The 115,343-nt window shown below is 64.5% G+C and carries 89 protein-coding genes and 2 pseudogenes (1 of these 91 running past the window's edge); 32 read left to right on the forward strand and 59 right to left on the reverse strand.

Annotation, left to right across the window (positions count from 1 at the left end; genetic code table 11):
* Positions 1-995, forward strand: the 3' portion of a protein-coding gene (gene oiaK / locus AC3FOF_RS07010) for a 3-oxo-isoapionate kinase OiaK (protein WP_488726145.1). It extends 385 nt beyond the left edge of the window; the window shows 995 of its 1,380 coding nt (coding positions 386-1,380); its start codon lies beyond the left edge, outside the window; its stop codon occupies positions 993-995.
* Positions 996-1,112: 117 nt separating this feature from the next.
* Here oiaK and AC3FOF_RS07015 read toward each other — a convergent pair.
* A pseudogene (locus AC3FOF_RS07015) lies at positions 1,113-1,250 on the reverse strand (methylmalonate-semialdehyde dehydrogenase); the annotation flags it as partial.
* Between the two features lie 314 nt (positions 1,251-1,564).
* Between AC3FOF_RS07015 and AC3FOF_RS07020 the strand changes: the two are divergent.
* Together AC3FOF_RS07020 and AC3FOF_RS07025 are read left to right on the forward strand one after the other, a co-directional pair.
* Positions 1,565-1,858: an MlaD family protein gene (locus AC3FOF_RS07020; RefSeq protein ID WP_488726296.1), complete on the forward strand. Its 294-nt coding sequence runs from the start codon at positions 1,565-1,567 to the stop codon at positions 1,856-1,858.
* Positions 1,859-2,194: 336 nt separating this feature from the next.
* Positions 2,195-2,467, forward strand: a complete 273-nt coding sequence (locus tag AC3FOF_RS07025) for a hypothetical protein (RefSeq protein ID WP_017227516.1) — start codon at positions 2,195-2,197, stop codon at positions 2,465-2,467.
* Between the two features lie 217 nt (positions 2,468-2,684).
* Here the strand turns inward: AC3FOF_RS07025 and AC3FOF_RS07030 are convergent, their stop codons facing one another.
* The 4 genes from AC3FOF_RS07030 to AC3FOF_RS07045 all read right to left on the reverse strand — a co-directional run bounded on the left by AC3FOF_RS07030 (position 2,685) and on the right by AC3FOF_RS07045 (position 7,183).
* Complete coding sequence (locus tag AC3FOF_RS07030; protein ID WP_488726146.1) at positions 2,685-3,077, reverse strand: cupredoxin domain-containing protein; 393 nt, start codon at positions 3,075-3,077, stop codon at positions 2,685-2,687.
* Between the two features lie 24 nt (positions 3,078-3,101).
* Positions 3,102-3,614 (reverse strand): DUF4142 domain-containing protein, encoded by a 513-nt coding sequence (locus AC3FOF_RS07035; RefSeq protein WP_017227514.1) that lies wholly within the window; start codon positions 3,612-3,614, stop codon positions 3,102-3,104.
* Positions 3,615-3,848: 234 nt separating this feature from the next.
* Positions 3,849-5,144 (reverse strand): MFS transporter, encoded by a 1,296-nt coding sequence (locus tag AC3FOF_RS07040; protein WP_488726147.1) that lies wholly within the window; start codon positions 5,142-5,144, stop codon positions 3,849-3,851.
* Between the two features lie 26 nt (positions 5,145-5,170).
* Positions 5,171-7,183 carry a TonB-dependent receptor gene (locus AC3FOF_RS07045; RefSeq protein WP_488726148.1) on the reverse strand — a complete coding sequence of 671 codons (2,013 nt, stop codon included), beginning with the start codon at positions 7,181-7,183 and terminating at the stop codon, positions 5,171-5,173.
* 247 nt (positions 7,184-7,430) lie between these two features.
* Between AC3FOF_RS07045 and AC3FOF_RS07050 the strand changes: the two genes are divergently transcribed.
* Positions 7,431-8,288 carry a helix-turn-helix domain-containing protein gene (locus tag AC3FOF_RS07050; RefSeq protein ID WP_488726149.1) on the forward strand — a complete coding sequence of 286 codons (858 nt, stop codon included), beginning with the start codon at positions 7,431-7,433 and terminating at the stop codon, positions 8,286-8,288.
* A 29-nt stretch (positions 8,289-8,317) separates the two neighbouring features.
* Here the strand turns inward: AC3FOF_RS07050 and AC3FOF_RS07055 are convergent, their stop codons facing one another.
* The 3 genes from AC3FOF_RS07055 to AC3FOF_RS07065 all read right to left on the reverse strand — a co-directional run bounded on the left by AC3FOF_RS07055 (position 8,318) and on the right by AC3FOF_RS07065 (position 9,565).
* The gene (locus tag AC3FOF_RS07055) at positions 8,318-8,527 is read right to left on the reverse strand and encodes a hypothetical protein (RefSeq protein ID WP_488726150.1); all 210 of its coding nucleotides are present in this window, start codon (positions 8,525-8,527) and stop codon (positions 8,318-8,320) included.
* A 70-nt stretch (positions 8,528-8,597) separates the two neighbouring features.
* Entirely contained in the window at positions 8,598-9,158 is a 561-nt protein-coding gene (gene phaP / locus AC3FOF_RS07060) for a TIGR01841 family phasin (RefSeq protein ID WP_488726297.1), read from the reverse strand.
* A gap of 209 nt (positions 9,159-9,367) precedes the next feature.
* The gene (locus tag AC3FOF_RS07065; RefSeq protein WP_017230076.1) at positions 9,368-9,565 is read right to left on the reverse strand and encodes a hypothetical protein; all 198 of its coding nucleotides are present in this window, start codon (positions 9,563-9,565) and stop codon (positions 9,368-9,370) included.
* Between the two features lie 422 nt (positions 9,566-9,987).
* Between AC3FOF_RS07065 and AC3FOF_RS07070 the strand changes: the two genes are divergently transcribed.
* On the forward strand, positions 9,988-10,287 hold the full coding sequence (locus tag AC3FOF_RS07070) for a hypothetical protein (protein WP_488726151.1): 300 nt from the start codon (positions 9,988-9,990) through the stop codon (positions 10,285-10,287).
* A 19-nt stretch (positions 10,288-10,306) separates the two neighbouring features.
* On the opposite strand, the gene AC3FOF_RS07075 is transcribed toward AC3FOF_RS07070, so the two are convergent.
* From AC3FOF_RS07075 to AC3FOF_RS07120, 10 genes are all read right to left on the reverse strand, one after another.
* The gene (locus AC3FOF_RS07075; RefSeq protein ID WP_017230079.1) at positions 10,307-10,837 is read right to left on the reverse strand and encodes a TlpA disulfide reductase family protein; all 531 of its coding nucleotides are present in this window, start codon (positions 10,835-10,837) and stop codon (positions 10,307-10,309) included.
* A gap of 100 nt (positions 10,838-10,937) precedes the next feature.
* Entirely contained in the window at positions 10,938-11,960 is a 1,023-nt protein-coding gene (locus AC3FOF_RS07080) for a transporter family protein (RefSeq protein WP_430869637.1), read from the reverse strand.
* Between the two features lie 126 nt (positions 11,961-12,086).
* Complete coding sequence (locus tag AC3FOF_RS07085) at positions 12,087-12,446, reverse strand: DUF2946 domain-containing protein (protein WP_276267241.1); 360 nt, start codon at positions 12,444-12,446, stop codon at positions 12,087-12,089.
* Between the two features lie 295 nt (positions 12,447-12,741).
* A complete protein-coding gene (gene kce, locus AC3FOF_RS07090; RefSeq protein WP_017230082.1) occupies positions 12,742-13,665 on the reverse strand; it encodes a 3,5-dioxohexanoate:acetyl-CoA acetone transferase in 924 nt (307 codons plus the stop codon).
* 165 nt (positions 13,666-13,830) lie between these two features.
* Positions 13,831-17,283: an indolepyruvate ferredoxin oxidoreductase family protein gene (locus AC3FOF_RS07095; RefSeq protein WP_488726152.1), complete on the reverse strand. Its 3,453-nt coding sequence runs from the start codon at positions 17,281-17,283 to the stop codon at positions 13,831-13,833.
* A gap of 159 nt (positions 17,284-17,442) precedes the next feature.
* Positions 17,443-18,774, reverse strand: a complete 1,332-nt coding sequence (locus AC3FOF_RS07100) for an OmpP1/FadL family transporter (RefSeq protein WP_488726153.1) — start codon at positions 18,772-18,774, stop codon at positions 17,443-17,445.
* A gap of 85 nt (positions 18,775-18,859) precedes the next feature.
* Entirely contained in the window at positions 18,860-19,828 is a 969-nt protein-coding gene (locus AC3FOF_RS07105; protein ID WP_017230086.1) for a fumarylacetoacetate hydrolase family protein, read from the reverse strand.
* Between the two features lie 12 nt (positions 19,829-19,840).
* A complete protein-coding gene (locus tag AC3FOF_RS07110) occupies positions 19,841-20,443 on the reverse strand; it encodes a VOC family protein (RefSeq protein ID WP_017230087.1) in 603 nt (200 codons plus the stop codon).
* The gene (locus AC3FOF_RS07115) at positions 20,440-22,368 is read right to left on the reverse strand and encodes an FAD-dependent monooxygenase (RefSeq protein ID WP_488726154.1); all 1,929 of its coding nucleotides are present in this window, start codon (positions 22,366-22,368) and stop codon (positions 20,440-20,442) included. The genes AC3FOF_RS07110 and AC3FOF_RS07115 overlap by 4 nt, the downstream gene beginning before the upstream one ends.
* A gap of 39 nt (positions 22,369-22,407) precedes the next feature.
* Entirely contained in the window at positions 22,408-24,306 is a 1,899-nt protein-coding gene (locus AC3FOF_RS07120) for an FAD-dependent monooxygenase (protein ID WP_488726155.1), read from the reverse strand.
* A 248-nt stretch (positions 24,307-24,554) separates the two neighbouring features.
* Here AC3FOF_RS07120 and AC3FOF_RS07125 point away from each other — a divergent pair, with 248 nt between their 5' ends.
* Positions 24,555-25,277, forward strand: coding sequence for a TetR/AcrR family transcriptional regulator (locus tag AC3FOF_RS07125; RefSeq protein ID WP_276264244.1), 723 nt, complete (start codon positions 24,555-24,557; stop codon positions 25,275-25,277).
* A gap of 219 nt (positions 25,278-25,496) precedes the next feature.
* On the opposite strand, the gene AC3FOF_RS07130 is transcribed toward AC3FOF_RS07125, so the two are convergent.
* Positions 25,497-26,078 carry a thioredoxin domain-containing protein gene (locus tag AC3FOF_RS07130; protein WP_488726156.1) on the reverse strand — a complete coding sequence of 194 codons (582 nt, stop codon included), beginning with the start codon at positions 26,076-26,078 and terminating at the stop codon, positions 25,497-25,499.
* Positions 26,079-26,243: 165 nt separating this feature from the next.
* On the reverse strand, positions 26,244-27,440 hold the full coding sequence (locus AC3FOF_RS07135) for an acetate/propionate family kinase (protein ID WP_488726157.1): 1,197 nt from the start codon (positions 27,438-27,440) through the stop codon (positions 26,244-26,246).
* 528 nt (positions 27,441-27,968) lie between these two features.
* On the opposite strand from AC3FOF_RS07135, the gene AC3FOF_RS07140 reads away from it, so the two are divergent.
* The 3 genes from AC3FOF_RS07140 to AC3FOF_RS07150 all read left to right on the forward strand — a co-directional run bounded on the left by AC3FOF_RS07140 (position 27,969) and on the right by AC3FOF_RS07150 (position 32,958).
* Positions 27,969-30,722 carry a cation-transporting P-type ATPase gene (locus tag AC3FOF_RS07140; protein WP_488726158.1) on the forward strand — a complete coding sequence of 918 codons (2,754 nt, stop codon included), beginning with the start codon at positions 27,969-27,971 and terminating at the stop codon, positions 30,720-30,722.
* A gap of 32 nt (positions 30,723-30,754) precedes the next feature.
* Positions 30,755-31,669 carry a universal stress protein gene (locus tag AC3FOF_RS07145; RefSeq protein ID WP_488726159.1) on the forward strand — a complete coding sequence of 305 codons (915 nt, stop codon included), beginning with the start codon at positions 30,755-30,757 and terminating at the stop codon, positions 31,667-31,669.
* A gap of 1,040 nt (positions 31,670-32,709) precedes the next feature.
* Complete coding sequence (locus AC3FOF_RS07150; RefSeq protein ID WP_488726160.1) at positions 32,710-32,958, forward strand: hypothetical protein; 249 nt, start codon at positions 32,710-32,712, stop codon at positions 32,956-32,958.
* Positions 32,959-33,561: 603 nt separating this feature from the next.
* On the opposite strand, the gene AC3FOF_RS07155 is transcribed toward AC3FOF_RS07150, so the two are convergent.
* From AC3FOF_RS07155 to AC3FOF_RS07165, 3 genes are all read right to left on the reverse strand, one after another.
* Positions 33,562-35,466 (reverse strand): reverse transcriptase family protein, encoded by a 1,905-nt coding sequence (locus AC3FOF_RS07155; protein WP_488726161.1) that lies wholly within the window; start codon positions 35,464-35,466, stop codon positions 33,562-33,564.
* A 385-nt stretch (positions 35,467-35,851) separates the two neighbouring features.
* The gene (locus tag AC3FOF_RS07160) at positions 35,852-37,567 is read right to left on the reverse strand and encodes an SWIM zinc finger family protein (protein ID WP_488726162.1); all 1,716 of its coding nucleotides are present in this window, start codon (positions 37,565-37,567) and stop codon (positions 35,852-35,854) included.
* A 10-nt stretch (positions 37,568-37,577) separates the two neighbouring features.
* Positions 37,578-40,463: an ATP-binding protein gene (locus AC3FOF_RS07165; protein ID WP_488726163.1), complete on the reverse strand. Its 2,886-nt coding sequence runs from the start codon at positions 40,461-40,463 to the stop codon at positions 37,578-37,580.
* Between AC3FOF_RS07165 and AC3FOF_RS07170 the strand changes: the two genes are divergently transcribed.
* Both AC3FOF_RS07170 and AC3FOF_RS07175 read left to right on the forward strand, forming a co-directional pair.
* Positions 40,452-40,955, forward strand: a complete 504-nt coding sequence (locus AC3FOF_RS07170) for a hypothetical protein (RefSeq protein WP_488726164.1) — start codon at positions 40,452-40,454, stop codon at positions 40,953-40,955. The two genes, AC3FOF_RS07165 and AC3FOF_RS07170, sit on opposite strands and share 12 nt — an antisense overlap.
* A 341-nt stretch (positions 40,956-41,296) precedes the next feature.
* Positions 41,297-42,994 (forward strand): DKNYY domain-containing protein, encoded by a 1,698-nt coding sequence (locus AC3FOF_RS07175; protein ID WP_488726165.1) that lies wholly within the window; start codon positions 41,297-41,299, stop codon positions 42,992-42,994.
* 282 nt (positions 42,995-43,276) lie between these two features.
* On the opposite strand, the gene AC3FOF_RS07180 is transcribed toward AC3FOF_RS07175, so the two are convergent.
* Complete coding sequence (locus tag AC3FOF_RS07180) at positions 43,277-43,894, reverse strand: YiiX family permuted papain-like enzyme (RefSeq protein ID WP_488726166.1); 618 nt, start codon at positions 43,892-43,894, stop codon at positions 43,277-43,279.
* A 267-nt stretch (positions 43,895-44,161) separates the two neighbouring features.
* On the opposite strand from AC3FOF_RS07180, the gene AC3FOF_RS07185 reads away from it, so the two are divergent.
* Positions 44,162-44,998 (forward strand): AraC family transcriptional regulator, encoded by an 837-nt coding sequence (locus tag AC3FOF_RS07185; RefSeq protein WP_488726167.1) that lies wholly within the window; start codon positions 44,162-44,164, stop codon positions 44,996-44,998.
* Between the two features lie 353 nt (positions 44,999-45,351).
* On the opposite strand, the gene AC3FOF_RS07190 is transcribed toward AC3FOF_RS07185, so the two are convergent.
* The 9 genes from AC3FOF_RS07190 to AC3FOF_RS07230 all read right to left on the reverse strand — a co-directional run bounded on the left by AC3FOF_RS07190 (position 45,352) and on the right by AC3FOF_RS07230 (position 52,531).
* A complete protein-coding gene (locus tag AC3FOF_RS07190) occupies positions 45,352-46,452 on the reverse strand; it encodes an NAD(P)-dependent alcohol dehydrogenase (protein WP_488726168.1) in 1,101 nt (366 codons plus the stop codon).
* Between the two features lie 486 nt (positions 46,453-46,938).
* A complete protein-coding gene (locus tag AC3FOF_RS07195) occupies positions 46,939-47,490 on the reverse strand; it encodes a hypothetical protein (RefSeq protein WP_035812620.1) in 552 nt (183 codons plus the stop codon).
* A gap of 242 nt (positions 47,491-47,732) precedes the next feature.
* Complete coding sequence (locus AC3FOF_RS07200; RefSeq protein ID WP_488726169.1) at positions 47,733-48,647, reverse strand: acyl-CoA desaturase; 915 nt, start codon at positions 48,645-48,647, stop codon at positions 47,733-47,735.
* Positions 48,648-48,651: 4 nt separating this feature from the next.
* The gene (locus tag AC3FOF_RS07205) at positions 48,652-49,194 is read right to left on the reverse strand and encodes a hypothetical protein (protein WP_488726170.1); all 543 of its coding nucleotides are present in this window, start codon (positions 49,192-49,194) and stop codon (positions 48,652-48,654) included.
* A 191-nt stretch (positions 49,195-49,385) separates the two neighbouring features.
* Positions 49,386-49,934, reverse strand: a complete 549-nt coding sequence (locus tag AC3FOF_RS07210) for a hypothetical protein (RefSeq protein WP_488726171.1) — start codon at positions 49,932-49,934, stop codon at positions 49,386-49,388.
* Positions 49,901-50,569, reverse strand: coding sequence for a hypothetical protein (locus AC3FOF_RS07215; protein ID WP_488726172.1), 669 nt, complete (start codon positions 50,567-50,569; stop codon positions 49,901-49,903). Before AC3FOF_RS07215 ends, AC3FOF_RS07210 begins: the two co-directional genes overlap by 34 nt.
* Before the next feature lie 102 nt (positions 50,570-50,671).
* On the reverse strand, positions 50,672-51,307 hold the full coding sequence (locus AC3FOF_RS07220) for a hypothetical protein (protein WP_488726173.1): 636 nt from the start codon (positions 51,305-51,307) through the stop codon (positions 50,672-50,674).
* A 114-nt stretch (positions 51,308-51,421) separates the two neighbouring features.
* Positions 51,422-51,643, reverse strand: a complete 222-nt coding sequence (locus AC3FOF_RS07225) for a hypothetical protein (RefSeq protein ID WP_488726174.1) — start codon at positions 51,641-51,643, stop codon at positions 51,422-51,424.
* A gap of 48 nt (positions 51,644-51,691) precedes the next feature.
* Positions 51,692-52,531, reverse strand: coding sequence for a tetratricopeptide repeat protein (locus tag AC3FOF_RS07230; protein WP_488726175.1), 840 nt, complete (start codon positions 52,529-52,531; stop codon positions 51,692-51,694).
* Positions 52,532-53,148: 617 nt separating this feature from the next.
* Between AC3FOF_RS07230 and AC3FOF_RS07235 the strand changes: the two genes are divergently transcribed.
* Complete coding sequence (locus tag AC3FOF_RS07235) at positions 53,149-53,622, forward strand: hypothetical protein (protein WP_488726176.1); 474 nt, start codon at positions 53,149-53,151, stop codon at positions 53,620-53,622.
* Between the two features lie 31 nt (positions 53,623-53,653).
* Here AC3FOF_RS07235 and AC3FOF_RS07240 read toward each other — a convergent pair whose 3' ends face one another.
* Positions 53,654-54,079, reverse strand: a complete 426-nt coding sequence (locus AC3FOF_RS07240) for a hypothetical protein (protein ID WP_488726177.1) — start codon at positions 54,077-54,079, stop codon at positions 53,654-53,656.
* Between the two features lie 95 nt (positions 54,080-54,174).
* On the opposite strand from AC3FOF_RS07240, the gene AC3FOF_RS07245 reads away from it, so the two are divergent.
* From AC3FOF_RS07245 to AC3FOF_RS07285, 9 genes are all read left to right on the forward strand, one after another.
* On the forward strand, positions 54,175-54,903 hold the full coding sequence (locus AC3FOF_RS07245) for a FadR/GntR family transcriptional regulator (protein ID WP_035812628.1): 729 nt from the start codon (positions 54,175-54,177) through the stop codon (positions 54,901-54,903).
* 88 nt (positions 54,904-54,991) lie between these two features.
* On the forward strand, positions 54,992-55,846 hold the full coding sequence (locus tag AC3FOF_RS07250; protein WP_488726178.1) for a substrate-binding periplasmic protein: 855 nt from the start codon (positions 54,992-54,994) through the stop codon (positions 55,844-55,846).
* Positions 55,847-56,002: 156 nt separating this feature from the next.
* Positions 56,003-56,863: a transporter substrate-binding domain-containing protein gene (locus AC3FOF_RS07255; protein ID WP_488726179.1), complete on the forward strand. Its 861-nt coding sequence runs from the start codon at positions 56,003-56,005 to the stop codon at positions 56,861-56,863.
* A gap of 10 nt (positions 56,864-56,873) precedes the next feature.
* Positions 56,874-57,911: an L-idonate 5-dehydrogenase gene (locus AC3FOF_RS07260; protein ID WP_276265849.1), complete on the forward strand. Its 1,038-nt coding sequence runs from the start codon at positions 56,874-56,876 to the stop codon at positions 57,909-57,911.
* 31 nt (positions 57,912-57,942) lie between these two features.
* Positions 57,943-58,608 carry an amino acid ABC transporter permease gene (locus AC3FOF_RS07265; RefSeq protein ID WP_017227600.1) on the forward strand — a complete coding sequence of 222 codons (666 nt, stop codon included), beginning with the start codon at positions 57,943-57,945 and terminating at the stop codon, positions 58,606-58,608.
* Positions 58,605-59,264: an amino acid ABC transporter permease gene (locus AC3FOF_RS07270; RefSeq protein WP_017227601.1), complete on the forward strand. Its 660-nt coding sequence runs from the start codon at positions 58,605-58,607 to the stop codon at positions 59,262-59,264. Before AC3FOF_RS07265 ends, AC3FOF_RS07270 begins: the two co-directional genes overlap by 4 nt.
* Before the next feature lie 35 nt (positions 59,265-59,299).
* Entirely contained in the window at positions 59,300-60,076 is a 777-nt protein-coding gene (locus tag AC3FOF_RS07275) for an amino acid ABC transporter ATP-binding protein (protein WP_430869567.1), read from the forward strand.
* A 78-nt stretch (positions 60,077-60,154) separates the two neighbouring features.
* Positions 60,155-61,366 carry a D-mannonate dehydratase ManD gene (gene manD / locus AC3FOF_RS07280; protein WP_276265852.1) on the forward strand — a complete coding sequence of 404 codons (1,212 nt, stop codon included), beginning with the start codon at positions 60,155-60,157 and terminating at the stop codon, positions 61,364-61,366.
* Positions 61,354-62,895 carry a mannitol dehydrogenase family protein gene (locus tag AC3FOF_RS07285; RefSeq protein WP_488726180.1) on the forward strand — a complete coding sequence of 514 codons (1,542 nt, stop codon included), beginning with the start codon at positions 61,354-61,356 and terminating at the stop codon, positions 62,893-62,895. Before manD ends, AC3FOF_RS07285 begins: the two co-directional genes overlap by 13 nt.
* Positions 62,896-63,232: 337 nt before the next feature.
* Here AC3FOF_RS07285 and AC3FOF_RS07290 read toward each other — a convergent pair whose 3' ends face one another.
* Positions 63,233-63,592 (reverse strand): VOC family protein, encoded by a 360-nt coding sequence (locus tag AC3FOF_RS07290; RefSeq protein ID WP_276265854.1) that lies wholly within the window; start codon positions 63,590-63,592, stop codon positions 63,233-63,235.
* A 3-nt stretch (positions 63,593-63,595) separates the two neighbouring features.
* A complete protein-coding gene (locus tag AC3FOF_RS07295; RefSeq protein WP_017227605.1) occupies positions 63,596-64,546 on the reverse strand; it encodes a helix-turn-helix domain-containing protein in 951 nt (316 codons plus the stop codon).
* Positions 64,547-65,046: 500 nt separating this feature from the next.
* On the opposite strand from AC3FOF_RS07295, the gene AC3FOF_RS07300 reads away from it, so the two are divergent.
* Together AC3FOF_RS07300 and AC3FOF_RS07305 are read left to right on the forward strand one after the other, a co-directional pair.
* On the forward strand, positions 65,047-67,836 hold the full coding sequence (locus AC3FOF_RS07300) for an ATP-binding protein (protein WP_488726181.1): 2,790 nt from the start codon (positions 65,047-65,049) through the stop codon (positions 67,834-67,836).
* Between the two features lie 649 nt (positions 67,837-68,485).
* Positions 68,486-69,541, forward strand: coding sequence for a porin (locus AC3FOF_RS07305; RefSeq protein WP_488726182.1), 1,056 nt, complete (start codon positions 68,486-68,488; stop codon positions 69,539-69,541).
* Positions 69,542-69,635: 94 nt separating this feature from the next.
* Here AC3FOF_RS07305 and AC3FOF_RS07310 read toward each other — a convergent pair whose 3' ends face one another.
* From AC3FOF_RS07310 to AC3FOF_RS07345, 8 genes are all read right to left on the reverse strand, one after another.
* Entirely contained in the window at positions 69,636-70,340 is a 705-nt protein-coding gene (locus tag AC3FOF_RS07310; RefSeq protein WP_488726183.1) for an alpha/beta fold hydrolase, read from the reverse strand.
* A gap of 171 nt (positions 70,341-70,511) precedes the next feature.
* Positions 70,512-71,192, reverse strand: a complete 681-nt coding sequence (locus tag AC3FOF_RS07315; RefSeq protein WP_488726184.1) for an SMI1/KNR4 family protein — start codon at positions 71,190-71,192, stop codon at positions 70,512-70,514.
* Positions 71,193-71,765: 573 nt separating this feature from the next.
* A complete protein-coding gene (locus AC3FOF_RS07320; protein WP_488726185.1) occupies positions 71,766-72,746 on the reverse strand; it encodes an NAD(P)H-dependent flavin oxidoreductase in 981 nt (326 codons plus the stop codon).
* A gap of 191 nt (positions 72,747-72,937) precedes the next feature.
* Positions 72,938-73,579 carry a 2-hydroxychromene-2-carboxylate isomerase gene (locus tag AC3FOF_RS07325; protein WP_017227614.1) on the reverse strand — a complete coding sequence of 214 codons (642 nt, stop codon included), beginning with the start codon at positions 73,577-73,579 and terminating at the stop codon, positions 72,938-72,940.
* A gap of 83 nt (positions 73,580-73,662) precedes the next feature.
* A complete protein-coding gene (locus tag AC3FOF_RS07330; RefSeq protein WP_488726186.1) occupies positions 73,663-75,660 on the reverse strand; it encodes an AMP-binding protein in 1,998 nt (665 codons plus the stop codon).
* Positions 75,661-75,682: 22 nt separating this feature from the next.
* Entirely contained in the window at positions 75,683-77,245 is a 1,563-nt protein-coding gene (locus AC3FOF_RS07335) for a class I adenylate-forming enzyme family protein (RefSeq protein WP_488726298.1), read from the reverse strand.
* Positions 77,246-77,942: 697 nt separating this feature from the next.
* Complete coding sequence (locus AC3FOF_RS07340) at positions 77,943-78,830, reverse strand: IclR family transcriptional regulator (protein WP_488726187.1); 888 nt, start codon at positions 78,828-78,830, stop codon at positions 77,943-77,945.
* A gap of 168 nt (positions 78,831-78,998) precedes the next feature.
* Complete coding sequence (locus AC3FOF_RS07345; RefSeq protein WP_488726188.1) at positions 78,999-80,564, reverse strand: class I adenylate-forming enzyme family protein; 1,566 nt, start codon at positions 80,562-80,564, stop codon at positions 78,999-79,001.
* Positions 80,565-80,760: 196 nt separating this feature from the next.
* Here AC3FOF_RS07345 and AC3FOF_RS07350 point away from each other — a divergent pair, with 196 nt between their 5' ends.
* The 4 genes from AC3FOF_RS07350 to AC3FOF_RS07365 all read left to right on the forward strand — a co-directional run bounded on the left by AC3FOF_RS07350 (position 80,761) and on the right by AC3FOF_RS07365 (position 85,008).
* Positions 80,761-81,489 (forward strand): SDR family oxidoreductase, encoded by a 729-nt coding sequence (locus tag AC3FOF_RS07350; protein WP_017227619.1) that lies wholly within the window; start codon positions 80,761-80,763, stop codon positions 81,487-81,489.
* Between the two features lie 125 nt (positions 81,490-81,614).
* Positions 81,615-82,811 carry an acyl-CoA dehydrogenase family protein gene (locus tag AC3FOF_RS07355; RefSeq protein ID WP_488726189.1) on the forward strand — a complete coding sequence of 399 codons (1,197 nt, stop codon included), beginning with the start codon at positions 81,615-81,617 and terminating at the stop codon, positions 82,809-82,811.
* Positions 82,812-82,821: 10 nt separating this feature from the next.
* Positions 82,822-83,952 (forward strand): acyl-CoA dehydrogenase family protein, encoded by a 1,131-nt coding sequence (locus AC3FOF_RS07360; protein WP_488726190.1) that lies wholly within the window; start codon positions 82,822-82,824, stop codon positions 83,950-83,952.
* A 66-nt stretch (positions 83,953-84,018) separates the two neighbouring features.
* Complete coding sequence (locus tag AC3FOF_RS07365; protein WP_488726191.1) at positions 84,019-85,008, forward strand: tripartite tricarboxylate transporter substrate binding protein; 990 nt, start codon at positions 84,019-84,021, stop codon at positions 85,006-85,008.
* Between the two features lie 231 nt (positions 85,009-85,239).
* Here AC3FOF_RS07365 and AC3FOF_RS07370 read toward each other — a convergent pair whose 3' ends face one another.
* From AC3FOF_RS07370 to AC3FOF_RS07400, 7 genes are all read right to left on the reverse strand, one after another.
* Positions 85,240-85,791 (reverse strand): LmrA/YxaF family transcription factor, encoded by a 552-nt coding sequence (locus tag AC3FOF_RS07370; protein ID WP_276265867.1) that lies wholly within the window; start codon positions 85,789-85,791, stop codon positions 85,240-85,242.
* An 85-nt stretch (positions 85,792-85,876) separates the two neighbouring features.
* On the reverse strand, positions 85,877-86,527 hold the full coding sequence (locus AC3FOF_RS07375; RefSeq protein ID WP_488726192.1) for an RNA polymerase sigma factor: 651 nt from the start codon (positions 86,525-86,527) through the stop codon (positions 85,877-85,879).
* Between the two features lie 92 nt (positions 86,528-86,619).
* A complete protein-coding gene (locus tag AC3FOF_RS07380; RefSeq protein ID WP_488726193.1) occupies positions 86,620-98,595 on the reverse strand; it encodes a filamentous hemagglutinin family protein in 11,976 nt (3,991 codons plus the stop codon).
* A gap of 284 nt (positions 98,596-98,879) precedes the next feature.
* Positions 98,880-99,881 carry a FecR family protein gene (locus AC3FOF_RS07385; RefSeq protein WP_488726194.1) on the reverse strand — a complete coding sequence of 334 codons (1,002 nt, stop codon included), beginning with the start codon at positions 99,879-99,881 and terminating at the stop codon, positions 98,880-98,882.
* A gap of 120 nt (positions 99,882-100,001) precedes the next feature.
* Entirely contained in the window at positions 100,002-100,517 is a 516-nt protein-coding gene (locus AC3FOF_RS07390) for an RNA polymerase sigma factor (RefSeq protein ID WP_488726195.1), read from the reverse strand.
* A gap of 2 nt (positions 100,518-100,519) precedes the next feature.
* Entirely contained in the window at positions 100,520-101,446 is a 927-nt protein-coding gene (locus AC3FOF_RS07395) for a TonB family protein (protein ID WP_035812676.1), read from the reverse strand.
* Positions 101,447-101,828: 382 nt separating this feature from the next.
* A complete protein-coding gene (locus AC3FOF_RS07400; protein WP_488726196.1) occupies positions 101,829-104,534 on the reverse strand; it encodes an AAA domain-containing protein in 2,706 nt (901 codons plus the stop codon).
* Between the two features lie 312 nt (positions 104,535-104,846).
* Between AC3FOF_RS07400 and AC3FOF_RS07405 the strand changes: the two genes are divergently transcribed.
* On the forward strand, positions 104,847-105,008 hold the full coding sequence (locus AC3FOF_RS07405) for a hypothetical protein (RefSeq protein ID WP_488726197.1): 162 nt from the start codon (positions 104,847-104,849) through the stop codon (positions 105,006-105,008).
* A 32-nt stretch (positions 105,009-105,040) separates the two neighbouring features.
* Here the strand turns inward: AC3FOF_RS07405 and AC3FOF_RS07410 are convergent.
* The 6 genes and pseudogenes from AC3FOF_RS07410 to guaB form a co-directional block, all read right to left on the reverse strand.
* A pseudogene (locus AC3FOF_RS07410) lies at positions 105,041-105,281 on the reverse strand (GMP synthase (glutamine-hydrolyzing)); the annotation flags it as partial.
* A gap of 12 nt (positions 105,282-105,293) precedes the next feature.
* On the reverse strand, positions 105,294-105,572 hold the full coding sequence (locus AC3FOF_RS07415; RefSeq protein ID WP_017227697.1) for a hypothetical protein: 279 nt from the start codon (positions 105,570-105,572) through the stop codon (positions 105,294-105,296).
* Positions 105,573-105,734: 162 nt separating this feature from the next.
* A complete protein-coding gene (locus AC3FOF_RS07420) occupies positions 105,735-107,939 on the reverse strand; it encodes an OsmC domain/YcaO domain-containing protein (RefSeq protein ID WP_488726198.1) in 2,205 nt (734 codons plus the stop codon).
* A 258-nt stretch (positions 107,940-108,197) separates the two neighbouring features.
* Positions 108,198-109,817 (reverse strand): glutamine-hydrolyzing GMP synthase, encoded by a 1,620-nt coding sequence (guaA, locus tag AC3FOF_RS07425; RefSeq protein ID WP_488726199.1) that lies wholly within the window; start codon positions 109,815-109,817, stop codon positions 108,198-108,200.
* Positions 109,792-110,403: a hypothetical protein gene (locus AC3FOF_RS07430; RefSeq protein ID WP_017227700.1), complete on the reverse strand. Its 612-nt coding sequence runs from the start codon at positions 110,401-110,403 to the stop codon at positions 109,792-109,794. The genes guaA and AC3FOF_RS07430 overlap by 26 nt, the downstream gene beginning before the upstream one ends.
* 117 nt (positions 110,404-110,520) lie before the next feature.
* Complete coding sequence (gene guaB, locus AC3FOF_RS07435; RefSeq protein WP_017227701.1) at positions 110,521-111,984, reverse strand: IMP dehydrogenase; 1,464 nt, start codon at positions 111,982-111,984, stop codon at positions 110,521-110,523.
* A 120-nt stretch (positions 111,985-112,104) separates the two neighbouring features.
* On the opposite strand from guaB, the gene AC3FOF_RS07440 reads away from it, so the two are divergent.
* Both AC3FOF_RS07440 and AC3FOF_RS07445 read left to right on the forward strand, forming a co-directional pair.
* Positions 112,105-113,064, forward strand: coding sequence for a DMT family transporter (locus tag AC3FOF_RS07440; protein ID WP_276264489.1), 960 nt, complete (start codon positions 112,105-112,107; stop codon positions 113,062-113,064).
* A 138-nt stretch (positions 113,065-113,202) separates the two neighbouring features.
* Positions 113,203-113,751, forward strand: coding sequence for a DUF4124 domain-containing protein (locus AC3FOF_RS07445; RefSeq protein WP_488726200.1), 549 nt, complete (start codon positions 113,203-113,205; stop codon positions 113,749-113,751).
* A gap of 18 nt (positions 113,752-113,769) precedes the next feature.
* Here AC3FOF_RS07445 and AC3FOF_RS07450 read toward each other — a convergent pair whose 3' ends face one another.
* Positions 113,770-114,126, reverse strand: coding sequence for an RnfH family protein (locus AC3FOF_RS07450; RefSeq protein ID WP_488726201.1), 357 nt, complete (start codon positions 114,124-114,126; stop codon positions 113,770-113,772).
* On the reverse strand, positions 114,113-114,550 hold the full coding sequence (locus AC3FOF_RS07455) for a type II toxin-antitoxin system RatA family toxin (RefSeq protein WP_035805117.1): 438 nt from the start codon (positions 114,548-114,550) through the stop codon (positions 114,113-114,115). Before AC3FOF_RS07455 ends, AC3FOF_RS07450 begins: the two co-directional genes overlap by 14 nt.
* Before the next feature lie 309 nt (positions 114,551-114,859).
* On the opposite strand from AC3FOF_RS07455, the gene smpB reads away from it, so the two are divergent.
* A complete protein-coding gene (smpB, locus tag AC3FOF_RS07460) occupies positions 114,860-115,312 on the forward strand; it encodes an SsrA-binding protein SmpB (RefSeq protein ID WP_006164727.1) in 453 nt (150 codons plus the stop codon).
* The last annotated feature ends 31 nt before the right edge of the window (positions 115,313-115,343 follow it).

The raw sequence follows: 115,343 nt of genomic DNA on the forward strand, positions 1-115,343 counted from the left end.
TGGTCGGCGCGCCCCGGCTAAAGCGCTACCAGCTGTTTGGCAACCTGTTTGCCGCCGTTGACGGGGAAGGCTACCGGCTGGACCGTCATCCGACCATGGCGCGCCATCCCGTGACCCCGATGGCGGAAGCCGACCTGCGCGTTCATCTGCGCCAGCAGACGGCGAGGCGAATTGCGCTGGTCGATATGGTGCAACTGCAGAGCGGCCACGGGGGGGAGCGTGTAGCGGCCATCGCCGGGGACGATACGCCGGTCGTACTGATCGACGTACTCGACGAGGCCACCTTGCTGGCAGCCGGGCAACTGATATGGGAGGGCCGTGGCGACGGCGTGTTTACCGCTTCCTCGTCGGGACTGCAATATGCGCTGACAGCCTATTGGCGCAAGCTTGGCCTGATCCCGCCCCTGCCGGGCCTGCCCGCCGCACAGCCCGCGCCCGTGATAGCCGCGGTCAGTGGCAGTTGTTCGCCGGTAACGGGGGCGCAGATAGGCTGGGCCGCGCGGCATGGCTTCGCGACCGAGCGCCTCGATGTCGGGCGGATCCTGCGTGATGAAACCAGCGCAGCGGAAATCGAGCGCGTGGTGGCGCTGGCTTGCGCCGCGGCCCGTGGCGGCACCAGTGTCGTGGTCTATAGCGCCAGCGGACCGGAAGACCCCGCCGTTGCAGGCTTCGAGACCATGGCGCGCGATGCCGGCCTGTCCCGTCCGGTGGCCGCGCGTCGCGTGGGAGCGGCGCTTGCGCAGGTCATGCGACTTATGCTCGATCGCACCCGCCTGACCCGCGTCGTCGTGGCCGGCGGCGACAGCTCCGGCGAAGTGGCCAGCGCACTGGGGATATCGGCCTTGTCGGTGATCGCCGGCATGGCGCCCGGGGCGCCCTTGTGCCGGGTATGGTCCCGCTTCGCGCAGCGCGATGGCCTGGAGATTGTCCTCAAGGGCGGACAGATCGGAGACGAGTCGTTCCTTGGCTCGGTCCTGGCAGGCAACGCTGGCTAGCGCGTCCATAGGTTGCGCCCAGCTTCCCGAACGGGCTCATCGACGGCACGAGCCGCCCCGGGCAGCGTGACATTGAAGGAACGCCAACTTCAGCTGCCCGTGGCGCTTCAGAGGGCCTCACCTGGCCGTCGGCATCGCAAAATCCGCTCCCTTCGGCGTGCTATCCGACCAGCGCTGCATGACAGACTTCTGCCGGGTGTAAACGCGCACGCCTTCCTCGCCATAGGCCTGCATGTCGCCGAACAGGGAGCGCTTCCCGCTTCGTGGCCGGGTACCTTCAGGCCACGGCCGTCCATCACGAGGCTGGCGCCCTCCTCCACACCCAGCGCAACATAGCCCTCAACACGCTCCAGCGCCTGGCGCCTGGCGCGTGACGATGTGGCCCATCTCGGCGTCGGCTTCCATGCCGTTCTTCACCACGCTTGCTTCGGTTGCTCGCTCGCAACCCGCAAACACTCGAAACGGGATCTGCGTACGGTAGCGCGAAAGCGCGGCTTACGCTTGCAGTACTCCTGCTGATTCTGACGATCGTGGGAATCACCTGGTATGCGTTTTCGGAAGGCCGATATGTGACCTATCAGTTGAATACCCAGGAATCCGTCTCCGGTCTGATCGCCGATGCTCCGGTTGAATTCCACGGCGTCGAAGTCGGAAAGGTGAAGCGTGTCGGACTGGTCAATCCGCGAACGGTAAGTGTCGTATTAAGCATCGACAAAAACTGCGCCGGTGACTGCGGCGAGCGTGGCAACAATCACGTCCCGAGGTCTCGCGACACGCGGTTTGACTGGATACGTCTACATCTGCGTCGAGGATATCGGAGTCGATCCACGACCGCTGGCCAAGGGACCCGGAGAACTCTCTGATCTGACGGCCAAAAACAATCGGGATCCATCGGTCCTAATCCGAGGCACTGTACAGCCACCACTCGGTCCTGGGGAGAAAAAATGAAACTCGATCCTTTCGGGGCGAGCTTTTTCATTATTCTCCTCCCCCTTCTGTCCGGATGCGCGTTGCTGTCGCCTGCCCGGACAGAAATTAATAAGTATGTTTTGAATAGAATCCCTGCCGACAATCGCCCAACCGGCCGTAGCGCTCTGCGCATAGCGCCGCAGGGGCAACGACCTATGACGACCGATGCCGGCCAAGGAAACTTGCCAGCCGGTTGCCGGCTCTAATTCTGTGGGTGAGAAGGAGCTATCATGCGCACACTCATGTACTTGACCTTGACCGCCTTGCTTGTCGGTTGCACGACGCAAGCCGAACTCACCGCCCAGGCGACGCGTGAGGTCGACCAGATGATCCAGGTTTATGGCCCCGCTTGCGAGAAACTGGGATACCGAAGCAATTCCGATCCATGGAGGGATTGCGTTTTGCGCCTCGACGCAAAAGACACGACCGATCGCTACAACAGTTACCCCACTTCGACGACCTGCTTCGGGCATCGCGGATTTTTCCAATGTACCTCGTTCTGACCCTGACGCCGGCCGCGGGCGGACAGGCTCCGGCCGGCCCGCCCAGTGGTTCCGCCTGTGATGCTCTTGCTGCCCGCCAAATGTAAGCTCATGACTCGCTGCCCCGCTCTTCATGTAACGCGGCGCGACCGCACTCGTGCGCCATGGTCCCCGGCCAGGTAATAGCGCTGATCCGCCAAGGTACAAATTCAGCTTTCCCCATATCCATGGTTCTCGCTTAGTGGAGGCCGCGCGGCGGGGCTGACCGTTCCACCTTGAGCATCCCCTTCATGTTTGGATGCAGCGTGCAGGCATAGGGGAACTCGCCCACCTTGCGCGCGACATATCGCCAGGATGCGCCGGCAATGATCTCGTGCGAGTCGAATTCCCCCGGGGCCGTGACGGTGTGGGGATAAGGATCCTTGTTGATCCACACAACCTCATCGCCTCGCGCGACGCTAACGACCTCGGGCTCGAACTTCGCGCCCTGGATCACCACCGTGTATCTTGACAATCTCTGGGCGGCGATTGCGCCGGAACCAACATTGAGCAAAGCCCAGGCGGCAGCCAGCGCAACCGCGAACAGTTGCCTTTGCCGTTGCCCGTTGCCTCGTGACGGTAGTTGCTGCATGGACAGCGAGTTTGTGCGGCAAGCTTACTTGCCGAGCGAGGATTGGATCATCTTTGCATGCTCCAGGTGCCCCACGAACGCCGGGCGCACGGCGACCAAAAGCGACTTGAGCTCCCCGTTCTGGGCATTGGGAATCAGTGTCTTGTCAATGGCATCGATCACTTGTTCATGATAAGCGACTTCGTGGTCGATGTAGGCCTTGTCAAAACTCGTACCCGTAAGCCCCTTGAGCGTCGTCATGTTTTCCTTGCCCCCAGCACGCAGGCTCTCACTGGTCGGGTTTTCTTCCGGAGTAACGTTTAACTTCTTGACCAATGCCACCGCTTGCTTATTCACCCCAGTATGGTCGGTAACCATCTGTTTGCCGAATGCCTTGACGTCGCGAGCATGACCCTGTTTCTCCGCAAGTTTGCCCGCGTCGATGTCCACCTGATTTGCGGTCACGACAATTGCCGCAATCTGGGCGTCATTGGGCGTTTGAGCAGCGGCTCCGGCCGCAGCCATGATGGCCAGAATTGCTACGCAGATGCTTTTCATTGTTCTGCTCCTCAGCGATCGGATAGCCACGCCTTCGCAGCCCGCGTGGCGATGGGGCTTTACATCCGTTGCGTGGACTAAGGACCGCTCTCAGATTCGCTGCTGGCTGTTCTTGAAGGTAGCCACGGCAACGTCTTGAATATAGGCGAAAGGAACGCCATCCATGTCTTTGCACCGAGTCCCTCGCCTCCATGCCTGGGGTGGCGAGTGGCGTGAGCGGCTGAACCAGCCGTTTCAGCCACGCACGCCCTCCCCAAGGTGCCGCCCGCTCACAATGCCGGCAATGCGTTGCCGCTGGCGCAGCGCCAGCAACGTTACCAGCGCCATGGACATCGTCAGCGCGAGCAGCATGCCGCGGTAACCCACGCTATCGATCAGCAGGCCGCCAGTGAGCGGCACGGCGAGCCGGCTCAGCGCAAACAGGCTGGCTTGCGTGCCGTAGTCCACGGCGTCAAACCCGGGCCGGGTGAAATACATCATCAGGCCGAATGCCAGCGTGGCAGTGGCGCCCATCGCCACGGCCACCAGCATGGCAGCGGCAAGCAGGCCCGCCGGTGGCGCGTCCAGCCACACGGCGGCGCTCAACGCCACGAGCGCCAGCAGGCCCAGCACCGCGACGCCGGGAATGGCGCGGGCCATCCCCGCCGCCTTGATTGCCCGCGCCCCCGCCAGGCCTGCCCCGGCTGCGGCAAGGCCACCGCCGACACCGACGGCCCAGGCTATCTGCGCGGGCGCAAAGCCATGGTCCAGCAGCAAGGGCTTGAGATAAAACCAGGCCGCGCCCACGAAAGGAAAACAAAGCAGCAGCAGCCCGTTCCAGGCCATCGCCCCAGGTTGGGCAAAGTAGCCACGCCATTGGCCTGACGGCAGGTTGGCGACGCCTGTCGGCTCCGGCATGGGTGCGGCCGGTTCGCGGACAAAGCCCAAGGCGACGACGCCCAGCCCGAGGCCGCCCGCCATCAGCCAGAACGGCGCGCGCCAGCCCCAGCGGGCCTGCGCCAGCAGCATCAGGCCGCCACCCACGATGGCGCCCATCGACAATGCCGCGGAACGCAGCCCACCGGCACGCAAGCGCTGCGATGCCGGCAGCAGCTTGATGGCCAGCGCATTGACGGGGATGTCGGCCCAGGTCGCCATCATGGCGGCGGCGAACGCCAGCGCGAACAGCTCGAATCGGCTCGCCAGCAACGGCTGCCGGCCGATCAGGCACAGCAGCAGCGCGAGCAGCAGGCACAGCAGCGCCGCCCAGCCGCGATAGTGCCCCGCCGCGAAGCGATGGCGCTCCACCGGCGCGGCCAGCACGAACTTGAATACCGCCGGCAAGCCCGCGAGCTGGAACAGCCCGATCTGCGTGCCGGACCAGCCGTGCTGGCGCATGATCAGCGGCAGGCCTAGCCAGAGATAGACACTGGGCGCGGTCAGCGCCAGGTTGAGCCAGCCGAACAGCCCCTGGTGCAAGGCATGGCGCCAACGCGCGCGCGTGTCGCCGGCCTGGTGCCGTTGCCCCGGTGGTGGATGATGAAATGCCATGGTGTCTCGCGGTGTGGGTGCGGGTGTCACAGGCGCCAGGTCAGCCGCACGCCCAGCTCGCGCGGGGGGCTGTAGACCGTGACGATGCCGTTCTGGTAGCCCACCGCGTCATAGCGGCGGTTCGCCAGGTTGTTGACGTAGCCGGACAGCTCGAAGGCGCCCCGGTTGATGCCTGCCAGCAAGTTGACCAGCCCGTAGCCGTTGCGGCCATGGCGGTTGGCCGCATCCAGGTAGACACGGCCAGTGCCGGTGAAGACGGTCTGCAGGTACCAGCCCGCCGGCGCGTCGTAACGCAGGCCGACATGGCCGTTGAGATCCGGCGCGAAGGGATTGCGGTTGCCGTCATAGACATTGGCGCCGTCGCGGAAGGTCAGGAAACGCGTGCGATTCAAGCCCAGCCCTGCCTGCAGGCGCCAGCCCCGCGCCAGCAGGTAATCGAGCTCGAACTCCGCGCCGGTGGAGCGCGCCGAGGCCGCGTTGGTGATGTACACCAGCCCGGGCAGCGGCATCTGCTGCACCTGCATGTGCTGCACATCCATCAGGTACAGGCAAGCCGCATAGCGCACGCGCCGCTGCAGCAGCCATCCCTTGGCGCCAAGCTCGAAGGCGCGCACCGTCTCCGGCCGGTAGGCCGCATAGTTGGCCGCCGGCACGAAGACGTTGAAGCCACCCGCGCGCAGGCCCTCGGAGACGCTGGCGTAGAGCTGGCTTTCCGGTGCGAGCTGGTACTGCAAGGCCAGCTTGGGCGACAGATGCGTGGTATCCGCGCGCTGCGCCGCGCTGCCCGCGGGCGTGAAACGCACCGCGTTGCGCTCGACTCGTGCGCCGGCCAGCACGGACCAGCGCTCGGACAGCGGCACGGTCCAGTGGGTGAACAACGCCGTGGTGCCGCCCGTCAGCTTTGCCGCGCTGCGGTTCTGGCCGGCCGGGAGCTTCTGCTCGTTAAGCAGGTCGTGGTTGTCGCGGTCGGCATAGACCCCCGCCAGCCATTGCGCCTGCCCGAGCTTGCCTTCCAGGCGGAGCTCCTGCGACAAGGTGCGAAAGCGATGATCTCGCCCGATATGCAGCATGTCGGCCGGCCTGAAATCGGTGTCCTGCTGCACCCGGTCGAAGAACACATTGCTGGCCGTGATTGCGCGCAGGCGCAGGCCGGACTCGAATTCATGCGATACGTCGAGCGAGGCCGTGCGGCCGGTCGAATCGTTCCAGCCCGCCGTGCCCGAGCTGACGGTGGCGCGCGGCGCGGTGCGCGAACCCCACAACGCCGCGCCATCGCGATAGTCCTGCTGCGCATAGCGCAGCGTGGCATCGGTGCCCGGCCCCGGGGTCCAGCGCAAGGCCAGCTTGGCGTTGCGATGCTCGCGGTCATCCTCGCGCCGGCCGGTATAGGTGTTGTCGATGAAGCCATCCTGCGCCGACCATTCGCCCGCGATGCTGGCGTACAGCGTGTCCGCCACCAGCGGGCGGCTCACGGCAAAGCGCAACGCCCGCTGCTGCCGGCTGCCAATCTCGGTGGAGATCATGCTGCGCGGCTCGTTACCGGGCAGCCGTGTATGGATATTGATGACGCCCGCCTCGGCATTGCGGCCGTAGAGGGTGGACTGCGGACCACGCAACACCTCGACCCGCTCGATGTCCAGCAAGCGGTCGTCGAAACCCTGCGCCATCAGCGTGGGCACGCCGTCCACCTGCAGCAGGGTCGAGGACGAAAACGAAAAGAAATTGGCCGTGAGCCCGCGCATCACCGGCGCGTTGACGCTGGCTTGCCCGAAAGGCTGGAACGACAGGCCCGGCGTCACCTCCGCCAGGGACTCCAGCCGGGTCACGCCCGCGGCCTCCAGCGCCTCCCCGTCGAACACCGTCACGCTGGCCGGTACCGTGGCGAGCGCCTGCGTCTGTTTGTTAGCGGTGACGCTCACCGCCGGCAGTGCCTCCTGCGCGCAGGCCTGAGTCCATGCGCCCAGCAAGACAAAGGACCAGAGACAGCCACCAAGGCAGCCACCAGGACAGCCGCCCACGCAAGCCTTGCTCGCAGCCATACGCAACCCCCATATCCAATACGATGCATTGCGTAGCATGGTATTTTCAAATGAGAATGCGTATCATCCATATTCATATGCGCGGCAGCGGATTTCCTATGCCTGCAGGTGCATCGACCCAGGGAGACTCGCCATCCAATACCGCATCACGACGGCAGCGGCACGCCAGGCGCCGACCACAACATCGGGCTGGCTACGCCAGCAACTACCCGCGCAACTCGGCGAGTGCTACACGGAGCGCGTCCAGGTGGACACTGGCCTGGTGCTGGTGCGCTCGCGCTACCTGCCGCGCTGCGACCTGATCGAGGAAAGCATCCAGCGCGACGGGCCGCGCACGCTGGTCATCACGCTGGGGCTGGAAGGAGAATCCGGCTTCTACGGGCACGATGGCGCGCGGCTAGGCTTCCGGGGCGGCTACACCACGGTCTCTTCGTTCGCCCACAGCACGGGCGAGCGGCGCTACCAGGCGGGCACGGCCGTCGGCCAGCTCCGGCTGCTGGTCGAGGAAGCCACGCTGCGCCGCTATGTGGGCGAAGCGCGATGCCGCGATCTGCTGCCCGCAGCCCGCGTGCGCGAACTCGGCTTTGGCAAGACCGCCCCGGCCAGCGCCGCCCATGCGCGCGCGCTGCTGCGCCTGGCCAGCGCGGCACCGGCCGATCCGCTCGCCCTGCAGATCCACGCGCTGAGCCTGCTGGCCGGGCAATTGCGCGAGCTGCGCCCGCCAGCATCGACGCAGCCCCCGGCTCAACCCACGGCACCAGGCCGCCTGAGCCAGCACGACATCCAGAAGCTGGAACAAATCCGCGACCTGATGCAGCTGCAGATGGCGCAGCCGCTGACCATCGACTACCTGTGCGCCAGCGCGGGCTTGAGCACCTTCAAGCTCAAGCAGGGCTTCCGGCTGCTATTCAACACCAGCCCGCACCAGATGCTGCTGGAAATGCGCATGCGGCGCGCATGGACCCTGCTGGAAACCGGCTGCCAGGTAGCGCAGGCCGGCTGGCAGGTTGGCTACCAGCACCCGAGCAACTTCAGCACGGCGTTCACGCGTTTTTTTGGGCGAGCGCCCAAGTCGGTGTCCGGCAAGGGACCAGGCAAGCGCTGAGCGCGTCCGGAAGGTCGCGCCTGGAAACTTCAGGCCGGCCTATGCCACTCGCGGACAAACCCCTCGGGCGCCGGCCGGCTGGCCGGGCGCACGGCTTCCTTGGGTGTACCGACATACAGGAAGCCAACCAGCGTTTCCTCGTCGCCAAGGCCGAGTGCCTGCCGGACGCCTTCGTCATAGCTGTTCAGGCCGGTCGCCCGGAAACCGCCGTAAGCCGGGATATGCAGGGCGTTAAGCATGTTCTTGCTGGCAGCTGCGCCAACAGTTGCCTGCGTGACTCCCAACACCGGCCTGCCACGTTTGCCGTCGCTATGCCCTCGCACGCGAAGCGTGCCTGACGGTTTGCTTGGCCACGGACGCTGTGCTGCTCGCCGAGTTGAAGTTCTGTTCGGCGAGCTCGACGGCTTGCTTTGCGGTCTGGTACATCGTTTCACACAACTTGTTGGTGGCAGTGATCACCGAGCCTAGCGCGCCCACCGCGTCTCCCGAACCCGCCGGTGCGTTGTGCGCCAACTGATCGACAAGCTCCTGCAGGCGGCGGTTGTGGGCTTCGAATTCAGCCTCAGTGGCCTTGGAGAATGCCGCTTGGGTGTCCATCGCGATCTCGCACAGCTGGCGGTAGTATGACAGCGCCGTCTCTCCGAATGGTTGCTGCAGCCCGGCCTGCAATGCGAACATGTCCTGTGGATCCTTGACGGTCAGCGCCTTCTTTGTGTTTTCCTGCGTTTGCTCCAGTGTCGACCGCATTGTCTGCAGATTCAGGTTGACCGTTTTCTCGACGCCTTCGAACGCTTTGATGGCCAGGCGGAATAGAACCGAGAGATTGGCTGTTTGCGCGGCGGCGATTTGCTCAGGCTGGAATGAATTCATCATGAGGCTCCGGAGTTCGACCCCGAGACGTGTCAGGGCAGCTAACGCGCTGGCTTGCGCGTTCTGGTTACGTTATCGACTGCCTGAGGAACACTTGGGGAACGCCGCATCGCGATTCCACTCGGCGCCTGGGCACGCATCAACAGCGCGGACGCCCTACCCAGCCAGTCGGATGTTGTCAATCGAGGCGCCTGCGGTCTTCACCGCCCTCACCAGATTCGTGCGATGGCGTTCAGGAGGGCCCCGCCTCTGGCGGTGACGCAGGGGCGATGGCGGCCCGATTCGAGCTGTTCCAGGCTGACCAGTTCCTGTTCGAGGAGTGCGTCGATATCGGCACGCTCCAGTTCCGTTTGATCCGGGGCGTTCTTGATCAGTATGAGAGCGGCAACTTCGTGAGGACTCAGCATCCTTGTCTCCTGGACTTATATGTTTGGACTGCTGGAGAGCTGCGAGTACATCGGTCGCGCCGGAGGCAGGCTCCGGCGACGGACACTGCGACCTCGTGGCGAGGTCTTTGCTGACCGGACGCGCCTACCGCATGCGCCGGGAAAATTCATTCAATACCGCAGCAGCCATTTGATCAAGGTGCGATATGAAATTTTTATGGCAAATTCAAGCGATGCGGGTCTCAAGACCAGCGTCCGCCCGCAGCTCGGCCTCGGAATCGCATCAGGCCGTCGACGCCTTGCCGACGGATACCGCGATGCACCAAATGCTTGTTGCGCTGGCCTGGTGGATGTAATAACGTTTGACGGAATGCAGAAGTCCAGCGAGAACGGTACGGAATTGGCGGACGGATCGACATGTAGCACAATCGTCACTCCCCAACATGATCACCCAGATTGCCCCCTGCCCGCTCTGCCAAACGCCCGCCGCGCGCGCGACGCTGCCGCACGGCGGCGGCTACCTGTACTTCTGTCCGGACTGCGGCGGGCGCTTCGAGCTTGGCATGATTGCCCAGGTCCGTGCGGATCGTGGCGAAATGCATCCCGATATTGTCACCAGCGTGCGACGACTCATCGCCGACGGCAAGCGGCCACGCGTGGAATTCGATGTGGCCGCGGCCAACAATCCATTCAGCGTCTCTCCGCTTCCCAGCAGTGAAGATTCCACCGCCGGTTGCCCGTAGCGGACCCGCATGCCTGTCGCTATCGTCTCAAGAGCGGAGTCACGATGTGCTCCAGGCGTTCGGCTGTCCAGGCTGGTGCCTGGTCGTCCCAGCCGTTGTCAGCCAGGAGCCCGGCTCTATCTATCGTGAAGTTCACCGGGATACGCCAGATCCGGCCGTAATCTCCCGCGTAGGCGCTGCCTAGCAGGCCGACAGGAAAACCCAGGTCCGCAGCCATCTTGCGCACTGCCGGCAGGGCATCCGGGCCGTCCAGGCTGAAGCCCAGGACCCGCAGCCCGTCGCTCGCATGACGCGCCGCATAGGCCGACAACAACGGCAGCTCCGTGTGGCACGGACCGCACCAGGTGGCCCAGAAGGTCAGTATGACCACATGGCCGCGCAGATCCTCGGTGGAGATGCTGTGCCCGTCCAGCGTATGCAGAACCAGCGGAGGCGCTGGGCGGCCCACCGCCAGGCTGTTCGCTTGTGCCTCGGGCAGCCAGCCGGCCAAGCCGGCGCCCAGCCCCAACGCACCGGCAACGCGCAACCAGCCGCGCCGTGCCGCCGACACGCTGTCGGTCTGCGTGGCACCGAGGTCGTGTGGTTTCCGGCGACCGCTTCCTCGCGGCAACGGCGATGGCGCCGACGCTGGCAAAGCCTGCAAAGACAGTTTAGAAGGCATAGCTGACCCCGATATTCCCTGTCCAGCGCGGGAACAGCTGGTATCCATCCAGCTTGCTGTAGAGGGCTTTCTGCACAAAGCCGTACACATGCAGATTCTGCGCCACGGCGACCGTGATCCCAGGGCTTAGATACATCACGGTACCGCGTGTGTTGGCCCTGTCGGCCAGCGCTCCCTGGTCCGCGCCCTTGTGGACAAAGTTGACCTGCAACTGCGGCACGATCTTCGGATTCGCCTCGTAGCGCAGGCCGACGCTCGCGGTCGTATAGTTGCCAGGCCGAAAATCCGCGTTGGCCTGATTCAGCTTCTCCATCACGGCCGACTGGAATTGGCCGTTGATGAAGGCGTCGAAATCCTGGCTTACCGGCTGGTAATAGTAGGCCCCGATGATGAGATCGGTGCTGCCGGTGCCGGGTTGCAGACTGGTATCGAGCGCCTGGCCGCCGGCAGCGTTCGGGCCGGTCGAAAAGAACACCGGATGCCCGACAGTGGCGCCAGTCACCACGTTTTGACCGCCATAAGCGCCGGTGGGCAACTTCACACCGAGCTGCACGCCGAGATTATGGGTCGGAAGGAAACCCTGGTAGCTACCGATCAGCTTGATATCACCCAGACCGCTGCTGGTGGCGCCGCTCAGATTGTCCGGCGTGAGCTGGTCCGTAGTGGCATTGCCATAGGTCGTATGGCTGCGGTCGACGATCGGTACGATCGTGCTGAAATTCCAACTGCTATTGGGGCTGTAGCTGAGTCCCAGGTTGTAGTAGCGATTGATCGTCTGATTCTCCACTTCCTGGTTGCCGCCGGCATCGTTGATCGCCGCTACCTGCGCCGGCGAAATCCGGCGGGTGCCACTGCGTAGCTGATTCTGGCTGATGAAATTGTAATCCAGGCTGATCCGCCAGCCGGGCATGGCTGAATAGCCCATGGCAGCATCCGTACTGAGCGAGCAGCCGCAGGTCGCGCACGCGTAGGCGGTGACCGGCATGGCCATGCTCGCTGCGCAGGCCAGCATGGCGCGAGCCAACGCCTTCGATTCGATTCGCATGTTTTCCTCCCAAGTTTTCCTGAGTATGTGGAGCGGGCGGCCACGGGCGTGCTCAAAGGACGCGTAGGCACGTGCCACCGGCAAATACTGCGATCAGGAAACGGACGGAGGGCCGCGCGGTCGCCCCGAGGGGAAACCGACTAGCGGCGTGAAGGAGGTAGAGAGCGTGGGGACAGCCGTAGTGGCCGTCACGAGCGCGATAGCGATCGGAGCCGGTGGAATCACCGGCATGACGACGTGGTGTTCGAGCAGGTTGCAATACCCGCACGCGCCGAGCTTGTCGGCCGGGGTGTGATGTTCGTGTTCGAGCGCCGGCTGCGAGGCTGAGCACAGCATGCCTGCCGGCTCATTGGCTTGCGCCGCAACCGCGAGATGACTGACCATCGGCGCAAACACGATCATCCACATGGCGATCAGGCCAAGCCATGCGGTGAGGCGGTTGCGGAAGGTCATGGTGATAAACGGTTGAACGCACGGAAGTCTAGCATCGGCCATCAGGTGTGAGAAGCGCCCTTCCGTGCGGCGCAACACACTTCATGCGCCAAAGTGCGCAGTTCCCGTCACGCCGGCCTGAGACTACAACCCTGGAGCGCAGGCGAGAGACACGGCCGTCAACGGGCCAACGTGCACGACGCCTGAAAGTGACCCCTTCGCTCCTTCGGAGAGCGAATTGTGTCAACGCCCTCTTCGGCATCGCCACTACTGCGCGGCAGGAGGCCGGCGCGATGACGCAGACAGCAGATCGCCGTCAGAAGCCGACGTTGCTGCGTCCCTTCAGTTTCAGCAAGGTACGCGCCTCGTCAGGCGTGGCGATGTCGAGCGACAGGGCTTCGATGATGCTGCGCACGCGCTGCACCTGCGCGGCGTTGCATTCGGCCAGTCTGCCAGCCCCATCCCATAGCGAATCCTCCAGGCCAACGCGCACGTTTCCACCTATCGAGGCTGAAATCGCCGCCGCGGGCATCTGATGCCGCCCTGCTCCCAGCACCGACCAGACATAGTCCCGGCCAAAGAGCCGGTCCGCGGTGCGGCGCATATGCAGGATGTCCTCGACGTGCGCGCCGATACCGCCCCGCAGGCCAAACACCGACTGGATGAGCAGCGGCGGCTTCAGGAGCGCGCGATCGAGAAAGTGGGCCGCGGTGTACAGGTGCCCGATGTCATAGCACTCGATCTCGAACCGCGTCTGGTTCTCGCTGCAGGATTGCAGAATGTAGGCGATATCCTTGAACGTATTCTTGAAGATCCCGTCCTCGCTGCGCTCGAGGTAGGGGCGCTCCCAATCGTGTTTGAATTCTTTGCAGCGGCCGAGAAGCTCATACAGCCCGAAGTTCATCGAGCCCATGTTGAGGGAGGCGACTTCCGGCTGCAGTTGCAGCGCCGGCTGCAAGCGCTCCTCGACACTCATCGACGGCGCGCCACCGGTGGTCAGGTTGATCACCACATCCGATGCTTCCTTGATGACAGGCACGAACCGGCGAAACAGTGCGAGATCCTGCGACGGCCGCCCGTCCACGGGGTTTCGCGCGTGCAGGTGCACGATGGCGGCGCCGGCCTGCGCGGCGCCGATCGCGCTGAGCGCGATCTCGTCTGGGGTAAGGGGAAGATACGGCGACATGGAAGGGGTATGGATCGACCCTGTAATGGCGCAGGTGATGATGACCTTGTTCATCGTGTACTCCTTGGGGAGGGATAGGTGCGCGGCGGCGTTGATCAATGCGGGTGCGCGCCGCCGGGCGTCACATGGCTATCGGATGGCGGCAACGGCGTGCAGGACGTTGTGCCGGGCAAGATTGGCGTACGGCGCGGCGTTGCCTTTCGGCCATGCCGCCGCCAGTCAGTCCGGACCTGATACCGCCTCCCGGGCCTTGGCTCGCCGGGCAAAGCCGGCTTGCGCCTGGCGCTCGCGGACATGCCCGTACCCGCGCACACTGGCAGGCCAGCCGAGCAGCTCGCGCAAGCGTTGCGCTGGCCATTGCGCCGCCGCGCCGCCGAGGGCGTCCAGGTCATCCTCATAGGCGTCGCGTACACGGCGGTTCAACACGGCTTCGCTACCCCGGGCAAAGGGATCGAGCCAGCTGCCGCGCAGGAAGCGCACGCTCGCCAGCAGGCGGAACACAGGCAATATCCAGCCGCCGACGGCGGTCTTGCTGATCTTTCCGCTGACCGTGTCCAGCTTGCCGAAGGGCCCGCCCGCCAGGTGGAAATTGAGCTTGAAGTCACCTTCGAACCCATTGCGCAGCGACTGGAGGAACGCCGGCCGCGTGTACAGGCGCGCCACTTCGAATTCGTCCTTGACCGCCAGCACCCTGAAGTACTGTGTCGCTACCTGCCGGACCAGGGCGTCGGCGTCGCTCCGTCCCGCCAGCGCGCGCTGGACCGCTTCCACCCGTTGCCGGTAGCGGCTGGCCAGGGCACGGTTCTGGTACCCCGCAAGGCGCCCGGCCCGGTCCTCGATCAGGCCGGCCAGCGACCCGCCCGCCGGCACCGGCAGGTGGACAACCTGCGCAGGCGCCAGCAGACGCCGCACCGCCACGCTGTCATGCGCAAGCCATCGGCCCAGCGAGAACGCGCTCAGGTTCGTGTCCGTCGCCACCCCGTTGAGCTGGATCGCCTTCTCCATCGCAGCCCGATGCACCGGAATCGAGCCCTTCTGCCACGCATAACCGAGCAGCAGCATGTTGGACAGGATCGCGTCGCCCAGCAGTTGCTGCGCCAGCGCGGCAACGTCGATGAACTCGGCACGCGCCCCCAGCGCTTCGGTCAGGCGATGCTTGAGATCCGCTTCATCGGCAGACCAGTCCGGCTGCCTTGTAAAGTCGCTGGTGGGAACGATCTCGGTACCGACGAAGGCGCGGGCCGATCCCGGACGCAGCCGCGACAGGGAGTCCGCCCCCGCGGCCACGATCAGGTCGCATCCCAGCAAGACATCGGCCTCTGCGGCACCGATGCGCGCGGCGTGCAGCAACGCCGCGTTCGGGGCGATCCGGACATGCGAGCCGACCGCGCCGTACTTCTGGGACAGCCCGGTGATATCCAGCGAGCTGCCGGCCTTGCCGTCGAGGTGCGCCGCCATCGTCAGGATGGCGCCGATGGTCACGACGCCGGTACCGCCGATGCCCGCCACCAGGAGCGCCATCGGTTCGAAGTCGCCGGGAATGGCGGGATCCGGCAGTGCGGGAATCTTCAGGCCTGCTTGCGCGCCGCTCTGAGGCTGGCGCGGCCTGGCCCCATGCAGCGTCACAAAGCTCGGGCAAAAGCCGCGCACGCACGACAGGTCCTTGTTGCACGACGACTGGTTGATCTTGCGCTTGCGGCCCAGCGCCGTCTCCAGCGGCTCGATGGCCAGGCAGCCGGACTGATCGCCGCAATCGCCGCACCCCTCGCAGACCTCCGGGTCGATGTAGGTGCGGACCTGCGGGTCCGGCAGCTTGCCGCGCTTGCGCAGCCGCCGTCTTTCGGTAGCGCAGGCCTGGTCGTAGATCAGCACCGACAGCCCCGGATACTCGCGCAGTTCGCGCTGGACGGTCTCCAGCATGGCCCGGTCGTGCACCGGCACGCCCAGCGCGGCCCGGCGCCGCCCGTCGTAAGCCGCGACATCGTCGGTGACCACCACGATCTTCCTGGCGCCTTCCGCGCGCAGCTGGGCCACCGCTTTGTCGACACTCAGCTCGCCGTCCACGGGCTGCCCGCCCGTCATGGAGACAAAGCCGTTGAACAGCAGCTTGTAGGTCATCCGCAGATTGGCCGCGAGCGCCTGGCGGATCGCCAGATAGCCGGAATGAAAGTAAGTGCCGTCACCCATATTGGCGAAGACATGGGCCTCGCTGGTGAACGGCGCCTGCCCCATCCACATCATGCCCTCGCCGCCCATATGCGAGACGGTATGGGTCTTGCCGGGGTCGTTCAGCATCGCGATGGTATGGCAGCCGATGCCCGCCAGGGCCCTGCTGCCATCCAGCACCCTGGTCGACGTATTGTGCGGACAACCGGCGCAGAAGCTCGGGCGGCGCAATGGCGCCGCGGCCCCCTCCGCGCACGCCACCGGCACGTTCGCCGGCGGCACGTCCAAGCCCAGCAGGCCTTGGATGGCTTCGGCAATCTGCAGCACGCTCAGCTCGTTGCAGATCGGCAGCACCGGGGCGCCCCGCGATGCCGACCATTCCGGCGCGCCCTCGAATTTTCCGCGCACCACGGGTGGCCGTTGCAGGCGCGCATCGAAGAGAATGGACTTCAATTGCGATTCAAGCAGCGGCCGCTTTTCCTCGATCACCAGGATGGTGTCGAGGCCATGCGCGAAGGCGCGCACGATCTCGTCTTCGAGCGGCCACACCATGCCGATCTTCAACACCCGCAATGCCGCGCCATGCGGGCTGACGGCGTCGATGCCAAGGCGTTGCAGCGCCTGCATCGTGTCGGCGTATGACTTGCCGGCGGTCACGATGCCCACCCTGGCCGCCGGGCCGGGCCACACCAGGCGGTTGAGCCCGGCCGCCCTGGCGAACTGCACCACCGCCGGCAGCTTGCGCACGTACAGGCGCTCCTCCGCCGCCGGCGCCATCTCGAAGGCTTTGATATGCAAGGACGCGTCGGCAGGCGGCAATCCGCTGACCGGCACCAGTTGCCCCACCTCGACGTCTCCGGCGGATTCCACGACGTCGGTCACCAGCTTCAGGCCCACCCAGCATCCGCTGTAGCGCGACATCTCGATCCCGCGCAAGCCAAAGTCGATGATGTCCTGGACGTTCGCCGGGTATAGCACCGGTATGCCGGCGGCGATGAGCGAGAAATCCGACTGGTGCGCGGTAGTCGACGACTTCGCGCTATGGTCATCGCCCGCCAGGACCAGCACGCCGCCGGCCGCGCTGGTGCCGGCGAGATTGCCGTGCTTCAGCGGATCGCCGCTGCGATCGACGCCGGGCCCCTTGCCGTACCAGATGCCGAACACGCCGTCCACCTTGGCGCCCGGAAAGCTGCCGACATACTGCGTACCCCACACGGCGGTGGCGGCCAGGTCCTCGTTGACGCCAGGCTGGAAGCGCACATTGGCCGCCTGCAGCAGCGGCTCGATGCGCCACAGCTCCATGTCCAGCCGGCCCAGCGGCGAGCCGCGGTAGCCGGAGATAAAGCCCCCGGTGTTCTTGCCGAGCTGCGTGTCGATGCGGCGCTGGTCCAGCGCGATGCGCAGGATTGCCTGGTTTCCGGTAAGAAAGACCCTGCCTGCCGCCTGCTCGAAGCGATCCTCCAGCCGAGGCGACTGCAGTGCCGACGGTTCCGTACGCGCGTTCATGCCTTACCGCCAATGGGGTTGCAGGCCGCCGATGGCGCAGCCGGACGGCCGTGGCCGCCCCGCGCCGTGCTTCCCGGGACGGCGCCGGACCGCGGATGAAAACTAGCCTTCATCGAGACAAACTCCATGATGAATGAACAAAAAGGGAATCGGCAGCACTCAGAAGCGGAGCGAGTACTGCACGCCGATGCTCTGCTGCCGCGTCGCCAGGGTCTCCTGGCCCGCCACGGTGGGACTGCCGGCAAGCTGCGTCGCGACCGCCGAAGCCAGCACGGAACTGCTCGCTGTCGTGTGCGCGGGAGACAGGGAATAGAAGATGGACCACTGGGTATTCGACCCGGTCGCATAACCGAGCCCCAAGGTATAGTGGCGGCGGAACGTCGCGGGCGACGTGACGTTGCTCGCGGTGTCCCCGTCCGCGAAGGCAGCACTATTGAATGAGACACCGCCCGAGACGTACAGGGCCGGTGTCACCTGGTAGCGCACCCCGACCTTGAACACGTTCATGTCCTTCCACCCGTTCCCCGGGCCGCCGCTGCTGCCGCGCAAGGCGGTGCCGTCAAAGGGGCGGTTGCCAAGCCCGGTGGTTCCCGAATAGTTGATACGCTGGTAGTCGAAGAGCAAGGACAGGTTCTGCATCGGCGACCACTGCATGCCCACCAGCATGTTCTCCGGGATATCCAGGCGGCCATGGTCCGCCAGCAGCCCCTCATACTCCTTGAGCCGTCCCATCCTGATCCGGGGCGACCATGCCGCGCCGAAGCTGAGCGTGTCGCTGGCCCGCCAATAGGAGCCGAGGCGCAGCCCGACGCCGAACGAGGACGCCGTTCCCTGGTTGCCCAGGTGGTTCGGCGCCGCCGACTGCGGGGCCAGCCCCTGCAAGCCCTCCGCGCTGAACAACTGGCCTGCGATCAGAAGGGAGAAGCCGACGGAGAACGAGTTGGAAACACGTGCGGATACCGTCGGCGCGATCGTCAGCTGCTGGATCGTGGTGGTGGCCCTGCCGTCGCCGCAGAGTACGTTGCCACGATAGGTGGTGCCGGCGGGCGCCGGCGCTGGCGCTGGCGCCAGGCAGGTCGTGGTGTCACCCCTGAAGTAGGTACCGGCGCCATTGCTGTAGCCGACGATGCTGAGCGACAGATCGGGATTGATCATCCGGCTGTACGCGACATCGGTCAGCGGCACCCAGCGGTTCGCGCTGCTCGTGTGCGTATCCAGCGCGCCGGACAATGGTGCCGGCAGGCCCGCCGCACGGCTCATGCTGGTTACGCCGTTGGTGGCGATCAGGTTGCCGTCGAGGCGATTGCCGGCCCATACCGTGGTGGCGGGGTTGCTAGCGCCGCCGAACGCATCGCGCGTCGACGCGGCGGCGGCACCTGCCATGCCGCGCGCTTCGGCACCGTAGCCGATCTGGAAGTAGCCGTTGTCGGCAAGCGCGAGCGCGGGGCACAGCGCTGCCGCGGACGTGACAATCCACTGTTTCTTGTTCACTGCTGTCTCCATTGTCGTTGTTATTGCCGCGGCAGGTCTCTGCCTCCCTTGCGGCGGGGGCTTGAAGTGGAACGCGGCCAGCGAACTAATGGCCGGTGATCAAGTTCGGCAGGACGCCGAGTCCGGATATCTCGACCTCGACGCGATCGCCGTCGTCGAGGAAGCGCCATTGCTCGATGCCGGCGCAGTTCGGCACGCATCCGGTGGCAAGCAGTTCGCCACCGTGCAGGGTTTCGTTCTGCGAGGCATAGCTGACGATGCGGTCGATGCGATGCGTCATCCATGCGGTGCTGCCTTTGCCGCGCACCTCGCCATTGACCCGCACGGTCACCTCCAGCCGGTGCGGATCGTCAATCTCGTCCGCGGTGACGACCCAGGCGCCAAGGCTGTTGCTGCTATCGAAATCCTTGCCCTTGGCCGGGCCGGCGCTGGGCCGGACGCGCATTTCCTTCATCAGTTGCGCGCGTTCGGAGAAATCGTTGAAGATCACGTAGCCAAAGACGTGCGACATCGCATCCGCGCGGCCGATGTTCTTGCCAGGCTTGCCGACGATCACGCCAAGCTCGGCCTCGTAGTCCAGCATGGCGCCCGGATCGGGGCGCCGCACGACGCTGTCGTGACCGGACAGGTTGAGCCGCACGCCCTTGTAGTACACGGGCGTGTCGTAGAAGCCCTTTGGCACTTTCCCCATGCCCAGGGCACGCATCAGGAAACCGGCGACCGGGCTCACGCCATGCCTCAGGACCTGCTGGAATGCGTTCTTGAGATGCTGGTCGTAGGCACTGAAGCAGCGGATCTGAGGGGGCCGGTAAGGGATCTCGAGCCGGATCTGGCGCAATGGGTGAACCTGGGCCGCCCGGCCGGGTTGCCCGTATCCCCTCGCCAGCTCCCTGATGGCGGGCAGTGTTTCGTCCTGGTGCTCGATCAGCGCCAGCAGGGTGGCGAATCGCGCATCCCCCGCGAACGACGCCGTCACATCCAGCACGCGCTCGCCCGCTAGCGCAAGCCCGACATGGCTCGCCACGGCGGCGTTGGAAAACGTGCACAGTCTCACGGTTGTTTCCTCTCAGGGCAGGGTCAGGAACCGGCGGCTGGTCACCGCCCCGGGGCGCATCAATTGCGCGTCGGGCTCACCCGCCTTGTGCCGCTCGAGCAGGTGCTCCGGATCGAACTCGATGCCGATCGAGTTCTCAGCGAAGGCCCCGGAGGCGAACCACGCCTCCAGCTCTTCTGCCGTCGCGAAGTTGTCCACCTGCAGCTCCGCCTGGATGCCGTCGGGATCGCGGTAGTACATCGAGGTGGTGGGTCCGTGGTTGATGCACCATTCCGGGCTGAGCCCATGACGCTTCAGGCGTTCATAGGTGTGAAGCAGGTCGCCGAGCGAGCCGAAGGTGAATGCCACATGGTCCAGGCCCACGCTCTCCCGCCGCTTCGGGCTGAAGTTGGCGGTATTGATCAAAGCCAGGCGGTGATGCTCGTCGTCGTAGGACAGGAAACAAAGCAGCGCATTGCGGAACATCACGCGCGCACCCAGTACGACGGACCACCAGTGGATCGTTTCATCGAAGCGCCGCGTCGCCAGCACGATGTGCGCGAGCTTCACGGGCGGGCGGGCGTCCGGGTCCGGACACGGGATGGGAAAGGGATCCATGCTCATGCTGTTGCTCATTGCATCTCCTTGCTGGGGTGTGCCGTTATTGCGGCGTGGAGCTTGGTGGACTGGGAAACCAGGCGTGCCATCACCGCCTGCAATGCCCGGGAAGGATCGGCGCAGTGGCGGCGGCTGCGCCAGACGACGATCCCGTCGCCCCGCACCAGCACCGCGCCGGATGCATCGATCTCCAGCGCCGCGGCCAGTGCCGAGGGATCGATGCGAAACTGCGACGCAACGCCGTCACCGATGGACGGACACGCCACCTCGATGCCCCAATCGCCGCGCACGCCGGACAGCGCCGCCTGCCAGCGCACGCGTTCTTTCTCGTTGACCAGCAGCGTCATCGGCGCGCGCCGTGCCAGATCGCGCGTGGAGACCGACTCGCCATCGATGTCGGCCTCGCTCCAAAGGTGGGGAACCAGCGCGCCGGGACTCGTGGTCGGCAGGTACTCGGTTGCCCGGTTGGGAGATGCAGGATGCGGATGCGGCTCGCGAGCCATGAAGCCAGCCGGGTGCGCGTAGCCAAGGTCCATGCCGAGGGTGACGAAGACTTCGCGCTGCTTGTCGATCGCCCTTCTTACCCTGGTCCGCGCCTGCGCGCCCGCTGGCCCGTTGACCGTCAGGCCGCCCAGCGGCTTCAGTCCGCCACGCAACAGGGCGCCGAACAGCTTGCGTGCAAAGGCCTTGGGCAACCTCGCCGCCCAGGCCGAGCGGGAGAGCGCGGACAAGGTCTTGAAGCCGGCGGGATCCACGCCGGCAGACCGCAACACCTCGTCAGACAAGGCGCTGAGCTGCTGGGTGAGGTGCGCATGGGCCTCGGCGCTCTCGGCGCGCTCGACGGCATAGCTGGACAGCAGCCCTTGCGCAAGGTCGCGGTGCACGAAGCCGCCCAGCAGTATCTGCAGCCGCCACGCAAGGCTCGCCGCGTCCTCGATGCCATGGTTCAGCCCGAAGCCGCCAATCGCCGAAAAACCCGCCGCGGCGTCGCCGAGCAGCAAGACCCGGCCAACCCGGCTGGTTGCGGCGCGCCGCAGTTCCATCGTCCAGGGCCGGATCGAGCAGATCTCGACGTCAATGCTGTCGTCGCCAATGGCGGCCCGCACCAGCGACAGCGCCCGCGCGGCCGTCATCTCGCCCGCGGGCTCGATGTCAGGCAGCACCGCGGTGGACAGGACCCACTCTTCATCGTCGGCGGTATGTGCGGTGAGCGTACCCACCACGCCGGGATTGAGAATCCAGTACAAGGGGCTCGGCCGCGCGTTGCTCAGTTTCCACAGTTGCGCGCGGAAATGGATCTGTGCGACCGCCTGCATGGGCTTGGTGGTCGATTGCACGCCGAGCAGCCGCCGGACCGTGCTCTGCGCGCCGTCCGCGCCGGCGACGAAACGCGCGGTGCGCCGGGTAGTGCTGCCGCTGCGCGCTTCGCGCAGCGTCAGGGTACAGCCGTCAGCCTCCTGCGATAGCGCCTCTAGCGCATACCCGGGCATGAACTCGATCAGTTCGCTGGCAATCACGCGCTGCCGCAGGATCGGGTCGGTTACGTTCTGGGACAGGTGCAAGGGGCGGCAGGGCCCGCTACCCAGCAGGCGGGCCGTATGCCCGGGATCGCTGCCGATCGGCACGCAGCGCCCAAGCTCCACCCCGGCCAGGGACGTGCACCAGGTAATGTAGCGAAGCTTGAGTGGCGGCGAGCTGATTTCGCGCAGCGTCTCGGCAAGTTCGGTATCGATGGAGCGAATCACTTCCATCGCCCGTGCCGACCAGACGTGGCCGCGCGGATGCGCATCCGCATCGGACTGCCGGTCCACCAGCACGCTGCGGATGCCGCGGCTGGCCAGAAGGAGCGCCAGCACGGAGCCGGCGGTGCCGGCGCCGACGATCGCAACGGGGATGGCCTGGCCACCCTGGCGGAGCGGCGCGGCTTCGGGATCATGTATCACAGGGGAACCTTCGCGAGAGTTTTTTGGGGTTTCCGGCCGTTACGACGCGCACATGCCGGTCCGCGCGCCGGATGGCGGCGATTCGCCTGACGGCACAGGTAAAGGACCAGGGACAGGGATTTGAAGCACGGTGCACAGCGGACCCAACACGTCCCCGAGCTGCATGCCGGCCGCCGACGCATGGCGCCAGGCAATGTGCCCGTCCGGGCGAACCAGCACCGCGATGTCGGGGCGGCCGCCGTTCCATGCATGCAGGCGCGGCAGGTCGTCGCGGTGGACGACGGCATCGAGGTCGACCCCATGCACCGGCACGCCAAGCCGCTGGCTTGCCTGCGCCGCGAGTTCCACGCACCGCTGGCCGTGGCAGCCCAGGCCGGCGAGCAGGAAATGCCCGGGGTCGAGCAGATCGTGCGACGTCGCGGCAGCGGTGCCCGAGGCGCGGGCGCCTTGAACCCGGAAGTGCGGCAAGCGTGCGCCGGGTGTGAGCGACAACGCCACCTCGAGCACCGGATTGGCGGCGACCGGAGCCACGGCGCCGTTATCGCAGATAGCCGCGCTCCGGTACACATAGCCCAGATCCAGCCCGAGCGTACTGAAATGCTCCATCTGGGCTTCGGCGGCCTGTTGCATCTTCTGCTTGATGCTGGCGAACCGGGGCGTGGCTGCCTGCTGCACCTTCCGGGTGCGCGACTCGATGGGCGCCACCAGCACAGACTTGACCGCGGAACGCAGCGCGGATGGCAGCATGCGGGCCGGGGCGCTTGCGCGCAGGCGTGCCATCGTCGGCAATTGGTCTTCGTCGAGACCCAGCGCCGCGGTGACCTGCCGCATCTTCCGGTGGTTCGACACGCTGACGCGGCAGTTCGTCTCGGCAACGGGCTTGCGCTCGTCGCCATAGGTATCGAGCAGCCCTGGGCCCGCCCTCCCCTTGATGACGAGGGCCAGCTTCCACGCAAGGTTGTGCGCATCGGCGGCGCCCGTGTTCAGGCCGAGGCCGCCCGTGGGCGGAAAGCGGTGAGCGGCATCGCCGACCAGAAAGGTACGGCCCTTGCGATAAGGCTCGGCGATGTGCGCCTGCATCGTCCAGTTCGATAGCGACGTAATGCGCAGCGGCATATCGCGATCGCCAAGGGCGGCGCGAAGCATCCGCTCGCACCGCTCCGGCGGAAAGTCCTTCGGCGACTCGTACGCCGGGTAATACGGCGTCATGAACACCGAGTAGCGCGCCGCATCGTGCACGATGAAGGTGCCCGGCGCCTTGGCCGACAAGACCCAGAAGAGGATTGACGGACTGTCCTTGACCAGGTGCCGGATATCCGCCTCGAAGTTGATGGTGACGAGGTGCGCCAGGTTGGTCTCTCCCACCATCGGCAGCCCCTGGCTGCGGCGCACGCGGCTGCCCGCGCCGTCCGCGGCAATCAGCCACTGGCTGCGCACCCGGTACGTCTCGCCGCTTGCGGCATCCATCACCGAGGAGATAACGCACGGCTCGCTCTGCTCCGCGTCCAGCCATACCTGGCCGAAGGCCGTCTGGCAGCGCACGCGGCGCGCCACCTGCGCGAACAGCAGGCGCTCGAGATGGTGTTGCGGGATATTTGCCGTCCGCTTGCTGCTGGCCGCTTCCATCCTGGCAAGAGAGCCGGCGCCGCTGACCTCGATGCGTGCGAGGTCTCCATCCGCCAGGTTGCGCCGCCAGGTCACGAAGCGGGACTGGGCGGAATGCGTGCTGATACCCGCCAGATCCTCGTCCGTGACGCCGATGCTGGCCAGGATCTCCTGCGTCCTGGTGTTGATGACATGCGCCTGGGGCGCGAGATGCAGGTCATCGCGCTGCTCGATCAGCAGCGATTCGATGCCCTGATCCGCCAGCAGCGCCGCCATCAGCATGCCAACGGGACCCGCCCCCACGATCAACACCGGAACTTCCAACTCACGCATACACACTCCCAATATTGCTTGCCGCCACCCGCCGCAATCCGACGCCACGGGACGCAAATTTATACATGTATAAGTCAAACTCAAATCGGTACTTATACTTATATAAGTCCACGCCGCCGGAAGCCGAACACGGCGGATAGCGCGCGGGGCCGCCATCAGGGTGGGGTAACCCCGGGTCGGGACTCCGGCGTATGGGAGAATGGCGGGACCGCCACAGTGAGTGAAACGTGCCCAAGGCAACCATGAGCATGACCGAACCCCGACGCCCCAAGCCCCCCGCGCGCAAGCGCGCCGGCGAGGCATCAGCCACAACTGCGGGCGCCGCCCGGTCCACCGAGGTATCGGGGCGGCAACGGCTGATCGAGGCGGCCGAAATGGAGTTCGGGCAGAAGGGGTATGACGGCGCCTCCGTCCTGTCGATCGCCAACCGTGCCGGCGTGAAGCAACCCCTGCTGAATTACCACTTTGGCGGCAAGGAAGGCCTCTGGCGCGCGGTGGTCGAAAGCGCTTACACGGAGCCGCTCAAGGCATCAACGCTGGCCTCGGAGGCGCTCGACGATGCCGACCCGCTTACCCGCCTGCGGGCCACGCTGCGGGTTTTCGCGGTCAACAATATCCGTCATCCGGCAGCGCACGCCCTGGTCGTCATGGAAGTGGCGCAAGCCAGCCCAAGGCTGGACTGGCTGGTGGAGAATTACATGAAGCCATTTCACGACAAGCTCGACGCGCTCATCGCCGACTGCCACGCGGCCGGGCTGCTGAAGCCCTACCCGCGCGAACACGCCAGCATCATGATGACCGGCATGCTCACGGCCATTCAATCCGCCACGCATCTGGCAAAGCGGGTCTATGGCGTCGGACCGATGACCGCCGAACAGACGGAGCGGCACGCGGAGCAGGCCATCGATGCGCTGCTGAACGGCATGCTGGTTCGCCGCGACCATCGCGATTCCGGCAAGAAGCGCGGTTGAATTTTCATAAACCATTGAATTTGAATGGTTTATGGCACTCCCCGGATTCCAGCCGGCCGACCAGCCGCCCCGGTTCAGCCGGTAGTCTGCTTCCGTCGCGTTAGGGCGTTCAGGGCGTCCGGTTTGGCACATGGAGGCCACATGAACCAATGGGCGACTGCATAGGTGGAAGTAATGCGAGCCGCGAAGTCCATGGCCAGCTGCCCGATGGACGGGCACTCATAAGCCGAGTTCCGATTCGAGTGCCTGGGTGGTCAATGATCCTTCGAAGACTTTGGTTTCTCCAGATTTCCCCTGGAACACAACGAACGGAACACTGGTCAGATTCAGGCGGCGAAAGAACTCCGTATTGACGCCAACCTGGCGCATCGCAGACTCGGGAATCGCCCCGCTTGCAACGTCCAGGCCACCTTTTCGGGATTCCAGCAAGGCCTCATGGGCGTCCATCGTGCCGATAGCGTCCTTGCTTCCCAGCAGTGCCGCCCCCTGTTCTGCCGAGCGATCGGGAGTCAGCAGCGCAACCGGGATCCATATGAAGTGCACCGTAGAAAACAGAGGCTTGGATGCGCGCCAGAGCTCACCGCAATGCGGGCATTGAGGATCAAAGAAGACGTACACCTTCCTGGTGCTCAAAAGATTTCCGGCGCTGAATCCAGCTGTGTTCGTCGCCACCGATTCGACCGAAATCGGCGCTTCCTGGCGAGCATTGTTCTGTGGCGCAGTGCTCTCCACCTGTTTGCCGCAGCCGCCAATCATGATGGCTAATCCGGCAAGGATGGCTAATGTGCGTCTTCTTTCCATGAGATCTCTTTTGGCTGACGGCGAAATGAATGCTCGTGCATTATAGGCGGCAGCATGCCAAGCCGTGCTTGCTCGCCCCCCATGGCCGACCTGAAACGCAGGACGCACACCCGCTCGATACGCCAGACGCCAGTGTCGGCCGGCACAGCGGGAGCGTCGAGGGCCTCACGTCGAGACCGACCCGCGCCACACCGCGATCGCTTGCCTGGCCGCCACCCATTCCTCGTTGGTCGCCTCGACGCCCACCGTGACCTGACTGTCGCCCGACGAGATGACGCAGGCGTGCCGGCCATTTTCCACCTCGTCAAGGGTCAAGCCGAGAAAGCCGAGCCCTGCGCAGACCCGGCGCCGGATTTCGACGCTGTTCTCACCGATACCCGCCGTGAACACCAGCAAGTCGAGCCCGCCCAGCACCGCCACCAGTGCGCCGATTTCACGCACAATGCGGCGCACGTACAGCGCGAGGGCATCCCGCGCCCGCTCGTCCGAAGCTTCGCGTTCCAGCAGCACGCGCGGTTCGGGCGATACGCCCGATAGGCCCAGCAGTCCTGATTCGTGGTACAGCATGTGCCCCACCTGCTTCAGCGAGAGCTTCTCGATCTCCATCAGGTACAGCACCGCTCCCGGGTCGAGCGCGCCACAGCGCGTGCCCATCATCAGGCCGTCCAGCGCCGAAAAGCCCATCGTGGTAGCGACGCTCTCCAAGCCCTGCATCGCGCACAGACTGGCACCGCTGCCCAGGTGGGCGACGATGGTGCGACCGCACGCCGCCTCTCCATGGCGCTCGGCCAAAACCTCGGCCATGTAGGCATACGACAAGCCATGGAAACCATAGCGGCGCAACCCACGGTCCCAGGCCGCGTGGGATAGCGGCAGCAGCTGTTCGATCTTCGGCAAGGTATGGTGGAATGCCGTGTCGAAACAGGCCACCTGCGGCAGTTCGGGCTGTTCGGCAAGCAACACCTGTATGGCATCCAGCGCAAAGGGCTGGTGCAGCGGCGCCAGCGGGATGTAGCTGCGAAGGTCCGCCAGCACGCCGGCATCCACGCGCACCGGCGCCGAATACTTGCTGCCGCCGTGCACGACGCGGTGGGCAACGCCCACGATCCGGCGCTTTCCCAAACGCGCTCTCACACGCTCACGGATCATTTGTAGCGCAGCATGGGAAGGCTGATCCGGATCCAGTTGCACTCGCACCGGGGCGGCGCTGCTTTCGCTGAATTCCGGCGCCGGTCCGCCGATGTTCTGCACCTTGCCGCTCCAGGCCGCTTGCACCGGCAGTGGATCGGCACCCGCATCGAACAGCGCAAACTTGATGCTCGATGAGCCACAGTTCAACACGAGAATCAGTTCGTCGGTCATGGCGAAGATATCCGGTAGTGGTGGGCCGGCGTCAGCCGCAACGGAACAGGAAGCCACCCGCGATTGGCACCAATCGGCGCGGATCGGCATGGCCGGACGACACGGTGAGCATTCGCGCGCCGGGCACGATCCGGCGCTGGACGCATGGCCCCCGCGGGCGAGATCGATTGCCGACGACTGGCCTGAAAGCGGTGTCGTTCGTCGGTCCCCCGCGAAGACCCGACGGCTGCGCTGGCCGGCTCGTGGCCGGGCCGCGGAATTCGGCATCAAGGAATTATCGCGGGGACCGGCGCAGTCTGTCGAGGCCAAATCCGGAGAATTCTGATCAGGATCAAGAAGGACCCGCACGCTGGGAAACTCCGGGAGCATGAGGAATCATACTTTCAGATCACGGCTCCACAAGGGCTTGCGGGCAACGCATCGCGAGCGCCAGACCGGGCAATACGCATATTGGCCGGAAAGACTACGGCGACCTCGTCAGGCGCCTTCATTCCTTCCAGGACACGAACACGAGCAGGCCCGATACCCATGACAGATCGCCCGACCTCAAACCTCACGGAAGCTTCGCTGCCCACGCAATGGCATACGCTGTCTCAAGCAGAGATCGAGCGGGCATTGCAAACCGGAATGGCCGGCTTGCAGGAAGACGAGTCCCTCCGCCGCCTGGCCCGGTTTGGGCCAAACCGGCTGACCCCGCCGAAGCGGCGCGGACCGCTGCGGCGTCTGCTGGCGCAGTTCCACAACATCCTGCTTTACGTCATGCTCGCTGCTGCCATTATCACAGCCTTCCTGGGGCACTGGATCGACACGGGCGTGCTGTTCGCGGCGGTGGTGATCAACGCCATCATCGGCTTCATACAAGAGGGCAAGGCCGAATCCGCGCTCGATGCAATCCGTGCCATGTTGTCGCCGCATGCCACGGTGATCCGCGGCGGCACCCGCCGCGAGATCGACGCCGCCGGGCTGGTGCCCGGCGATCTGGTCGTGCTCGCATCCGGCGACCGGGTGCCGGCGGACCTGCGCCTGGTCGCGGTCAAGGAATTGCGTGTCGAAGAAGCGGCGCTGACCGGCGAATCCATGCCGGTAGAAAAGAACACCGCGCCCGTGCCCGCCGACGCCCCGCTGGGTGACCGCTACGGCATGGCCTACTCGGGCACGCTGGTAGTCTATGGACAAGCCAGCGGCGTCGTCGTGACGACGGGCGCCGCCACCGAACTCGGCAAGATCAACCAGATGCTCTCCGGCATTCAAAGCCTGGCCACGCCCCTGCTGCGCCAGGTGGATCGTTTCGGCCGGATGCTGGCCCTGGCCATTCTCGGCGTTTCCGCCGCGACCTTCGTGCTCGGTTCCTGGTGGCGCGGCCATGCGCCCGCGGAAATGTTCATGATGGTGGTGGCCTTGGCCGCATCGGCGATCCCCGAGGGACTACCGGCGATCATGACCGTCACCCTTGCACTTGGCGTCCAGCGCATGGCCCGGCATCACGCCATCATCCGCCGCCTGCCGGCGGTGGAAGCGCTGGGTTCGGTGACGGTGATCTGCTCCGACAAGACCGGAACGCTGACCCGCAACGAAATGACCGCCCAACGCATGGTATGTGCCGGCCATGTGTTCGATATCGGCGGCGTGGGTTATGCCCCGGTGGGCGATTGCAGCATCGGCGGGCACGCCATCGACCCCGGGCATTACCCTGCGCTGGCCATGGCGATCCGCGCCGGCGTACTGTGCAACGATGCTCGCCTGCGTGAGGAGGATGGCTTGTGGCGAGTGGAAGGCGACCCCACGGAGGGCGCTTTGCTCGTGCTGGGCGGCAAGCTCGGGGGCACCCAGCACCTTGACGACAAGCTGTGGCCAAGGCTCGATTCCATCCCCTTCGAGTCGCAACACCGCTTTATGGCCACCTACCATCGTGACGATCGCGGCGACCCGTGGATTTTCGTCAAGGGAGCGCCTGAGCGGATTCTCGACATGTGCGGCAAGCAATGGAACCACGACGACGACGACCCGCTCGATGTCGATTATTGGCGCCGCATGGCCACCGACACCGCGGCCCAGGGATTGCGGCTACTGGCGGTGGCATGCAAGCGGTCCGCCCCGGCCGGCGAGCGGCTGACGTTCGCCGACATGGAATCGGGATACACGCTGCTGGCGCTGGTTGGCATCATCGATCCGCCACGCGAAGAGGCCATGCGCGCGGTGCGCGAATGCCATCGCGCCGGCATCCGCGTGAAGATGATCACCGGCGATCACCCGGAAACGGCGCGCGCCATCGGTGCTCAACTCTCGATCGGCGTGGGCAAGCCCGTCATCACTGGCGCGGAAGTGGCCATCATGGACGATGCGGCATTGCGCCGCGTGGCCATGGAGGTGGACATCTTCGCGCGGGCCAGTCCTGAGCACAAGCTGCGCCTGGTCCAGGCACTGCAGGCGGACGGCCAGGTGGTGGCCATGACCGGCGACGGGGTGAACGACGCTCCGGCGCTCAAACGGGCCGATGTCGGCGTAGCGATGGGCATGAAAGGCACCGAGGCAGCCAAGGAAGCCGCCGACATGGTGCTGGCCGATGACAACTTCGCAACCATTGCCACAGCGGTGCGTGAAGGCCGGGCGGTCTATGACAACCTGAAGAAGTTCATCCTGTTCATGTTGCCCACCAACGGCGGCGAGGCGCTGGTGGTGATCGCGGCGATCCTGTTCGAGCTGGCTTTGCCTCTGACGGCGGCCCAGGTGCTGTGGATCAACATGGTCGCATCCAGCACGCTTGGCCTGGCGTTGGCGTTCGAGCCTGCGGAGCACGACGTCATGAACCGCCGGCCACGCCCGCCAGGCGAGGCATTGCTGTCAGGCTTTTTCGTCTGGCGGGTACTGATGGTTTCCTTCCTGATGATGACGGGCGCGCTCGGCCTCTTCCTATGGGAGCTTGACAGTGGCACCAGCATCGAGTCGGCACGCACCATGGCTGTCAACGCGGTTGTCATGGCGGAAATGTTCTACCTGCTCAACAGCCGCTTCATTCTCGCGCCGGTAATCAGTCGCGGTGGGCTCACTGGCAACCGCTATATCCTGCTGGCCATTGCCGCCTGTCTTCCCCTGCAAATCGCCTACACCCATGCGCCCATCATGCAGGCCATCTTTGACTCGACCGACCTGTCGCTATTGGAATGGGGCAAGGTCTTGGCTGCCGGCCTGCTGGTGTTCTGCGTGGCCGAGTTGGAGAAATTCCTGATTCGCCGTACCGGCCTGGCTTCTCGCTTGTCCCATTCTCGTTTATCCCATATGTGAACTGGTCAAACACGCCAAAAGGAGAGATCCCCATGACTGAAACCTATCTTGCAGGAACCACGCCAGACCGGCTTTTGCTGGCCACCGATTTCAGCGCGCGCTGCGATCGCGCGCTTGACCGGGCCGCGCAACTGGCCAGCGAGTGGCGGGCCGAACTGGTCGTGCTGAAAGTGCTCGAGCCTGCCGCATCGGCCGACCTGGCATTGGCCTGGGCCGGAGGCAAAGCCAGCGATGAACCGCTCCTGCACCTGGCGCGACAACAGCTCGTCCGTGATCTCTCGGGGATGAACGTCCCCGCGACATTGCACACCGCGTGGAGCAACGATGCGGCTGCCGCCATCCGGACCACGGCCATCGGCGCCCATGCTGGCATGGTGGTCACCGGCGTCTCGCGCAATGAAATCACGGGGCGCTTCCTGGCCGGCTCGACCGTCGAGCGCCTGGCGCGCTCGCTGCCGCAACCCTTGCTGGTGGTGCGCTATCGAGCGCACGCATCGTATCAGCGGATCGTGGTGGCGAGCGATTTCTCAGCGTCGTCCAGCCGTGCCCTGCAAGCCGCGGCACGGCTATTTCCGGGACGGGAGCTTATCCTCTATCACGCTGATGACATGCCAATGTCCAGCCTCGTCAAAGGCCTACCCTCCAGCCTCGTCGAAGGTATACCCAGCTCCCCCATCGGCCTCGACAAGCAGCGAGCCGAGTGTAGTGCCTTCCTCGCGGCCACCGGACTCCCCGCCCATGTCAAAGTCCGCCCCGTCATCGAACGCGGCGCAGTCGAAACCGCCCTGACCCAATATGTCCGGCAGCACGACATCGACCTGGTAGTGATGGGAACCCAGGGCCGCAGCGCAATCATGAGCCTGCTGCTTGGCAGCACGGCGGCCAAACTGCTGGATTGGCTGCCTTGCGACACGCTGCTGGTGCGCGAGCCACGCGCCAACGAATGACGACAGGATGCGACGCCATGTCCATGTATATGGCGTTCGCGTGGTCACAGGCCGGGAATCCTCGGCAAGCCTGGCCTGAAAACGCTGCCAGGATCCGCCCATGGTCCTCCATAGCGTCGAGCCATTGAGCCTCAGATAAATCCGCATGCACACTCCAGGAAGATTCTCATTCAATTTGCGCCCCATCCAGGTTAAAAGTCTCCCTGATGTGCGTGCCGTGGAAACAACGGCGCACCATCCTGTGCACTGAGCCCCCAAACCAAGGAGCGGTGATTGCGCGCTCGCTGGCGCGTTTCAACCACTTCGCAATGGCAGCGGAACATGGAAGACATTGAAAAGCTGATTGAGACCCTGGCGCTTTGCGTTCCGCAACTGGGCCGCTTGCGCAACCGGACCTTCCGGACAGCGATCGCGATGCCTCGAAGTACGACGCTCCGCCGACCTTCGATCACCCTGTGGCCACCTGGCAAGGCACGCGCGACGGGCGCAGTTACCGCAGCCGCTTGGGCGTAGCCACTCCTGGAGTACTGGAGCCTAGTGTTTCGGGATTCGGTCACGCGATGGGGGCATGCCTGGGACCACAAATGGACATACCGTTCAGCGAGCTGAAGCCGATCCTGAGACCAGAAGCAGACAAGTACCTGGTGCCTGGCGTGGAATCCGCGCGCTGAGGCTGCCTGCCGTGGCCGGCAGGCGCCGCATCGACTGACGCGACAAATGCAGTTGCTTCTTGCAGCGCCCATGCGTAGGCATAGCTGCGCTCACCCACAAGAACAGAGATTTCTCATCAGTTTCAAGAGAATTCCTACATCCGGGCGACGCACATATAGGGCATCATGTGGCCCTGCCAAATTCCAGGGAGCCCCGCCCTTTTGACGCGTTCCACCGCTATTGCGGAATGGATCCTGCAGCGTGGCGGCGGATACGGTTATTCATGCATAGCGCACTCCACTCTACCAAGGAGAGCGGACACAGGGGCGACGCTATGCGTCGCGCGCTATCCCTCCCCGGCCGGAAGGCCCGGGTCTCCGCGCAGTCTGATGAACCTGATCCGATCCATGCCTGACAGTGCTGAGACCGATACCCCTGGATACAAGGCAATCCGGGAGGCCGCGGAGCTTCTGGAGCAAGAGGCCGCCGCCCTGGCCCGGGGACATGCTCCCTTTGGGGACTGGGGCGCGGATGGCGATGTCAAGGCCGCTCACGACGACATGCTCGCAAAGGCTGACGCGCTGCGCGCCTTGCTGCCAGGGCAAGCCACCGCGGCAAGCAAGGAACCAGCGGCATAGGCAGGAACATTACGATCAAGCGTTGCCGCCTCCATTTCCCGGCGCGCATGAGAACAGTGGCGGCGCCGTGTCGATGGAACGCGCAGCGTGAGGCCTGCTTCGCCGCCTCTGGCGCCACCGCCGGCGAGTGGTCGGCGATCATGCAGCGGCTCGGTTGCGATTCGCGCTTTATCGCACGTTGGTCGCGCCGGTTTCTGGCCGAGCGGCTGGCGGGCCTGTACGCACGCCGTCCCGGCAGAGCCTCCGCGCGCGCCGGAGAAGCCGGCTTGAATCGGCCTATCTCGCTCGCATTGCGAACATCCCGGTCATTGGCTTGTGCGACATCAAGCGCAAACCTCATTGATCAGCATTTCCCTTGGGAAACACATTTCCATTGGCACTTGGGCCCTGGATCAATGCCGCAAGAACTCTGTCGCTGGACGGCAGGAGTATAGGCTAGGCTCATCAAAACCTAGCCCGATCGCGGACGCGCCCAGCCCGGGGAGTCCCCTACTCCCGGCAGGCAGTGTCAGCGGAAGGCAAGTGCTCCCCAATGGGCGCTGCCCGTGATGGCGTTCACACACGGACAGCAAGCACCGCCGGGACCCTATCACAGGCGTGTCGTCAGTCTCCGCGCAGAAGGTAGGAGACGCTTGCAATGCCAGCCAGAACGACAAGAAAGGGCTTCCAGCGCTGGCGGCGCAGATAATAGGCCGCCACCAGATAGACCAGCCCGGCGAGGGTGACGAGGTTGCTGCGCGTGACCGCGCCGGTCAGCCATACCACGATCATTTGCAACCAATAGATCCCGCGCATGCGCGATGGCGGCATTGCTGCGTCATCCGCCGCGGCGGTTTGGACGTCCCCCTCTCCAACCGGATCGGCAGCGCGACGTTCGACACCGGGTGTGGCCGGCAAAGCTTCGGCCTCCGCGCGTTGCCGCTCTTCGGCCGCTGCCCGCCGCCGCGCGGCACGCTCCTCGCGCATCTCGCCATCGGTACGCTGGCGCGCAGGCTCGGGGCGCGGCGCCGGCGTCCACCAGGGGCCCGCAGCCCGTTCCGGCGCCTTGCCCTGAGCGGAAAGCCAGCGGAAGCTGACCGCGGCGGCGGTCGAAGCTGTCGTTGCCGGCCCCACGGGCAATGCCCGTGCGGCTTCCACCAGCGCTTGTCCCTGTGCCGCGTTCACATTGCGCACGAAGTGGGCATAGCCTAGCAGGCGATCGCGGCTTGCCGGTTCCCCTTCCCAGGTGGCCTGCTCCACGCCGCTGCGTTGTGCGCGGTGCAGCGCGGCGCGCAGCGCGCGCCGTTTCCGGCGCGACACGCCGGCTCCGTCATTGACCACCACGCCGGTCACTTCCTGCCGCGCGCCCTTGCGCATCACGCGTTCTTTATCCGGATGCGGTGTGAAGCCTTCCTCGCGCAGCGTCCATCGCACCCGGCGCAGCAGCATCCCCACACGCTGCGAGGCCTCGCCCGAGGCGGAGAAGCTCAGATCGTCCGCATAGCGCGTATAGGCAAAGCCTAGCGCATGCGCCACGCCCGCCAGGCGCCGGTCGAGCCGGCGGCACAGCAGGTTGGTGAGCATGGGGCTCGTGGGCGCACCTTGTGGCAATACGCGCTCCCGTGCCTTGCCGCCGACGAAATAGCGCTGGCCATCGACCAGAAGCTCGTCGCAGCGGTTCTCGCTGCACAGCAGCGCCAGCACGGTGGCAACGGCCTCGGGGTAGCCAAGATGCATGAACACCCCCTTGATACGGCCGAAGGCAATGCTGGGAAAGAAGTCCTTCACGTCGAGATTGATGACGACATCCTGCCCGCAGTGCGGCTGCGCGTTGCTGACGATGGAGCGCGCGGGCAGGAAACCGTGCGCAGCCTGGTGCGCCGCTACCTTGGCGAGGATGTTTTCCAGCACCCAGTACTGGGCGCGCTTCAGGCGCGGCATGGGTGCGGAGATGAGGCGTTCGCCTCCGGTCTTCTTGGGCAGCGTGAAGCGCCGGTAGTGCGTGCTGCGTGCCACCTCCCGGTGATAGCTCAGGAATTTGAGTTCGGCGAGATCGATTCCCATCGCCTGGGCCAGCGCCTGCAGACTGTAGAGCGCCGGCAGGCCATGTCCGGCCAGGCGTGCGTGGTCCGCGCTGGCCGGTTGTTGCAAGCCGGCCGAAGCGCCAGCCCCCAGATAGACAACTTGCGTTTGCCGTGCCGCATGCCATTGCAATGCCCGCTCGTGGCGGCGCTGTTCACGCGCTCGGGCGTTTTGCTCCCGCTGCGCACGTGCGGCATCCAGACGCTCCTTGCGCATGGCCCGCAGCGCGGTCTCCGGATCGCCCTTGAGCCGCAGCGATTCCTGCAGCGTGGCCAGTTCCTTCATGAGCGCCGCCTCATGCTCGATAAACCCGGCGGCGGGCTGCGGCTGCGCTTCATCGTGCGGCCAGAAGCCCAGGCGCTGCATTTCGGCAAGCACCACCGCATCCTTGCTCGAAGCGCGGATGCGCTCGATGAGATCGGCACGCGTGGGTTGGAGAGCGCTCATCGCTTCTGCTCCGTGCGCTCCGGGGCGCTCCGGGTCGATGAGCCAGCTTGATGAGCTTGATGGGCTTGAGAGAGGGAAGACGATGCAGCGCGCTTCTCGTCGAAGAGCCCGAAGGGCCCACAGGACGGGGGCTGTTCACTCGACGCCGCACCGCCACCCGTGCGCTCGTTCGCTTGTGGCAAGCCACTCAGGAACGGCGCACGGGTGGCAGGTGCGGCACAGTGAAAACGGCACCCGTGGCGCATGGAACGGCAGTTCACAGGGGCGGCGAAACACCGCCCGGATTGCAAGAGCCTGCGCGCTGCATCTGGCCGCACTATAGCATGAGCCGCGTGGTAACGGGCGTGTGCGGCAGTCCGCGGCATCGGGGTTCTCCTCGGATCGATCATGATTCCATTCCTTCCTTGTCGGCAGCCGTGGCTGCCGCCGCCAGGCGCAGTGCGTCCAGCCGTGGCTGGGCAAGCAGCCGCAGGGCCAGCATATGGCTGCAGGGACCGCGGCGCAGCCGGTTCTGCCGGTAGTGGTTGCAGGTGCAGTGCGCATCGGTGATCTGTTCGTCGGCATCGAGGCTGAGCTGCGGCGATGCGCTTTGCCGGCCTTGCCTGACTTCGCCGCGGATACGCAGCCTGCTTTCGTCCCGTTCGATGCCCATCAGTTTCACGCTGCCTGCGTGCACCAGCTTCAGCGCAGCGTCTTCCTCCGTGCTATCCAGCAGCAGCTGTTCCAGCATGAGCGGATCGCGGCTGAGTTCGCGCCAGGCAAAGCGTGCCGCCGGCAGGTCGTACACGGCGCGGCCGGCTTGCAGCCACGACGCAAGCGCGGCCCGCACATCGGCTTCGGGCAGGCCCGTTCTCGCTGCAATCTCCCCTGGCGTGGCTTGCCAGTGGCGCTGCAGATCCTGCGCAACCTGCAGCTTGGCCGCATCGCTCACCGCATGTCGCGGCGCGAGGAGGTTGAAGCGCGCCGAAGCCGACCAATCGCTGGCTGACCAGCCTGTCAGTCCCAGCGTCACGGTGACCTCCCCCAGCTCAACCACCCAGAAGCTGGGCATGCCGCTCTCCAGCAGGTGCACGCGCACCCGCGTGGCGAGCCCGATGAGCCGTTCCAGCGTGAGCAGGCGGCGGCGGCCCCAAAGGCGGATGGTGCGGGGCTGCGTCAGCGTCGCGCCCAGCAACTGGCTGCGGCGCGTGGGCAAGACGATGTCCCAGGGCTCGAATACCAGCCGAGGCGTCGCGTTTGGCGACAGCTCGAAGCGGATGGAGCGCGGCCCGCCGCGTTCGCGGTGCTGGCGCAGCACGGCGCAGATGCTGTGCAGGTCCATGGGATGGAGGTCCAGCACCGTGGCCGGCAGTGCCATCGCGCTCGAGACCTGCATGAAACCGCGCAGCCAGCTGTCCGGCAACTCGATCTTTTCCTCGCGCAAGGCCGGATCGTCGCCTACCGACACGCTGAAGCCCGCGGGGTCGACGCCAAAGCGCGTTTCCTTGTAGTCGCGAATCTTCTGGAACTCGTCGTAGAGGCTGGCCGAGTAGTCGATATTGGTCGTTCCGCAGGCCATCCCGCCGATACGGGCGAAGACATCGTGCGAGACGCTGACGGCGCAATAGCTGGATTCGTCCTGGCTGAAAGCCTCGAAAAGCAGCCGGTCGGGATGCACGGTGATCACCGGGTCGAGCACATACCAGGCGTCGCGATTGGCGTTGTACAGCCAATCGAAATACTTCTGCTGCGCCGCGTAGAAAGGCTTGAGCACAGCGGACTTCTGCGCGCGCAGGCTGGTCAGCTCGGCGCCCAATGCTTCAGCGCGTTGCTTCAGCTCGCCGGCTCCCGCCATGAAGCGGGCCAACAGCGTCTGCTCGTTGGCTTCGCACCATTGGCGATAGGCCGTCCTGTCCCGTCCACGCGTGCGCATGTCGCTGACCACGACATCGTGCAGCGCCGACAGCGCCTCGCGGAAATGCAGGTGTGTCAGCCCGTCGCGGCGGAGCACCCCATCGAACCAGGTTGGCGGGCGCAGCGTGTCCGGCGCGAACTGAAAGGCCTGCGCCGCGTGCGAATCCTCGACGGTCGTGCCGCCGTAGTACTGATAGCGGAATTTCATGGTATTGGCGTTAGCTGCGCGCTACTGCGGGAACGGCGCGGCGGTGCGCGCCGCGTGCCTCGGGCGCGACCCATTCGAGAAACGGCAGCACGATACCTGGATGGCGCGCCGCGATATCGCGCAGGCCGGCCACATACTGCGGCTGGTCGGTCAGGCTCGCACCGACCACCTGGCGCGCGAAAATGTCTGCTACCACCGCTGCGCAGGCCGGCGCTTTTACCTGCTGGCGCAGGAAGTCGACAATGCGCGATTTGGCCGCCCGGGCGCGATGCACCTGGCTCAGCACCGTCAGGAAGTACGGCTGCAGTTGCCGCAGGCGCTCGGCGCGCGGTTCGTCCGCCTCGGCAGGCAATTCAAGCAGCCATTGCGTCACGAAGAGCTGAACCGAATTGCCCGGGTGTTGCGCCAGTCGGAGCAGGCATAGACTGGCCTCGGGCGCCCGCATGCGCCGCGTTAGCCTTGCGCGTCCAAGCGCCTGCACCCAGGCCTGCGGGTGATCGACCCATGCGATGAGCAGTTCGGGCGTCAGCGATGCTTCGGGCAGCCGCTCGCCCAGCAACTGGCGGGCATACCGTTGCGTGTCCTCGAAGGTGCTGTTGGCCACTGGCAGCAGCTGCGCGGCCTGCTCGGGCGTGATGCGTAGCGGCTCACCCAGTTGCGCGTCGAGGCTGCGCATGGCGCGCTGGCGCACCGCCACATCCGCATGGCGAAGCAGCGTGGCCCATTGGCGCAGGCTGAATTCGGCATCGGCCAGCTGCGCCAGCGTCCAGGCGCCATAGCGCTGTGCGCCCGCCGTGCGCGCCTGCAAGGAACGCCAGCAGCCCCGGGCGTCCCGCGCCGGAGCCGCTGCAGCCAGCGGGTCCGTAAGCCAGCGCAGCAGATCATCGTGCAGGCCATGTGCGGCTTCGCTGCGAAACAGGGCCGCATGCAGGTGCTCGGCCAGGCCACGGCTCGCGTCCGGGGCGAGCGCCAGCCGTTCAATGGCCACGGCGACGGCGGCACGCACGCCGGCATCGGCATGCAGTGCGAATTCGGCCAGCAACGCGGATTGGCTTTGCAGCACGGTATCGGGCAGCGCCGCCAGCAGGCGCACGCCGCAGGCGCAGCGCCTGGCCTCGTCGGAAGCCAGCAATGCGTGCAGGGTGGCCGGCGGCAGGCTCGCAAGGCCGGCGCGATGATGCACAAGCCAGACGGTGGCGACCTCGGTCACCGCCAGCGCCGGGTGCAAAAGCAAGGAGTGCAGCGCGGACGGCGGCACGGAGGCGGCGTGCGCCGCCAGTGCGCCGGCCAGCAAGTCCTGCAACTGCTGTGCGATTTCGGGTAGCGCGGGCGCGTCGTCATCCAGCGGCAGCAAGGCTTCCAACAACTCGCCGAGCAGTACCGCGGGCGGGGCCAGCAACGCCAGCGCCTGGCCTTGAACGCGTATCGTGGCCTGCGGCGACAGCAGCAACGCAGCCACGAAATCGGCGCGGCCGGCCAGTCCGGCGGGCGCGCGTGCCAGCTCGCCGGCAAGCAGCGCGACAGCGTCGGCGTCGCTGCTGCGCGTGAGTGCGATCAGCAAAGGCAGGCGCTCATCCAGCGCGTGCAGGCCGGCGAGCTTGTGCCGCACGGCCGCCAGCGCAACGGCCGCGGTATGCGGGTAGCGGCTGGCCAACAGCATGCCGAGCGAGGTGGCCGGCGCGTCGGCCAGATAGGGCACGTGGTCCTGCAGCGCTCGCGCTGCCACCCACTGCACAAGCGAGGAGTGGCTGTGCAGCGCCAGTGCCACCAGGGCCTGCGGATTCGCGTCCCACATCTCGCGCCCGCCCTCCACGCGCTGCGCTGGCGGCCGCGCAAGATCCAGCGGGTCCAAGGTCCACCAGCGGCCGCTGCGCCGGCTTGCCTGGAGCGCCGGCCAGTGCGGCAACAACAGCTGCGAGACGAGCAGCCAGCCGGCTGCGCCGTCGTAATGGCGGCACAGCGTGGCATAGCGGCCATCGACGTACTGCCAGCGGTTCTCTTGGCGGCGCCGGGCATGCAGCTCGTCATCCAGCTGGAGCAGCAGTGCAACCGCCAGCTCCGGCGCGGCGCTGTGGCCGATCCGCTGCAAGCGGCGCAGGGTGCGCAGGCCACGGGCACGCAGGTAGGCACGCGTAGGGCCGGCATAGGCGCCGGCCGCACGGCCTTGCGCAGGCGTGGATTCGAAACGCGCATGCAGCAGCGCCAGCGTGCCGGCGTCGCGCCGCAGTTCGGCAGTCTTGTAGATCGCACGCACTGCCGCGAAGCACCCTGCTTCGAGCGGTGCCGTGCGCAGATGCTCGTGCACGGCCTGCCTGGCAGTGGAGTCGATGAGCGCTAGGTCGTAACCGTCGAGCAGCCATTGCGGATATTCGCCAACGCTGGCCGCGGCCGTTTCCGGTTTGGCGCCCTTGGCCTGCCACCGCGCGGCCAGGGGCTGCAGCGCGGCCTTGCGCCCGGCGTCGCCGCCGGCCAGCAGCAGCCAGGCCTGGCGCGCCATGCGCCGCGTGGCGGGCGAACGTCCGCGCTCGGCCAGTTCACCCATCGCGGCACGCGCTCCCGTGTCGTCCAGGCGGCCCAGGGCCACCGCCAGGCAGTAGTCGAGCAAGTCGTCGCTGCTGCCGAGCAGGCTCACCAAACGCGGCGCCAGGGCACGCAGCGCCTGCTGGCTCGCCAGGTCGGTCGTGGCGGCATCGCTGCGCTCGGCCACGCGCCAGACACTGCGCGCTTGCCGTGCAGGCGGCAGCAACCGCCAGGCGGAGAGGGAGAAGCGCTGCACCAGCGCCGCCACATCCGGCGCCGGTACAGATGCGGAAAGCGGATCGGCAAACGCGGCCGGGGCCGCCGCCGTTGCGGCCGTCACGGCTTGCAGTTCAGGAAAACCAGCATGTTCGCGCAAGACATCGCCGACCGCCAGCCTGCGCAGCAGGTAACCGACGGCGCGGCGATGGGCCACGGCCAGCGTACAGGGTACGGCTGTGAGCGTACTCTCAGTTTCGGAGATCACCCTGTCCCCGCTCCAACGCTGCCGGCGGCATGCGACTACAAAGCGCGACTGATCATTGTCATCCTGCAGGTCCAGCTCAATCAGCTCGACAACGACGGTGCACGTCCGTTCGCGCCCCTGTTCGAGCATGGCTCGGGCGAATCGCCGCATCCACTACCCCCCATTCTCCACGTTGCGCGGCAGTGTAGCAGTTCTCTTATTCGTCATGAAGCCGAGATCGAATGCCGCGATTCACCCATCCGAACCCGAATACCGCATACATCAATGCATAGAAGGGAAAGGTACGGCCGGCACCCAGGCGGGCAGCGGTCTATATTCAGACTTTTCCGCATCAATTATCAGAAAAATCTGATCGATTTCGAAGTTGAAAAGATTTCCCCATGAACTGAGAGTAGCGCGGCCTGTACATGCCGGCAGATCGATTCATCTTATTGATTGGCGGTGTTTGGGTGGCGAAGGGAATGGGATCGGTCTAAGCTTCGTCTTTGTCAATCATTGAGATGTGCATTGACCCCACTTGCATTCCCGATGGGTGCAGGCTTCCGTCGCGTTGTTTCATAAATCGGAAACCCTCCCTCTGGGAGTCTGAAAGTTGCGGCATTTCGTCGGTCTGCGATCGCTTTTCGCATGACCTTCAGAATGAATGATCACTTTCTTCTGCACCGTCGATCATGCAACGACACCACGCCGGGCCTCGCGCCTGATTCTGACTTTATCTCGTTACAATGTCCGAACCCCTGTTTCTCTGCGCCAGCATTCCCCTTTCCAAAGGGGGCTTCCAACGCTGGCTCAAGTCCGTGCCGCTATCGGCCGGCGATTTTTCCGATTGGCCCATTGCATTCGACGATCTGCCGCCGTCGCTACCGTGCGGGCATGCGACAGTGAAGGACGCGCTGGTCAGCCAACTCGCCGGCAGTCTGGTCGATGGCGATGGTTTTCTGTTGTGCCGGCACGACGAGGCTCTGGCTGAGTTGCAGGTGGCGGCATGCTTCCGCTACGGTGACTCGCAGGAAACACGTACGGAGGTGCTCGGCCTCTGCGCGATGCTACGCGGCGTGGCGGTCTGCTACACCGCCGGGACAACGGCCTTCATCCACGTGTTCGACAGCGGCGATCACCGCACCCAGGTTTCCATCGCACTGGAAAAGCGGCATAGCGCAACGCGGGAAACCATGTCCGCCTGCACGCCGGGGTGGTTCGACGCCTGGGTAGGCAGCCTGTCGGAGTTCGATCCGGAAACGGACCTGGGTGCCGCCGTCGCGCCCACCTTGCTGCGCGCGCTGAAAGCCGTCGTCAACGTGGGCGCTGCCCAGGCCACGCCAGAACGTCCCTACCGTTATGACCTGTTGTTCTACACCGATGGCAAGCAGGTCTACTCCCACAACGGCCAGGTGCTATCCGGGGCAGAACCGTCGAGCTTTCGCCGGCTGACTGCGGGAAGCGACAATGAGGCGTTCTACGGTGATCGCCATACCCTTTGGTACAAGGGCATCGGCCCGATGGTACGGGTGCATACACGTGACCCGGACACGGCCGTGCGCGGCTTCCGTCCGGGCGGAGCTGACGGCCGGCCATTGCTGTTGTGCGGCAACACGCTCTGGTGCGAGGCTCGACTCGATTACCCTGACAGGCACAAGAGCAAAGCGCACTGCGAGCAGAACCGTGCTGCAATCCAGGCACGCGGTGGCATCGTCACCAGCGAAGCCGTGTACGACATGATGTGGCTGCAACCGACACAGGTCGATGGCGCCACCTTTGCTCACGTTGAGGACTATGTTTTCGGGGACCTCCAGCGCGTCTACTGGATCGACGGCGACAACGGTATCTCGATCCTGGAAGGAGAGGCGCCGGACACATTCCGCCGTGTGGGCGAAGTGCTATGCGGGAAACATCATGCACTGTTGTGGTCAACCCGGCTCGATGCCCGACTCGACTGCAGCACGTTGCGTTACCTGGGAGGCGAGCGTCACCAAGGCGGCTCCACCTACGCAGATGCTACCCAGCTCTGCTATCTGTCTCATATGCACTGGAATTCCATCATCCTGGAAGGCGCCGACCGTGACCACTATGCGCGCGCGCCGTTCGATCCAAAACTGTCCTATGACGGCCGCTATGTCTGGTACGACGGCAATCGCGTCGTCGGGGCGGACGGTGCCACGGTCAGCCCCTGCGAGGACATCGGCACCTCGCAATTCTGGAAAGACGCCCGCCGGGTCTACGCCGGCGCGCAGGTGCTCAAGGGTGTTGACCCGCAGCGATTCAAGGTCTATCCAAGGTCGGCATATGCACGCCACGGCGGCGACGTGTACTGTGGGAAGAAACGGGTCAGCGGCGCGGATGCCGACAGCTTCGAAGTGATCGACTTCGGCTACGCACGCGATGCCTATCGGCATTACCGGTACGGCGTTCCGGAGGATAATTAGATGCCATGGATGGGCCGCGGGTCCTGGTGCAAATCGCTGGTTGATATAGGAAGCAGCCTTTCAAAAGGTCACTTTGTCATGTGGCGAGGACGGCGTCGACGGCTGGTTCGACTGTCTGACGGCGTTTGAGCCATCGGCACTGTCTTGCATCCGACGACCTGGCCTTGCCGCGGAGGACGACTTGCACCGGTGCCAATCCTGCAACCGACTTGCCCATCCTGCTGCCCACGCCGGCTGCTTTTGGAAAGACAATGACTCCCCCGGGCGACGCCTCCGACGCTGCTAGGATCCGCCCACGGTCTTCAACAGCGCCGATTCGAACATGGCAGCGGGCGAGATGATCGGCTCTTCCCAGGGAATATGCTTGCCGTAGCGTTCCCGCATCCTGGCGCGCACGGCGGGCGTGCTCAGGTCGAAATCCTTCAGGGGCTGCGGCGCACCGATTTCCAGGCCGAGCGCGCGCCGATAGGTCTTCCAGACCAGTTCGGAGCAGTAGATCCTGTCATCCGACCACGCGAACACCAGGTCATAGGGCCGGCCCAGAAAGCCCTCGCCCACCGTTGCAAGGCGCTGCCGCGCCTTGTCCGTCAGCAGCGATTCGTTGCGCAGCCGCTTGACCACGTAATGTCCCCGCTCGCCCTGCGCGGCCCATTGGTCCAGCGGCGTGTACGATACCCTGGCCGCAGCCTCCAGCACATAAGCGCGCCCCTGACGCTGCACGATCATGCCCATATGGCTGTATGGGGAATGCGTGGCTTGCTGCACGGCCAGGCTTTGCGCCGACCGCGATCGCTGGAAGACCAGGTCGCCGGTCCGCACATCGGGCGCCGCGGCGGCGGCCATCGACAGCGTGGCCAGCACACCCGCGGCGGCGCGGCGCATCCAGGTCTTTTGCGTCATGATTGCGGCTGCACGACCGGGCCTGGACGTGTTGATCCTGTCGTACGAGTTGAAAGTGCGATCGTCATTGTCGTTGTGTGTGGGCATGAAGGACTCGATGCCTCCGACATATTACACGCCCCCCGGTCGTCGCCATATGCGGGCCAGAGAGGCTGCCGGGCGCTCCGCCAGGCGAGGAATGCCCGCCCGCGGAGCCAGGACAGGCGGCCCCGAAAACCGCAAAATCTGCAAATCCACTACCGATACAGTGCGCCTACTGGAGAACGCATGAAACCTCAAACCCGTGCCCACTACGCCCGGCGGCTGGAGCCGGTGCTGCTCTGGCTGGCGAGCCACCCGGACGCCGACCCGGAGCTGCATCACCTGGCCGATCTGGCTTGCCTGTCCCCCTACCACTTCCACCGCGTCTACCGCGCGATGATGGGGGAGACGGTGAGCGCCACGGTGCAGCGCATGCGCATGCACCGCGCAGCGGTCGCGCTGGCGGCGGGCAGGGGTTCCTTGCGTGAGGTGGCGCTGCACGCCGGCTACGCGTCGGACGCTGCGTTCAACCGGGCATTCGGTGCAGCCTTCGGCATTTCGCCCGGGCGGTATCGCGCGGCCCGCTCCAGCCCCTTCGACCCTCAGGAGCCCACTATGTATCCCCTCACCCTCGAACCGTTTCCCGGCGTCATTCTGGCCGCGCTGCCCCACCGCGGCAGCTATCAGGACATCGGCCCGGTTTTCGACCGCCTCTACATGCTGGCCGGCAGCCGCGGCCTGGTGGGCCGCGACGCCAGCGGCTATGGCGTGTACTTCGACGACCCCGAGCAGGTGCCGGTCGACGCGCTGCGCTCGCTGGCCGGCGTGCCCGTGGCGGCGGACACGGCCCTTGGCGATGGCCTGGAGCGCTTCGAGATCCCGGCAGGACGTTGCGCCGTGCTGACCTATACCGGGCCCTACAACGAGATGGGCAAGGCCTACAACTGGATGTTCTCCGAGTGGCTGCCCGCCAGCGGCATGGAGCCGGCCAACATCCCGATGTTCGAGCAATACCTCAACGACCCCAGGACCACGTTGCCAGCGCAGTTGCAGACGCGCATCTTCCTGCCGATCAAGGATTGACTCGGGCTCTCTGCGGCGCACGGCCTTCGTTCGCACCGGCGAACAGGCCGCTGCGCGCTCATCGGCCGGCAGTCGCGACGGTCGCAGTGAGCACACTGGTTGCGCAAGGGCCCCGAAGACGAGAGAAGCGGCTGATGCGTTCCGGGGTCCGAACGCAAAGCAGAAGCCTGCATGGCGTTGGGAAGCTATTGTCAAGGGCGGCCGCTCACTCTCGCTTGGCAGAAACCGGGGGCCTCGAAAAGTATATGGCTTTGAATACCTTGAGCATCAGGAAATATGTGACGCCATGGCTGTGACAGCGCGGCGCAGGTTCCGCCATGCAAGCGCGCGGGCACAGCCGCCGGACACCATGCTCAACGCGGTTTGATCGCCACCTTGAGCACCCCGTCGCGCTGGTTGGCAAAGAGGTCGTATGCGCTCACGATGTCATCGAGCTTGTAATGATGCGTGACCAGCGCGCCCAGGTCGACGCGGCCCGATTCGACTACGTTCAACAGGCGCCGCATGCGTTCCTTGCCGCCGGGACACAGCGCCGTGTTGATCTTGTGGTCGCCAAGACCCGCGGCAAAGGCCCCGAGCGGAATCGTCAGGTCGGATGCATATACGCCCAGGCTCGATAACGTGCCACCTGGCTTGAGGATGCGCAGCGCCGATTCGAATGTGGCTTGCGTACCCAGCGCTTCGATCGACGAATCCACGCCGCGCCCGCCGGTGAGTTTCAGGATCTCGTCGATCACATCGCAGTGCCTGAAGTTGAGTGTCACGTCCGCGCCCATCCGCCTGGCAATGCCCAGGCGGTGATCGTTGCCATCGACTGCGATGATGGTGCTGGCGCCCAGCAGGCGCGCGCCGGCCGTGGCGCACAGGCCAATCGGCCCCTGCGCGAACACGGCCACGGTGTCGCCGATGCGGATATTGGCGTTTTCCGCTCCCTTGAAGCCTGTGGACATGATGTCGGGACACATCAGCACTTGCTCGTCCGTCAAGCCATCGGGAATCGGCGCGAGGTTGGCCTGCGCGTCAGGCACCAGCACGTACTCGGCCTGCGTGCCGTCGATGATGTTGCCGAAGCGCCATCCCGCGGTCGCCTTGTAGCCGTGGCAGCCGCACAAGCCCATGGGGATCATATAGCTGCCGTCTTGCGAAGCGCAGCCATCCTGGGAGGCATACGAGTTGAAGTTGGGACAGATTGCGCCGGCGATCACCCGCTGCCCTTCCTGGTAGCCAACCACCGCGCTGCCCAGCTTTTCGATCACGCCCACGGGTTCGTGGCCTATGGTCAGGCCCCTGGCGACCGGGTATTCGCCCTTCAGGATGTGTACGTCGGTGCCGCATATCGTGGTGGTGGTAATGCGAACCAGCGCGTCATTGGGTCCCACATCGGGAATCGGCTTATCGGCCAGCTCAATGCGTCCGGGTTCGACGAACACGGCGGCTTTCATCATGGCAGTCATCGGTCTCTCCTTCTGGTCGTGGTAGGTACGAATTCGGATGCAGGCATCCCAACCAACCTGCTCTTGCGTCTTCGGGCGCGGCGAAGTGCGGCATATTCGCCGTCATCCGCGTTACCGGCCCGCTTCCTCAACGCCTTGTGCGCGCCGTGTTGACGCACTGTTGAGCCGCGTCGCGGCGGCGCCTGGGCCAGGGTGATGGAATCTCGGCGGCGCCATACGGTTGAGCCTGCACATGAAGGCCACTATGTGTCCTTTGGAGCGGGTGGCAATAGAAGACTACGCACCCCGGTGACGGTCCACGTTGACATGGATCAAGCGAGGTCCGTGGAACCAGCAATCAGGCTGGGAGGCGCTTGGCCTGGGCAAATCGCTGATTGTCGACAGCTGCGATGTCGAAATCATGTGACTGCCTGGCCAGCACAGATATCGAGATGACGCCCTCAACGGGTCTGGGTCGGTGCTCCTCCGGGAGCCGGCGCGCACCGGTCAATTCATGCGGATCAGGTCCCGTTTCGGCACCGGCAGCCAGTCTGCAGGCATGGCATCCTCCGGCGCCCCCTTGCCCGCCACGTAGCGGTAGACGAGATACTTCTTGTCTGTCTCGTAACCGATATTGGGGATGATCACAAGCATCTCCTTGCGCCCAACGTACAGCCAGCGAGGCAAGGCCTTTTCCGCGAAATAAAGGCGCTCCTCGGCATGAGTCTGCGGGTTCTGCCGGATGGCGACGCCCTTCAGGTAAGGCGTCCCGTATTCCAGGGCAAAGACGAGCGTCTTGCCAACGCATCTCGACAATGCAATGCGGCCGACAAAATCGCTTTTTGGCATGTCGAGGAATGCGCGTTCGGTCTTACTCCCCACTTGCACGAACAACGCATCCCCTTCCAGGCCATGCGATTCGGCTTTCAGTGTTGCACGACTTCCGTCTTCGAGGACGCACGAAAATACCGGGCGCAGCTTGCCGGTGTCACCGGCGCGTGCCGCCGTGCCAACGGTTGCGATTGCAGCCAATGCGAGGGTGAGAGCAATGGTTTTCATTTCGACAGGGCTACGTTTGCGGTATCGCAAGGTCCGGCTCGGTGTCCAATGCGCAGCCGTCTTGCCCCTCCCGAGAGCGTAAGATCCGGTATTCAACGCAAACCCTGCGAGGCACCAGCCCCCTCGCACAGACGCTAACGGCGGCGAGATAGACCGATCATCCGCCACATTAGCGGCGCCTCCTGGTGGTTGGGTTTCGGGTATGCGCCAAGAGCGCTTCCAGTTATTGGAAAACACCACGCTCAGTGCTCCACCACTTCAAGTTCAGGTCGCTCACATAAGTCGCTGGGCAGCCGAATACGCCAAACCAGGCCTAGCTTTTTCATCATTACCAATACCCACCAACCGGGATCCCACTCGCCGGAATATAGACCTAACCGGGCAGAACCGGGAAACGCATGGTGGTTGTTGTGCCACGACTCTCCCATCGTCAGCAGCGAAGTAAAGCGGATGTTGCGCCCTTGCACGGCCGCCCCAACCACGCGGTAGCGCATAGCGCCGCGATTGTGGGCGAAGTATCCGATCAGCCAATGGCCGACTACGCCAGCCGTGACACGGGCGCACACGCCCCAGAAAACGAATCCCCACCCTCCCAGCACATACAGAACCAGCGCGGGGGGCAACTGCTGAAGCATCCAGGTACGCTCCAGGAATTGGTAGAAGCGATTCTGAGCAATGCTAGCCTCGACGTTCACCGCCGGCGGGTGTTCGAGTAGCAACTCGCAGTGCAGCTGCCACCAGCCATCCGCCCAGAATGAGCGTCCATGCCGGAGGTAGGGATGGCACTCGGGAAGGCGTTGAGCATAGTCGCGCAGGTCATGCTGCCGGAGTAACCCGAGAGGACCAGCCAGTCCAACCTGCACCCCAAGGTAAACCAGTGTGTACTCCAGCCATTTTGGGCATTGATAGCTGTCGTGGATCAGCTTTCTATGACTGCCTAGCGAATGCCCAAGCAATAGGACGGTAGCCGTGGAAACCAGAAAGATGCCGAATGACGCCCAACTGAATGTTGCGATACCGCCAACAAATGCTCCCAGGCTCATGGCGATCAGCCAGGCAGACTTGGCGGGTGAGTAGCGAACCCTGCCTTGCATCACACTTTCGAGTGTGGCCAGTTTGATTCGGTGCGATTTCAGGCTTTCTGGCGTGGTAATCATTGCATTATCGGCGCTCGGACTCGAATACGTAGGGATTGCCCGGGTTCGGAAAGCGCAACAGGTAGCGGGCAACCCGCGTCTTGCCGTCGGACAACAGGTAATCCATCCGAAGCCCGGTCGGATTGTCTTCCAGCGCGGTACCCAGGTAGGCATTGTCCGGATAGCTGAACTGGTTCTGCGGCACCTTGCGAATGGCGGCACAGGATGCAAACAACCCTGGCAAGGCGTAGAGGCGCTGCCGGTGCAATACCAGTACTTCCGCGTAGCGGCCGCTCTTGCCGTTGCCTTTGTAACGCATTTCGAGACACACCGACGAGCCCTGTCGCCATGCCGTGACCTGGCTCAGATTTTCCGGGTCGATGGGCTCACCGCCGCGCCATTCGGGTGGGGCAAGATTGGTCACACTGCGCAACGGCCAACGCTGCTTGCCGACGGCCAGTGCGTGGCCGTCGAAGGCAATATCGGGTACCCCCTTGGGCGGCTTCATGGCCAACCCACCCGGCAGGGTCCACAGCGATTGGCCATAGCGCCGCAACGCCTGGCGCATGGAGGTCACCCAGATGCAATGCCGAGGCGACTCCGCGCAGGGCATCGCCAGTTCGGCCCCGGGACCCATGAACAGGTTGCCGCCCAACGACTGATAAAAATCGCGATAGTCAGTGAATTGAACCGGGGCAGCCTGCGCAAGCAAGGGCAGGCAAGCAAGGAGCCATGCGGCCAAGGAGCGGCAGGCCGGTCTCATTGATAGTCCTTGGCGTCGGTTGCCTTGATGGTTGCACTCATGGCGTTCAGGCTGCTCATCCGTGTCAGCTGGCCGAGCACTTCCTGACAGGGTTTGCCGAGCAGCGCTGCGGCCTTTTCAGCATTGGCCGTCACGACCCCAAGCATGGTATCCATCTGCCTGCGCAGAGCGGCGGCCGTGACAGCCGCTTCGCCGCGCGCATGCTGGGTGGCCTGCTGGTGTACCAGCGGCACCATGACCAGCGGGGGAAGCACATGGCCAACAGCACGATGGCTGCGTGCCAGTACCGCTGTTGCCCCGGCATCATCCAAAGCTGTGGTGCATCCCTGTGATGCATCCTTTACCAGGAAAGCCCCGGTCTTTGCAGCCTGAATCCCGAAGTGCATATTACAGCATAACTTCGTGTATTCGGGCAAATCCTCGATTGCCGAAACTTCCCTCACCACAAGAAGACACCACCGACGAAGCAGCCGAATCAGCGGCGCAGCCCATCCAAGATTCGGCGCCATCATCAACACGTTTTCGTGAAGGTCGGCTTCGGACATTGCCCTTCCACCACGGCACTGGCTTCGATGGAGAACGGCAGCGACACGGTCCGCCATGCGCCGTGCGGTAACGTGGCACGGCAGAAATACGATAGCGAACCCTCGCCCACCAGCGAGCCGCCGACTACCTCCTGGCTCTGCAGCATCACGGCCCGCGCACGAGCGCAGTCGACCAGGGTTTCGGACTTGATGTCCCATCCGAGTTCGAGCAGTGGCGCGATGATGTTGCCCACGTTGACACCCATGCTGGCGACGCGCACTGGCGGCAGGTCGTAGCGTTCGTATTGCCTGGCGGCGAAAACCTTGAAGCCTAGTCCGGTTGCCAGTGCGATGGCACGCTCAGCGGAGCAGCCGAGCAGCGCGGCGACGGCCCAGTAGTCATGGTCGCCGGCTAGCAGGCGCTCGATGCAGCGGTGCGACCACGTGGCTTCGTCTGCCCTGAACTCGCGCCAGTATGGGTCCAGGCTGTTGCGCAGGTAGCCGACCTCGTGCATTGCGCCGACGAGATTGATCCGGTGGTCGAGCAATTCGGGGGAATCGAAGAGTTGTGCGGCGGCTGCATCGACTGCGAAGTGGTTCTTCTGCTGGGCGGAGCGGCGAAGGGTCGTCAGGCGTTTTTGTAAGGCAGTGGGCATTGGGCGGTGGGGAATGCGTAAGCGTCAGGAATGCAGCGTGGAGATTTGGCCAGCGACAGCCCAAGGCAGCAAGCAGTTCGTCAACCTGCATAATGGGGGGTTCTAGTTGGGCGGAGGCGCGTCATCCCCATCAGTCTTCGGCAACGGATTGGCATTCCGGCGACGCTCCGCCTCCAGCGCATCTCGTTCGACGAACAGCGCCACGCCGATCACGCCAACGTTAGCAGTATCGCCATGGCGGGAGCTGGCGGCGCAGCTTTCGGCCACCGAAGCAAAACGAAATTCTGTGACTTCTCGCTCGCTCTTGCGGAAACCGTTGATCACCAGCGTATCGCCCGGGTAGATCAGATAGCCGTGGTTGGCATAGCTCCCCGGGCGACCGGAGATCACGTCGCGGCCGTCCACGGTGGACACCACCTCGTAGGCACTGCGGCCCGTATTGCGCAACACGATCTGGTAGCGCTCACCGGCCTTGCCGAAGATTTCCCAGCGGTCGTTGCAGTCCGGATCCACAGGTAGCTCATCGCCACGGTCGCTGAGGATGGTCATCTGCACGCCCTCGGCCGGGCTCAGGCGCGTGAACCCTAAGCTCAGGCCGCCGCTGTTGTTGCGGTAATACACGGTGGCCACGCCGCTGGGCGTGTCGGCGCTGGCGCGCTCGAAGTCCACCTTGCGCGTGTTCGACCGCTTGGCTTCGCCCTGCGCTCTCCCCGGGCCAGGTCGTTCGCTCGCGGCCATGCTTGGGGTGGGGGCAGGCGGCTGGCTGCAGGCAGCCAGCCACAGAATGCCGGCGAGCAGCAGAAGACGTTGAAATGGCCTCATAGATTTTGGGGGGGAGATCTCGTGTATGCGTCAAGCGGAAGCGTGGCACTGCCTGCACTCCTCTGATTCGATCTCGCCGTACGGCGAGATCAAGTTGCCGCTTTCATCTTCTATGCGGAGAGCCAGGATAAGCGCCACGATCCCCTGCTTGAACTGCAAGGCATAACGCTGGCGCCTGGCGGGCTTGCTAAAGGTCGTAAAGATCGCCGTGACCAGTCGGTTGATCACGCCCATGATCGAATAAATGGACACGATCGCCTCGTGCCCAGATCCTCGATATCGGCCCACCCCACCCCACACTCACTTCATCGCCGTAGTGAGATCCTGTCCCACCTTCCAGCCACGCGCCAGGCGCTCGGATTCCGCGCGCTGCTTGCCGTTGAGCAGGTTTCCCATCTCGACACGCAGGGTCATGCCCTCGGACCCGGGCTTTGCCTCGCTGGTCGACAGCAGCACCCAGGCGTAGGCCAGCACCATGTTGCGCGGCACACCCCAGCCGTTCTCGTAGGCTCCCGCCAGGTTGTTCTGGCCGGTGGTGTTGCCTTGCATGGCGGCCTTGCGCAGCCACTCCGCGCCTTCGCGCCGGTCGCGCAGCACCATGCCTTCGCCGTGGATCAGCGCGGCGCCCAGGCTGGCCTGCGCTCCCGCATGGCCCTGCACCGCCGCTTTGCGCACCCATTTGACCGCCTCGCGATCGTCCTTCGGCACGCCTTCGGCGAAGTAGTACATCTGCGCCAGGCTGTACTGCGCGTGCGCATCGCCCTGCTCGGCGGCCAGCCGGAACCAGCGCATCGCCTCCTTCGGATCCTTGGATACGCCATTGCCTTCCAGATAGAGGCTGCCGACCTCGTTGCGCGCATCCATGTCGCCCTGTTCGGCGGCCTTGCGCATCCAGGCGGCACCGGCCTTCTCGTTCGCCTTGACGCAAACGCCATTGAAGTAGGCCATGCCCAGCCGCCGCTGGGCCAGGGCCACGCCGGACTTGGCGCGCGCCTGCAGCGTGGTGGCGGCGGGCTCGCACTTGCCGCCTTCCATGGCCGCGTACAGGTCGTCGGCCTCGTGGGCCCAGGCGCTGCCGGAGGCCAGGGAAATGGTGGCGAGGCCGAGCGTCAGGACGCGGCGTGTGACGTTGGAATTCATGTCGTTGGCCGTCCCCGTAGCGGACGGTAGGACGACAGGCAGTATCGATCACATATGATACCGCACCCTCGCTCCGATCGTTCGACGCGTGCGGCGACGGGTCCGATTCGCTCACCCGGGTAATCGTTTTCTACGCTGCATGAGCGCCCCCCGGCAAGAAGCCTTGTGGGCGATGCGGATCGTTCCAACCCCGGACTTTCAGAATGCAGGAGAATCAGGCAGATTCAGCTGCCCGTTTCCTGGTCCAGCATCGCAGGGTGCCCGGCGCCGCGCGGCTGTAACACGTCATGAGCCACCTCGCAACGAAGCACTCCCTTCCGGATTCTGTAGAAGCCGCGTATTGACTTTGCCGAACTTACGCGGACTGGTCGCCAGCATGCGCTGCTGCTTATTGCCATTGCCAGGCGACAGCGCCACCGAACTCGCATGCCCACCATCGACATAATTGAGCAGGCGCAAGTGATACCTGACTGTATTCGCGTCATCCACCTGGCCCTGGGCGCGCCTCGACACGGTCGGTGTTGCCTCGGGCATGGCCCGATACCCCTGGAGCAGCTTGGCATCGGAGGCTTCTCCGGTAAAATCAATGAATCATGATGCACCGTGCTATGCGACCGATGTGGCGGGCCGCCGCCAGTTATCTCTTTGTAGTAGCCATCGGCGTAGCCGTGCCATACGCCGTGCATGGCCGTGTGGTCCTTGAAGCCGGTGTCCGGGACGCATTCACCGGGGATGGCTGGAAGGGCTTTCTCGGCGATCTTTGCCTGATGGCCAGCGTGGCCTGGCTGCTGGTGAGTGCAGGGGCCGGATTGCCGGCGCTCGCCTTGCGCCGGTTTCGCGGTGATTCGCCGTCGGTCGCCTGCAGCGCGGTTCACCTATTGCTGGCCACGGCGCTGGCCTTGTGCGTCAACCTGATGTTCTACGCGGACTACTACGGACTGACGTGGAACCTATATGAGCGTTTTTCGTCTTTCGTACTGCCGAATGCCCGCCTTGTCGTGCCGGCTCTGTTGCTAGCGGCGGCAGTTGGGGCTTGGCTGGCAGTGCCACGCTGGCGCGGGTCGCGCAACGACCATGATTATGTAAGCTGATCGGCATCGATCCGCGCGCGCTTCACGTCCATCAAGCGCTCGCAGGCGTTTTCTTGCGCAATTTCGGAAATATCCCATTTGCGGAAGGCCTGGCGAAGACAGGATTGCCACGGAACTTCGCGCCCAACTGGATAGGCCGCATGATGCGGAATGAACTTCCGATATCGGCCGGCGCATCGCGGATCGCCCAAAACGCCAATGCGTCTGCTTCCGGGACTGCCAGCGCCGCATCCCTGACGACGCCGGTCTCGATCATCTTGCAGAGGTAGTCCTCGAAGGCGTCTGCGTGCCGCGCGGCGTCACCGCTCACGCTCTCCAGCAGCACGTCGAGCACGGCGAGCCCGGTCAGGCCGCCTGCTGCCTTTGCTGGCGTCACGGCCCTCGGCAAACGCATCGCGATCAGCCTCATCGAGATGGCGAACCGGATCGGCAAGACGCGCCGAGCGCCGTTCAGCAAAGGGACATCAATGGTTTACCAATTCTCATGGTGGTAAACCACAATATAGAAATTTGGTAAGTCCAATACAATTTGGTCTAACCAATTTGGCAGCCATGAATTTACACGTGATACCTAAACTCGCAGAACCTGCCAGCAAACCCGCGGCTGATCGCGCCTACGTCCGGCTGGCAGCACAGATCCAGGCCCTGGTGGCACAGGGCGAGTTCACCGCGGGCCAGCGCTTGCCCGCTGAGCGGGCGCTGGCTGAGCGTTTCGATGTCAGCCGGACCTCGCTGCGCGAAGCCATCATCGCACTGGAGTTGCAGGGGGTGGTGGAAGTGCGCGGTGGTTCGGGCATCTACGTATGCGAGTCCAAGCCTGGCGTCATCCGCCTGCCGCCGGCGCAGGAAGCCGGCACAGGGCCGTTCGAGCTGTTGCGGGCGCGCTGCCTGATCGAGTCTGAGATCGCGGCGCTGGCGGCCGTTACCCGCAAAGATGCGGACCTCGACCGTATCTTCGAGGCGCTGACGACGATGCGCGAGCAGATGATGGACAAGGCCGCCAACGAAGAGGCAGACCGCCGCTTCCATCTCGACATTGCCCAGTCCACGGGAAACAGCGTGCTGCTGGCCACCGTGGTCTCATTGTGGGACCAGGCCCGGGGTCCGATCTGGGAGAAGATCGAGCAGCATTTCCATACCCAGGAATTGCGCCAGGCTTCGCAGGAAGACCATCAGCGCATTTTCAGCGCGCTGGTCGCTGGCGATGCGGACGCGGCAAAGCAAGCCATGCGCGGCCACCTTGAACGTGTGATCGGCGAATTCGCGCAAGGCTGGCGCTGATCCGCAGTACCGCAGGCAGCCCCCACCCGGCCGAACGCGGAAGATACCGCGCCCCGGAATCAGGGATTTCGAATTGAGGAGACAGACAATGCGGAACCAGAATGAGGGCGGCGGCACAGTGGTCCGCTGGACGGCGGCGGCAATGCTGGCGGTATCGATGCTGGCCAGCGCGCAGGATGCGCCTGCGCCGCCCGCCCCGGGGCAAAGCCCGCGGGTGGACGCTATCCGCAAGACAGGCGAACTGCGCGTCGGGGTGCTGCAGAACGCGCCCTGGCTGATCCAGGATCTGTCCGGCAAGGGCGAAGCCTGGAGCGGCCCGGCCTGGTTCCTGGCCAAGGAATATGCGGGCCTGCTGGGCGTCAAGCTCACGGCCGTTCCGGTCTCACACGAAACCAAGGTGCCCGTACTGGCGGCTAACCAGGTCGACATGACCATCAGCCCCCTGGCCGAGACGCCCGAGCGCCTGAAGGTGGTGGACTTCGTGCTGTACTCGACCACCAGCGTCTGCATGTTCGGCCGCGCCGGTAACGAGAAGCTCGCCAAGATCGGCTCCGTCGATGCGCTGAACCGGCCAGGCATCACGGTGGCGTATTTCACCGGCGGGGCCGAAGCTGCCTGGGTCAAGCAGCGCTTTCCCAACGCCACGCTGCGCGCCGTCGCCAACTCGGGCGCCACCGCGCCGGTCGAAGAGATCATGGCCGGGCGAGCCGACGTGGCGCCGATCAACCGCGTGCCTTGGGTAGCGCTGAACCACAAGGTGCGCGGTCTGGTCGTGTTTCCCGCCGAGGCGAACTGCCAGCAGAGCACGGAAAAGGCGTCGCCCGTGGGGCTCGCCATCGACAAAAATCAACCCGAATTCCTGGCCTGGCTGCGACAGGTGGCGCTGGCAATGAAGCCCAGGCTGGATGCCGACGAGATGCGGATCATCCAAAAGACCAAATAGGCCGCCCGGTCGCTTCCCACTGTCTTCCAACGTTTTATCCCGTTCACGCACAAGACGTGTCCAGGCCGGCGTGCGCCAGTGGCCCGGCACGCCCCACCCGGCGTGCCACCGCTGGCCGCAGGCAAGCCGGGCGCCGTTATTCCAAGGAGACACAGCATGAAACACCATACCCCCTTGCGCCGCAGCGCCGCCCGCGCCGCCGCTGGCCTCATGGCGGCCGCCACGCTGCTGGCCACCACCACCGCGGCCCAGGCTCAGACGCCGCCAGAGCCGGGAGCAAGCCCGCGGATCGACGCCATCCGCAAGGCCGGCGTGCTGCGCGTGGGGGTGGTCAACAACCCGCCGTGGCTGGTGCAGAACACCAGCGGTTCGGGCGATCCGTGGATGGGGTCGTCGTGGATGCTGGGCAAGGAATTCGCGCGGCTGCTGGGCGTGAAGATCGTGCCGGTGCAGGTCAGCCACGAGACCAAGGTGCCGGCGCTGATTGCCAACCAGATGGACATCATGATCGGGCCGCTGAACCAGAACGCCGAGCGCGCCAAGATCATTGATTTCGTCACGTTCTCCAACACCAGCGTCTGCATGTTCGGGCTGGCTTCCAATCCCAAGTTCACCAGTGCGACCAAGGTCGAAGACTTCAACCGGCCCGACATCACGATGGCCTACTTTTCCGGCGCCGGGGAAGAGCCGCTGGTGCTGCAGCAGTTTCCCAACGCCAAGCTGCGCGGCGTCGCCAATTCCGGCTCGGTCGCGCCCATCGAGGAAGTGCTCGCGGGCCGTTCGGACGTGGCGCCGCTGAACCGCATGCTGTGGCCCAACATCAGCAAGAAGGTCAAGGGCCTGGCCGTGTTCCCCAAGGAGAACGATTGCCAGAACAGCAAGATCTTCGCCATCGACTCGGGCATGGGCGTGGCCAAGGCGCAGCCCGTCTACCTGGAATGGCTGCGCAAGGTGGAAGCGCGCATGCACCCCGAACTGGCGGCCGAAGAGCGCCGCATGACCCATACCCTGAAGTGAGCCGACCGCCATGCTGAATTGCGCGATTCATGGGGCCCAGGACCTGCGCCTGGTCGAACAGGCGCCCGAGCCGCTAGGCCCCACGCAGGTCCGCGTGGGCATCAAGGCCGTGGGCATCTGCGGGTCCGACCTGCATTACTACCGTCACGGCAAGGTGGGCGACTTCGTCATCCGCGAACCACTGACGCCGGGACACGAGGCATCCGGCCAGGTGCTCGAGGTAGGCGCGGCGGTCACCGCCGTCAAGCCCGGCGACCGCGTGGCGCTGGATCCCGCGCGCACGTGCGGGGTGTGCCGCTACTGCCGCCAGGGGGCGTCCAACCACTGCGAGGCAGTGCACTTCTTCGGCAGCGCCAGCCGCTATCCGCATATGCAGGGCGCGATGCGCGAGCAGGTGGTGGTGCAGGAACGCCAATGCCTGCCCGTACCGGACAGCCTGTCATTCGAGCTGGCCGCCTTTGGCGAGCCGCTGGCGGTTGCCCTGCACGCCGTGCGCAGCGCGGGGGCATTGCTGGGCAAGACCGCCATGGTGGTGGGCGCGGGGCCGATCGGCGCGCTGATCCTGATGGCGGCACGGCTGGCGGGCGCCAGCCACGTAGTCGTGGTGGATATCGTTGACCAGACCCTGGCCACCTGCGCCCGGTTGGGCGCGACGCGCACCATCAATGCCGCCACCGACCCCGCGGCACTGGACGAGCTGGCCGCGGGCAAGGGTATCGTCGACGTGTGCTTCGAGGTTTCCGGCAACTACGCCGGTCTGGCCAGCTGCATCCGCGCGGCGCGTCCGCGCGGCACCATCGTCACGGTCGGCACCCTGAGCGGCAGCAGCGAGCAATGCCCCTTCAACCAGATCATGGTGAAGAGCCTGTCATGCATCGGCAGCTTCCGCTTTGTCGATGAGTACGCCTGGGCGGTGGACTACCTGAGCCGTGGGCTGGTCGACGTGTCACCGCTGCTGACGGCGGCCGTGCCGGTGCGCCAGGTGCACGACGCCTTCGCGCTGGCCGCGGACCGCAGCCAGGCCATGAAAGTGATGGTGATGTTCTGAGCGGGCGCGGCCTTGATACCACGGAGACCCCATGGATTTTGATTTCTCCCCCATTGTCGAGAATTGGCGATTCTTTGCCGGCGGCCTGGGCGTCACGGTGGCGCTCAGCGCCGTGACCGCCCTCGCCAGCATTCTGCTTGGGCTGGCGATTGCGCTCCTGCGCCTGTACGGGCCGCGCTGGCTGCGCGTGCTGCTGGTGTTCTACATCGACAGCATGCGCGCCATTCCCGTGCTGGTGGTCCTGGTGTGGATCTACTTCGCCTTCCCGCTACTGGCGGGCGTGACCTTCGCACCGTTCTGGGCGGCGCTGGTAGCACTGACGCTGCACATCGCCGCCTATTCCGCCGAGGTGATCCGCGCCGGCATCGAGTCGGTGCGGCCTGGCCAGATGCGCGCGGGCCTGGCGCTGGGCATGTCGCGGGCCCAGGCGCTGCGCAAGATCATCCTGCCGCAAGCCACCATCCGCATGTTGCCCGCCTTTGGGTCGGTGTTGACCGTTGCCATCAAGGACACGGCGATCGCCACCGTGATCGCAGTGCCCGAACTGATGCACAAGGCAGAGACCATCGCGGGCCAGAGCTACCGGCCCATCGAGGTGTACACGGCTGTCATCGTGGCTTACTTCGCGATCCTGTTTCCGGTCACGCGCGGCGTAGACCGGCTGTACCAACGCTATGCACATCTGGGGCGCTCATGAACCTGGACTGGGGAATCATATGGAACTCGCGCCAGGTCCTGATGGAAGGCGCTGCCATGACCATCATGCTGACGGTGGTGACCATGGCGCTGGCGGTGCCGGGCGGCATCATGCTGGCGCTGATGCGCCTGTCGTCGAGCCGGGTGCTCAATGGCGTCGCGGTGGCCGTCGTGGAGTTCTTCCGCAACCTGCCGCTGATCCTGGTGATCTACTGGGCGTTCTACGTGATGCCCATGGCGCTCGACGTGCAATTCTCGGCGCTGACGACCGCGCTGGTGGCGCTTGTGCTGAACGTGTCGGCGTACAACTCCGAGACCTTCCGCGCGGGCATCAATTCGATCCGCAAGGGCCAGATGGAGGCCGCGCTGGCCATCGGCATGTCGCGCAGGCAGGCCATGTTCAAGGTGCTGATCCCGCAGGCGGGACGGAGGATCCTGCCGGTGCTGGCCAGCACCTGGATCTCGCTGTTCAAGGATACGTCGCTGGTATCGGTCATCGCCGTGAGTGAATTGGCCTATGCCTCGATGCAGGTACGCGCCCAGAGCTTCCGCGTGCTGGAGATGCTGACCGCGATGGCGGTGATCTATTGGCTGATGGGCTATCCCCAGGCCAAGCTGGTCGACTGGATCCACCGGAAATACGGAGTGAAGGAATGAACGACATGATCTTGGACCCGGAGCGGGCCACCGCCATGCAGACCGCCGCGGCCGCGCGCAAGGGTGCCGCCCTGCCGCCAGTGCTGGTGTATGAGCACGTGCGCAAGACGTACGGCGACTTTGTGGCGCTCAACAATGTGTCGCTGCAGGTCAACAAGGGAGAGGTGATGTGCCTGATCGGCCCGTCGGGCTCCGGCAAATCCACGCTCTTGCGCTGCACCAACGCACTGGAGAAACTCGATGGCGGCCGCGTGCTGCTGGACAGCGTGGCGCTGCCGGAATCCGAAGCCGAAGCCCGAAAGGTACGCCAGCGCATGGGCATGGTGTTCCAGAGTTTCGAGCTGTTCCCGCACAAGTCTGCCCTGGACAACGTGGCGATGGGGCCGGTCACGGTGCTGGGCATGGCGCCGGAGGCGGCGCGCGCCCGCGCCATGGCCTTGCTGGAGAAGGTCGGGCTGGCCAACAAGGCCGGCAACTTCCCCGCCAATCTTTCCGGCGGGCAGCAACAACGGGTAGCGATCGCACGGGCGCTGGCGATGGAGCCCGAGGTGATGTTGTTTGACGAACCGACGTCGGCACTGGACCCGGAAACCGTGGGCGAGGTGCTCAACGTGATGAAGAAGCTGGCGCAGGAGGGCATGACAATGATCGTCGTGACGCACGAAATGAGTTTCGCGCGGCGGGTGGCCAATTGGGTGGTGGTGTTCGAGAACGGCGCCATCCTGGAGCAGGGCCCGCCGTCCCAGATCTTCGATCACCCGCAGGTCGCCCGCACTGGCGATTTCCTCAGCCACCTGGGCTGGGCGGGCTAGTGCGAGCGGACCCTGGGCCAACCGAAGCCGCCCGCCGGTGCAGGCGGGCCTGCTCAATACCTTACTCGGAATCCCCTCATGAAAATTACAAACGCGCGCGTCATTGTTTGTTCGCCGGGCCGCAACTTCGTGACCCTGAAAATCGAAACCGACCAGGGCCTGACGGGCATCGGTGACGCGACCCTCAACGGGCGCGAACTGGCGGTGGCCGCCTACCTGACCGAGCATGTGATTCCGTGCTTGATCGGGCGCGACGCGCACCAGATCGAAGACATCTGGCAATACCTGTATAAGGGTGCGTACTGGCGCCGCGGCCCGGTCACGATGACCGCCATCGCCGCCGTGGATACGGCGCTGTGGGACCTGAAAGCCAAGGCGGCCGGCATGCCGCTCTACCAATTGCTGGGCGGCAAGAGCCGCAGCGGCGTGATGGTCTACGGCCATGCCAATGGCTCCGATATCGAGCACACGGTGGACGAGGTGCTGCGTTATGCCGAGATGGGCTATCGCGCCATACGCGCGCAAAGCGGCGTGCCGGGCCTGGACAAGGTCTATGGCGTGGGCCGCGGCAACCTGTTCTATGAGCCGGCCGACAGCGACCTGCCCAGCGAACACGACTGGTCCACCGAGAAGTACCTGCGTCACGCGCCCAAGCTATTCGAGCGCATCCGCGAGAAGCTCGGCTTCGAGCATCACCTGCTGCACGACGTGCACCACCGCCTGACGCCCATCGAGGCAGGCCGGCTCGGCAAGTCCCTGGAACCCTACAACCTGTTCTGGATGGAGGATGCCACACCGGCCGAAAACCAGGATGCGTTCCGGATGATCCGCCAGCACACCACCACGCCGCTGGCCGTGGGCGAGATCTTCAATTCGATCTGGGACGCCAAGGCGCTGATCGAGAACCAATTGATCGACTACATCCGGGCGACCGTGGTGCATGCCGGCGGCATTACGCACTTGCGCCGCATCGCCGATCTGGCGTCGCTCTACCAGGTGCGCACGGGCTGCCACGGGGCCACCGATCTGTCGCCGGTCTGCATGGGCGCGGCGTTGCATTTTGACCTGTGGGTGCCCAATTTCGGCATCCAGGAGTATATGCGCCATACCGAAGAAACAGACGCGGTCTTCCCGCATGCCTATACCTTCAACCAGGGCATGCTGTACCCCGGCGACGTGCCCGGCCACGGGGTCGACATTGATGAGAAGCTGGCGGCCAGGTACCCCTACAAGCGGGCCTATCTGCCCGTGAACCGCCTGCAGCAGGACGGCACGCTATGGAACTGGTAACGCCACCCGCGGCGCGGCGCCTGCGTCCCGCCGTGCTGGACAGTCTGCCCGCGGGCGTGGCGCGTCCGGCCTATGACCGCGCCGCGCTGCGCGTCGGCATCGTGCACCTGGGCCTGGGCGCGTTTGCGCGGGCCCATCTGGCCGCCGTCAACGAGGCAGCGTTGCATGCCAGCGGCGACCTGCGCTGGGGCATCTGTGGCGTTTCGCTGCGCCAGGCCGATACCCGCAACGCCCTGGTGCCGCAGGATGGCCTTTACACCCTGGCGCTACGCGGCGCCGACGCGCAGGGAGGCCTCGTACAACAGGCCGCGGTGATCGGCTGCCTCCTGGAAACCCTGGTGGCGCCGGAGGACCCGCAGGCGGTGCTGGCGCGCATTGCCGGCGCGGACACGCGGATCATCAGCGTCACCGTGACCGAGAAGGGCTATTGCTACGACCCGGCCAGCGGCCGGCTCAATATCGAGCACCCCGATATCGAGCATGACCTCGCGCAGCCCTGCGCGCCACGCAGCACCATCGGCTTCCTGGTGCGCGGCCTGCAACGCCGGCACGCGGACGGGCTGAGGCCGCTGACCCTGATGTCGCTGGATAACCTGCCCAGCAACGGCCATCTGCTGCAGGGCATGGTGCTGGACTTCGCCGAGCGTGTCGATCCGGCACTGGCGCAGTGGATCGCCGCCACCTGCGCCTTTCCGTCGTCGATGGTGGATCGCATCGTGCCGCGCACCACCGACGAGGATCGGCGCGCGCTTGCGCAGGCCCTTGGCGCCCACGACGCATGGCCGGTGCTGGGCGAGCCCTATCTGGAATGGGTGGTTGAAGACCGGTTCGCCGCCGGGCGTCCGGACTGGAGCGCCGGCGGCGCCCGCTTTGTGGCCGAGGCCGCACCCTTCGAAACCCTGAAACTGCGCATGGTCAACGGGACGCATTCGGCCCTGGCCTATCTGTCGGTCATGGCGGGCTGGTCCACCGTGGACCAGGCGGTTGCGCAACCCGCCCTGCTCGCCTACCTCGACAGGTTGATGCGCGTCGAAATCGTGCCGACCCTGCCGCCGTTGCCAGGCCTGGATCTGGCGCAGTACCAGCGGCGCCTGTTGCGGCGCTATGCCAATCCCGCGCTCAAGCATCAGACGCAGCAGATCGCGATGGATGGTTCCCAAAAAATGCCGCAGCGCCTGCTGGACACGGTGCGCGCGCGGCTGGCTGCGGGGCAGCCGATCCCCGGGCTGGCGCTGGCGGTTGCCGGCTGGCTGCATTTCCTTCGCGGCAAGAATGAGGCCGGACGCCGCTACGACATCCAGGACCCGATGGCCGAGACCCTGGCGTGCCGGTATGCCCAGGCGGAACAGGCGGTGCGGCGCGTCGGCCAGGGGCTGGAGGGAACGCGCGCTTGGGTTGCCACGCTGACCGGGCTGCGGCCGGTGTTTGGCGATCTGGGCCAGGATCCGCGATTTGTGCAGGCCGTGGCCGGGGCCATGCAATCGCTGCGCAGCCTGGGCGTGGCGGGGGCGCTGGCTGCCGCCGGCTGAGGCCTGATTCGCATGCCTGGCTGCGCAGCGAGATAGCCAAGGCGGCCGAAGAGATACGCGAGGAGCAAGGCCGCTGGGTGGACCCGGCGTAGGGCACACGCCTATACACAACGGCCTTCATGCCGACAGTTCGTAGCCCGCGCCCCGTCAATCCGGTCCACCCTGCCGGATTCAGCGATCACGTCTTCAGCGTTGGACCCGCCCTGATCCCTGCGCGCCGGATATGACTCCGATGAAAGGGCCAAAGGGCAAGTGCCGGCCCGATCCGCTCTGCCGATGATTACCAAGACCAAAGACAAAGCCGGATCACCCTACTCGCCTCCTTTCGCGCGTCACGTCAGGATCGATCACCGCGTTCCGTTGACGATTGGTGCAAGCCAAAGCGAATGCCTTCTGGCCCGGTACATAGGCAGAATATGCCAAAGCCCGGTTCGTCAGGGCTTGGCATATCTGCGGTTCCCCCGAGCTCAACCACGCGCGCTCTGGCAGTGGCCATATCGGACACCTCAAAAAACACGAGGATGCCGGGCGTCGGGTCACCGCCATGCAAACCGATCCTCATCTCGTGGTTGCCGAACCAGCCTTCGCCTGGCTGTTGCGTTGACTGGAACGCCCAGCCGAACAGATCTCCGAAAAACTGCCGCGATGCCTGCGCTTTTCCCGCGCCGATCTCCAGGTATGAAACTCGACCGCTCATGGCCTACCCCTTCTGCTTGTCATTGAGGTTCCGAGTTTCAGGCGCCAAGGATGCGCCTGTCTTGAAGAAATGTGACCACCCCGCGGCGACAGCCGCGTCGTAGCTCCATGGACCGCCGAGCAGCGATGCCGGTTTGCCCAACGCGTCGGGAATATGTTCCCGGCGGTAGGCTGCCGGCGAGCAGCCTGCAAAAGCGCGGAATTCCCGGGTCATGTGGCTCTGATCCGCATAGCCGCACGCCAAGGCAAGGTCCGTGAGTCCTTCTTGCGCATCTGCGTCCAGCATGCCGCGCATCTGGCTAAACCTCAGACGGCGCGCCGCCAGCTTTGGCGTCATGCCAAGCTGGCACTGGAATCGGGAGGAAAGATGCCGTTCGCTCCATCCAATCATCTTCCGCAAACCGGAAATGGGCATATTTCCATGATGGCGCGCCAATTCACCCCAAGCCCATCGAATCTCCGCGCCCGCCTCTCGCCGGGCGCTCTGCAGACGTCCCTTCAATACCTGCTCGATAAGCCGGAAACGCGCCGCCCAGCCCGGGGCATGATGCAGTTGCTCGGACAGCAAGGCGGCCTGACTACCCCAGATATCGCCGAGCCCCACCAGCCTGGATGAAAGCACATCGGACGCACCGTCGAACAGGCGGAAGGCCGCCCAAGGCGGCAACTCGACTTCGATGCACGAATGCGTCGGCGCCTGTTCGGACACCACTGGGCCGCCGCCCATGCCGACGACGAATGAACGGTGAGACTGCGAAGCCTCGGGCAACGGTGTCACCCGGTACGCGGCACCGAAACCGATGATCAGCTTGATGCATGGTGATGCGGGCTCCAAACGTTGAATGGGGCGCGGCAGCGCTTCTTCAAAACCGCAGAGGGCATAACTCCCACCCGCCTGCCCGAGCGAACGGGGGCCAGGAAAATAGCGCCAATGGGCCTCGGATCTATCGAGCATGTGTTTCCGGCGGACGGATTAGCCAAGGCGTCATCATTGCATAGACCGGATCATGGGCCGTAACTCCCCCTCTCAGCGAACGTGACTCTCGGCAAAGACCGCCCTCTCGCCGCCCTGCGGCAGCAGACCGGCACCGATATCGGCGCCCCCCCCCTGTTCCGTAAGCATTTTCCCCGCATGTTTTGAGAAAATTCCCAATGATCAGCGGGAGTCTTCCAGATAGAGTCCAAAGCCGTCGCCTTTACGGTACCCCGCCTTCTCCGCACCAGGCACCGCGGCACCCGGCATTCCGGTGCCAACCCGTTTGACGGCGGACCGTCATCCCAAAGACAATGCGCAGATCCATCGGTATGTCTGCATGCTTCCCCGGCGGATCAACGTGCGCATTGCCCCTCGGACAGATCAAGGCGCCTCTCCCCCCACAGTAACGATGCGCCGCCAGTAGCCGCAATGGCCCCCCCCCGCCAAGGCGGGCTCACCACCGCAAGATAGACCACGCAATGCGCATTGATCGACGTTTCCGCCTTGTCGCCGCTTTCATCCTCGCCACCACGGTGGGCCTCGCATGCTATTTGCTGCGGCTGGAATGGCAAACGTACGCAGAGGCGCGCCAGTCCGCGCCGGTGCTCGACCTGTTCCGCGATGTGCTGGTGGCAGCCGAAAAAGCCTCGGCCGAGCGCGGACCATCGAACGCCGTGCTGGGTAGCGATGTACCGATTCCCGCCGGCAGGCGGGAATCACTTGACAGCGCCCGAACGGACACCGACAGCGCAATGCATGCCGCCATTGCCCAACTCACCGTTTGTGCCGAAGCGCATTGCGCGGCCAGCCCCCAGCGCCTGGACGATGCGCTCGCGCAGCTGCTTGCCGCCCGCGATAAACTGCGCGAGGCCCGTGCAATTATCGATGCCCTGGCGCGATCCCCGCGTGGCGATCGTGCCAGTGATGAACTGCGCGCAGCGCTCAACACGATGTTCGCGGTGGTCGCCGACATCACGCAAGTCTCCGACGCCATCATGTTCGACCTGATCCGCGCCCAGCCGCTGACCGCGGAACACGTCGGCACCGCCCGGCTGAGCGCCGAGTTGCGCGAGCAGGCCGGCCGGGCAGGCTCGGTGCTCACCCCGGCACTGACCGCGCATCGCGCGCTCTCCGCCGACGAACAGCGTGAACTCTGGATCGTGATTGGCAGGATCCACGCCCTGGGGCAACTGATCCACGGCCGCACCAGTCGCGACGATACCCCGCACAGCGAATCGTTGCCGGCCACCCGGGAGATGGCATCGAGCTACTTTACCGAGGGCATCGCCTATCTCGAGACCGTCGCATCCATGCCGCAGCGCGACGGACGCCACCCTTCAACTTCGGACTTTGCCGAGCGCTATGTCCCAACCATGCGCGCAATCCTCCGCGTGCGCGACGCGGAGGTCTCCACTGCAAGCCAGCTCATCCAAACACAGGAAATCTCCGCGCGCCAGCGGCTGAGCGTCATATGCGTTGTGGTTGGTGTCGCGCTGCTGGCACTCACCTTGATCATCGTCCTGTTCGCCATCCGCGTGATCCGGCCACTGTCGCTGGCCACCGACGCCATCCGCCGCATCGCCAAGGGTGACCATGCGGTATCGTTGCCGTCCGCCCGACGCGCAACGCAGATAGGTGCCCTGCTGCATTCCGTGCAGGTACTGCGGCATGCCGCCATCGCAAAGGGAGAACTCGAGGCAGACCGCAGCCTGCTGATCACGCAGCTACAGGAAGCCGCTGCGCAAGAACGCGCGCAAGGCGAGGCGCTCATGCAGGCGCGCGATGCCGCCGAGGCCGCGCTCCTGGCCAAGGATCGCTTCCTGGCGATGATGAGCCACGAGATCCGCACGCCGATGCACGGCATGCTGGGGCTGCTGGAGATGCTGCTCCATAGCGACCTGGACAGCCATCAGCGCCACCTGGCCCAGGTGGCCAACAGCTCCGGCGAGACGCTGCTGCAGATCCTCAACGATATCCTGGACTACAGCAAGATTGGCGCCGGGAAGATGAAACTCATCGAAACCGGTGCCGATCTGCGCGAACTGATAGAGGACACGGTCCTGCTGCTATCGGGCAACGCGCACGAGAAGAACCTGGGCCTGAGCATCTGCGTCGAGTCGGGCATCGCGGCGCGCCATCTTGCCGACGCGATCCGCCTGCGCCAGATATTGTTCAACCTGATCTCCAACGCCATCAAGTTCACGACGCAAGGAAACATCGCCGTGACCGCACGGCAACTGATGCGCCGGCAAGGCAGCGAGACCATCGAGGTCGTCGTCAGCGACACCGGCATCGGCATTCCATCCGATGCGCTGCGCATCCTGTTCGAACCCTTTGCGCAGGTGGACGGACATACGACCCGACGCTTCGGCGGCACCGGCCTTGGCCTGACCATCTGCCGACAGCTGGCTGGGCTGATGGGCGGCGAGATCGGGATCGTCAGCACTGAGGGCAGCGGCACTTCGGTGAGCCTGCGGCTCGCCCTGAAGATCGACATCGAGCACTACGCCTTTCCCCAACTGGCCGGGCGGACGATGGAGATCGCTATCGACGAGCCCGCCGCAACGCTGGCGCTCGAGCACTACGCCAGGGCCGCCGGCTTGCACCCGGTCGCGCCGGCCAGCAAAGACATCGAACATGCACCGCCACTGCGTGTCCTGCCGGCTACCGTTGCCAATGCGCTTCGCCCCGGTGACATCCTGCTGGCAAGCCGGGAAAGCGAAGGGGACAACGCCGGCACGGCGGACGTCGCCAGCCCCGTCATCCTGTACAACAACCCCATCGCGTGGCGCGCATTCGTCGCCGCGTGCCAGCACGCCATGCTGCGCAGCCATGACGACAGTGGCGGCCGAACACCGCCAGCACAATCCGCCGGGCTGGCCCCACTGGCCGCGCGGACCGCTCGCGTCGTCGTGGCCGAGGATCATCGCGTGATTCAAATGCTCCTGAAGATCCAACTGCGAGACCTCGGCTACGACAATGTCGTCATCTGCGAGGATGGCGAAGCCGCATGGGAGGCACTGCAGGCCGAGCCGGCCACCCTGCTGGTCACCGATCTCTACATGCCCCGGCTGGACGGCTTCGCCCTCGCCAGGAGGGTGCGTGCCACGGAGAACGGGAAGCATATGGCGATCATCGCCATTTCCGCCTCGACGCTGACGGAAGAGGAGAACCAGAGCCGCGCCGCAGGCATCGATGTCTTCCTGAGCAAGCCCGCTTCCGTGGGCGATCTCAAACAGGCGATACTGCGCGCCCTGGCGTTGCGTTGAAGTGGAACCGCCTGCGTTGCGCTCCACCTGAGCACGCGGCGCAAAAAAAACATCCTGAATATAACGCGGCGGGCCTGATTCGGAAATTTCCGCATTGATTGGGAAATTACTGAAAAATGCGCATTTTTATAGACGTTTACCCTGTTTTTGCGTGCTATTGGATTGCCTGCATTGAGGCTCGTGAATACAGTCCGTATCCACTAATGCCCTAAATCTGAAATTCATTGAATAAATACTAAATCGCCCGCGGAACCGGCAGGCGATGTCGCAGGTGCCCGATGGCAGCCTGATCCGGCGCGCGAGCCGGCCGGCCTGAGCGAACCCGGCTCACCACCACCCTCATTCGCAACACCACTGAATCCAGACGCCTCGGGCGCCGGGAGGGGATAGTCACGCTCCTGAAAAATGCCTGGTATGTCGCCTGCACACCATCGCGACGCCTTCCTGAGCGACGAAGAGCGCGCGGCGGACGACCAGTTCCTGCCGTGCGGCTCGCACGCCAGGAGCGGCGCGCCGATGCGCGGCGTGCAGCCGAGCCAAGTCCACAGGGGAACAACCCACATGCCGGTGCACCAGCGGTTCCGGCCTGCAATCAGGAATGGCTCCTTGGGTGCGTAGGAGTCCTTACACAATGAGAATGGAGGAAATCATGAAAAGGAAGGCAAAGCGCTTGTTCGCGGCGGGGGTCGGCGGTCTGCTGGGCTTTGGGGCGCAAGCGCAGACCAACGTGACGCTGTACGGGGTGGTCGATGCTGGTGTCGAGTATGTCAGCCATGCCGGTTCGGACGGTGCCGGTTCGATGTACCGCGTCTCGTCTGGAAACAGTGCGGGTTCCCGTTGGGGACTGCGCGGCACGGAGGATCTCGGCGGGGGGCTGCGCGGCATCTTCGTGCTCGAGAGCGGCCTCCATGTCGACACCGGCACGACCACGCTGGGCGGGCGCCTGTTTGGCCGGCAGGCGTTCATCGGTATTGCAGGACCTTGGGGCCAGGTCACGCTCGGGCGCCAGAACAACACCCTGTTCGACTTCTTCGTTCCCCTGGACCCGAGCCGCTATAAGCCCTACTCCCTGCTTGCCCACGATGCGCACTTCGCCGGCAGGGCTGACAACGCCATCAAGTACACCGGCAAGTTCGGCGGCCTGACGGTAAGCGGTCTGTACAGCACCGGCTACGACGCGACCATCGCCGCCGGCAGCGAAGTCCCTGGCGCACCGCGCGTGGGCCAGGAGATGGGGGCCGGCGCGTATTACACCACCGGCAATTTCGGCATGGCCTTGGTCTATGACCAGCGCCGGGGCACATCGGTAGCTACCGCGGGAAACCTTGAACGCCGCTATGCCGCTGGCCTCATCTACACCAGCGGGCCGTTCACCGCCGTCGCCGGCTATCGCCACCTGCAGGGAGGGCTCACCAGTCCCGGATTCCGATCCAATCTCTACTGGCTGGGCGGCGCCTACGCGATCCAGCCCGCCCTGACACTACACGCCGGCATCTATCGCACGGATCGACGGGCATCGGACGACGATGCGATGAGCTACACGCTGCAGGCGGTGTACAGCCTGTCGAAGCGCACGGATGTCTACCTCAATGCGTCCTATATGGACAACAAGGGACGCTCGAGCCTCGGTGTGGCAAGCTCCCTGAAAACCGCGCCAGGCCTGGGACAGACCGGGGTCGTAGCGGGCATCAAACACATTTTCTGATCACCGCGACGCGGCGGCGGTGCAATCCGCCCACAGCGTCGAGCGTCCTCGCAGCCCGGCTACTTGCCGGCTGTGATGCACGTGCGCGCTGGCTTCAGGCCTGCGCTGCAGGCTCCAGCGTTTTCATAAAGGCCGCGATGGCCTGCGCCGCGTCCCGCGGCACGGCCTGCAGGATGCAATGCGGGGCGGGCAACTCCACGATCTGCGTGTGCGGCGCCAGCGCGGCGACGGTCTCCGACGCACTGCGCGGAACGACCCGGTCGTCGCGGCCGCGCAGGTACAGCACCGGCAACCGGACGCCGGCAAAGCGCGCCGACATGTCCGTCTCCATTACGGCCTTGAGCCTGGCCTGCATGGCGGCAGCGGATACGCTGGACACGGCTGCGCCCAATGCAGCGCGTAGCGCCGGCGTGGCGTGCCCGCCCAGCAAAACGTGGTTTAGCAAAGGGCGGGGAAGCAACGCCGGTGGCAGCCAGCCGGCCAGCGCACGGGTAAAAGCCAGACGCGGGCGTGGCGGGCGCACGAACGAGCCGCACAGGATCAAGCCCCGCATGCCCTCGGGCGGGCGGGCAGCGATGGCGGCCCCCAGCGGGCCGGAGAAGGATTCGGCCAGCAGTACGAAGGGTGCCCCGGCAGGCAGCGCCTGCCGCACAAGTATTTCGAGGGCGGCGTAATCCAGCGCGCGATCACGCGGATAGCGGATGACCAGCGGCGTGATGCCGGTCGGCAGCGCCAGCAGCAAGGGCGCAAACAGATCGCCCGTGCCGTCCATGCCGGGAAGAAGTACCAGTGCGGTCATGCTTGCATTCGGATGCTGGAGATGCCCACATTCTGACATGGCGCGCGCGGCGCTCCCAATTTACGCATCGGCCAGCCCCATGCGCTGGAATTGCCGCCGGCCGATGCGGCGGCCTTCGGCCAGGTGCCAGGTGTGGAACCAGGCGTGAACGCGGTGCAACCACCTCACCGCTCACCGCTCCCCGCACTCCCACCGCGCCGCCACCGCAAACGCGGCGTCTTCCACCTCCGGCAGCAAGGCCAGCGCTGCCTGCGCCGTCTCCTCGCCGATCATCACCGCCTCTTTCTCGTTGGGTTCCGGCAAGGCATCGGCAAGCATGCATTCCAGTCCGGCCTTCATCGCCTCGGGCAGATACCCCTTCAGGGCCGCGATATTCGCCGCCACGCACTGTACCGCCTCGGCCGGGCTGAAATCGTCATCGATCAGATGCGAGAAGTCCGCCGCGCTGCGCACCAGGGCTTCATAGACGAAGGCATCGAACGAGGCGGCTTCGATCCGGCTGCTGCCGCGGTCGTGCCAGACCAGCGCCACGCCGGTGCCGCCGTTGGCCAGCGGCGTCAAGCAGTAGGCATCGCCGGCCCCGGTCTGCGCGAACGGCAGGAAGCGCCGGCCGTGCTGAAAGGCCGGATCGAGCCATTCGCCGATGAACTCGCCGGCCTGCTTCGCGTCGATCCACTCCAGGTCATAGACGCAGGAAAGCACCGGCTGCGCAGCCAGCGTACGGGCTTTCCAGTCGGCGCGCCAGGCCTCGATGTCGGCGCCGTAGCCAGTCCAGCCTGCATCGATCAGTTGCCGCAGCGTGGCCGGCAAGGCGATGCCGCCGGCGTCCGCCAGTGCTGAAAAAGTGTTCATCCGTGTTCTCTCCGTGGGATGCTGCCGGCCAATGCCGGACGTTTGGATGCGCCCGGATGCAACCGAGAGCGCGGTAGGGAACCCGCATCCGGGGGCCGCCTGCGGCGCGCAGCTACCGGCGGCGCGACGAAGCGCCGGCGCAGGCAGTGTTCGACGAGGAAGGGTACCTGTTATGTCACCACGAGGGAAGCGCGGCGGATGGCGGCGCTGCTGTATGGATGGGCACCGCCTGTGCTGGCACAGCGCACCCTTGATCCCGCTGCGTGCTTCCGTATCCATAGGCTCGGCAAAGAAAACCCGGGCACAAAGCCGCGACGACCACGATGCATGGAGCGGGTACCGGCCAGCAACGGCCAAACCTTCAACCCACCCACGAACGGCTCGGCCAACGAGCGCGATGGCAAGCATGCGAGCGGGCGGGAAAGCGCACGGCGATGGCGACCGTTCTACGTGCAAGCGCTCGGCGGCGGCACGGGCGAAGTGCGGTTCTTCGGCTACTGCGAAGAAACAACGCAGATGAACCCAGCGCCACGCCCCCGATCTGGCGCGGCCTCCAAGGCCGGCTCACGCTGGCTAAGCCTCCCCAAGGTAGCCAGTCAGCCGGCCGCCGATCAGCGCCTCGGCATCGGCCATGATTCGGTCGATCAGTTCCTTGACAGTCGGGATGTCATTGATCAGGCCGGCCACCATGCCGCAGCTCCAGGCACCGGCGTCCAGCTTTCCCTCGACCATCACCTTTGGGTAGACCCCCGCGACTTGTTCCTGGATATCGGCAAACTGCAGGTCCTGGCCTTTCTCCCGCTCGATCTCGATCAACCGTTCCACGCCGGCATTGTTCAAGACACGCTCGGTATTGCGCAGGGCACGCATCACCAGCCGCGTGTCCAGTTCAGACGCGGCAACGATCGCTTGCTTGACATTTTCGTGGACTGGCGCTTCCTTGGTCGCGACGAAGCGAGTGCCCATATTTATGCCCTCCGCCCCAAGCGCCAATGCAGCCACGAGGCTGCGCGCATCCGCCATACCTCCTGAAGCCACGAAAGGGATCTTCAGTTCCTCGGCCGCGCGCGGAAGCAGAATCATGTTGGGGAGGTCGTCCTCGCCGGGGTGTCCGCCGCATTCGAATCCATCCACGCTGACAGCATCGCAGCCGATCTGTTCGGCCTTCAATGCATGACGCACCGAGGTGCACTTGTGAATCACCTTGATCCCCGCCGCTTTGAGCATCGGCATGTACTTGTCGGGATTGCGCCCTGCGGTCTCAACGATCCGGACCCCTCCCTCCTTGATCGCCGCGATGTACTCGGCATAGGGCGGCACGGACAAGGACGGCAGGAAGGTCAGGTTCACGCCGAATGGCCTGTCGGTCAGTTCGCGGCAACGCGCGATTTCCCGGGCCAGCAATGCCGGCGTCTTCTGCGTGAGGGCCGTGATGATGCCAAGGCCGCCGGCATTGGAAACCGCAGCCGCCAGCTCGGCCAGGCCGACATAATGCATGCCGCCCTGGATGATGGGGTGCTGGATGCCGAACAGTGCAGTGATGCGTGTCTTCATTGATGGTTCCTCTTGTGAAATCCGCCGGCAGGAGTCAAGCCGGGCAGTCGAACTCGCTGGGCGGGCAACGCGGGTGAAGCGGCCGCTAGTGCGGCCCGTGCAGCACCACGCGCATGCCCTATGCGCCGGGCTTGTAGCCAGGGCTTCGTTCCGCTTGCGCGGGCACGCCTGCGCATATCGCGAACCTGCGCTCAGGGACGTTCCGCTTTGATGCGCTGGATCTCCTCTTCCACATCGCGCAACTGGTCCTTGCCGAAATACATCTCGTCGCCGACAAAGAACGTGGGCGAGCCGAACGCACCGCGCTCGAACGCCGCCTGAGTGTTCGCCATGAGTTGCTGCTTGACCTCGGGATCCTCAATGCGGGCCTGGAAGCCGACGCCGTCCAAGCCCGCCGCATCCAATGCGGTAGCGATGACCTGCGGGTCGTCCATCTTCAGTCCCTGCTCCCACATATGTGCGAATACCGCATCCACGTAAGCGACAAAGGTGCCGTTCTTCTGGGCGGCGACGGCCCCACGCATGATCTGCAGCGTGTTGACCGGCCAGAACGGGTTGTGCCTGTAAGCGTGCAATGCGTGCCTGGCGACAAAGCGATGCATCTCCAGCCGGCCGAACTCCGGCTTGTTCTTGATACCCGCAAATGCTTCCGCTGGGGACCGGTTCCCGGTCAGCCGGAAAAGGCCTCCGAGCAATACGGGCACATACTCGAACTTGACGCCCTGGCGTGCTTCGATACCTGGAATGACTTTATGGCTGAAGTACGAATTCGGGCTGCCGAAGTCGAACTGGAACTGGACCTTGATGGGGGCGATTGCGTTTGTGTCGCGCATGATGTCTCCTGATACGTCTGTTGATGGAATCTCGTGAAACGGGTCCGGCGAAGAACGGATGGATAGAGCGGCGGCACGGAAGCTCAGCAGGGTTGCGGGCTCGGATGCTGCACGACCCCCGATGCCGTGGCCAGCGGGCGGCGATCTGCCTCCTGCGTGACGGTGACCAGCATCGTCGCGCGACCGGGCACGGCGCTTGGGGCCAGGAGTGCCTCCACCATCAGCCACCCTTCCCGAGGCGGCCCTAGCCGCCTCATCGTCAATTCGAGTAGATGGCTCGACGCATAGGCGGAGAAGGCGGCCCATTGCATAGCAGCTTCGGTCAGGAAGGACAACAAGCCAGTACCAAAGCCAAGGGTCTGCTCGACGTCTTCTGTCCACTTGGCGCGCAGCGCGACATGTCCCGGTGCCAGCCGCATGCCGGACAACAAGCATGCTTGCGCTAGTGGGGAAGCCGCGGCGAAGGCGCCGAAATCGCTTGTCCATTGCGCTGAATGATCATCCACGGCATCGCTCGTGAAAGCCGTCTCCCGATCATGGTCGGCACGCTCCCGCGCCAGTGCATTCAGGAACTGCTCGCGCAAGGCCATCTTCTGCAGCTTGCCGGTGGGCAGCCGGGGAAAGTCCGTCACCAGCCGGATGGACTTGGGCGTCTTGATGGGGCCAAGCCGCAAGCGACATTGTTGGCGTAGGGCTTCGCTCACCGCCACCGTGACCAACGAGGAATCCCGCACCTGCACAATGGCCTGCACCGCTTCGCCGAGTTCTTCATCGGGTATGCCGAAGACTGCGGCGTCCAGTACATTCTCGTCGCGCAGCAGGAAGGCCTCGATCTCCTGCGGATAGATATTCACGCCGCCCGAGATCACAACAAAGTCGCGGCGGTCGCTGAGATAGAGATAGCCCTCGTCGTCGACATGGCCGATGTCGCCGTAGGTCCACCAGCCCTGCCGGCTTCGTGAGCGGGCGGTCTTGTCCTCGTCCTTCCAATAGGCGAACGTGCTCGCGCCTTCAAAGAAGACCGTTCCTGTTCGCCCGGAAGGCAGCTCCTGCTCATTCTCGTCGAGGATATGGATGATCCCATCCGTGGCGCGGCCCACCGAGCCCTTGTGGCTCAGCCACTCCTCCGAGCTGATGGCGCAAGCGCCGATGCCTTCTGTACCCGCGTAGTACTCGAACAGTATGGGACCCCACCATGCGATCATTGCCTCTTTCACGTGCACGGGACATGGCGCTGCGCCGTGATGCGCCGCCTGGTGGCTGGACAGGTCATGGGCCTGGCGCACGCCGGCCGGCAGGCGCAGCAGGCGGTGGAACATGGTTGGCACCCACTGGCTATGTGTCACCTTGAACCGCGAAATGGCATCTAGTGCCAGCGCTGCATCGAAGCGCTCCATGACGATGCAGGTCCCGCCCATCGCCAAGGTGGCGGCCACATTGCGATGAGGCGCGGCGTGGTAGAGCGGCGCCGTACACAGGCTCACCATGTCCTGCCCCACCCCCGGCCGGCCGGGCCAGGATAAGTTGCGCGAATCCGGCCCATCAAAAGGCCCTGTCGGCATGGGCTTGCGCACCCCCTTTGGCCGGCCTGTCGTGCCCGAGGAGTACATCATCTCCCTGCCAGGCGCCGTGCTTTCCGGCAGCGTGCTGGGGCAAGCCGCCACCCGTTCCTCCCAGGGATCGAAGCCGGCAATACGGCTGCCGAGGCTAAACAGGCAAGCGCCGGCAAAGTCGACCTCCGACGCTGCGCCGGCACTCTCGGCCGTTGCCGACAACACCACGACAGCGGCTCCGGCATCCCGCACGATATATGCCAAGTCGTCCGCCGACAGCTTTGTCGAAGCCGGCACGTACCTCACGCCGATTCTCTGGCAGGCCCAGCCCAGGAAGAGGAAAGCCGGAGCATTCTCGATGCAGAAGATGATAGCGTCGCCGGACGTGACGCCGCATTGCTGCAGCAAGTGCGCGGCCTGATTGGCGCCCGACTCCAGCTCCCCATAGCTCAGGGTTCGCTGGCTTGGAATGAACACGGCAGCCGTGCGGTCGGGCCGGCTCCGGGCGTGAATCGAAGGATGTGTCATTGTGCTCTCCTGCCGTGCTGGCTCAGGACGGATCCCTGCGCCCTGCCCCCAGCACGGCGGCCTTCTCCTTCAGTGCGTTCTTGAGGATTTTTCCAGTCGGCGCGACCGGCAGTTGGGTCAGGAAATGGATTTCGGCTGGCAGCTTGTAGGGAGACAGCCGCTCCCGCAGAAATCGCTCCAGCGCATCCTGGCTGATCGTGGCATTCGCGGCTGCTTCCACGAAGGCGATGACCTCTTCGTTGCCGTCCGCCTGCCGCCCCACGACGGCAGACTGCACAATGTCCGGATGGCTGTTCAGGACCTGCTCGACCTCCACCGGGTAGACATTAAAGCCAGAGCGGATGATTAACTCTTTGGTGCGGCCCATGATGAAAAGGGCACCGTCTGGCTCCTGCCTGGCCAGGTCGCAGGTATTGAACCAGCCCTCGGCGTCGACAGCCTCGCGGGTCAGTGCTTCATTGCAGTAATAACCCTTCATGACATTGGGACCCCGCACCCGCAACTCGCCCACGGCGCCCGGCTCGACCGGCTGTCCCTCGGAATCGACAATGCGAATCTCCACCCCCGGCACGGGCATGCCGACAGAGCAGTCCGTGCGCGGCGCATGGAGCAAGGTCTGCGACACCGTTGGCGACATCTCGGTCAGTCCGTAGTTGTTATGCAGCGTGAGGCCTAGCGCCGCTTCCACGTCCTGTTTCAATTGCTGGGTCAACGGCGACCCCGCAACACCCGCCAGGCGCAGGACGTGTGGGCCGATGCTACCGCCTGCGCTGCGCATCCAGTCGAGCAGCTTGGCGTACATGGCCGGCACGCCCATCAGTACGGTGATGCCTTCCTCGCGCATGGCCTTGGCCAGCGCAGGCGCCGAATAACGATCTTCGAGCACCAGGGCGCAGCCACATGCAAGCGAGCCCACCAACTGCGATGAGAGTCCCACCACATGCGCCATCGGCAGCACGCCATAGGCCTTGTCTTGAGGCCCGAGACGGCGTAGCGCCCAGACCAGTTCTGCCACATGGAGCAGGTTGGCATGCGTCAGCATGACGCCCTTCGGGTGGCCGGACGTTCCGGAGGTATAGATCATGGCCGCCACCTGCTCCTTCGGGTCTTCGCTCGCTGGCTCCGCGTGAGCGCCTTCGTTCAGGGGCCCGACGGCCAGCTTGCCGAGGGCGGGCCAGCACTGCTCAACGCTCCTATTGCGGCCGGCGTGCATCAGCGCATCCGCGGAAATCTCGCTGGTGTAGAAGACGCGGCGCGCGCCGGAGTGCTCGATAAAGTTGTCGATCTCGCGCGGTGACAGGCGCGCGTTGACGACCACCGCCCAGGCATCCATCGCGCTCGCGGCCAGCACCAGCACACCCAGTGCCACACAGTTCTCCGCGACCATCAAGACCCGGTCGCCCGGACGAACACCGAGCTGGCGCAGCCGTTGCGCCCCGTCCTCGATGGCCACCGCCAACTCCCCATAGCTCACTCGGCCCCGCTTGTCCTGCAGCGCCAACGCCTCCGGCTGCCGGCACACCCAAGGCTCAATAACTTGGTGGATGCGCCTGTAGGACGCAATCGATGTTCTACCTGTTTCCATATGTCTCCCGCCTCTATTTTTGTGGACTATCCCAGGCCGCGTTTGCTTTGCCGCCGAACCAGAACCGTAATGCGGTTTAATATACTGCACTACGGTTCTACTCGCAAAGTAGAGATCTCGCAAATTTCTCAATGACCCGAGAAATTTGCGTGAAATTCGGGATGAGTGTCGCTTTCAGCGCGGACAATAGCGGGCCAATATTCCACCATGCGGATCAATTCGGTGATATGGGAAGAGAGGTAGGGCTACGTACATGCGGACACCGCGCTGCGATCGAGATCACGACTCCTGCCTGGTTTGCCTGCGAGCGACACAGCGATCGCCTCACGCGCGGAAATGCCAAAGGCTGGGAAACTCGTGGCACAAATCCAGGGGAAAGGGCTGCGGCGCCGACGCCTATAACTTCGATTCGCGCAGGGACGAAGACGCGACGGAGCTCCACCGTGGTCGCCAACGTCAACAGTGGCGCGGAGGTTTGTTCCAGGTTCAGGGAAATGACAGCGCGGGCCCACTACAGAACCGGGGACACGGCCCGTTCTGATGGCGGGAGGCCATCATGGTGATGGCTGCGCCGGCTCCTGCTTGAGGTTTCACCGCAGCAACGTGGATGCCCGGCTTTGGCTATGTCCTGGCTCCGGCCTGGGGAATCAGCAGGCAACGGAAGGGGCACGGCCCCCTTCCGTTGCCACTGCGAAACCTATGCCCTGACCGGCGGCCTCTGCAGCGCAGGTTCTCCGAATCCTTGACCGAGGCTGCGCTCGATTTCCCGGACCGTTTCGAGAAGTCGGGGCCGAATCTCATCGTGCAGCCTCGCGACCGGGAAGTAGCCCGCCGCGCCAGCCACACTGATGACCATCATGGGCAAACCACGGCCCGGCAGGAACGGCGCGGCAATGCCGTGAACCTCCTTGACCCAGCTACCGGCGGAGGTCGCGCATCCCGTTGCCCGGTACTCCTCGACAGCCTCGAGAATGCCTTTTTCAAGAATGGGCCACGTACCCTCGTCGAGCTCGCAGATACGCTCCATCAGCTCTGACCGCTCGCGTGCCGGCAGCGCCGCGAGTAGTGCCCGTCCCGCCGCGCTGCTACTCAACGGAATACGAGAACCGACATCGAGACTGAGCGTTACGATCGACGTGCTGCGACAACATTCGAGGTAGAGCATGGACAGCCGGTCGCGCGTGGTGAGCGCAACCACGGCTCCGGTTTCGGCGGCAAGCAACTGCATATACGGCCGAACCACCTGGCGAATATCCAAATTCGCCAGCATGGAACTTCCTAGCGCGCCAGTCGCCGTGCCAAGCCGGTACTTGCCGCTCTCAGGCACCAGATGCAGGTAACCAAGCTTCGTCAACGTATAGGTCAGCCGCGTGATAGTGGATTTCGGCAGTCCGCAGCGCTCGGCAATCTCGTGGTTGGCCAGAAAATTGTCCCCCGTCCGGAAACAGCTCAGCACCTCCAGCCCCCGTGCAAGCGCGGTGACGAAATGCCTGTCCTGCCCCTCCTCCACTGGCAGTTCCTCATCGATCTCCTTTTCGCTGGCAGGCATTATTTTGTTGATAGTCGCTTCCTTTGCCCTTGTCATGCTGGTGGTTATCCTTCCACGAAATACCGAAACACTTGCTGAGGGCGACCCGCACCGCTTCCCCCTGCGCGTTCGAAGCAGCCTGCCGGCACCGCCCTATCCAACCGAGCAAGGTAACACATCCCAAGGTGCTGCCCCGCGGCCCGCCCACGAGCCGGCTGCAAGTGCTCACAGCAGTGCTTGCCGCTCGTCTTTTTCCTTTGCCGCGAGCTGTTTAATCTCACTCTTGAGGAGTTTCCCGGTAGGAGCGGCGGGCAGTCGTGCCATGGCTCGGATCTCCGCAGGCACTTTGTAGGGCGATAGGCGGTCGCGCAAATAGGAGATAAGCTCATCACGATCAACCGCTACGCCGGCCGCCAGCTCCACAAACGCGATCACCTCCTCATTGCCGCCAACGGCTCGCCCCACGACGGCCGACTGCACGATGGCCGGATGGCTGTTCAAGACCTGCTCAACCTCGACCGGGTACACATTGAATCCGGAGCGGATGATGAGCTCCTTGGTGCGGCCGACGATGAACAAGGCGCCGTCGCTGTCCTGTCGCGCCATATCGCCCGTATTGAGCCACCCCTGCGCATTGATGACCGTACGGGTACGCTTTTCGTCGCGGTAGTAGCCTTTCATCATGTTAGGCCCGCGCACCCACAATTCGCCAGCGCTCCCCTGAGCGACATCATTGCCGGCAGCATCTACAATGCGAATTTCCACGTTCGGCACCGGCAGTCCCACGGAACAATCCTTGCGCCAAACGCCCAGCGGAGTCTGCGCGACTGTCGGCGACATCTCAGTCAGGCCATAGCCGTTTTGCAGGGGCATATCAAAAGCAGACTCGACCGCCTGCTTTAGTTCCGGTGTCAAAGGCGAGCCCGCCGTAGCGATCACGCGCAGGCCGTGTCCTGCGAGTGACGTGCCGGTATGTGTACACCAGTCGAGCAGCCTGGCATACATGGCGGGTACGCCGAGGAGCAGGGTCAGACCGCCCTCGCGCAATGCTGAGACCAGTGCCTCCGGCGAGAACCGCTCCTCGAGCCTCAGAACGCAGCCGCAAGCGAGCGAACCAAGCAGTTGCGAAGACAGGCCAACCACATGTGCCATTGGCAGGATGCCGTAGACCGTGTCAAGTGGGCTCAGTTGGCGCAACTGGCGGGACAGCGTGGCCATATGCAGCAGATTGGCGTGCGTCAGCATGACTCCCTTCGGGCTACCCGAAGTACCCGACGTGTAGATCATCGCGGCCACTTGATCTCTTGAACTGTGGCTGACGGGCTCCGGCACGGCAGCGTCGTTCAACGGCCCCACCGCTAACTCACCCACATATGGCCAGGCAGATGCCACGGCGCCCGCGCGTTGCGCATGGGCTTGCGCATCCTGGGAGACATCCGCGGCATAGAGTACGCGCCTCGCTCCAGAATGGTCGATGAAATTGTCAATTTCTCGGGGTGACAGGCGCGCATTGACCACGACTGCCCAGGCATCGCATACGCTCGCCGCCAGCACCAGGACGGCCAGCGCGGCACAGTTTTCCGCGACCAGCATGACTCGATCACCGGGACGCACGCCAAGTTGGCGGAGTTGGTTTGCCGCATCCCGCGTCGCCGTGGCGAGTTCCCCATACGTCAGCCGATAGCGCTTGTCCCGCAGGGCTATCGCAGTTGGATTGCCTTCGACCCACGGGTCGATCACTTCGTGGATCCGTCGGAACGCAAAGTTGAGCGTCTCATGCTTCTCATTCATGTCTAGCGTCTCCTGCCACAGATTATTTAGACTGCAATGCAGTCCATAATACTGTTTAGCAGTCTAAAATTCCAGCGTCGCGATGCCTATTTGACCCGGAAACCGGGAGATGGCGTTGACTTGCATCGAAACGCAACCCATACTGGATCGCAGTGCAGTTTTATGTTCCGCAAAAAAACATGGGAAGGAGACTACTATGACCAAGAAGAAGGCCGTGCTCGTCATCGGAGCTGGGGACGCCACCGGCAGCGCGATTGCGCGCCGATTTGCGCGCGAGGGCTATATCGCCTGCATGACACGACGTAACGCGGACAAACTTGCGCCATTGGTGGCGCAGATCGAAGCCGAGGGTGGCGAGGCGCATGCATTCGCCTCCGACGCACGGAAAGAGGAAGACGTGACTGCGCTCTTCCAGGAGATCGAATCGAAAATCGCACCGATCGAAGTTGCCGTGTTCAACATCGGTGCGAATGTCCGTTTCGATATCCTGGAAACGACCGCGCGCGTCTATTACAAGGTCTGGGAGATGGCCTGCTTCGGCGGCTTCCTGATGGGCCGAGAGGCTGCCAGGGCGATGTTGCCCCGGGAGCGCGGATCGATCTTCTTTACCGGGGCGACGGCGAGCATTCGCGGTCGCGCAGGCTATGCAGCGTTCGCGGGTGCCAAGCACGGGCTGCGCGCACTCGCGCAATCGATGGCCAGGGAACTCGGCCCCAAGGGCATTCACGTCGCTCAGCTCATCATCGACGGCGCCATCGACACGGAGTTCATTCGCGAGACCTTCCCAGAGCGTTACGCGCTGAAAGAGCAAGACGGCATTCTCAACCCCGACCACATCGCCGACGCCTACTGGATGCTGCATCAACAGCCCAAGGATGCGTGGACGCATGAGCTCGATCTGCGCCCCTGGCTCGAGGCATGGTGATCGCACCGCAGTGAACTGACATCGCGGCGAGGCGACTGTGCCGCCGCTCCGTCTTACCTGCATTGTCCCCGCTTGCCCGATTCTCCCCGGCTGCGAGGGCATGCGGCCGCCATTCGGAATCAAGCATGCAACTGACCTACAGTGCCGCGGAACAGGCGTTCCGCGAGGAAGTACGCGCCTTCATTCGTGCAACGCTTCCCGAAGACATTCGACGGAAAGCCCTCCAAAACCGACCGCTCGGGAAAAGTGAAATCGTTCGCTGGACGAAGCGCCTTGCCGAGCAAGGATGGAGTGCACCGAACTGGCCGGTGGAGCACGGAGGCACCGGATGGACTCCCGTCCAGAGCTACATTTTTACGGAAGAGGCTGCCTTGGCCGGGGCACCAGAGCCGATTGCCTTCGGCGTTCGCATGGTAGCGCCCGTATTGCTTGCGTTCGGCACCGACGAACAGAAGGCCCGCTATCTGCCGCGCATCCTCAGCGGCGACGACTGGTGGTGCCAAGGCTACTCCGAGCCCGGCGCCGGTTCTGACCTTGCCAGTCTGTCTACCAGCGCCACGCGTGATGGTGATGAGTTCGTGGTCAACGGTCAAAAGATCTGGACTACCTACGCGCAGCACGCCGACATGATGTTCTGCCTGGTGAGAACCGATCCGCAGGCCAGGAAGCAGCGCGGCATTTCGTTCCTGTTGATGGACATGAAATCGCCGGGCATCACTGTACGTCCGATCATCACGCTGGACGGCAAGCATGAGGTGAACGAGGTGTTTCTTGATTCGGTCCGCGTGCCGGCATCGAATCTTGTCGGCGGCCTGCATCAGGGCTGGGACTGCGCCAAATATCTGCTACGCCATGAGCGCTTCAGCACGGGGATGATCGGTTATATCAGGCGTAATCTAAAGTTGCTGATCGATTCTGCCGCCTCACGCCCTGGGCCAAGCGGTCCTCTGAGCGAGGATATTTCATTCTGTGAAAAGGTGGCGCGGATTGGTATCGAGGTAAACGCGCTCGAGTACACGTTGCTGCGTGCGCTGTCTGAAGCGGACAGCGGTGGGGACGTCGGAACGAAGGCCTCCCTTTTCAAGATCCGTAGTTGCCAGCTTGCCCAGCAAGTGTCGGAGTTGCACCTGGATGCCCTGGGTGTCGATGCACTGGCTTACCCGGCCGAAGCGCGACAGATCGGATGGACCAGTGGCGGCCTGCTTCCCGACGATGCACCGCCACAAGTCGCCAACTATCTCAATCTGCGCAAGCTCACCATTTACGGCGGCTCCGAGGAAGTGCAGAAGAACATCCTCGCCAAGGCGGAACTCAATCTGTAGGACGGCCCACATGGATTTCAATCTATCCGAAGACCAGCGGCTTCTCGTCGACGCCGTTGCTCGCTATCTTGAGCGCGAGTACCGGTTTGAAGATCACCCGCAGCGTAGCCCCGAGCAGGGCCAACACTGGCAAGGTTTGGCAGAACTAGGCTTGCTCGGCCTGCCTTTTGACGCGCGGTACGGCGGCGGCGGCGGTAGTGCCGTGGACTTGGCGCTTGTCATGCAGGAATTTGGCAAAGCGCTCGTCACTGAGCCCTATCTCGCCACGGTTGTGCTTGCGGGAGCTGTGCTCGAACGGGCTGGCAGCCCTGAACAAAAGGCGCAGTGGATTCCCCAACTGGCAGTCGGAAGCAAACGCATTGCTCTGGCGTTCGAAGAAGCGCAAACCGCCTCCGACCTGTCGCGAATCGAAATGACCTATCGTTCGGATGAGGATGGTTACGTCCTCCAGGGAAGGAAGAAAGGTGTCCTGGCGGGATTCGCCGACGTGCTGATTGTTCTGGCCCGAAAAGAGCGGGGTTCGACCGCGGAGGAAAACTACAAGCTGTTCCTTGTCCCCGTTGACGCCGTCGGCATAACCCATATTTCCTACCCAGCGATTGACGGGTCAGCGGTATCGGAGTACGGCCTGGACGACGTCCACATACCGGCGACCGACGTGCTGGGCGATGGCAGCCTGGCGCTGGCTCACGTCGCGTATGCACTTGATCTGGCACGCATTGCGCTCTGCGCAGAAGCGGTCGGAATCATGGAATCAGTCGTGCGAGACACAGCCGAGTATGCCCGCACGAGACGGCAGTTCGGCGTTGCCATCGGTAGTTTTCAAGCCCTGCAGCACAAGATGGTGGACATGCTTGTACATACCGAACAGGCGAAGTCTTCGCTGTGGCGAGCGTTGGCTTTTCTTTCCGATGACGCGCGGCGCACGTCGGAATGCGCCGCCACAAAAGCGATGATCGGCATGAGCGCCCGCTTCGTCGGCCAACAGGCGGTGCAGATCCATGGCGGGATGGGCATGTCCGACGAGATGAAGATCTCGCACTATTTCAAGCGGCTTACCGCCATCGAGCAAACGCTGGGCAACACAGCGGTACATCTGCGGCGCCTGGCCTATGGCATATCGCTAGCGGCGCGAAGCTGAGCTCTGAACCGACAGGTTCAACTGGTTCAACTGGTTCAAAACATCAGAATACAAAAGGAGACTGCAGTGAAGAGACGTCAATTCTTGCATGTTGGCGCGATGGGGCTCGCGAGCGGAGCCCTCGGTAGCGTCTGTGGCGCAGCGCTTGCCCAGTCGGGCGATGCAAAGTATCCCGACCGGCCGATCCGCATTCTACTGGGCTTTCCGCCAGGCGGATCCACCGACGGCCCCATGCGAGTGCTGGCGGCCAATGCCTCAAAGACGCTGGGGCAGCCCATCGTCATCGAGAACAAGCCGGGTGCGGCAGGCGTTCTGCCTGCGCAGATGCTGCAGTCGGCCAAGCCGGACGGCTATACGATCGCGGTCATCCCCCAGGGCGTATTTCGCCTGCCATACACCACCGATATCAACTGGAATCCCGCTGAACTCGGCTACATCATCGGTCTGACTGGCTACGTATTCGGCATCGTGGTACCGGCATCATCCCCGATCAAAACGATGGGCGAGTATATTGCCTACGCAAAAGCCCATCCTGGCGAGCTAACGTACAGCACGCCAGGCGCCCTGACGACCAACCATCTGACGATGGAGCAGATTTCGCGCGTCGCCAACGTGCGATTGAATCATGTGCCATATAAGGGCACGAGCGAGTCGCTTCAGGCACTTCTGGGCGGGCATGTCCAGTCCGCGGCCGAAACATCGGGATGGCAGCCATATGTCGAGAGTGGCAAGCTTCGGCTTCTGGCCGTCTGGGGAGAACATCGCATGCCGCGTTTCCCCAATGTGCCGACGCTGAAGGAGTCGGGCATCAATCTCGCCCAGTCTTCCCCTTGGGGACTTGCAGCGCCCAAAGGTACGCCGGCGGCAATCCTTTCGAAGCTGCATTCCGCCTTCAAGCAGGCGATGGAAGAGCCTAACTTCAAAGAGGTGCTGAAGCCATACGATATGGAGCCAATGTACATGAGCCCGGATCAGTATCGCCGCTACGCAACGGCCGCGATGTCGCGCGAGAAGGTGATCCTCGACCTGATCCAGTACAAGAAGAACAGCGGCTGAGCGCCACCGCCGCCCTCCCTTGAGCGGCGGGTGGGTTTCCTCAACGGCAAGAAATCGGGCGCCAGTCGACACAGCGAGGACGGCCTACCAGGAGGCCAGGCTGGGCAAAGTCAGGTGCGCACCGGCTACGCCTTCATTGCCTCTGCTGGCACAGCCGAGATCGGCAGGCACGACAGAAAATCCGATAGTCGACCACCGACGTCGACAGCTGGGTCGACAGCTGGGGCCGACTCAGGAGGTCTGTCCAGAGGACAAGGGGCGAGCCTCCCCCTCTTCACCGAGCTGTCCAAGCAGCGTGGCCAGACCAAGCTCGAACGCTTCCGTCGACCCAGTTGCACGCCCGACCACGAGGCAACCTTCCAGCACGACCAGCGCGGTCAAAGCAATCCCGCTGGCGCGTTCGGGCGCAAACCCGCGTTCCTCCAATGCCTGCGCAAGCTGCCGCCGCCAGCTCGCGAACGCCGCTGCGCAGGCGTTGGTGAGATCCGGTGAATGTGATCCACGCTCGAGCGTGACGATAGCGACGGGACACCCCGCTTCGTAGTTGTCTTCCGAGAGCCGTCGGGCGCTGTCGCGCAGCACTGCGGCGATCCCCTCGGCAGCCGTCGTCTGCCCCCGGAAAGAATGAGCGATCCAGGCAGCGCCCAGTTGCGCCGCTAAGCCGATGTGCAGCGCCAGGCCCAGCTTCGTCGTTGGGCCGCGCCGTCGTCCGGTCAATTCGTGTTCGGCGTGGCTGTATGTGAAGAACGTCTGCAATTCGAAACTGCTGAGTTCACGCAGCACCTCGCGACGCCATCTCGCAACTGGTTGTGGTTCAAATCATGCTTACGGTGCAAGTCAGCTCCATACGCATGGTGATGCACCTATCTCAAGCCGCAAGCCTGGTGGCAGAGGCCGCCGTCGCCTTGGTCCGCCACTTCTGCCGCAAGCGGCGCCGGGGCGTACTCACGCCGCCGATCACCGGCTGCCTGGTCTGCTCGGCGCAGTAGTCCAGCGCCTGGCGCAGCAGCGTGTCCACGTGCCGCAGCGAGATGCCGTGGCGACTCGCGACTTCCTGGCGAGTCAACTCCTCCAGGCGCAGATTCATCAGCACGGCATGGTGGCGCCAGGGTAGGCCCGCCAGGGCGCGATCCACCGCCGCCAGGTCGGAGCGCGCTTCGGCAATGCGATCCGGGCTGGGCGAGTCGTCGGCGAAGTAGTCGAGTGCGGCGTCGCTCGCGTGCTGCCACGGGCGAAGGTGCCGCAGTTGGTCCGTGGCGAGGTTGCAGGCCACCCGGTAGATATAGGCTTCCGGGTTCTGGATCGCCGTTGACACGGCCGTGTCACCTAGCCGCAGCCAGGCGTCGTGCAGGCTATCGCTGGCCTGTTCGGGGCAGCCCAGGTGGCGCCGCAACAGGCGATGCAGACTCTCGTAGTTGGTGACGAGGCACTCTCGCAGCCGCACGGGATGAACGCTGTCATCGGACAGGGTATCGGCCACGTCAACGGCTTCGAGATGACCATAGGCACTCATGTTCATTTCGGATTCCTCTTGAATTGAGGGCAAAGCGGCCCCCATCCTTTCCCCGCGCTTGCGGAGAGAAGGAAATAGACGCCGTCTGGCATGGCGACCTACTGTGCCTGCAGCAGTTGGCGCCGTTGTTCGGCGCTCATGCGCGCCACGTACTTGGCGTCGAGCTCCTTGCCTACGCCGACAAGCTGCACCAGGCTCTCGGCGTCATAGGGGCGTCCTTTGGAGTGAAGCCCTGGCGAAGACGGCGATGGTGTCGTTTCACCGCCGTCCACCGGCTCGTTGCCGAAGCCCAGCACCCGCACCGAGAAGATCGAAGGCAGGCTCTGCCGTTGCGCCGCCCGATCGCGCGAGATCGCCTCCTGCGCGGCCGTCGCGGCCTGCGACGCCGCCGCGCTGGCATTGGTCAGCGCCCCGACGTTCACGCCCGCAACCACCGGCAGACCCGTCGACTTGCCCTGCACCTGCACGTTGGCCGCGTTCACCACCTGCAAGGCAGCCAGGTTGACGTTGCCCGACACCCGGATGCCCGCCTCGCCAGCGTCGATCGTGCCCAGCGGCGCGATCAGGTCGATGTCGCCGGGCGCGACTTCGGGAATCGGATTCAGCGTGGCGATGCCCGCGCCGGTGGCCGGCACCTGCGACGACAGCTTGACGTTGCCCCACGCGTCGTACACGCGCTTGGGCGGCGTGTACACCACCGTGGTCTTGGCGCCTCGCCCGGCGTTGATGTCGCCTGCGGCCGACCAGCCCAGGATGCCGCCGCCGAAGGTGGTCATGATGCGCGACAGGCCCAGCAGGATGCTGCCTTGGCTGTACAACTGGATGTCGCCCGAGCCTTGCGTCACGAGACCCGACGAAGCCGGAGGCACCTGCCCTTCAACACCGATCACCTGCTTGCCGCCGGGCGTCAGCATCTGGATGCCACCGCCGAACAGCGTGCGCACGCCGGAGCCGCCGAGCATCGTGATGTCGCCGGAGCGGACGATCTCGTTGCCCTGGCCATCCTTCTCCGGGAACAGCGCGGCGATGGCGTTGCGCCCGCGCAGGTAGCTGCCGTAGCGGCGGCTGGCCGGGTCGTTGTATTCGCGCCCGCCCGCCTTGAGTTCAGCGAAGTAGACCCGGCGCAGGAAGATGTTTTGCTGCTCGGGCGCCAGCGCGTTGAAGTACGCCAGCGCCTCGGCTGGCGTGCCGACAAAGCCGTAGCGATCCTTCAGCCAGCCCGCCAACTCGGCCTGGTAGGTCTGGGCGACCTTGCCCGAACCGTCCAACGGGGTGCCCGCTGGCAGCAGGTTGGCCGGGTCCAGGTAGTGCTTGAGCGCCTCATAATCGGGGCCGTTAGCGCCGACGCCGGCCATGGTCACGATCGATGCGCCCGGCCGCTCGTCGCCCGACGCGAGCGGACCGATGCTGGTGATATTGCCCTTGTCGCCCTGGTACAGGTTGCGGCCTGCGCTCACTTCCAGCGTGCCAGGGCCAGCGATCTGGACGTTGGTGAAATACATATCGCGGCCGGCCTGAATGATCGACACGTCCGTATCGTTGGTGTTGAGGATCAGGCTGGGCTCAACCGTCGTCGAGTTGCTGTTTCTCCCGAGCCGCCCGAAGTTGACGATGTCGCGACCGGCGCGGATGTTGGCGGCCTTCGCCGCGAAATACACATTGGTGATCGGTCCCTGGTAAACAGGCTGGTAGGCAAGGATCTGGCCCAGCGCCACATTCACCAGATCGCCGTCGACAGCATGGATACGGATGGGATTGGCATCGCCCTCGTGCAGCCGGGCCGGATCGGGGAACAGGGCCGGGTCGGCGTCGGCGCCGGAGACGATGAAGCGCGCCGGCATATAGCTGATCCCAGCGTTGTATCCCGCCGCCGCATAGATCGAATCCCGCGCGAGCAGTTCCAGATGCCCCTGCGGCGAGGGCGCGAGCCACAGCGCGACGCTCTCGTTCTGCGTCCCGGAATAGTAGATGCTGCCGTTGGCTGCGGTGGCCGAGAAGCGCGCGGGCAGGCCGTAGCCGCTGACGACGCGGTCTTCCGGCACAGTCTTCATCGAGGTGGTGTCCAGCGCGTTGTAGGGCACCAGGTTGCCGCCGGCCGAGAACAGCGCCAATACGGTATCGGACCGCCAGGCGCCGCTCGCCTTGGCCTTGCCGACGCCGCCGAGCACGAGGTCCGCGCGCGTGCGCAGGCTGATGCCGCCATCGCCCGGGACCACGATGACACCGCCGAACGGCTGGCCCGGGCCGCCGAAACCGGCTGCCCGCGTGGGATCGGGCGCGCGCGGGTCGTTGAGTTCCTTCGTGCCGTAGCGCAGCGGCACCGAACCGATGGCGCCGGCATCGATGCGCAGGTCTCCGCGCAAGTTGGTGAACACGCCGTTGTCGGCGTCGTCCGGATACCCCGGCCCGCTGACCGTGTTGGGGTTCAGGCGCCCGCCGATACTCAGGCGCACGTCGCCGCCGCCTGCGGCGCCCACCACCAGGGCCGTGTTCTGGTACAGCGGGTAGAGGTCCTTGCGCGGCACCAGGTTGCCCGCGTCGCCGCCGACGCGCAAGGTGACATTGCCGCCGCCCAGCGCGCCGAAGCCGGTGAAGCCGTCGTCATAGGAGGGCGTACCGCGGTTCACCCAATTGTCGGGCGAATTGCTGCTACCGCCATAGCTCCAGCCGGTGAGCGTGCCCTGGACATCGACGAACAGGCTGGCCGGCGCGGCATCGCCCCATCCGCGAGTGGAAATGTTGTATATCGAGCCTTGCGACAGGTTGCCGCCGGCCAGCAGGTCCAGGTCGCCCGTGCCGGTGCGGATGCTGCTGGCGATGGGCACCTGCTTCACACCCGACCAATCCGCGACGCCGTAGCTGTGGTAGTCGCTCAGCAGGATGTTGCCCGCGCCGCCCAGGGCGCTGCGGGCCTGCAACGCCCTGGCATTGGCTGCGGCGAGGTCGGCACCGGCGGCCAGGCGGATCGACGCGGACAGCGAACCGGGGGCCAGTTGCGGAATAGTCGGTGCCGTCGCGGGAACAGCTTGCGTACCTCCCTCCTTACCCGTAGCGAAGCCCGGCAATGTATTCCCAGGTTCAAAGAGGAATCCATCCCGCGCGAACATTGTGCCGGCGGGGAATGTGTCGCCAGGCGTAAGGCCAAACAACCATCCCCAGGCTTGGTAAAAGGAAGTGCCGGGAACCGTCCAATCCGTCATCAGATAGATGGGCGAACTGTTATTGTAAGTGTTGGCCCATGTATCAAAATAGAGCGATGGGATAGTTGCTGGATCCGTTCCCTCGGATATGACACCGGTATAGGACACAGGCACGGCAGGCAGACCTGGCCCGTGACCATCCGAAATGCTGCCATTGACGGTGAGGTTGCCGCCGGCGCGCAGATCGAACGCCATCGGCTCGCCCGCGCCGTAACTGCTCGACGCGGTATCGCGGTCGGCGCGCGGGCCGTAGCGGTAACCCGCCAGATCCAGGTCGCCCGAGACGGTCAGGTTGCCGTCCGGAGTGGCGCTGACGATGGCAACCCCGGGGCGCAGGTGAAAGGCGCCGCCATGCGCCGTCAACCCGGCCAGCCGGGTCTGCAGGCCGGCATTGGCGAGCGCTCCATTGACGAAGGCCTGGCTGTCCTGGTCGATCAGGCCGAGGAAAGCCTGGGTGACGACCTGCGTGTCGGCGCTGCCGCCCTGGTAAGGCGCATTGGCGTAATCGGCGAAGCCGTTCAGTACAATGCGCTTCGCGCCGCGAATGTCCAGCGCTCCGCCAGCGTCGATGGCGATGTCGCCGCCGGTCGCATTGGCCGGCGCGCCCGCGCCGGTGGCGCTGGCGACGGTCGTCCCCAGGCGCGGGGCGTTCAGCGTCAGCGTGCCGCGCGCGGTGGCGTCGGCCGAGCGCAGATTGATGACCGCGCCCGGCGCCAGCGTGAGCCGACCTTCGGTAACGCTCAGTTCCACTTCGGGCGTGTTGGCCGCGGCAATGGCGACGCCGTCGCTATCCGTGCGCAGCACCGCGCCGTGGGCATCGAGCCTGCCGTTGACCGTCAGGCCGTCGCGCGCGGCCAGGCGGATGCTGCCGGCACTGCCGCCGCTGGCGTCCACCGTGCCACTGACGGTCAGGCTGCCACCGTCGACGGACACCGCGACATGGTGCGCCTTGAGTTCGTCGCCGATGACCAGGTTGCCCTGCTTGAGCGCGAAGGCGCGGCTGTCGCTGAACCCCTCCGTCGTCAGTATCGTGTTGAGCGCGGCGAAATCGCCGCTCAGCGTGGCAGCGTTCTCGCCGAGGCGCTGGGCGCGCAGGTCGAAGCCCCCGCCCCGGTGCCCCGCCCCGCTTTGAGCGTGCAGCGTGCCGCCCAGACGCACGACGCCGGCGGCCGCGCCGGTGGCGGTCAGGCTGAGCGTGCCGGCGTCACTGCCAGGGGCGGAGAGGTCGATCACCGATCCCGCCGTCTGGGTGATGTTACCGTGGGTGCTTTCCAGCACCACATCGCCGCCCCAACTATATTTGGTCACGTCGAAGAACGGGATCGTCCGGCCCGACAGGTCCAGTAGGGCCCGATCGCCCAGCAGGATGTTGCCCGACGCGGTCATTTCGAGCCGGCCGCTGGGGAGCGCCAGCGCCGTGTCGAAGGCGATGTCGTGGCCCGCGAACAGGCGCATCTGCGCGCCGAGCGCCGACGCGCCGAGCGCCGGCGCCGTAGCCCCCGCGGGCGCCGTGACCGTGAGCGTGTCGCCAGCGCGCAGGTCGAGGCTGGAGCCGGCCGCGCCGGTCAAGAGCGGCGTCACCAGCGTGAGAGCGCCGCCGGTGCCGGCATAGCTGTCGGGCTTGAAGCTGGCGTCGGGGCTGGGCCCTTGCGCAAAGACCGACAGGCTCCCCATGCCGTTGCCAAGGATGCGTTCGCTGCCGTTCAGGTCGACGTCGGCAAAGCCCAGCATCAGGCGGTCGAAGCGCACCATGCCGTCGGGCTGCGGGTGCGAATCCTGCGGGTAGCCGAACACGATCTCGCGCGCATTGACGGTAAAACGGCCCTGGCCCGAACCCGGCCCGCCGGCGATGGTGGCGCCCGGTACGGCGCTCACGAACGCGTAGGTGCCATTGGGCTGGCGCACATGGCTGCGGGTGCCGTTCCAGACCAAACGGTCCACGTTCAGGCTGGCGGTATCGCCGGCAGCGCCGTAGCCGTAAATGGCCGGACTGTTGAGCACCAGCGTGCCCACGCCGATGTCCATCGACGCCGCCCCGTAGAAGTTGACCGATTTGGCCGCCGACAGCACCAGTTCCTGCATGGCCGGCACGCCGGCGGCAGGCTGGCCGCCGAGCAGCCGGTCGAGCAAGCCCTGGTCAAGGCTCAGGCCGGCGGGCAGGATGCCGGCGCGCGCTGCATCGGCCAGCGTCTGCCGGCCCCCGATGTTGAGCGACGAGACCGCCAGGTTCAGGCGCGCGGCGCCGATGTCGGGCGTGCCCGTAAACGCGAGCTCGTTGGCCGCCCAGATGCCGACCGTGCCTTCCGAGCGGAGGACCGCGCCGTCGCCGATCGACACCTTGCCCGTGCCGACCGCAGCCGGTGCGGTTAGCATCACCCGTCCATTGGACGCCGTGACGATCGATACTTTCGATGACTCGTAATCCGCGAGGCCCAGCGCATAGCCGGTCGCCGCAAAATCGAGCACATGTGTGCCCCGGCCGATCGTATCGATCCCGGCGCCGGAGGCGATCGTGATCGTCGGCGCGCCGAGCGTCACTTGTGCGCCGCGCAGGATCGCACCGGGTTCGAGCGTGATGGCGCCGGTGTTGATGTATTCGTTGCCAATGCCGAACGAGAGGTTGGTGCTGTTGAAGAGATAGGGCGCGCCGCCGATATAGAGATTGGGCGCGCCAAACGCATTGATATCCGCCGCCGCCACCGGCGTGACCGTGGTGCTGCGCTCGGTCGTGCTGTCCGGGCTGCCGATCGAGAGCAGTTGCGCCCGGTTGGGTAGCACCAGGGTGGCGCCCCAGCCATTTTGGCCGGACGCCATGTCGGCGATGCCTTCAAAACGGAGCGCCGGGACTTTGGTGGTGCTGGTCGCCGACAGCGCGCTCAGATTGATGGTGAGGAACTTGCCGTCGCGCGGCAGCAGCGGCTGCAGCGTGCCGAACGTCGCGGACTGGGCGAGCTGGAAGGCCTCATAGCCCTGTTCGTTATACTGCGCATAGCTGCGCGTCGCGGCGCCCGGGGTGACAATGAACTGTGTCGGCAGCACGTCGCGGATTGCGGTGTTGGCAACCCCTTGCGTCCCCGCCAGCAGCCACGACCCGTTTGGCAGCGCGGTAGCGACCGGGGCGGCAATCGTTGTCGAGGCGCCAATTTCGATACGGAAGGCACCCGGCAGCAGCGCATAGTTGGCCGGCAGCAGCGTATAGGTGCCGGCGGGCAGGCCAGGTACGCCGGCATCGATCGTCACCTGCTGGCCGACCTCGGGCACGTCGCCGTTCCATTGGGCGGCGGAACCGCCGGCGGGCGGCGCGATGGCGGTGCCCGGCACGATCGCATAGACCTTACCCGCGGCGCTGTAGCCATTGGCGGGGTTGGCGTTGGCCAGCGACGTGGTCAATATGTCGACCGAGCCGCCGCGGCCGGAAATGAACGCCGCACCCAGCAATGTGCCGCCCCCGGAAAGATCGAGGCGCGATCCTGCTTCGCCGATCACCTGCGTGCCGTTCAGCGTGATGCCGATGACAGGCGCGTCATCAAAGATCTTGTTGGTCTTGCCGGAGATCAGGTTGGGCGTGATGGGTGCCACGCCATTCACCGTGTAGGATGTGCCGTCGACCGTACCGCCATAGGGCATGACCAGCCCTGCGCCGCTCACCGAGGTGATGCTGCCGGACAGCAGTTCGGTCACGGTGTTCAATGTCGCCGTGCCCGCCTGCCCGAGCGTGATCGAGCCGAACGGCGCGCGCAGCACGCCGCCCTGGCGCACGGTCGGCGCGGTGAGCGTAATTCCGCCGAAGGCCGAATAGGGAAGCGGCGGGAGCGTCTCGCCGACCCGTTCGATCGACAGCAGTTCGCTCGCGGATACGTTCACCACCGCGTTGCTGGCGGGATAGACTTGTGCGGCGGCCAGCGTGAGCGTGGCGGGGACCGTCAGGCTGGTGGTCGGCAAACCCGCATCCGGAACATCGCTGCTCGCCAGGAAGCGCAGATCGGAGGAGCTCGCGAGCCGGACATCACCGAACGCCAGCGCCATTTTATTGCGCACATCGAGCAAGCCGGCCGTGGCGGTGAAGCTGCCGCCGGTCACGCCGGTGAGGGAGGTCGGCAACGACGACGCGACCGTATTGTAGATAGGCGGGACGACGGTGGTGTGCCCGTCGAGGAACACATAAGGCGCGTCCAGGCGGACATTGCCGCCAGCCACCGTATCGTAGATGCCGCCCCGGCTCAGCGTGATGCTGCGTCCGGCGGAGAGCGTTACATCCCCCTCGAAGGCGATGGCGTCACGCCCCCACAGTGACACATTGTCGAAGCCACCGGCCGCAATCAGGCGCGCGCTGATCGCGCCCTTGCCGAGTGCCTGGACCTGATCGATCTGGCCGGTGCCGATGTCGGTCGGCAGCGCGCCGGGCACCGCGTCCTGGCCGATATGCAGCACCCGGCCTGTCAGCAGACGGCGGGGCGCCGGATTGCCCGGCGTGTCGGCAAAATAAGGCGATTCCAGCACAACCTCGAGGCGTCCGCCGCTGGCGCCGGCGCCGCCGGCCGCGGCCCGCAACTGGCCTTCGGCGATGATACCGTCATAGGAACGCAGGCTGATCGTGCCGCCGTCGCTGGCGACCGTAACCGGCCGGCTGGCGGCGTTCAGGCCGCCGCTGCCGACAAGATCGATCGCGGCGCTTGCCCCCGAAGCGTCGAGCAGTGCGCCCGGACGGATGACGATGAATGCGTCCGCGGCATTGGCAAGATAGACCGAACCTTCCTTGCCGGGGATGCGGCCGAAGTTGATCGAGCCGCCGTCAGCCACGACGCCGTAGCGGCGACCCCGCACGTCCTGCGCCGTGTAGGCGCGCGCGGCGACGTCGAGCACGGCGCGCTCGCCGATCCACATCGAGGTGACGCCAGGGCCGTTGCCGCGAACCACGGCAGGGGACAGCCGATCCGGGACGAACAGATAGGTGTCGAGCAGCGAGATGGCGCCGCCCGGGGCGGTGATGGCACCGTCCACCGTGATCTGGCGACCGCTCGCCAGCGTGACGCTGTGACCGGGATCGACCGTGATCGACGCGCCGAGACCAACGTCCACGCGCGCGGACGACGACAGGATGAGGTCGGCGCCGGGGCGCTGAACCAGTTGGGAAGTGGTCGGGTTTTCCTGATAGACCGGCGCAAGATACCGCTCAACGCTCGCCTGTGGATCCGCGCCGGTGGCGACGCCGTAGCTGGCAGCGGTCAGCCGCAGGACGGGCATGTTGGCCTCGATGGCGGCATCATTGCCGAGGAACAGGCCGGCATCGCCATGGATGCTGTAGCTGGAAAATCCCTTGGCCAGCGTCTCGAAGACCAGGTGCCGGGTGTCGAACGACTGGAACGCGATCGGCACGGCCAGCCGGCTGTTCTGCCGCAGCATGTCGCCGGCCTGGAAGGTGACAGCGACCGGCGCCACGCTGCCCTGCAGGTAGGTGGTGTTGACAATGCCCAGGTCGAGAATGCCGTTGCTGACCGTAACCTTGCCGGCAAACATGCTGATCGGATCGACCAGCTTGCTTCCCTTAGGGATGGTGCCACCCCCATAAAGGATGATGCGGTCGTACGATCCGGACGGTGTCAGATAATAGTAGCTGCCGAAGTTGGTATCGACAAAGCCATAGGGCTGCACGACCAGGTCGGCGGTCAGCACCAGTGGTTTGGCGGCGCTGGCTGTGATCTGGAGATCGCTGGCCAGCACGCCTTGCGGTACTTCGTTGCGGACACCGATGACAGCGTCAGCCGGCAGCGGCGCACCGGCCGGCCAGACGACGTCCTTGGTCAGCTTCACGTCGACCGGCAGGATAGCCCCGGCCTCCATCGATGTACCCAGGTCGAACGCCGCGTCGTTGATCGCCACGACGCCGCCATGCCCGAGCGACAAGCGCCCGCCGCGGCTGAAGCCATAGGAGGCAAGCTCGCCCCCGAGCGTCAGGGCGCCGCCGCTGCCGCCGCCGGCGTAACCGGCCGGGTTGTAGCCGGCCAGCAGCGCGATGTCGCCGCCCTTGCCGCCCCGGAACGTGCCGTTGACGAGAAACGCGCCACCGGCCGAGGCGTCGATGCTGGCGCCCTTGGCCAGCGTGACGTCGCCGGTGGAGCGCAGCGCGACGGCGCCGCCGTCGATCCAGGCCAGGCGCGACAGGTCGGCCGCGGGATCCAGTTGCGCGTTGGTCCACAGGCCACGGGTATCGATATGCGCACCGGGAGCGACGGTGATCGATGCGCCGCCCTTGGCATCGCGATACGTGGTGATGCCGTCACTGGCGACGTTGGTGGCCGTGACCGAGCCCGAGCGCGCCGTCACGTCGGCGGCGATGTTGATATCGGGCGCCAGGATGCGCAGGCCACCGCCATTGGCCAGGGTAAGCGGTGCGTCGATGGTGACGGCACCCTTGGCATCAAGGACCAATCCGCCGAGACCGAACGACGAAAGGCGGGCCGCATCGAGATGCGTGGCGCCGACGAGTTGGGGGTCGACGGCGTCTGCCAGACCCGGATGGCTGGAGACGCCGCTGCCGACCGTGATCGAGGTGGTCACCGGTGTGTCGATGAAGCCGGTGCCGCTGGGCGTGTAGCCGGCCACCGCCAGCGTGCCAGCGAGCGCCGCCGTGGTCTGCCCCAGCTTGTAGCCATCGGTCGCGCCGGCCGGGCGCGCCTGGCTTTGCCGCGGGCCGTTGTACACGGCCGCCTCGATATCCCCCTCAAGCACCACCGTAGGCGCGCTCACCTGCAGCCGGCCCGCGTCACGCCCAACGGTGTAGCCATTCTCCAGCACGCGCTGCGGCGCAATCAGGGGACTGTAGTAGTACTCCGTGACGTTCTTGCCCCAGCGCACGTGCTCGTCCTCAAAACCCTTGTACACGCCAGCGAACACCATGTCCGCCGGCGCCTTGTCCACCGTGTACAGCCGCCCGTCTGCCCCCTTGAGCCAGCTCCGGTTGAGGTAGCCGGTGGTCACGTTCAGGCTGCCGCCCGAGAGGTTGATCGACGAGCCAACCTGGGTGACGACTTCCTGCCCGCCCAGGGCGATGGTGCCGCCCTGGGCCGCCCATGCGCCGATACCGCGCCCCTGGTTACCCAGGTAGCCCCCGACTTCCAGCCAGCCGCCGGCCGTGTAGTAACGGTCGCGTTCGTAGCCCCCGGTACCCGCGGGCACATAGATCAGCCGCCGGCGGTCGATCCACACGTTGGCATTGAGCAGGTTTCCGCTGTCGCGGTTGCCCGGCGCATCGCGCTGCTCGTTGCCCTGGACGTTGATCTTGAGGTTGTTACTCTCCATCGCCAGGGGCACGCCCACGGCGCCGGACACGTCCAGCCGGGCCCGGTTGGCCACGAAGCTGCGCTGCGCCGCGCTCACGGCAATCTGGCCTCCGCTGGCCAGGGTGAGGCTGTCAGCGTCGAAGACGGCGTCGCCGCCCGTGACGATCTCGATGCGGGATTGATCGCGCCGGTCCGACAGCCGCGACAGGTTGTCGAACAGCGCGGACGCGGCGCCCGCGCGCAGCAGATCCTGCGCGGCCGAATCCTGGATCAGCGCGTCGCGCTGGCTGTCCAGCGCCGTGGTCTTGCCGTCATCGTCGATCAGTACCGCCGTCACCGCTCCCTGACCCAGCGCCACCCTGCCCTGCGTATCGGCGGCCGAGTTCAGCAGGTGGATCGTGCCGCGCGTGTTGACCGTCGTCGTCGCCACCGCCACGCCCAGCTGCTGCACGTCGCGCCCGGCCAGCGTCACGTCGCCTTCGCTCGCCATGATCAGCCCGCTGTTGACCACCTTGCCCGCGCTGCCGCCCGCCACGAACTGCGGCGCGATCTCGTTGCCGCGCGTGCTCGACGTGGTATTGCCGTCGGTGCCCACCCCGCGCCGGATCACGAAGCTGTCGCTTGCCGCCAGCGCCGTCTGCCCGCGCGGCGTGGCGATCGTCCCCGCGTTGCTGACCTCGCCGCCGAGCAACAGCACGTAGCCGCCGCCCTGCGTGACCGTGGCCGGCGAGCGCGTGGCGATCTGCGCGCCGGCCTGCACGTCCACCTTGCCCAGGGCATCGGTGAAGCCTGGCGCCGTGCCATTGAGCCCATAGATGCCGTTGCTCGTGAATTGACTGTCGCTGATGCGCGCCGCCGCCGCGACCAGGTTGCGCGTGTCGACCTGGCTGGTGCCGCTGAAGATCACGCCATTGCGGTTGACGATCATCACCGTGCCGTCGCCCCGGATCTTCCCCTGGATCTGGCTCGGCCTCGCCTGCGGGTCGTTCACCCGGTTTAGCGCTGCCCAGTCCGCCTGCTGGTGGAAATCCACCATGGTGCTGCGGCCGACGTTGAAGGTCTCCCAGTTCAGCACAGCCTTGTCGGCGGTCTGCTGGATGGCCACCGTCGTCTTGCCATCGGCTACCGTCTGCTCGGGTGCGTTGGCGTTGATCCAGCCTCGCGTGAGGCTGTTGGTATCGACCTTCAGCCCGCCCTCGGTCAAGCCATCGGGCACCGAAGCATTCGCGCTAGCCGCCGCGGCACGGGCGCTGGCCTGCGCGGCCTGCATCGCCGCGACGCTCTGCGCGGCCGTCCCAAGGTTGGCGATCGAGCGCTGCAACTCGGCGCTGGCCTGCTGTTGCTGCGCCGACGGGTTCGTCAGCGCCGACACCGGCATGCCGTTGGGTAGCCGCCCGGTCGATTGCGCCGCGCTCTGCGTCGCACCCTTCGCCGCAAACCACGCACCGCTGAAGGCCCGCTGAGCATGGGCGCTGCCCATCACGCCACCGGCAACCAGCGTCAAGGCGATGGCCTGCGCGATAGGGGCGAACCTGAAGCTCCGTTCCTCAAGTATGGATGTCCGGCTGTTGCCGCTGCGCCCGCGTGTGTTCATGTGAAGTTCCCAGCCGATGGTTGAATCGATGCAATCGGCTGCCCGTCCCGCTCGCCGGCCAGCCACATTCATGGAGTCCTGTTCATCGCAGGCGACTCGCGCCCGCGACAAATACCCCGTTGTGGCTAGGACGAATGGCGGCCCTCAATTCGTGCAATATTTTTTTGGGATCCATGTTTCAGGGGATGGTCGAGCCCGCTGCGCGCCGTCTAACGCGCGCGGCGAAGCAGACAACGTGCATGGCACGTCGTCCATTCGAAACGCTCCACATCGAGAAACCTGGTTCAGCTCAGGACGGTCAGGCCACCGGGGAGCGAGCGGGCATTGAGGCCGAAGACGTGCTGGAGTTGCAGCAGCGCCAGGTCCAGCGACGCGATGCCAAAGCGCCCGCTCACCTCCTTGTTGCGTACGGAGGCGTTCATCAACAGCACCCGACCGGGTCGATAGCGGTTGATCTCTTCAAGCGCGTCGGCCAGCCTGGCCTGGTTGAACACCAATTCGCCTCTGCGCCAGGCCGACACGTCCGCCGGCTCGATGGTGGCCACGCCGCTGACCGAACTGGCGTTATAGATCACCTGCTGGCCGGCTCGCAGTGTCCGGCTGCCCGCAGGGTGTTCCAGTTGTACCGCACCGGCAATGCACGTCACGCAGACCTTGCCGTCCAGGTACCTGACCTCGAACTGTCCGGACTCGGCCAGGCTGCGGCCTTCGCCGGCAACGACCGCAAAGGGGAAGCCGTCTCCCTGCAGGTCGATGGCGGCCTCCCCGGTAATCAGGCCCAAACCGACAGTCTGGCCGCCGGCCAGCTGCCTGCGCACGCTGGTCCGCGTGTTCAGCGTGACATTGACATGATCGACCAGCGCGAGCGTGCGCTGTTCGCCGGTGGCGGTCCGGTAGTCGGCCTCCCATTCGTCGGGCGCAGGCCACAGCCCGAGCGGCGGATGCACCACCGCCACGCCAGCGACGGCGGCCGCACCCACCAACGCGCCCAGGAATGCCCGGCGGCCCGGATGCCGCGCACGCTGCGGGCGTGGTTGGAAGAAGGCGGCGACTTCCGGATTGGTTCGCAGCAACGCGCCGGCTGGTTGTTTGAACGCATCCCATCGGTGCTTGGCCTCGTTATAGGCTGCCTGGTGCGCGGGGCTGCTGCGCACCCAATTCCGGAAACCCTGGGCATCTTGCGCATCGGCATCGCCCGAGGTGAGCAGGCGCAGCCAGTCCCAAGCCTGCGTTTCAAGTTCGTCAGGCGAGACCGCGCGATTGTCAGCGAGAGTCGGTGTCTTCATAGTGTCATGCCGCGCGGCCAGGCCAATCGGTGCAAAAAAGGGACGGCAGCCCGTTGCATTTGTGATCGTCCTGGTTGCTCATAAGAGCTATGACGAATGGCGGCACCCCAAACCTGCATTTTATTCTTTCTCCGCTGCGATGTAGGCATTCAGCGTCTCATGGGCGCGCTTCAATTCTGACGCGACCGTGCGGAGCGAGACTCCCAGGCGCTTGGCGGCTTCTTTCTGCGTCACATCTTCCCAGTGCACCATCACGACGACCAGCCGGCGGCGCTCGGGCATGCGATCCATGATTCTCATGAGCACCTCCAGGTCGGAGCGCATCTCAGCCGTCTGCTCCGGGCCGGGGGCCGGGTCGACCATTTCATTGAGCAGCGTATCGATATCGTCGCCCGACAGCACGCGCCGTCGCCGGCGCTGGGCGTCCACCGCGATGTTATGGGCCATGCGTACCAAATAAGCGCCCGGACTCTGGAACGGGCCCTGATCGTGCTTCCCCTTCAACCGCAGCCAGGTGTCATGCAGCGCGTCGCTGGCCATGTCGTCACTGCCCAGCATCCGTGTCAGGCGCAGCTTGAGATTGGCGTAGCGTTTGGTCAGGTAGTCCAGCAGAACCGGCTGGGTATCTTCGGCCATGGCTAGGGAGCCCCCTTTCCGTTGTCCTGAATGCAGGGCGGCGTACCATTCGACCTGGCATGGGGAGCAGCCGGCAGGACCATCATGGTCAAGGCCTGCTCCATCACCGCCTCCGGTGGAGGCATTTCGATTTGTACGCGCTGTAAGGTTCTCAGTATCGCAGCATCGCGGCCGGCATCGCCGGTTGAGCCGAGCAGTCGCGCACTATGGATGCGGCCCGCCGCATCCACCCGGAAGCGCAACACGGCACTATAGCGGCCCGGCACGGCACGCGGATCGGCGCAGAGGGCTTGCACGATGCGCGCTTGGACCTCTCCGGCGTAGCCATCGGCGCTGAACAGATCGGCCATGCCAACGCGCGGGACGGCGGGCTTCGTGCCGGACTCCTTCAGCAGGAAGGTCTGGCCCAGTTCCGTGTCGAGTTTCTCGGCGACGAGGCCAGTGCCTTCCAGGAGGATCCTCAACGCCGCCTCGGCGGTATAACGCCCCCGGACGTCCGACGAGACGCGGCCAACGACCATGTCGCTGGCAAACAAAGCCGGCCGATTGGCTACGGCGGCATACCGGTTGAGCGCCGCGGCCAGCGGCTGCGCAGGAATATCGAAGTCGCGAAGGTGCCCGTTCGTCCCCGCCTCGGGGGCCACAGGCCGCCCGCCCGACGATGCAAAGGTGGTGCTGTCAGCAGCGCGCAGCCCTTGTCCGACGCTGTCCGGTGGAAATGTGCCGGCAGCACTCCCGTCCACTGAACCTGGCAACTGCGCGCGCACCGATCCCATCGCAGTCAGGAAACCCAAGAAAATCAGGCATCCCGCCAGCGCAAGCACACTGAGCGGTGCCGGGTTGTCTATCATGTTTCCGTGCTGCGATCGTCGAAGGAGTGAAATGCCGGAGCGGATCAAGGCGCTCAACAAATGGGTAAGAACGTACATGCCATAGGTTACATGCACGTGACATTGCAACATGGCCCGTCATCGAGCATGGCGAGGGACCGCTGGCGAGATGTACTGGTGCCAGAAGCACTTCGGCGATGCTTGGGTCGGGGCACGCCAGGCTGGCACAAGTCTCCCAGTGGAGAACGAGCGGCACCACGCTGTCTGATCGCGCGGCATGGTCCGCCAGGCCCATCGCGAAGAATCCTCGATCGAAGTACATGAAGCGAAGGAAGACGACGGCGATATGCCGGCCGTCGTGCACGAACTGTCTGGCGCTCAGCGTGTTGACGCCCACTTCGTTCAGCAGCGTCGAGCCGGTACACCACCCTGCCGAGGGGTAGTGAAGTACTTCCAACGGAGAAAGCGCCACCCATTTCCCTCAAGCGGTTGAAGCGCCGCTTGCCCACTGGGCCAAAAACTCCGCAATCTTTTCTTCGATGTGGCTCTCGACGGTTTGCAATCGGAGCAAGGGGATCTCGCTTTTTCTCAGGATGCTGTCTTTCAATGCATCCCGCTCGGCCTGCCGCGCCGTGCCATGATACCCACCATCGACCTCGATCACGCCCAGCGGCGTTTTCCCCACCTTGAAATACAGCACAAAATCGCAACTGGCACGGTTTCTCATGAAATCCCGCTCCCGCGACGTCAATGCCTCGTTGGCCGATGAGACCAACTGGATCAGGGCGATCTGGGAGTGGAACGTCATCGCCCGATAGGCCTCCCGGGACAACGCATCACGCAGTCTCTGCGCCACGATCTGCTCGGACTTGTATCGCGAATCGCTTGGCCGCAACCTGGCATTGAGCCTTTCCAGGGATTGATCGTATTCCGTGTAGAGCAGGTCGAAGGCCGACACGACGGGGGCGCGATGGATCTGCTTTTCATCCGCGTAGTATTCGATGTAACGCACCAGGGCGGCAATATGCCCGTTGTTCGCGGCAAAGACGTCGTCGCCCGTCACCAGGGTGAATTTGTTCCTGGCCCTCGATACCGCCACATTGACCAAGTGGGGATCATCCACAAAGGTCAGGCCTCGCTGGCTACTGCGCTTCTTGTCCAGCACGGTGGAAAAGACAATCTCGTCGCACTCCCGGCCCTGAAACTTGTGCACTGTGTCCTTGACGAAATCGGCCGGCAAATGCGCGCGAGAAAGTGCGACCTGAGCGTTGTAAGGGGCGATGAACCCCCTGCCGTTCTCGCTGTCCCAGTCGCTCTCTCCATCCCATTTGAGCGTCTCGAGCAGTGAATCCAACTCTCTCCGATTCGAGTTGTTTCGCGTGTGGTTCCCCTTGGCGGTGACGAGCAGCTTCAACGACTCTTCGCCAGCGTCTTGCGTCATTGGAACGAGCCGGTTGTCGTAAAACTGCTGATTGCAGAACTGGATGATTCTGGGGTGGCACCGGTAATGCTCTTTCAGCAGCGTCACCGGGATCGAATCGTTGAAAACACCGACGCACGAATCGAGCAGGCTGTACTTGTCGCAATCGTAGAATTCAGCGGGCGGTGCGATGCCCAGATTCGCCGGAATGTGCGGGAGCTGCTTTCTGTCGCCGACGATGATCAGGTTTCTGGCGCAGCCCAGCGCCAGTATCCCCGGGACGATGTCCTGCTGCGAGGCCTCGTCGATGATGACATAGTCAAGCATCGCGCCGCGGCCGATCGAGTTGACAATGGAATGCGTACTGCTACCGATAATCGGAAAACGCTTCACAAACTCATTGAACTTCGTGCGGTAATTTTCCGAATCGAATGCTTCCTGATGCGGGACATGCTGATGAAGATGGTGTTTGAGATATGCCATCGACCCGGCGGCGAGATCATCCAGCAATGCCTTGAAGTTGCCACGCTCCAACGTTTCCCTATAAGCTGCCAATGCCGATCCCTTATCCCGCAGCGCATTCTCGTAATAGTGAAGCTGCAAGGCGTAGATCACGGATTTTCGCTTTTCCCAATCATCGAAGGGCTTCGTACGCAGGATCTTGAAATTGAGCAACAGATCGATCCGGTCCTTGAGCCTGATGCGATTCGCGGCAAGATAGGCCAAATAAGCCATCAGGTCCGAGGATTTTCGTGGGGACAGCCTGTACTTCTCCAGAGGGACTGGCGCCACCACCATGTTTTCGCGCTGCCATTGCAGCAGATAGCGCTGCTCTATGGTCAATTCATCGATCTCGGCCTGTAGCCGCGCCACCGCGTCCTGGATATGAAGATGCTGCTTCAGCTTCTGCAGAACGGCTTGAATATGATCCATGGCGGGCGCAGGCGCCGGGGTTTCTGAGGGCACGGCCGGTACGTCTTTGAAGAAGTCCGTTCGATTCTGCTCACTGCCCAGCTTGGCGACCACATAGTCCAGTCCAACCTTGCCTAGTTTTTCATAAACGTTTCCCACGGCAGCATTGTTATTGGACAGGATAGCGACGGTGTTTCCCCGCAACACGATATTGGCGATGATGTTCAATATCGTTTGCGTCTTCCCCGTACCAGGGGGCCCTTCGATCAGACTGATTTGCGAGATGAAGGCCTGCTCCACCGCCATGAGCTGGCTTTCGTTGACGCCGAAAGGGTAAATAAGACTTCCCGGCCGCTCCCGCGGTCGGTTCTGTCCTGAGCAGTAAGCGTGCAGCGCGGTGTCCTCGTGAGGAAGCACCCTCTCCAGTTGACGCAGCACATTCTTGGAAATGGGCTTGTCCTGCTGACTCGCCCGCTCTTCCCTGGCTTTTGCCACGACGCCGAAGTAGCGGAATATCGCCCCGTCCTTGATCGTCGTCTCCGGGCAGAACGCAATACGATCCGCGTTCATTACGTAAACTTTTTGCTTTCCGCGATACTGAACGACGGCATACTTCCCGCCATAGATCACCGCCCTATCGACGGCACTGAATACCGCGCCTCCTTTTTTTGACAGGAGCTTTCCTTGCACCACCTCGGTAGGTTCAATTTTGCAATTGCTGAGCGGACTGTCGTAAGACTTGCCGGAGGGAAAACGGCAAGTCAGCATCAACTCCCCCTGTTGAGAGTCCCACCATATCTTCCAGTCGCTGATTTGCCTGGTTTTATCTTTACCGTTCACACAGATGGAAATCATATGCCCCTTATGCAAGAGTTACTCCAAGCATAAAAACATCAAGTGTTTTCCATTCTAAACGCCACCCAGCCCAAAAGACCCGCCGGCATGTACATCCCCGCCTGCCAAGGCGGGCTAAATGTGAAGTTTCAGCAGGGTATATCGATGGTTCATCCGAACCGGGTTTGAGAAACTGGAGTACGCGAGTGGCCGGGCGCTTCCTGGCCCGGGGAGAGGCCCGCCTGGCCAGCACTGCCTCACGGCCGAATCGTTGCTCATCGGCTAACACGCCCGGCAAAGCCCTGGCTTATCGTGGAACGGCGACGGCGGCACTTGACCCAAGCCCGCATCGCTCAAGCACTGGGTGTATCCAAAAGCACAAACGGCAAGGCCAAAGCGCCGGGGCCCGAAGCAAACCCGGAGGAAAAATTTTCTATTAAATCAATGACTTACGAAATCCAACCATCACTTGCCTTGCGTAGCAAGGCATCGTAAGTCATTGATTAATATGGGGGATTTTTTGCCCCTCACTCCCACTCGATCGTAGCCGGCGGTTTCCCCGACACGTCATACACCACACGGTTCAACCCCCGAACCTCATTAATGATCCGGTTCGAGCTGCGCCCCAGCAGCGCATACGGCAGATGCGCCCAGTGCGCCGTCATGAAGCCCGTAGTCTGCGCTGCGCGCAGCGCCACCACGTAGTCATAGGTGCGTCCGTCGCCCATCGCCAACCGACTTGACCGGCAGAAACACTGCAAATGCCTGCAGGGCGACTCCTCACCGCTTCCCGCACTCCCACCGCGCCGCCACCGCTAACGCATCGCCTTCCACCTCCGGCAGCAAAGCCAGCGCTGCCTGCGCGGTCTCGTCGTTGCTCATCTTCGCCTCCTCATCATCGGGTTCCGGCAAGGCGTCGGCAAGCACGCGCTCCAGTCCGGTCCTCATCGCCTCGGGCAGATACACTGCCAAGGCCTCGAGGAAGCGCCGGCCGTGCTGGAAGGCCGGATTGAGCCATTCGTGACTGCCTACGGCGCCGGAACCGGAGTGACGGGTCATCTGGGCGAGGCGACCACATCATAGCCGCACACGAAGATGCTGATGTAGCCGATGGATTGCCGCGTCATGATGCACGCCGGCGCAGATGGTCGCTCGGGTATCGAACATGCGTTTGTGCTGGGGGATGAACGGCATCATCGCATCCAGCCACGACTCGTAACCCTAACTGGCTGCAGCCGCCACATTGGTCCGCGCCTTATGCAGTTTCTTGTAACTGTCGATCAGGCGGTGGTGCCTATCGAAACCCTCCAGTTTCGTACTCGTTGGCGTCAACCCGAAGAAGCGCACGCTGCCGTCCACTGACCCCATTACCGCGTCCATCCGAGCGTTGCCAAACATCCGACGGAAGTTGACCGCGTAGTCGTCTAGTTCCAGGTCGTCATCGAGCAGCACCTCCAGCACCACATTCAAGGCCTGGTAGAACAATCCGCGCTCGACCGTGTTGTCGTTGTACTGCAGGAAGGCTCCCACCAGCTCTTGCGCCGCCTCAAATTGCTGCAAGGCGAGATGAATCAGCAGCCTCAACTCGAGAACTGTTAGCTTCCCCCAGTCCGTATTCTCGTCAAATTCGATGCCGATCAAAGTGGCAATATCGGAGTACTCATCCAGCTCACTGTTCTCCAACCGCTCAAGCAGAGCTGCCAGGCCGGCATCGTCCAGGCGATGCAAGTTCAAGATATCGGCGCGGAACAACAGCGCCTTGTTTGTGTTATCCCAGATCAAATCCTCTACCGGGTAAACTTCCGAATAACCGGGCACTAAGATCCGGCAGGCTACGGCGCCCAGCTGGTCATACACCGCCATGTATACCTCTTTGCCCATGTCTTCGAGAATGCCGAACAACGTTGCGGCTTCCTCGGCATTGGAGTTTTCACCCTGGCCAGAAAAATCCCACTCAACAAACTCGAAATTCGCCTTGGCGCTGAAAAAGCGCCACGACACCACACCGCTGGAATCAATGAAGTGCTCAACAAAGTTATTTGATTCAGTCACGGCGTTACTGACAAAGGTGGGCTGAGGCAAATCGTTCAGGCCTTCAAAACTGCGCCCCTGCAGCAATTCCGTCAGACTCCGTTCCAGCGCTACCTCGAAGCTTGGATGCGCGCCGAACGAGGCAAAGACACCGCCTGTCCGCGGGTTCATCAAGGTGACGCACATCACCGGATAGGTCCCACCCAGCGACGCGTCCTTTACCAGCACCGGAAAGCCCTGCTCTTCCAACCCCTGAATCCCGGCCAGAATGCCAGGGTATTTCGCCAGCACTTCGTGCGGCACATCAGGCAATGCGATTTCACCTTCCAGAATTTCGCGCTTTACCGCCCGTTCGAAAATTTCGGACAGGCATTGCACCTGCGCTTCAGCCAGCGTATTGCCGGCGCTCATGCCATTGCTGACGAATAGGTTTTCGATCAGGTTGGACGGAAAATACACCACCTCGCCGTCCGACTGCCGCACATACGGCAGCGAACAGATACCGCGCTGTACATTGCCGGAGTTGGTGTCGTACAGATGCGAGCCATACAACTCGCCATCGGGATTATAAATTTCCAGGCAGTACGCATCCAGAATTTCAGCCGGCAGCGCATCCTCAGGGCCAGGCTTGAACCAGCGCTCGTTCGGGTAGTGAACAAACGACGCATTGGCGATGTCTTCGCCCCAAAACGTACCGCCATAAAAATGGTTGCAATTCAGGCGCTCGATAAACTCTCCTAACGCCGACGCCAACGCGCTTTCTTTGGTCGCTCCCTTGCCATTGGTAAAACACATCGGCGAGTGCGCATCGCGGATATGCAGCGACCACACATTGGGAACGATATTGCGCCACGAAGCGATTTCAATCTTCATGCCCAGGTCCGCCAAAACGCCAGACATATTGGCGATGGTCTGCTCCAACGGCAGATCCTTGCCCACAATATAGGTGCTGGCGTCAGAAGCCGGCTTCAACGTCAGCAACGACTGAGCATCGGCATCCAGGTTCTCTACCTCTTCAATTACAAACTCGGGTCCTGCTTGCACCACTTTTTTCACCGTACAACGCTCGATAGAGCGCAAAATACCTTGGCGATCCTTTTCCGAGATATCCGGCGGCAGCTCAACCTGAATCTTGAAGATCTGCTGGTAACGGTTTTCAGGATCGACAATATTATTCTGCGACAGGCGGATATTCTCGGTGGGAATATTGCGGGTTACGCAGTACAACTTCACAAAGTAAGCGGCACACAAGGCCGATGAGGCCAGAAAATAATCGAAAGGACCAGGCGCCGAGCCATCGCCCTTGTAACGGATAGGCTGGTCGGCCACTACCGTGAAGTCATCGAATTTGGCTTCAAGGCGTAGCTTATCGAGAAAGTTGACTTTAATTTCCACGGGAGAATTCCAAAAAGGGGGCTAAAAATGATGTGGCCGCTACTATCCGCCGCCGCGCCGGTGCCGTGCCATGCATCGTTGCTTTCCAAGAACGCTGCCGCATGCGGATAATTTGAAACGAGAACGTCACGGCGCAGGACGTAGCCGGAACCGGCGGGCTTCCATGTGCCATGGCGATCGACAATCCAAAATATAAAGCCCCGTAAAACAGGGCTTTATAGTCAATCAACTAGCGAATAGTGTTTCCCAACGGGAATTTCACTCCCACTCGATCGTCGCCGGCGGCTTGCCCGACACGTCATACACCACGCGATTCAAACCACGCACCTCATTGATGATCCGGTTCGAGCAGCGGCCAAGCAGCGCATAGGGCAGGTGCGCCCAATGCGCCGTCATGAAGTCCGTGGTCTGCACCGCGCGCAGCGCCACGACGTAGTCGTAGGTGCGGCCATCGCCCATCACGCCAACCGACTTGACCGGCAGGAACACCGCAAACGCCTGGCTCGTCAGGTCGTACCAGCTTTTGCCGACTTGCGAAGGCTCGCACATGCCGGCAGCAGCATCCTGCTCGGTAGCAACCGTGCCACGCAGCTCTTCGATGAAGATCGCGTCGGCGCGGCGCAGCAGCTCGGCGTAGTCGCGCTTGACTTCGCCCAGGATGCGCACGCCCAGGCCCGGGCCCGGGAACGGGTGGCGGTAGACCATCTCGGGCGGCAGGCCGAGCGCCACGCCGAGTTCGCGGACTTCGTCCTTGAACAGGTCGCGCAGCGGCTCGAGCAGCTTGAGGCCCAGGGTTTCCGGGAGGCCGCCCACGTTGTGGTGGCTCTTGATGGTGGTGGCCTTCTTGGTCTTGGTGCCGCCTGACTCGACCACGTCGGGGTAGATCGTGCCTTGGGCCAGCCACTTCGCGTTGGTCAGCTTCTTGGCTTCGGCCTGGAACACCTCGACGAATTCGCGGCCGATGATCTTGCGCTTCTGCTCGGGATCGGTCACGCCGGCCAGATGGCCGAGGAACTGTTCCGAAGCGTCGATCGCAATCACCTTGGCGTGCAGGCGGCCGGCGAACATGTCCATCACCATCTTGCCTTCGTTCAGGCGCAGCAGCCCGTGGTCGACGAACACGCAGGTGAGCTGGTCGCCGATGGCGCGATGGATCAGGGCCGCGGCCACCGACGAATCGACGCCGCCGGACAGGCCGAGAATCACTTCTTCGTCGCCCACCTGCTCGCGGATCTTGGCGACGGCTTCGGCGATATGGTCGTGCATGACCCAGTCAGCCCTGGCGCCGGCGATCTTCAGCACGAAGCGCTCGAGCATGTCGCGGCCCTTGGCCGTGTGCGTGACTTCCGGGTGGAACTGCACGGCATAGTAGCCGCGCGTCTCGTCGGCCATGCCGGCGATCGGGCAGCTCGGCGTGGACGCCATCAGCTTGAAGCCGGGCGGCAGCTCGGCAACCTTGTCGCCGTGGCTCATCCACACCTTGAGCATGCCGTGGCCTTCCGGCGTGGAGAAGTCCTCCAGGTCCTTGAGCAGCGCGGTATGGCCATGCGCGCGCATCTCGGCGTAGCCGAACTCGCGATGGTCGCTCCACTCCACCTTGCCGCCCAGCTGCACCGCCATGGTCTGCATGCCGTAGCAGATGCCCAGCACGGGCACGCCGAGATCCCACACCGCCTGCGGCGCGCGCAGTTGGTGGTCCTCGTAGGTACTGGCATGGCTGCCGGACAGGATGATGCCCTTGGGCGCGAACTCGCGCACGAAGTCGTCCGATACGTCGTTCGGATGAATCTCGCAATAGACGTGCGCTTCGCGGACGCGGCGGGCGATCAGCTGCGTAACCTGCGAGCCGAAATCAAGGATGAGGATTTTGTCGTGCATGATGGGCGGATGGCGTGTCGTCCAGTGCGGGTTCGGTCATCACTTCGGTGCCCGGACCATAGCCGGGCGGCGGCGTGATACCCGGCTCGCGCCGGTATTCGGGTGATGGCGGCCGGCGTGCCGCAGGGGCTGCGCCGGCATCCTTGTTTTGCGTGTCTTTCTGTAATGCCTGCTGTTCGCGCTGCTCACGTTCACGCACGCGTACGCGCTTCGCGGCCGGAATCTGCACTGCCGCGAAAAAAGCCAGGACCGCGGCCAGCACCGGCAGCCAGATCTTGCCCGCGCCTTGCACCGGCAGGTCGAGCATCAGCATCCAGGCCACGATCAGCACCGCGCTGACGAGGTTGACCTGTCCGACCGTGCGCGCCACCGCTACCGTGAGCTGGCCGTTGACCGTAGCCTGCCACAACAGCAGGGCCAGGCCGATCAGCGCCACGCCGAGCAACTGCCCATACAGGGCAGGTTGCGGCTGCGGCAACTGCAACGCGCTGTAGAAGGTCGTGAAGGGCGACAGCAGCAAGACGATGCCCAGCAGCAGATCGAGCACAGCGTCGAGGAACAGCACTGCACGCAGCAATACTTTCATGAGAACTCCTCCGGCCTGGCGCGTGGCCTGGCTTGGGGGCCGCGCCGGTTGGCGCAGCCGGCGCGCGGCTGGCTGGACGGTGAGGTCCGGCACAGCCGCCAGTTCATAAAGACCTGCTTAGTCGATGTAGTAGTTCGGCGCTTCCTTGGTGATCTGCACGTCGTGCACATGCGACTCGCGCATGCCCGCGGCGGTGATCTGCACGAACTCGGCCGTTTCATGCCAGTCGGCGATGGAGGCGCTGCCGCAGTAACCCATGGAAGCACGCACGCCACCGCACATCTGGTGAATGATGGCCGTGACGGAGCCCTTGTAGGCCACGCGGCCTTCAATCCCTTCGGGAACCAGCTTGTCGACGTTGGCGGTGTTGTCTTCCTGGAAGTAGCGGTCTGCCGCGCCGTCCTTCATCGCGCCGACCGAACCCATGCCGCGGTAGCTCTTGAACGAACGGCCCTGGTACAGGAACACTTCACCGGGCGCCTCTTCGGTGCCGGAGAACATGCCGCCCATCATCACCACGTGGGCACCGGCTGCCAGCGCCTTGGCAATATCGCCCGAGTAGCGGATGCCACCGTCGGCCACCAGCGGCACGCCGGTGCCCTTGAGGGCTTCGGCCACGTTGGAGACCGCGGTGATCTGCGGCACGCCCACGCCCGCCACGATGCGGGTGGTGCAGATCGAGCCCGGGCCGATGCCGACCTTGACGCCGTCGGCGCCATGATCGACCAGCGCGCGCGCGGCGGCGCCGGTGGCGATATTGCCGCCGATCACCTGCACCTGCGGGAAGTTCTGCTTGACCCAGCGAACGCGGTCCAGCACGCCCTGGCTATGGCCGTGGGCGGTATCGACCACGATGACGTCGACGCCGGCCTTGACCAGCAGTTCGACGCGTTCGTCGTTGTCCGGACCGACGCCGACAGCCGCGCCGACGCGCAGCTGGCCGCGGTCATCCTTGCTGGCCAGCGGATGTTCCACTGCCTTCTGGATGTCCTTGACGGTGATCAGGCCGCGCAGCTCGAAAGCCTGGTTGACCACCAGCACGCGCTCGAGGCGGTGGCGGTTCATCAGGCGCTTGGCGTCTTCCAGCGAGGCGTCTTCGCCCACCGTGACCAGCTTCTCGCGCGGGGTCATCTTGGCGCGCGCGGGCGCGTCCAGTTCTTCCTCGAAACGCAGGTCGCGGTTGGTGATGATGCCAACCACGGTCTTGCCTTCCAGCACGGGGAAACCGGAGATGCCGTATTGATGTGATAATGCAATCACATCGCGGATCTTCATATCCGGGGGAATGGTGATCGGATCACGCAGCACACCGGATTCGTAGCGCTTCACGCGCGCCACTTCCCGGGCCTGGTCGGCCGGTTTCAGGTTCTTGTGGACGATGCCGATGCCGCCGGCCTGGGCCATGGCAATCGCCAGGCGGGCTTCCGTCACGGTATCCATGGCGGCGGATACCAGCGGAATGTTCAGTTCGATCGAACGGGTCAGGCGGGTACGGAGCGAAACATCCCGGGGCAGCACCGACGAATAGGCCGGCACGAGGAGCACGTCATCGAATGTGAGTGCTTTCTGGACAAGACGCATAGCAATTCCTCTAGGCGCAAAACCGAATTATACAGGAATGGCACGTTTCTTGACGCGCCTGCGAGTGCCCTTGTTCAAGTCTGCTATGCTCATCGTCTTTTTTCCGGCATGGGCTATACGATGGGTCTCGGCGTTCTGTGCGGCCTGCTGGCCGGCGCCTTCTGGGGCATGGTGTTCATCGCCCCCAAGCTACTGCCCGTTTTCTCCCCCTGGGAACTGGCGATCGGCCGCTATCTTGCCTACGGGCTGGTCGCCTTCGTTGCCGCGCTGCCGCTGATGCGGCGCATTGCGCGCAAGCTCACGCGTGCCGATTGCGTTGCCCTGCTGCGCCAGGCCTTCACCGGCAACCTGCTGTATTACGTGCTGCTGGCCTTCGGCGTGCAGCTGGCCGGCGTGGGCCCCACCTCCCTCATCATCGGCATCTTGCCCATTTCCGTCACCATCATGGGCCGGCGCGACCATGGCGCGGTGCCGCTTTCGCGCCTGATCTGGCCCCTGCTGGTGGTGGCCGCGGGCATCGCCTGCATCAATATCGACCTGTTCGGCGGTGGCGGGCACGCCCATGGCCCCGGCGCGGGCGACGCACTGCACTCCGTGTGGCAGCGCCTGGCCGGCGTGCTATGCGCGGCCGGCGCCCTGGTGTGCTGGACCTTCTATGCCGTCGACAATGCGCGCTACCTGCAACGCAATCCGCAATACAGCGGCAACGAGTGGTCGGCGCTCTATGGCATCTCCACCGGCGCGGTGTCGGTGGTGCTGGCGCTGCTGGGCTGGCTGCTGGCCGGCGACAGGCTGGCCGCCGCGGGCGGCGGCCGCGACTGGCAGTGGTTCTGGCTGGTCAATGCCGCGGTAGCGCTGGGCGCGTCGCTGATCGGCAACAACCTGTGGAACATCTCGAGCCGCCGCCTGCCGCTGACGCTATCGGGCCAGATGATCGTGTTCGAGACCCTGTTCGCGCTGGCCTATGGCTTTGTCTTCGACCATCGGTGGCCACGCCCCCTGGAGATCGCAGCCATTGTGTTGCTGATGATCGGCGTGGCCTGGTCGGTGCGCTTGCATGCCACCGACAAGTCTGCCTAAACTAGCTGCCATTCCCGGCAGCCAGGGGCGTGCGAGTCACTCGCGGAACGGGGGGCTTTCCCGCCCTCTCCGCGCCTTGGCGCCTCGCCTTGCATGACTGCCGCATTGCCACCGCAGGCTGCCACCCAACGCCAAGCCATGAAACGATCGACCGCGCTCATCCCGCTCGCCGCCCTTGCCTGCCTGTGCCAGGCAGCCGTCGCCCAGGCGCAATGGCAATGGCTCGACGGCAACGGGCACATGGTCTACAGCGACGTGCCGCCACCGCCCTCGGTACCGGCCGCCAGCGTGATCAGTGCCCCCGGGCGCTTCGCCGGAAGCCTGCGCCCGGTGGAAGCCGGCGCCTCGGCTGCGGTGGCGGCCAGCCCGGCAGCCATCGCCCCGGGCAGCCAGGTACCGGCTCCCAAGGCAAATGACAAGGCGGGAGGCATGGCAGGTGCCGAGGCGGCGTTCGAGAAACGGCGCGCCGCGCAGTTGAAGGCCGAGGCCGACCAGGCCGAGAAGGACCGGCTGGCACAGGAGCAGCAGGCGCGCTGCGCGCGGATGCGCAACTACGCTACCGCCCTGCAGCAGGGCCGGCGCATCGCGGTGCTGGCGCCGGATGGCTCGCCACAGCACCTGGACGATGCGCAGCGCCAGGCCGAGTTGCAGCGCGCCAGCGCCAGCGTCGAACAGAACTGCACCTGAGCGGAGCCGGCTCCGCGGTCAGTTGGCGCCGCCGCGCAGCCATTTCTGGCCTTCGCGGGTGCCGGCCTGGCGGATCTTCTGCACGCGCTTTCTGCGCGCCGACTTGGGGTCGGCCACCAGCGGGCGGTAGATTTCGATGCGGTCGCCCGCACGCACCACGGTGTCCGGCGTCTTGAGCTTGCCGAAGATGCCGACGCGCATGGTGGCGGGATCCACTTCCGGACAGGCCTGCAGCAGCCCCGAGGCGCCGATGGCGGCGACAATGGTCGTACCGGGCGGCACCTCCAGCGCTTTCAGGAAAGCAGCGCCCGGGCGGGCATAGCACACCGAGATGCGTAACACGCAGGCGGCGCCGGTCTCGTCAGCCGTTGCCATAAACCACCTCGGCACGCTTGACGAAGGCATCGACAAACGTATTGGCGATCATGCTGAACACCGGCCCGATGAGCTTCTCCAGCAGGAAGCTGGAGAACTCATAGTGCAGGTGGAATTCGATCTTGCAGGCATCCTCGCGCAGCGGCGTGAAGCGCCACGAGCCATTGAAAGCCTTGAAGGGCCCGTCCTCGAACACCATATCGATCCTGGCGGGCCGCTCCTGGGTGTTGCGGGTGTGGAAGTACTGCTTGACGCCCTTGAAATGGATATGGATCTTGGCGTCGAGCAAGGTCTCGGTCTGCTCGAATACCTCGACGCCGCCGCACCAGGGGAGGAACTTGGGGTAGTCCTCGACGCATGTGACCAGGTTGTACATCTGCTCGGCGGAATGGCCGAGCAGAACGGATTTATGGACGTCTGCCATGTATTGGAGAATCAGGGCCCATGCAGACCCCGCCTGCGGCATGACGCATTGCGGAATCCACCGGGGCGGGCCAGTTTGCTAGAATCCCAATTTTAGCCCACGCGCGTCCTGGCGGCATCCCGAATGCAGGCGGCGGCATCCCCCGCGCGGCAAGCATGGCGGCAATGGCAGGCGCCGGACCGTGGCGCATCACGTTTCCCGCGCGCGGCCAGCACTTTACGCGGCGCGCGTCGGCGCCGCACCGCCCCCGTACCTTGTGATTTTTTTGCTTTCTATTTTTCCTATCTCCATTTCCTCTATCCGGACCGCATGACCATCGCAGACAACAAGAAAGCCTTTTTCGACTACTTCATCGAAGAGCGATATGAGGCGGGGATCGTGCTCGAGGGCTGGGAAGTCAAGGCGATCCGCGCCGGACGCGTGCAGATCAAGGAAGGCTACGTGGTCATTCGCGACGCCGAGCTCTTCCTGATCGGCGCTCACATCAGCGCGCTCAACAGCGCCTCGACCCATATCTCGCCCGATGCGGTGCGCACCCGCAAATTGTTGCTCAAGGCAGAAGAAATCAAGCGGCTGATCGGCAAGGTGGAGCAGCGCGGCTTCACGATCGTGCCGCTCAACCTGCACTACACGCGCGGACGCGTCAAGTGCGAGATCGGCCTGGCCAAGGGCAAGAAGATGTTCGACAAGCGCGAGACCGAGAAGGACCGCGATTGGCAACGCGAGAAGGCGCGCATCATGAAGGGCGCCGGCAAGGAGTAAGGCGGCGCGCCTGCTCAGGCATTCTTACCGG

This window comes from Cupriavidus sp. 96C5-1 (assembly GCF_057798855.1).

Bases quoted from the DNA above. Each gene is read 5' to 3' on its own strand.
- AC3FOF_RS07220 (WP_488726173.1), bottom strand. From the start codon at position 51,307: ATGGCCGCGAGCGAACGACCTGGCCCGGGGAGAGCGCAGGGCGAAGCC.
- AC3FOF_RS07025 (WP_017227516.1), top strand. From the start codon at position 2,195: ATGCGCACACTCATGTACTTGACCTTGACCGCCTTGCTTGTCGGTTGC.
- AC3FOF_RS07215 (WP_488726172.1), bottom strand. From the start codon at position 50,569: ATGCCCACTGCCTTACAAAAACGCCTGACGACCCTTCGCCGCTCCGCC.
- AC3FOF_RS07445 (WP_488726200.1), top strand. From the start codon at position 113,203: ATGAAACGATCGACCGCGCTCATCCCGCTCGCCGCCCTTGCCTGCCTG.
- AC3FOF_RS07455 (WP_035805117.1), bottom strand. From the start codon at position 114,550: ATGGCAGACGTCCATAAATCCGTTCTGCTCGGCCATTCCGCCGAGCAG.
- AC3FOF_RS07190 (WP_488726168.1), bottom strand. From the start codon at position 46,452: ATGACTGCCATGATGAAAGCCGCCGTGTTCGTCGAACCCGGACGCATT.
- AC3FOF_RS07290 (WP_276265854.1), bottom strand. From the start codon at position 63,592: ATGAGCGGTCGAGTTTCATACCTGGAGATCGGCGCGGGAAAAGCGCAG.
- AC3FOF_RS07210 (WP_488726171.1), bottom strand. From the start codon at position 49,934: ATGTCCGAAGCCGACCTTCACGAAAACGTGTTGATGATGGCGCCGAAT.
- AC3FOF_RS07195 (WP_035812620.1), bottom strand. From the start codon at position 47,490: ATGAAAACCATTGCTCTCACCCTCGCATTGGCTGCAATCGCAACCGTT.
- guaA (WP_488726199.1), bottom strand. From the start codon at position 109,817: ATGCACGACAAAATCCTCATCCTTGATTTCGGCTCGCAGGTTACGCAG.
- AC3FOF_RS07305 (WP_488726182.1), top strand. From the start codon at position 68,486: ATGAAAAGGAAGGCAAAGCGCTTGTTCGCGGCGGGGGTCGGCGGTCTG.
- AC3FOF_RS07065 (WP_017230076.1), bottom strand. From the start codon at position 9,565: ATGCTGAGTCCTCACGAAGTTGCCGCTCTCATACTGATCAAGAACGCC.
- AC3FOF_RS07140 (WP_488726158.1), top strand. From the start codon at position 27,969: ATGACAGATCGCCCGACCTCAAACCTCACGGAAGCTTCGCTGCCCACG.
- AC3FOF_RS07130 (WP_488726156.1), bottom strand. From the start codon at position 26,078: ATGGAAAGAAGACGCACATTAGCCATCCTTGCCGGATTAGCCATCATG.
- AC3FOF_RS07035 (WP_017227514.1), bottom strand. From the start codon at position 3,614: ATGAAAAGCATCTGCGTAGCAATTCTGGCCATCATGGCTGCGGCCGGA.
- AC3FOF_RS07095 (WP_488726152.1), bottom strand. From the start codon at position 17,283: ATGAACGCGCGTACGGAACCGTCGGCACTGCAGTCGCCTCGGCTGGAG.
- AC3FOF_RS07340 (WP_488726187.1), bottom strand. From the start codon at position 78,830: ATGACAAGGGCAAAGGAAGCGACTATCAACAAAATAATGCCTGCCAGC.
- AC3FOF_RS07235 (WP_488726176.1), top strand. From the start codon at position 53,149: ATGTGGCGGGCCGCCGCCAGTTATCTCTTTGTAGTAGCCATCGGCGTA.
- AC3FOF_RS07430 (WP_017227700.1), bottom strand. From the start codon at position 110,403: ATGAAAGTATTGCTGCGTGCAGTGCTGTTCCTCGACGCTGTGCTCGAT.
- AC3FOF_RS07045 (WP_488726148.1), bottom strand. From the start codon at position 7,183: ATGGCTGCGAGCAAGGCTTGCGTGGGCGGCTGTCCTGGTGGCTGCCTT.
- AC3FOF_RS07230 (WP_488726175.1), bottom strand. From the start codon at position 52,531: ATGAATTCCAACGTCACACGCCGCGTCCTGACGCTCGGCCTCGCCACC.
- AC3FOF_RS07300 (WP_488726181.1), top strand. From the start codon at position 65,047: ATGCGCATTGATCGACGTTTCCGCCTTGTCGCCGCTTTCATCCTCGCC.
- AC3FOF_RS07080 (WP_430869637.1), bottom strand. From the start codon at position 11,960: ATGCTGGCCTGCGCAGCGAGCATGGCCATGCCGGTCACCGCCTACGCG.
- AC3FOF_RS07320 (WP_488726185.1), bottom strand. From the start codon at position 72,746: ATGAAGACACGCATCACTGCACTGTTCGGCATCCAGCACCCCATCATC.
- AC3FOF_RS07125 (WP_276264244.1), top strand. From the start codon at position 24,555: ATGACCGAACCCCGACGCCCCAAGCCCCCCGCGCGCAAGCGCGCCGGC.
- AC3FOF_RS07345 (WP_488726188.1), bottom strand. From the start codon at position 80,564: ATGAATGAGAAGCATGAGACGCTCAACTTTGCGTTCCGACGGATCCAC.
- kce (WP_017230082.1), bottom strand. From the start codon at position 13,665: ATGAACAAGGTCATCATCACCTGCGCCATTACAGGGTCGATCCATACC.
- AC3FOF_RS07440 (WP_276264489.1), top strand. From the start codon at position 112,105: ATGGGTCTCGGCGTTCTGTGCGGCCTGCTGGCCGGCGCCTTCTGGGGC.
- AC3FOF_RS07185 (WP_488726167.1), top strand. From the start codon at position 44,162: ATGAAACCTCAAACCCGTGCCCACTACGCCCGGCGGCTGGAGCCGGTG.
- phaP (WP_488726297.1), bottom strand. From the start codon at position 9,158: ATGAATTCATTCCAGCCTGAGCAAATCGCCGCCGCGCAAACAGCCAAT.
- AC3FOF_RS07350 (WP_017227619.1), top strand. From the start codon at position 80,761: ATGACCAAGAAGAAGGCCGTGCTCGTCATCGGAGCTGGGGACGCCACC.
- AC3FOF_RS07040 (WP_488726147.1), bottom strand. From the start codon at position 5,144: ATGGCATTTCATCATCCACCACCGGGGCAACGGCACCAGGCCGGCGAC.
- AC3FOF_RS07265 (WP_017227600.1), top strand. From the start codon at position 57,943: ATGGATTTTGATTTCTCCCCCATTGTCGAGAATTGGCGATTCTTTGCC.
- AC3FOF_RS07070 (WP_488726151.1), top strand. From the start codon at position 9,988: ATGATCACCCAGATTGCCCCCTGCCCGCTCTGCCAAACGCCCGCCGCG.
- AC3FOF_RS07335 (WP_488726298.1), bottom strand. From the start codon at position 77,245: ATGGAAACAGGTAGAACATCGATTGCGTCCTACAGGCGCATCCACCAA.
- AC3FOF_RS07400 (WP_488726196.1), bottom strand. From the start codon at position 104,534: ATGATTTCCATCTGTGTGAACGGTAAAGATAAAACCAGGCAAATCAGC.
- AC3FOF_RS07385 (WP_488726194.1), bottom strand. From the start codon at position 99,881: ATGAAGACACCGACTCTCGCTGACAATCGCGCGGTCTCGCCTGACGAA.
- AC3FOF_RS07395 (WP_035812676.1), bottom strand. From the start codon at position 101,446: ATGTACGTTCTTACCCATTTGTTGAGCGCCTTGATCCGCTCCGGCATT.
- AC3FOF_RS07120 (WP_488726155.1), bottom strand. From the start codon at position 24,306: ATGCGTGAGTTGGAAGTTCCGGTGTTGATCGTGGGGGCGGGTCCCGTT.
- AC3FOF_RS07030 (WP_488726146.1), bottom strand. From the start codon at position 3,077: ATGCAGCAACTACCGTCACGAGGCAACGGGCAACGGCAAAGGCAACTG.
- manD (WP_276265852.1), top strand. From the start codon at position 60,155: ATGAAAATTACAAACGCGCGCGTCATTGTTTGTTCGCCGGGCCGCAAC.
- AC3FOF_RS07155 (WP_488726161.1), bottom strand. From the start codon at position 35,466: ATGAGCGCTCTCCAACCCACGCGTGCCGATCTCATCGAGCGCATCCGC.
- AC3FOF_RS07275 (WP_430869567.1), top strand. From the start codon at position 59,300: ATGCAGACCGCCGCGGCCGCGCGCAAGGGTGCCGCCCTGCCGCCAGTG.
- guaB (WP_017227701.1), bottom strand. From the start codon at position 111,984: ATGCGTCTTGTCCAGAAAGCACTCACATTCGATGACGTGCTCCTCGTG.
- AC3FOF_RS07355 (WP_488726189.1), top strand. From the start codon at position 81,615: ATGCAACTGACCTACAGTGCCGCGGAACAGGCGTTCCGCGAGGAAGTA.
- AC3FOF_RS07260 (WP_276265849.1), top strand. From the start codon at position 56,874: ATGCTGAATTGCGCGATTCATGGGGCCCAGGACCTGCGCCTGGTCGAA.
- AC3FOF_RS07330 (WP_488726186.1), bottom strand. From the start codon at position 75,660: ATGACACATCCTTCGATTCACGCCCGGAGCCGGCCCGACCGCACGGCT.
- AC3FOF_RS07245 (WP_035812628.1), top strand. From the start codon at position 54,175: ATGAATTTACACGTGATACCTAAACTCGCAGAACCTGCCAGCAAACCC.
- AC3FOF_RS07315 (WP_488726184.1), bottom strand. From the start codon at position 71,192: ATGAACACTTTTTCAGCACTGGCGGACGCCGGCGGCATCGCCTTGCCG.
- AC3FOF_RS07360 (WP_488726190.1), top strand. From the start codon at position 82,822: ATGGATTTCAATCTATCCGAAGACCAGCGGCTTCTCGTCGACGCCGTT.
- AC3FOF_RS07295 (WP_017227605.1), bottom strand. From the start codon at position 64,546: ATGCTCGATAGATCCGAGGCCCATTGGCGCTATTTTCCTGGCCCCCGT.
- AC3FOF_RS07175 (WP_488726165.1), top strand. From the start codon at position 41,297: ATGTCCGAACCCCTGTTTCTCTGCGCCAGCATTCCCCTTTCCAAAGGG.
- AC3FOF_RS07055 (WP_488726150.1), bottom strand. From the start codon at position 8,527: ATGCTTAACGCCCTGCATATCCCGGCTTACGGCGGTTTCCGGGCGACC.
- AC3FOF_RS07375 (WP_488726192.1), bottom strand. From the start codon at position 86,527: ATGAACATGAGTGCCTATGGTCATCTCGAAGCCGTTGACGTGGCCGAT.
- AC3FOF_RS07250 (WP_488726178.1), top strand. From the start codon at position 54,992: ATGCGGAACCAGAATGAGGGCGGCGGCACAGTGGTCCGCTGGACGGCG.
- smpB (WP_006164727.1), top strand. From the start codon at position 114,860: ATGACCATCGCAGACAACAAGAAAGCCTTTTTCGACTACTTCATCGAA.
- AC3FOF_RS07270 (WP_017227601.1), top strand. From the start codon at position 58,605: ATGAACCTGGACTGGGGAATCATATGGAACTCGCGCCAGGTCCTGATG.
- AC3FOF_RS07380 (WP_488726193.1), bottom strand. From the start codon at position 98,595: ATGAACACACGCGGGCGCAGCGGCAACAGCCGGACATCCATACTTGAG.
- AC3FOF_RS07145 (WP_488726159.1), top strand. From the start codon at position 30,755: ATGACTGAAACCTATCTTGCAGGAACCACGCCAGACCGGCTTTTGCTG.
- AC3FOF_RS07205 (WP_488726170.1), bottom strand. From the start codon at position 49,194: ATGCGCCAGGCGTTGCGGCGCTATGGCCAATCGCTGTGGACCCTGCCG.
- AC3FOF_RS07325 (WP_017227614.1), bottom strand. From the start codon at position 73,579: ATGCGCGACACAAACGCAATCGCCCCCATCAAGGTCCAGTTCCAGTTC.
- AC3FOF_RS07310 (WP_488726183.1), bottom strand. From the start codon at position 70,340: ATGACCGCACTGGTACTTCTTCCCGGCATGGACGGCACGGGCGATCTG.
- AC3FOF_RS07170 (WP_488726164.1), top strand. From the start codon at position 40,452: ATGTTCGCGCAAGACATCGCCGACCGCCAGCCTGCGCAGCAGGTAACC.
- AC3FOF_RS07200 (WP_488726169.1), bottom strand. From the start codon at position 48,647: ATGATTACCACGCCAGAAAGCCTGAAATCGCACCGAATCAAACTGGCC.
- AC3FOF_RS07085 (WP_276267241.1), bottom strand. From the start codon at position 12,446: ATGACCTTCCGCAACCGCCTCACCGCATGGCTTGGCCTGATCGCCATG.
- AC3FOF_RS07285 (WP_488726180.1), top strand. From the start codon at position 61,354: ATGGAACTGGTAACGCCACCCGCGGCGCGGCGCCTGCGTCCCGCCGTG.
- AC3FOF_RS07180 (WP_488726166.1), bottom strand. From the start codon at position 43,894: ATGACGCAAAAGACCTGGATGCGCCGCGCCGCCGCGGGTGTGCTGGCC.
- AC3FOF_RS07135 (WP_488726157.1), bottom strand. From the start codon at position 27,440: ATGACCGACGAACTGATTCTCGTGTTGAACTGTGGCTCATCGAGCATC.
- AC3FOF_RS07415 (WP_017227697.1), bottom strand. From the start codon at position 105,572: ATGACCCGTCACTCCGGTTCCGGCGCCGTAGGCAGTCACGAATGGCTC.
- AC3FOF_RS07160 (WP_488726162.1), bottom strand. From the start codon at position 37,567: ATGAAATTCCGCTATCAGTACTACGGCGGCACGACCGTCGAGGATTCG.
- AC3FOF_RS07150 (WP_488726160.1), top strand. From the start codon at position 32,710: ATGAACCTGATCCGATCCATGCCTGACAGTGCTGAGACCGATACCCCT.
- AC3FOF_RS07110 (WP_017230087.1), bottom strand. From the start codon at position 20,443: ATGAGCAACAGCATGAGCATGGATCCCTTTCCCATCCCGTGTCCGGAC.
- AC3FOF_RS07255 (WP_488726179.1), top strand. From the start codon at position 56,003: ATGAAACACCATACCCCCTTGCGCCGCAGCGCCGCCCGCGCCGCCGCT.
- AC3FOF_RS07450 (WP_488726201.1), bottom strand. From the start codon at position 114,126: ATGGCAACGGCTGACGAGACCGGCGCCGCCTGCGTGTTACGCATCTCG.
- AC3FOF_RS07390 (WP_488726195.1), bottom strand. From the start codon at position 100,517: ATGGCCGAAGATACCCAGCCGGTTCTGCTGGACTACCTGACCAAACGC.